Origin of the sequence: Deinococcus aquaticus (genome assembly GCF_028622095.1) — a bacterium.
In the GTDB taxonomy this organism is placed as follows: domain Bacteria; phylum Deinococcota; class Deinococci; order Deinococcales; family Deinococcaceae; genus Deinococcus; species Deinococcus aquaticus.
On sequence record NZ_CP115165.1, the window covers coordinates 941,103 to 1,053,534 of the forward strand.

General features: G+C 68.5%; 106 protein-coding genes and 1 tRNA gene (2 of these 107 only partly in view). 54 read left to right on the forward strand and 53 right to left on the reverse strand.

What is annotated here, in order from left to right:
* Together M8445_RS04545 and M8445_RS04550 are read right to left on the reverse strand one after the other, a co-directional pair.
* Positions 1–1,735, reverse strand: partial view of a putative bifunctional diguanylate cyclase/phosphodiesterase gene (locus tag M8445_RS04545; RefSeq protein ID WP_273990004.1) — the 5' portion only. 410 nt of this gene lie to the left of the window's left edge; only the first 1,735 of its 2,145 coding nucleotides appear in the window; its start codon is at positions 1,733–1,735; the stop codon falls past the left edge of the window.
* Positions 1,736–1,850: 115 nt separating this feature from the next.
* Positions 1,851–2,270: a DoxX family protein gene (locus M8445_RS04550; protein ID WP_273990005.1), complete on the reverse strand. Its 420-nt coding sequence runs from the start codon at positions 2,268–2,270 to the stop codon at positions 1,851–1,853.
* A 103-nt stretch (positions 2,271–2,373) separates the two neighbouring features.
* Here M8445_RS04550 and M8445_RS04555 point away from each other — a divergent pair, with 103 nt between their 5' ends.
* The 3 genes from M8445_RS04555 to M8445_RS04565 all read left to right on the forward strand — a co-directional run bounded on the left by M8445_RS04555 (position 2,374) and on the right by M8445_RS04565 (position 4,250).
* The gene (locus M8445_RS04555) at positions 2,374–2,607 is read left to right on the forward strand and encodes an indolepyruvate ferredoxin oxidoreductase subunit alpha (protein WP_273990006.1); all 234 of its coding nucleotides are present in this window, start codon (positions 2,374–2,376) and stop codon (positions 2,605–2,607) included.
* A 38-nt stretch (positions 2,608–2,645) separates the two neighbouring features.
* Complete coding sequence (locus tag M8445_RS04560) at positions 2,646–3,317, forward strand: Crp/Fnr family transcriptional regulator (RefSeq protein WP_273990008.1); 672 nt, start codon at positions 2,646–2,648, stop codon at positions 3,315–3,317.
* A 150-nt stretch (positions 3,318–3,467) separates the two neighbouring features.
* On the forward strand, positions 3,468–4,250 hold the full coding sequence (locus tag M8445_RS04565) for an isocitrate lyase/PEP mutase family protein (protein ID WP_273990009.1): 783 nt from the start codon (positions 3,468–3,470) through the stop codon (positions 4,248–4,250).
* Positions 4,251–4,253: 3 nt separating this feature from the next.
* Here the strand turns inward: M8445_RS04565 and M8445_RS04570 are convergent, their stop codons facing one another.
* Entirely contained in the window at positions 4,254–5,159 is a 906-nt protein-coding gene (locus M8445_RS04570) for an aminoglycoside phosphotransferase family protein (RefSeq protein ID WP_273990011.1), read from the reverse strand.
* A gap of 88 nt (positions 5,160–5,247) precedes the next feature.
* Between M8445_RS04570 and M8445_RS04575 the strand changes: the two genes are divergently transcribed.
* A complete protein-coding gene (locus M8445_RS04575) occupies positions 5,248–5,736 on the forward strand; it encodes a GNAT family N-acetyltransferase (protein ID WP_273990012.1) in 489 nt (162 codons plus the stop codon).
* A gap of 65 nt (positions 5,737–5,801) precedes the next feature.
* Positions 5,802–6,173, forward strand: a complete 372-nt coding sequence (locus M8445_RS04580; protein WP_273990013.1) for a hypothetical protein — start codon at positions 5,802–5,804, stop codon at positions 6,171–6,173.
* Between the two features lie 6 nt (positions 6,174–6,179).
* On the opposite strand, the gene M8445_RS04585 is transcribed toward M8445_RS04580, so the two are convergent.
* The 22 genes from M8445_RS04585 to M8445_RS04690 form a co-directional block, all read right to left on the reverse strand.
* Positions 6,180–7,217, reverse strand: a complete 1,038-nt coding sequence (locus tag M8445_RS04585) for a DNA topoisomerase IB (RefSeq protein ID WP_273990014.1) — start codon at positions 7,215–7,217, stop codon at positions 6,180–6,182.
* Positions 7,214–9,499 carry a uracil-DNA glycosylase gene (gene ung, locus M8445_RS04590; protein ID WP_273990016.1) on the reverse strand — a complete coding sequence of 762 codons (2,286 nt, stop codon included), beginning with the start codon at positions 9,497–9,499 and terminating at the stop codon, positions 7,214–7,216. Before ung ends, M8445_RS04585 begins: the two co-directional genes overlap by 4 nt.
* A gap of 163 nt (positions 9,500–9,662) precedes the next feature.
* Positions 9,663–12,725, reverse strand: a complete 3,063-nt coding sequence (locus M8445_RS04595) for a hypothetical protein (protein ID WP_273990018.1) — start codon at positions 12,723–12,725, stop codon at positions 9,663–9,665.
* A 13-nt stretch (positions 12,726–12,738) separates the two neighbouring features.
* Positions 12,739–17,604, reverse strand: a complete 4,866-nt coding sequence (locus tag M8445_RS04600) for a hypothetical protein (RefSeq protein ID WP_273990020.1) — start codon at positions 17,602–17,604, stop codon at positions 12,739–12,741.
* Positions 17,605–20,472 (reverse strand): DUF11 domain-containing protein, encoded by a 2,868-nt coding sequence (locus M8445_RS04605; RefSeq protein ID WP_273990022.1) that lies wholly within the window; start codon positions 20,470–20,472, stop codon positions 17,605–17,607.
* 148 nt (positions 20,473–20,620) lie between these two features.
* Positions 20,621–22,444 carry a hypothetical protein gene (locus tag M8445_RS04610; protein ID WP_273990024.1) on the reverse strand — a complete coding sequence of 608 codons (1,824 nt, stop codon included), beginning with the start codon at positions 22,442–22,444 and terminating at the stop codon, positions 20,621–20,623.
* The gene (locus M8445_RS04615) at positions 22,437–22,634 is read right to left on the reverse strand and encodes a hypothetical protein (protein ID WP_273990026.1); all 198 of its coding nucleotides are present in this window, start codon (positions 22,632–22,634) and stop codon (positions 22,437–22,439) included. The genes M8445_RS04610 and M8445_RS04615 overlap by 8 nt, the downstream gene beginning before the upstream one ends.
* A gap of 73 nt (positions 22,635–22,707) precedes the next feature.
* Positions 22,708–23,205, reverse strand: coding sequence for a hypothetical protein (locus M8445_RS04620; RefSeq protein WP_273990028.1), 498 nt, complete (start codon positions 23,203–23,205; stop codon positions 22,708–22,710).
* 291 nt (positions 23,206–23,496) lie between these two features.
* A complete protein-coding gene (carA, locus tag M8445_RS04625; RefSeq protein WP_273990029.1) occupies positions 23,497–24,681 on the reverse strand; it encodes a glutamine-hydrolyzing carbamoyl-phosphate synthase small subunit in 1,185 nt (394 codons plus the stop codon).
* 69 nt (positions 24,682–24,750) lie between these two features.
* The gene (locus M8445_RS04630; protein ID WP_273990030.1) at positions 24,751–26,409 is read right to left on the reverse strand and encodes a hypothetical protein; all 1,659 of its coding nucleotides are present in this window, start codon (positions 26,407–26,409) and stop codon (positions 24,751–24,753) included.
* A 98-nt stretch (positions 26,410–26,507) separates the two neighbouring features.
* Positions 26,508–27,035 carry an N-acetyltransferase gene (locus M8445_RS04635; protein ID WP_273990032.1) on the reverse strand — a complete coding sequence of 176 codons (528 nt, stop codon included), beginning with the start codon at positions 27,033–27,035 and terminating at the stop codon, positions 26,508–26,510.
* 85 nt (positions 27,036–27,120) lie between these two features.
* Complete coding sequence (locus M8445_RS04640) at positions 27,121–27,573, reverse strand: GNAT family N-acetyltransferase (protein WP_273990033.1); 453 nt, start codon at positions 27,571–27,573, stop codon at positions 27,121–27,123.
* 132 nt (positions 27,574–27,705) lie between these two features.
* Positions 27,706–28,215 (reverse strand): GNAT family N-acetyltransferase, encoded by a 510-nt coding sequence (locus M8445_RS04645; RefSeq protein ID WP_273990034.1) that lies wholly within the window; start codon positions 28,213–28,215, stop codon positions 27,706–27,708.
* Between the two features lie 50 nt (positions 28,216–28,265).
* Positions 28,266–28,739, reverse strand: a complete 474-nt coding sequence (locus M8445_RS04650) for a GNAT family N-acetyltransferase (protein ID WP_273990035.1) — start codon at positions 28,737–28,739, stop codon at positions 28,266–28,268.
* A 4-nt stretch (positions 28,740–28,743) separates the two neighbouring features.
* Entirely contained in the window at positions 28,744–30,141 is a 1,398-nt protein-coding gene (gene argH, locus M8445_RS04655; RefSeq protein WP_273990036.1) for an argininosuccinate lyase, read from the reverse strand.
* The gene (locus M8445_RS04660; protein WP_273990037.1) at positions 30,138–30,692 is read right to left on the reverse strand and encodes a GNAT family N-acetyltransferase; all 555 of its coding nucleotides are present in this window, start codon (positions 30,690–30,692) and stop codon (positions 30,138–30,140) included. The genes argH and M8445_RS04660 overlap by 4 nt, the downstream gene beginning before the upstream one ends.
* Positions 30,689–31,171: a GNAT family N-acetyltransferase gene (locus M8445_RS04665; protein ID WP_273990038.1), complete on the reverse strand. Its 483-nt coding sequence runs from the start codon at positions 31,169–31,171 to the stop codon at positions 30,689–30,691. The genes M8445_RS04660 and M8445_RS04665 overlap by 4 nt, the downstream gene beginning before the upstream one ends.
* The gene (locus tag M8445_RS04670) at positions 31,168–31,608 is read right to left on the reverse strand and encodes a DinB family protein (RefSeq protein ID WP_273990039.1); all 441 of its coding nucleotides are present in this window, start codon (positions 31,606–31,608) and stop codon (positions 31,168–31,170) included. The genes M8445_RS04665 and M8445_RS04670 overlap by 4 nt, the downstream gene beginning before the upstream one ends.
* 2 nt (positions 31,609–31,610) lie before the next feature.
* Positions 31,611–32,843: an argininosuccinate synthase gene (locus tag M8445_RS04675; RefSeq protein WP_273990041.1), complete on the reverse strand. Its 1,233-nt coding sequence runs from the start codon at positions 32,841–32,843 to the stop codon at positions 31,611–31,613.
* Positions 32,844–33,141: 298 nt separating this feature from the next.
* Complete coding sequence (locus M8445_RS04680; protein ID WP_273990042.1) at positions 33,142–33,621, reverse strand: hypothetical protein; 480 nt, start codon at positions 33,619–33,621, stop codon at positions 33,142–33,144.
* Between the two features lie 171 nt (positions 33,622–33,792).
* Complete coding sequence (locus M8445_RS04685) at positions 33,793–34,272, reverse strand: hypothetical protein (protein ID WP_078301402.1); 480 nt, start codon at positions 34,270–34,272, stop codon at positions 33,793–33,795.
* Between the two features lie 104 nt (positions 34,273–34,376).
* Positions 34,377–35,504, reverse strand: coding sequence for a pyridoxal phosphate-dependent aminotransferase (locus M8445_RS04690; RefSeq protein WP_273990044.1), 1,128 nt, complete (start codon positions 35,502–35,504; stop codon positions 34,377–34,379).
* Positions 35,505–35,604: 100 nt separating this feature from the next.
* Between M8445_RS04690 and M8445_RS04695 the strand changes: the two genes are divergently transcribed.
* On the forward strand, positions 35,605–36,234 hold the full coding sequence (locus tag M8445_RS04695; RefSeq protein ID WP_273990046.1) for a LysE/ArgO family amino acid transporter: 630 nt from the start codon (positions 35,605–35,607) through the stop codon (positions 36,232–36,234).
* 81 nt (positions 36,235–36,315) lie between these two features.
* The gene (gene carB, locus M8445_RS04700) at positions 36,316–39,390 is read left to right on the forward strand and encodes a carbamoyl-phosphate synthase large subunit (RefSeq protein WP_273990047.1); all 3,075 of its coding nucleotides are present in this window, start codon (positions 36,316–36,318) and stop codon (positions 39,388–39,390) included.
* 97 nt (positions 39,391–39,487) lie between these two features.
* On the opposite strand, the gene M8445_RS04705 is transcribed toward carB, so the two are convergent.
* Entirely contained in the window at positions 39,488–42,136 is a 2,649-nt protein-coding gene (locus M8445_RS04705) for an N-6 DNA methylase (protein ID WP_273990048.1), read from the reverse strand.
* Between the two features lie 208 nt (positions 42,137–42,344).
* Here M8445_RS04705 and M8445_RS04710 point away from each other — a divergent pair, with 208 nt between their 5' ends.
* The 3 genes from M8445_RS04710 to M8445_RS04720 all read left to right on the forward strand — a co-directional run bounded on the left by M8445_RS04710 (position 42,345) and on the right by M8445_RS04720 (position 43,283).
* A complete protein-coding gene (locus M8445_RS04710; RefSeq protein ID WP_273990049.1) occupies positions 42,345–42,731 on the forward strand; it encodes a hypothetical protein in 387 nt (128 codons plus the stop codon).
* A complete protein-coding gene (locus M8445_RS04715; RefSeq protein WP_273990050.1) occupies positions 42,728–43,129 on the forward strand; it encodes a helix-turn-helix domain-containing protein in 402 nt (133 codons plus the stop codon). Before M8445_RS04710 ends, M8445_RS04715 begins: the two co-directional genes overlap by 4 nt.
* A 78-nt stretch (positions 43,130–43,207) precedes the next feature.
* Positions 43,208–43,283: transfer RNA gene (locus M8445_RS04720), tRNA-Ala, on the forward strand.
* Positions 43,284–43,346: 63 nt separating this feature from the next.
* On the opposite strand, the gene M8445_RS04725 is transcribed toward M8445_RS04720, so the two are convergent.
* Positions 43,347–43,670, reverse strand: a complete 324-nt coding sequence (locus M8445_RS04725) for a hypothetical protein (RefSeq protein ID WP_144012010.1) — start codon at positions 43,668–43,670, stop codon at positions 43,347–43,349.
* Between the two features lie 147 nt (positions 43,671–43,817).
* Between M8445_RS04725 and M8445_RS04730 the strand changes: the two genes are divergently transcribed.
* The gene (locus M8445_RS04730) at positions 43,818–44,483 is read left to right on the forward strand and encodes a LexA family transcriptional regulator (protein WP_273990054.1); all 666 of its coding nucleotides are present in this window, start codon (positions 43,818–43,820) and stop codon (positions 44,481–44,483) included.
* A gap of 69 nt (positions 44,484–44,552) precedes the next feature.
* Here the strand turns inward: M8445_RS04730 and M8445_RS04735 are convergent, their stop codons facing one another.
* Positions 44,553–46,388 (reverse strand): acyl-CoA dehydrogenase C-terminal domain-containing protein, encoded by a 1,836-nt coding sequence (locus M8445_RS04735; protein WP_273990055.1) that lies wholly within the window; start codon positions 46,386–46,388, stop codon positions 44,553–44,555.
* Between the two features lie 262 nt (positions 46,389–46,650).
* Here M8445_RS04735 and M8445_RS04740 point away from each other — a divergent pair, with 262 nt between their 5' ends.
* The 3 genes from M8445_RS04740 to M8445_RS04750 are packed head-to-tail and all read left to right on the forward strand — an operon-like array spanning position 46,651 to position 48,315.
* Positions 46,651–47,346: a Crp/Fnr family transcriptional regulator gene (locus M8445_RS04740; protein WP_273990056.1), complete on the forward strand. Its 696-nt coding sequence runs from the start codon at positions 46,651–46,653 to the stop codon at positions 47,344–47,346.
* Positions 47,347–47,403: 57 nt separating this feature from the next.
* Positions 47,404–47,931, forward strand: a complete 528-nt coding sequence (locus M8445_RS04745) for a GNAT family N-acetyltransferase (RefSeq protein ID WP_273990057.1) — start codon at positions 47,404–47,406, stop codon at positions 47,929–47,931.
* Positions 47,932–47,955: 24 nt separating this feature from the next.
* On the forward strand, positions 47,956–48,315 hold the full coding sequence (locus tag M8445_RS04750) for a tRNA-binding protein (protein ID WP_273990058.1): 360 nt from the start codon (positions 47,956–47,958) through the stop codon (positions 48,313–48,315).
* A 59-nt stretch (positions 48,316–48,374) separates the two neighbouring features.
* Here the strand turns inward: M8445_RS04750 and M8445_RS04755 are convergent, their stop codons facing one another.
* The 4 genes from M8445_RS04755 to M8445_RS04770 form a co-directional block, all read right to left on the reverse strand.
* Positions 48,375–48,728, reverse strand: a complete 354-nt coding sequence (locus M8445_RS04755) for a DUF2089 domain-containing protein (protein WP_078301387.1) — start codon at positions 48,726–48,728, stop codon at positions 48,375–48,377.
* Between the two features lie 103 nt (positions 48,729–48,831).
* Entirely contained in the window at positions 48,832–49,527 is a 696-nt protein-coding gene (locus tag M8445_RS04760) for an SHOCT-like domain-containing protein (RefSeq protein ID WP_273990061.1), read from the reverse strand.
* Positions 49,524–49,748, reverse strand: coding sequence for a hypothetical protein (locus tag M8445_RS04765; RefSeq protein WP_273990063.1), 225 nt, complete (start codon positions 49,746–49,748; stop codon positions 49,524–49,526). Before M8445_RS04765 ends, M8445_RS04760 begins: the two co-directional genes overlap by 4 nt.
* Positions 49,745–50,641, reverse strand: coding sequence for a DUF4097 family beta strand repeat-containing protein (locus tag M8445_RS04770; protein ID WP_273990064.1), 897 nt, complete (start codon positions 50,639–50,641; stop codon positions 49,745–49,747). Before M8445_RS04770 ends, M8445_RS04765 begins: the two co-directional genes overlap by 4 nt.
* 247 nt (positions 50,642–50,888) lie before the next feature.
* On the opposite strand from M8445_RS04770, the gene M8445_RS04775 reads away from it, so the two are divergent.
* The 3 genes from M8445_RS04775 to M8445_RS04785 all read left to right on the forward strand — a co-directional run bounded on the left by M8445_RS04775 (position 50,889) and on the right by M8445_RS04785 (position 53,269).
* Positions 50,889–52,280, forward strand: coding sequence for an RNB domain-containing ribonuclease (locus M8445_RS04775; protein WP_273990067.1), 1,392 nt, complete (start codon positions 50,889–50,891; stop codon positions 52,278–52,280).
* A gap of 218 nt (positions 52,281–52,498) precedes the next feature.
* Positions 52,499–52,795 carry a hypothetical protein gene (locus M8445_RS04780; RefSeq protein WP_221592057.1) on the forward strand — a complete coding sequence of 99 codons (297 nt, stop codon included), beginning with the start codon at positions 52,499–52,501 and terminating at the stop codon, positions 52,793–52,795.
* Between the two features lie 111 nt (positions 52,796–52,906).
* Complete coding sequence (locus tag M8445_RS04785) at positions 52,907–53,269, forward strand: hypothetical protein (protein ID WP_273990068.1); 363 nt, start codon at positions 52,907–52,909, stop codon at positions 53,267–53,269.
* A gap of 54 nt (positions 53,270–53,323) precedes the next feature.
* On the opposite strand, the gene M8445_RS04790 is transcribed toward M8445_RS04785, so the two are convergent.
* Positions 53,324–54,217 carry a DMT family transporter gene (locus M8445_RS04790; RefSeq protein WP_273990069.1) on the reverse strand — a complete coding sequence of 298 codons (894 nt, stop codon included), beginning with the start codon at positions 54,215–54,217 and terminating at the stop codon, positions 53,324–53,326.
* Positions 54,218–54,335: 118 nt separating this feature from the next.
* Here M8445_RS04790 and priA point away from each other — a divergent pair, with 118 nt between their 5' ends.
* Positions 54,336–56,855, forward strand: a complete 2,520-nt coding sequence (gene priA / locus M8445_RS04795) for a replication restart helicase PriA (RefSeq protein WP_273990071.1) — start codon at positions 54,336–54,338, stop codon at positions 56,853–56,855.
* Positions 56,856–56,862: 7 nt separating this feature from the next.
* On the opposite strand, the gene M8445_RS04800 is transcribed toward priA, so the two are convergent.
* A complete protein-coding gene (locus M8445_RS04800; RefSeq protein ID WP_273990072.1) occupies positions 56,863–58,629 on the reverse strand; it encodes an ABC transporter ATP-binding protein in 1,767 nt (588 codons plus the stop codon).
* Between the two features lie 85 nt (positions 58,630–58,714).
* Positions 58,715–59,332 carry a hypothetical protein gene (locus M8445_RS04805; protein ID WP_273990073.1) on the reverse strand — a complete coding sequence of 206 codons (618 nt, stop codon included), beginning with the start codon at positions 59,330–59,332 and terminating at the stop codon, positions 58,715–58,717.
* A gap of 100 nt (positions 59,333–59,432) precedes the next feature.
* On the opposite strand from M8445_RS04805, the gene M8445_RS04810 reads away from it, so the two are divergent.
* From M8445_RS04810 to M8445_RS04840, 7 genes are all read left to right on the forward strand, one after another.
* Positions 59,433–60,401, forward strand: coding sequence for a CobW family GTP-binding protein (locus tag M8445_RS04810; protein WP_273990074.1), 969 nt, complete (start codon positions 59,433–59,435; stop codon positions 60,399–60,401).
* 94 nt (positions 60,402–60,495) lie between these two features.
* Positions 60,496–61,074 (forward strand): DUF2231 domain-containing protein, encoded by a 579-nt coding sequence (locus M8445_RS04815; protein ID WP_273990075.1) that lies wholly within the window; start codon positions 60,496–60,498, stop codon positions 61,072–61,074.
* A gap of 35 nt (positions 61,075–61,109) precedes the next feature.
* Positions 61,110–61,574, forward strand: a complete 465-nt coding sequence (locus tag M8445_RS04820; RefSeq protein WP_273990078.1) for a PaaI family thioesterase — start codon at positions 61,110–61,112, stop codon at positions 61,572–61,574.
* A gap of 199 nt (positions 61,575–61,773) precedes the next feature.
* Positions 61,774–62,631: a LysM peptidoglycan-binding domain-containing M23 family metallopeptidase gene (locus M8445_RS04825; protein ID WP_273990079.1), complete on the forward strand. Its 858-nt coding sequence runs from the start codon at positions 61,774–61,776 to the stop codon at positions 62,629–62,631.
* Positions 62,631–62,885 (forward strand): hypothetical protein, encoded by a 255-nt coding sequence (locus tag M8445_RS04830; protein WP_273990080.1) that lies wholly within the window; start codon positions 62,631–62,633, stop codon positions 62,883–62,885. Before M8445_RS04825 ends, M8445_RS04830 begins: the two co-directional genes overlap by 1 nt.
* Before the next feature lie 99 nt (positions 62,886–62,984).
* Complete coding sequence (locus tag M8445_RS04835) at positions 62,985–63,314, forward strand: PadR family transcriptional regulator (RefSeq protein WP_273990082.1); 330 nt, start codon at positions 62,985–62,987, stop codon at positions 63,312–63,314.
* Positions 63,311–64,489: a permease prefix domain 1-containing protein gene (locus tag M8445_RS04840; RefSeq protein WP_273990084.1), complete on the forward strand. Its 1,179-nt coding sequence runs from the start codon at positions 63,311–63,313 to the stop codon at positions 64,487–64,489. Before M8445_RS04835 ends, M8445_RS04840 begins: the two co-directional genes overlap by 4 nt.
* 71 nt (positions 64,490–64,560) lie before the next feature.
* On the opposite strand, the gene surE is transcribed toward M8445_RS04840, so the two are convergent.
* Entirely contained in the window at positions 64,561–65,340 is a 780-nt protein-coding gene (gene surE / locus M8445_RS04845) for a 5'/3'-nucleotidase SurE (protein ID WP_273990086.1), read from the reverse strand.
* 58 nt (positions 65,341–65,398) lie between these two features.
* Between surE and M8445_RS04850 the strand changes: the two genes are divergently transcribed.
* Positions 65,399–65,872 carry a hypothetical protein gene (locus tag M8445_RS04850; RefSeq protein WP_273990087.1) on the forward strand — a complete coding sequence of 158 codons (474 nt, stop codon included), beginning with the start codon at positions 65,399–65,401 and terminating at the stop codon, positions 65,870–65,872.
* Positions 65,873–65,926: 54 nt separating this feature from the next.
* Here the strand turns inward: M8445_RS04850 and M8445_RS04855 are convergent, their stop codons facing one another.
* Positions 65,927–67,108, reverse strand: coding sequence for a tetratricopeptide repeat protein (locus tag M8445_RS04855; RefSeq protein WP_273990089.1), 1,182 nt, complete (start codon positions 67,106–67,108; stop codon positions 65,927–65,929).
* A gap of 266 nt (positions 67,109–67,374) precedes the next feature.
* Here M8445_RS04855 and def point away from each other — a divergent pair, with 266 nt between their 5' ends.
* The 3 genes from def to M8445_RS04870 are packed head-to-tail and all read left to right on the forward strand — an operon-like array spanning position 67,375 to position 69,612.
* Positions 67,375–68,031, forward strand: a complete 657-nt coding sequence (gene def, locus M8445_RS04860) for a peptide deformylase (protein ID WP_273990091.1) — start codon at positions 67,375–67,377, stop codon at positions 68,029–68,031.
* Complete coding sequence (gene fmt / locus M8445_RS04865; protein ID WP_273990092.1) at positions 68,028–68,981, forward strand: methionyl-tRNA formyltransferase; 954 nt, start codon at positions 68,028–68,030, stop codon at positions 68,979–68,981. Before def ends, fmt begins: the two co-directional genes overlap by 4 nt.
* 16 nt (positions 68,982–68,997) lie before the next feature.
* Positions 68,998–69,612 carry an LURP-one-related/scramblase family protein gene (locus tag M8445_RS04870; RefSeq protein WP_273990093.1) on the forward strand — a complete coding sequence of 205 codons (615 nt, stop codon included), beginning with the start codon at positions 68,998–69,000 and terminating at the stop codon, positions 69,610–69,612.
* A gap of 262 nt (positions 69,613–69,874) precedes the next feature.
* On the opposite strand, the gene M8445_RS04875 is transcribed toward M8445_RS04870, so the two are convergent.
* Complete coding sequence (locus M8445_RS04875) at positions 69,875–70,744, reverse strand: SDR family NAD(P)-dependent oxidoreductase (protein WP_273990094.1); 870 nt, start codon at positions 70,742–70,744, stop codon at positions 69,875–69,877.
* Positions 70,741–72,102 carry a flavin-containing monooxygenase gene (locus M8445_RS04880; protein ID WP_273990096.1) on the reverse strand — a complete coding sequence of 454 codons (1,362 nt, stop codon included), beginning with the start codon at positions 72,100–72,102 and terminating at the stop codon, positions 70,741–70,743. The genes M8445_RS04875 and M8445_RS04880 overlap by 4 nt, the downstream gene beginning before the upstream one ends.
* A gap of 118 nt (positions 72,103–72,220) precedes the next feature.
* Here M8445_RS04880 and M8445_RS04885 point away from each other — a divergent pair, with 118 nt between their 5' ends.
* Complete coding sequence (locus tag M8445_RS04885) at positions 72,221–73,297, forward strand: AraC family transcriptional regulator (RefSeq protein WP_273990097.1); 1,077 nt, start codon at positions 72,221–72,223, stop codon at positions 73,295–73,297.
* 9 nt (positions 73,298–73,306) lie between these two features.
* On the opposite strand, the gene M8445_RS04890 is transcribed toward M8445_RS04885, so the two are convergent.
* The 4 genes from M8445_RS04890 to fumC all read right to left on the reverse strand — a co-directional run bounded on the left by M8445_RS04890 (position 73,307) and on the right by fumC (position 76,644).
* Positions 73,307–73,753, reverse strand: a complete 447-nt coding sequence (locus M8445_RS04890; protein WP_273990098.1) for an SMI1/KNR4 family protein — start codon at positions 73,751–73,753, stop codon at positions 73,307–73,309.
* Positions 73,754–73,795: 42 nt separating this feature from the next.
* Positions 73,796–74,455: a monofunctional DNA glycosylase gene (locus M8445_RS04895; RefSeq protein WP_337961618.1), complete on the reverse strand. Its 660-nt coding sequence runs from the start codon at positions 74,453–74,455 to the stop codon at positions 73,796–73,798.
* Positions 74,456–74,525: 70 nt separating this feature from the next.
* The gene (locus tag M8445_RS04900; protein WP_273990103.1) at positions 74,526–74,708 is read right to left on the reverse strand and encodes a hypothetical protein; all 183 of its coding nucleotides are present in this window, start codon (positions 74,706–74,708) and stop codon (positions 74,526–74,528) included.
* Between the two features lie 541 nt (positions 74,709–75,249).
* Positions 75,250–76,644, reverse strand: coding sequence for a class II fumarate hydratase (gene fumC, locus M8445_RS04905; RefSeq protein WP_273990104.1), 1,395 nt, complete (start codon positions 76,642–76,644; stop codon positions 75,250–75,252).
* Positions 76,645–76,803: 159 nt separating this feature from the next.
* Here fumC and M8445_RS04910 point away from each other — a divergent pair, with 159 nt between their 5' ends.
* From M8445_RS04910 to M8445_RS04925, 4 genes are all read left to right on the forward strand, one after another.
* Entirely contained in the window at positions 76,804–77,271 is a 468-nt protein-coding gene (locus tag M8445_RS04910; protein WP_273990105.1) for a hypothetical protein, read from the forward strand.
* 64 nt (positions 77,272–77,335) lie between these two features.
* Positions 77,336–78,130: a thymidylate synthase gene (locus M8445_RS04915; protein ID WP_273990106.1), complete on the forward strand. Its 795-nt coding sequence runs from the start codon at positions 77,336–77,338 to the stop codon at positions 78,128–78,130.
* The gene (locus tag M8445_RS04920) at positions 78,127–78,561 is read left to right on the forward strand and encodes a deaminase (RefSeq protein WP_273990107.1); all 435 of its coding nucleotides are present in this window, start codon (positions 78,127–78,129) and stop codon (positions 78,559–78,561) included. Before M8445_RS04915 ends, M8445_RS04920 begins: the two co-directional genes overlap by 4 nt.
* The gene (locus M8445_RS04925) at positions 78,545–79,063 is read left to right on the forward strand and encodes a dihydrofolate reductase (RefSeq protein ID WP_273990109.1); all 519 of its coding nucleotides are present in this window, start codon (positions 78,545–78,547) and stop codon (positions 79,061–79,063) included. Before M8445_RS04920 ends, M8445_RS04925 begins: the two co-directional genes overlap by 17 nt.
* A 10-nt stretch (positions 79,064–79,073) precedes the next feature.
* Here the strand turns inward: M8445_RS04925 and M8445_RS04930 are convergent, their stop codons facing one another.
* On the reverse strand, positions 79,074–80,174 hold the full coding sequence (locus M8445_RS04930; RefSeq protein ID WP_273990110.1) for a GGDEF domain-containing protein: 1,101 nt from the start codon (positions 80,172–80,174) through the stop codon (positions 79,074–79,076).
* 98 nt (positions 80,175–80,272) lie between these two features.
* Here M8445_RS04930 and M8445_RS04935 point away from each other — a divergent pair, with 98 nt between their 5' ends.
* The 3 genes from M8445_RS04935 to M8445_RS04945 all read left to right on the forward strand — a co-directional run bounded on the left by M8445_RS04935 (position 80,273) and on the right by M8445_RS04945 (position 83,616).
* A complete protein-coding gene (locus M8445_RS04935; protein WP_273990111.1) occupies positions 80,273–81,046 on the forward strand; it encodes an AIM24 family protein in 774 nt (257 codons plus the stop codon).
* Positions 81,047–81,116: 70 nt separating this feature from the next.
* Complete coding sequence (locus M8445_RS04940) at positions 81,117–82,118, forward strand: YpdA family putative bacillithiol disulfide reductase (protein WP_273990112.1); 1,002 nt, start codon at positions 81,117–81,119, stop codon at positions 82,116–82,118.
* Positions 82,119–82,389: 271 nt separating this feature from the next.
* Entirely contained in the window at positions 82,390–83,616 is a 1,227-nt protein-coding gene (locus tag M8445_RS04945) for a VanW family protein (protein ID WP_273990113.1), read from the forward strand.
* A 63-nt stretch (positions 83,617–83,679) separates the two neighbouring features.
* Here the strand turns inward: M8445_RS04945 and M8445_RS04950 are convergent, their stop codons facing one another.
* The 5 genes from M8445_RS04950 to mnmG all read right to left on the reverse strand — a co-directional run bounded on the left by M8445_RS04950 (position 83,680) and on the right by mnmG (position 88,384).
* On the reverse strand, positions 83,680–84,528 hold the full coding sequence (locus tag M8445_RS04950) for a ParB/RepB/Spo0J family partition protein (protein WP_273990115.1): 849 nt from the start codon (positions 84,526–84,528) through the stop codon (positions 83,680–83,682).
* Positions 84,512–85,261 (reverse strand): ParA family protein, encoded by a 750-nt coding sequence (locus M8445_RS04955; RefSeq protein WP_273990116.1) that lies wholly within the window; start codon positions 85,259–85,261, stop codon positions 84,512–84,514. Before M8445_RS04955 ends, M8445_RS04950 begins: the two co-directional genes overlap by 17 nt.
* A 64-nt stretch (positions 85,262–85,325) precedes the next feature.
* Entirely contained in the window at positions 85,326–86,060 is a 735-nt protein-coding gene (gene rsmG / locus M8445_RS04960; protein ID WP_273990118.1) for a 16S rRNA (guanine(527)-N(7))-methyltransferase RsmG, read from the reverse strand.
* Positions 86,057–86,485, reverse strand: a complete 429-nt coding sequence (locus M8445_RS04965) for a hypothetical protein (RefSeq protein WP_337961619.1) — start codon at positions 86,483–86,485, stop codon at positions 86,057–86,059. The genes rsmG and M8445_RS04965 overlap by 4 nt, the downstream gene beginning before the upstream one ends.
* A 93-nt stretch (positions 86,486–86,578) precedes the next feature.
* A complete protein-coding gene (gene mnmG / locus M8445_RS04970; RefSeq protein WP_273990120.1) occupies positions 86,579–88,384 on the reverse strand; it encodes a tRNA uridine-5-carboxymethylaminomethyl(34) synthesis enzyme MnmG in 1,806 nt (601 codons plus the stop codon).
* A gap of 131 nt (positions 88,385–88,515) precedes the next feature.
* Here mnmG and M8445_RS04975 point away from each other — a divergent pair, with 131 nt between their 5' ends.
* The 9 genes from M8445_RS04975 (at position 88,516) to dprA (ending at position 98,507) form a co-directional block, all read left to right on the forward strand.
* A complete protein-coding gene (locus M8445_RS04975) occupies positions 88,516–90,117 on the forward strand; it encodes an aminotransferase class V-fold PLP-dependent enzyme (protein ID WP_273990121.1) in 1,602 nt (533 codons plus the stop codon).
* 281 nt (positions 90,118–90,398) lie between these two features.
* On the forward strand, positions 90,399–91,523 hold the full coding sequence (locus M8445_RS04980; protein WP_273990122.1) for a thiamine pyrophosphate-dependent dehydrogenase E1 component subunit alpha: 1,125 nt from the start codon (positions 90,399–90,401) through the stop codon (positions 91,521–91,523).
* A complete protein-coding gene (locus M8445_RS04985; RefSeq protein ID WP_273990123.1) occupies positions 91,520–92,554 on the forward strand; it encodes an alpha-ketoacid dehydrogenase subunit beta in 1,035 nt (344 codons plus the stop codon). Before M8445_RS04980 ends, M8445_RS04985 begins: the two co-directional genes overlap by 4 nt.
* A 64-nt stretch (positions 92,555–92,618) precedes the next feature.
* Positions 92,619–92,852 (forward strand): hypothetical protein, encoded by a 234-nt coding sequence (locus M8445_RS04990; protein ID WP_273990124.1) that lies wholly within the window; start codon positions 92,619–92,621, stop codon positions 92,850–92,852.
* Positions 92,853–92,874: 22 nt separating this feature from the next.
* Entirely contained in the window at positions 92,875–94,389 is a 1,515-nt protein-coding gene (locus M8445_RS04995) for a dihydrolipoamide acetyltransferase family protein (RefSeq protein WP_273990125.1), read from the forward strand.
* 260 nt (positions 94,390–94,649) lie between these two features.
* On the forward strand, positions 94,650–95,048 hold the full coding sequence (locus tag M8445_RS05000; RefSeq protein WP_273990126.1) for a hypothetical protein: 399 nt from the start codon (positions 94,650–94,652) through the stop codon (positions 95,046–95,048).
* Positions 95,049–95,216: 168 nt separating this feature from the next.
* A complete protein-coding gene (locus tag M8445_RS05005) occupies positions 95,217–95,876 on the forward strand; it encodes a response regulator transcription factor (RefSeq protein ID WP_273990127.1) in 660 nt (219 codons plus the stop codon).
* Complete coding sequence (locus M8445_RS05010) at positions 95,876–97,312, forward strand: sensor histidine kinase (RefSeq protein ID WP_273990128.1); 1,437 nt, start codon at positions 95,876–95,878, stop codon at positions 97,310–97,312. Before M8445_RS05005 ends, M8445_RS05010 begins: the two co-directional genes overlap by 1 nt.
* 91 nt (positions 97,313–97,403) lie before the next feature.
* Positions 97,404–98,507 carry a DNA-processing protein DprA gene (gene dprA / locus M8445_RS05015; protein WP_273990130.1) on the forward strand — a complete coding sequence of 368 codons (1,104 nt, stop codon included), beginning with the start codon at positions 97,404–97,406 and terminating at the stop codon, positions 98,505–98,507.
* Between the two features lie 141 nt (positions 98,508–98,648).
* Here the strand turns inward: dprA and M8445_RS05020 are convergent, their stop codons facing one another.
* Positions 98,649–98,936 carry a hypothetical protein gene (locus M8445_RS05020; protein ID WP_273990131.1) on the reverse strand — a complete coding sequence of 96 codons (288 nt, stop codon included), beginning with the start codon at positions 98,934–98,936 and terminating at the stop codon, positions 98,649–98,651.
* Between the two features lie 18 nt (positions 98,937–98,954).
* On the opposite strand from M8445_RS05020, the gene M8445_RS05025 reads away from it, so the two are divergent.
* The 5 genes from M8445_RS05025 (at position 98,955) to pyk (ending at position 105,841) form a co-directional block, all read left to right on the forward strand.
* Positions 98,955–99,920 (forward strand): NAD-dependent epimerase/dehydratase family protein, encoded by a 966-nt coding sequence (locus M8445_RS05025; protein WP_273990132.1) that lies wholly within the window; start codon positions 98,955–98,957, stop codon positions 99,918–99,920.
* A gap of 112 nt (positions 99,921–100,032) precedes the next feature.
* Positions 100,033–101,409, forward strand: coding sequence for a chromosomal replication initiator protein DnaA (dnaA, locus tag M8445_RS05030; RefSeq protein ID WP_273990834.1), 1,377 nt, complete (start codon positions 100,033–100,035; stop codon positions 101,407–101,409).
* A gap of 361 nt (positions 101,410–101,770) precedes the next feature.
* Positions 101,771–102,853: a DNA polymerase III subunit beta gene (gene dnaN / locus M8445_RS05035; protein WP_273990133.1), complete on the forward strand. Its 1,083-nt coding sequence runs from the start codon at positions 101,771–101,773 to the stop codon at positions 102,851–102,853.
* 223 nt (positions 102,854–103,076) lie between these two features.
* Positions 103,077–104,345, forward strand: a complete 1,269-nt coding sequence (gene eno, locus M8445_RS05040) for a phosphopyruvate hydratase (RefSeq protein ID WP_273990134.1) — start codon at positions 103,077–103,079, stop codon at positions 104,343–104,345.
* A gap of 68 nt (positions 104,346–104,413) precedes the next feature.
* On the forward strand, positions 104,414–105,841 hold the full coding sequence (pyk, locus tag M8445_RS05045; RefSeq protein WP_273990136.1) for a pyruvate kinase: 1,428 nt from the start codon (positions 104,414–104,416) through the stop codon (positions 105,839–105,841).
* Between the two features lie 343 nt (positions 105,842–106,184).
* Here the strand turns inward: pyk and tyrS are convergent, their stop codons facing one another.
* Positions 106,185–107,429, reverse strand: coding sequence for a tyrosine--tRNA ligase (gene tyrS / locus M8445_RS05050; RefSeq protein ID WP_273990139.1), 1,245 nt, complete (start codon positions 107,427–107,429; stop codon positions 106,185–106,187).
* Positions 107,430–107,608: 179 nt separating this feature from the next.
* Here tyrS and M8445_RS05055 point away from each other — a divergent pair, with 179 nt between their 5' ends.
* From M8445_RS05055 to M8445_RS05065, 3 genes are read left to right on the forward strand one after another with little or no spacing between them, the layout of a single operon-like run.
* Complete coding sequence (locus M8445_RS05055; RefSeq protein ID WP_273990141.1) at positions 107,609–108,166, forward strand: MOSC domain-containing protein; 558 nt, start codon at positions 107,609–107,611, stop codon at positions 108,164–108,166.
* Between the two features lie 39 nt (positions 108,167–108,205).
* A complete protein-coding gene (locus M8445_RS05060; protein ID WP_273990142.1) occupies positions 108,206–108,790 on the forward strand; it encodes a YqhA family protein in 585 nt (194 codons plus the stop codon).
* Positions 108,783–109,481: a tRNA (adenine(22)-N(1))-methyltransferase TrmK gene (locus tag M8445_RS05065; RefSeq protein ID WP_273990143.1), complete on the forward strand. Its 699-nt coding sequence runs from the start codon at positions 108,783–108,785 to the stop codon at positions 109,479–109,481. The genes M8445_RS05060 and M8445_RS05065 overlap by 8 nt, the downstream gene beginning before the upstream one ends.
* A gap of 352 nt (positions 109,482–109,833) precedes the next feature.
* On the opposite strand, the gene rny is transcribed toward M8445_RS05065, so the two are convergent.
* Positions 109,834–111,579, reverse strand: a complete 1,746-nt coding sequence (gene rny / locus M8445_RS05070) for a ribonuclease Y (RefSeq protein WP_380090913.1) — start codon at positions 111,577–111,579, stop codon at positions 109,834–109,836.
* Positions 111,580–111,826: 247 nt separating this feature from the next.
* Positions 111,827–112,432 carry the 3' portion of a dienelactone hydrolase family protein gene (locus tag M8445_RS05075; RefSeq protein WP_273990144.1) on the reverse strand. 132 nt of this gene lie beyond the right edge of the window, so only the last 606 of its 738 coding nucleotides appear in the window; its start codon lies beyond the right edge, outside the window; it ends in the stop codon at positions 111,827–111,829.

Sequence of the window (112,432 nt, forward strand, 5' to 3'; positions counted from 1 at the left end):
TCAGGTTCTCGCCGCTCAGGCCGTGGCGGCGCAGCGTCTCGGCGACGGTCTCCACGAAGTCCTCGCGCGCGACCTCCAGCGCCGAGACGTTCACGGCCACCGGCACGGTCAGCCGCCACTCGGCCACCTGACGGCACGCCTCGTTCAGCACCCAGCGGCCCAGCGGCACGATCAGGCCTGTCTCCTCGGCCACCGGAATGAACCGGTTGGGCGGCACGGTCCCCAGGTGCGGGTCCGTCCAGCGCAGCAGCGCCTCGAAACCCAGCAGTTCGCCGGTCTGCACGTCCACCTGCGGCTGGTAGTGCAGGTGCATCAGGTTCTCCTGCAAGGCGCGGCGCAGGCGCACCTCAATGTGCATCTGACTGTGCGCCGCGACGTCCATGTTCGGCGCGAAGAACTCGATGCCGTTCTTCCCGGCCCGTTTCGCCTGGTACATCGCCATGTCCGCCTGCCGCAGCAGGTTGGCCGGCAGGCTGCTGTCCGGCGGGTAGATCGCCACGCCCACGCTGCTCTGCACGTTGATCTGCTGCCCGTTCATCTGCACGACCGGGGCCAGCGCCTCCTGAAGGCGGCGGGCGACCCGCGCCGCTTCCTCCCGGCCCGGCAGGTCCGGAATGACCGCCACGAACTCGTCACCGCCCAGCCGGGCGACCGTATCGGCGGGCCGCAGGCACCCCTGCAGGCGGGCCGCCACCTCGCGCAGCAGGTCATCCCCGACCGCGTGCCCCAGCATGTCGTTCACGCGCTTGAACCCGTCCAGGTCCAGGAAGATCACGGCCACCGCGTGCCCCGAGCGGGTCGCGCGGCGCAGTTCCAGTTGCAGGCGGTCCAGCAGCAACGTGCGGTTCGGCAGGCCGGTCAGGGCGTCGTGCTGCGCGTCGAACGCCAGTTGCGCCGCCAGTTCCCGCAGTTGCTCGTCGGCGCGTTTCCGGGCCGAGATGTCACGGTCCTGCCCCAGGATCATCTCGCGGCCACCCACGGTCACGAGACTGCTGGCACTCTCGATCGGGAAGATCGTCCCGTTCCGGTGCCGGTGCGCGCCCTCGCCGTGCACGGGCTGCTCCTCGCGGATCCAGGCCAGCAGTTCGGAGCCCTCCTGCGCCATCATCGGGTACGGGTGCAGCAGGTCGATGGACGCCCCGATCAGGTCCTCGGCGTCGTACCCGTTCATGCGGCAGAACGCCTCGTTGCAGTCCACGATCCGCCACGGCACGTCCGGATCGTGCGGGTCGATCAGGACCAGTCCGTCCGCCGACCGTTCGAACAGCGCCCGGAACCGCGTTTCGACCTCATGCTGCGCCGCCTGCGCGCGCCGCTCGGCCGTGATGTCCACCCCGGTCGCCACGACCAGCGAAGGGCGGCCCCGCCAGTCCAGCAGGGTCTTGTTCGACCACAGGATCACGCGCCGCTCCCCGTGCACGTCCCGCCAGTGGTTCTCGTGGCGGGCCGAGGTCTCACCGGCCAGCAGGCGCACGAATACTTCCTGCACGCCCGGCGCTTCATCGTCGTCCAGCACCAGTGGCCAGAGCACCTGCCCGCGCACCTGCTCGAAACTCAGGCCGCTCAGACGCTCGCAGGCCGGATTAAACCGCACCACACGCCCCGCCGTGTCCAGCACCACGACCAGCGTGTCGGTGGTGTCCAGAACCGCGTCGGCCAGCCCCGCCTCACCTGCCCGCAGAACCGGAGTGCGGGCCGCGCGCAGCAGGGAAGCGGAACCGGGCGGGCGAGTCATACCGGCAGCGTAAACGGCGCACCCTCACAGAACATTGACGGCCCCGGAACCTAAAGCCTGCGGTCTGCCCCCAGGGGGCCTTCAGTCCCGCCGTTCTGCCAGCGCCACCGTTCTGTCAACGCCGCCGCCTGGGCCACGCCCCGGTACTCCACAGCGCCAGCGCAATCAGCACCGGCTGAAAGAACAACCGCCCCAACCGCTTCCCGTCCGTATCCAGCCCGAACGCACTCTGATGCGTCAGGTACTGCGACACGTTCCCGGGAAAGATCGCCACGAAAAACGCCGCCAGCACCCACCCCACCGTCCGGCGCTGCCGGGGCAGGGCCAGCAACGCCGCCCCGAACCCCACCTCCACCACACCGGACGCCAGCACCACGAAATCCTTATCCAGCGGCAACCACATCGGCACCTGTGCCTGAAAATCCCGCCGCAGGAACGTCATGTGCCCCACACCCGCGAACATCATGAACGACCCCAGCAGCACGCGCGCCAGCGTCCGGGGCAGGGTGGTCGGAGGATCAACGGTTCGGGTCATGCGCGGATGGTAGGCGGCAGGCTGCGCGGGCGCGTGTGCCACAGCCAGCGGAGCCTTAACCAAAGTCATGGCCTCCCACGGGCCGGGCCGCCATCCTGAACGCATGGCTTACGTGATCACCACCGGCTGCGCAGGCGTGAAAGACGCCGCCTGTACCCAGGTCTGCCCGATCGAGTGCATCCACGACGCAGGTGACCAGCTCGTGATCCACCCGGACGAATGCATCGACTGCGGCGCGTGCGCGGCCGCATGCCCCGTGGGCGCGATCTTCCAGGACTCGGACGTACCCGCCGGGCACGCCGCGTCCACCGCGCGGAACCGGGAGTTCTTCCTCTGACCGGTACCCGTGTCCAGCCGGCGTGGCAGCATCAGCCCATGCCCATCCCGGACGCGCTGTCCCTGCTGACCCGGACGCCCCTGTTTCAGGGTGCCGACCGGGACACGCTGGCAGGACTGGCAGGCCCCGCGCACGTCATGACCTTCGGGCGGGGCGACGCCGTTTTCCGCGCGGGTGACCCCGCCGACACGCTATTCATCGTCGCGGTAGGCAGCGTGCGCATCTACCGCGTGGGGCGAGGCGGACGGGAACTCACGCTGGGCATCGACAGTTCCCGGCAGGTTCTGGAGCCCGCCAGCGTGCTCGGCGGCGAGACACGCCACGCGGCGCACGCCCAGGCCCTCGCCACACCCACCGTTCTCCTGAGCTTCCCCGCCGACCTCGTGCGGCACGCCGTCCAGCACACGCCCGCGCTGGCCGGAGCGGTCATCGCGCACCTCGCCCGGCGGGACGCCGACACGCACCGCCGCCTGGACGCCCTGGTGTTCAGCGGCGTGGGCGAACGCCTCGCCGCGTACCTGCTGGAACACGCCCCTGCTCCCCACGCCCTGCCGACGAACAGCGACCTCGCCGCGCTGCTCGGCACCGTGCCGGAGATCGTCAGCCGCAAGCTGGGCGACTTCTACCGCCTGGGCTGGATTGACCTCACGCGCCGCACCGTGACAGTCACGGATGAACGGGAATTGCAGCGACTTTCGGAGGGCCTATAACCCAAGGTGATACGGCCGCGCTCGCCACCTCCTGCACGCCCCAGACGATGGAGCCGATCCCCGGCATGCTCTCAACTGCGGTCCGGGGCGGCCAGAATAGACAAGGAACGCTGAGGGCACGCTCTCCACCCGCCACCCTAAGCTGACGGGATGACCGACCTTGCCCAGAAGGCCCGCACGCTGCTCGACCTGCACACCGCTCCCGAGATCCTGACGCTGGCCAACGTGTGGGACGTGGTGTCCGCGCAGGTGGTGGCCGCCGTGCCCGGCGTGCGTGCCCTGGCGACCGCCAGTCACTCCATCGCTTCGACCTTCGGGTACAAGGACGGCGAGAACATCCCACTGGACCTGCACCTGGACATGGTGCGCCGCATTGCACAGGCGGTGGATCTGCCGGTCAGCATGGATCTGGAGGCCGGGTACGGCAACCCTGGCGACACGGCCCGCCGGGCCATCGAGGCGGGCGTGGTCGGCGGGAACCTCGAAGACCAGATGAAGCCGCTGGACGAGGCTGTGGCCGCCGTGCGGGCCGTGCTGGACGCGGGCCGGGCGGCCGGGATCGACTTCGTGCTGAATGCCCGCACCGACGCCCTGGTGCGCGCCGAACCCGACGCTCCGCGCCAGCCGCTGCTGGACGAGGTCATCCGCCGCTGCCAGGCGTTTCTGGAGGCCGGCGCGCCCGTGGTCTTCGTGCCCCGGCTGGTGGCGCGCGAGGAGATCGAGCAGGTGGTCGCGGCGCTGGGGCCGCAGAAGCTGACGCTGATCAGCGTGCCCGGCGCGAGCCTTCCCGCAAGCGAGTTGCAGGCACTGGGGGTGGCGCGCGTCTCGACCGGCCCCTTCACCCAGCGGGTCGCCCTGACGGCGTTGCAGGACGCCGCGCAGGAGCTGGCGGCGGGCGGCGTCCTGCCGGCTGAGACCCGCGCCCTGAACTGAGGGTCAGGAACCTACATCGTCCAGCACGGCCCGGATGGTCTGCCGGCAGATCGCGGCGAGCGCCGGGTTCGTGTACACGTAGTACGGCAGGGCGACCAGCGACACGCTCAGCGCCCAGCCGCGCCCACGCGCCCACGTGGCGTCGTCCACGTTCAGCGCGGCGCGGAAGGTCTGCCGGGACGGGGCATCCAGCAGGTTCCACGCGGGTTGCAGATCGACGGCCGGGTCGCCCAGTGTCAGGCCGCCCCAGTCGATCACGGCACTCAACCGCCCGCCGTGCGCCAGCAGATTGCCGGGTTTCAGGTCGCCGTGAATCCACACGGGGTCACCGGCCCAGGCGGGAACTGCGAGCGCAGCCTCCCACGCAGCCAGCACCGGCACTGGGTCGAGGAGGCCCACGCAGTCGGCGATGGCCCCACGGGTCCCCCGGTCCCGGTCATGCAGCGGGCCGTTGCGGGAGCCCTGAGGGGCGTCTGCTGGCGGGGGCGGCACGCGGCGCAGCGCCGTGATGAATCCCGCCAGCTCCCGCGCCAGCTCATGCCCGTCCCGCACGGTGTCCAGGCCCGCGTCCACCCCCTCCAGCCAGCGGTACACCGCCCACGGGAACGGGTAACCCTCGCCGGGCACGCCCACGAACAGCGGTTCCGGCATGCGCAGCGGCAGGTGCGGCGCGAGGCGCGGCAGCCACGCCGCCTCCTTGTGCACGTCGTCCACCGCCCAGCCAATGCGGGGCAGGCGCACGACCAGCCCGTCGCCCAGGCGGAACATGGCGTTGTCGGTCCCCGCGTGGCGAATCCGGGTCAGGGACAGCCCCGCCCACGGTGGGCACTGCGCCGCGATCAGGCGCAACACCAGGGCCGCGTCCACGGTCACCTCGTCCTCGTGCATCCGGACTGGAACGTCACTCATTACCCGCCACCGTACCCGCCCGCGCCCGGCCTGCGCATGCGCCAGAGCGCGTATCGCCACCCCACCCGGGCGCGCCTACACTGCTTTCATGCTGATCCTGCGCCCGATGACTGCCGGTGACTTCGAACGCTTCGTCGGGCACTCTGCGCCCCAGTACGCCGCCGAGAAGGTCACGAGCGGCGAGTGGACGCCCGAGGAAGCCCTGGAACGCGGCGACCGCGAATTCCGGCAACTGCTCCCGCAGGGGCCGGACACGCCCGACAACCACCTGTTCCACCTGCACGACCCACAGGAGGGCACGGACGTGGGCGTGCTGTGGTACGCCCTCCAGACGCGGGCCGGAAGCGTCACCGCCTTCGTGTACGAGGTCGAGGTCTACGAACCCCACCGGCGGCGCGGGTACGCCAAGCAGGCCTTTGCGCTGCTGGAGCACGACGCCGCCGCACGCGGGGCCACGAACATCCAGCTCCACGTCTTCGGGCATAACACCGGCGCGCGGGCCCTGTACGAGGGCCTGGGCTTCCAGACGACCAACGTGATCATGCGCAAGGAACTGGGGACGGGCCAGCCGGACTGATGGGCTACCACCTGCGCGGCCTTCTACTCCCTGCGAGTGTCGTTCCGCCGGCGGGTCTGCACAGCGTGATCCTCCCCCAGAGCCTCACGCTGATTCCACTGCCGGATGACGTGCTGGACGCCCTTCCAGAGGCATCACCGCCTGTCACACCGACTGCGGGATTCACACACCTGACCGTCTCACTGGAGGTCCTGATTGGTCAGCTCTCGCAGGCAGGCCGCGTGGCTTACGTGGAGGCGGAGTATTGCGGTGGAACTGGCAGTCAGGTCGCCGCTGTCTGGGATGGCGGACGAGTCCTGTGGGGGCCAGAGCGGGCGGAACGCGGCCCGGTCAACCACGCCCTGCGCCTGCTCGGCGTCCGCCGTACCGACTCCCACGACGAGTTCGGAAGCGTGGGCCTCGACCGGCACCGCCACCTGGAGGACTGGCTGGAGTGACCCGCGTTACGCCGCCTTCTTCCGCCTCGTCCTGAGGGTCTTCTCGCTTTCCAGCAGGCGTTTCAGGGCGGCTTCGCTGCGGGTCAGGCCGTCCAGTTCGGCTTCTGTCCTGCCGGCGCGGGGTTCGTAATCGTCGAGGATCTTGCCTTCCAGATAGCGGTCGAAGATGACGGGACAGATGTAGCTGCTGCGGGTGACGGCGGGCGTGTTGCCCAGGTCGGCGGCCACGAATTTGACGCAGTCGACGAGGGTCTGCCGGGCCTGTTTCTCGGTGTCGGCGACGCCCGCCTCGGCGAGGTATTCGGCGGCCAGGAGGGTGCCGCCCCAGGTGCGGAAGTCCTTGGCGGTGAACGGTCCGATGACTTCTTTCAGGTAGGCGTTGAGTTCGCTGCTGCGCACGCGTCGGCGGTTGCCGTCGGCGTCCACGGTCTGGAATAGCCAGGGGCCGGGGAGTTCGAGCAGGCGGGTGATGTTGCTGGCGAGGGTGCGGTCGGTGGTGGCCTTGTGCTGCGTGACGCCGTGCTTGCCTTTGAAGTGGAAGGTGACGGTGTTCCCCTCGACTTTCACATGCCGCTGCCGGAGGGTGCTGAGGCCGTAGGTTTTGTGCTGCTGGGCGTAGATGTCGCTGCCCACCCGGAAACGCGCGACGTGCAGCAGGCGGGTCATGAGGGCCGTGACCTTGCGGGGTGGGAGGCCCTGGGCGCGCAGGTCCGCTCCGGTGGTGGTTTTGAGGGTGCCGAGCGCCCCGGCGAAGCGGGTGAGGCGCTGCCATTTCTTCAGCGCGCCGGCCTGCACGAAGTCCGGGTGGTAGCGGTACTGGAGTCGTCCGGCGGCGTCGCGTCCGAAGGCCTGGAGTTCCGCGTCGGCGTCCGGGCTGACGTACACGTCCTGGTAGGCGGGCGGCACGGCCAGTTTCGAGATGCGTTCAATGCCAGTCTTGTCCCTGTACGAGGTGCCGTCCGGCCAGAAGTACCGGAACTTCCTGGGGTCGCTGCCCTCGCGGCGCAGGTACTCCCCGGCGAGGATCTCGGTGCGGGAGGTCATCCTTCGGCCCTGGTGGGCAGTTGCCAGTCGATGGGGGTGCGTCCGGCTTCTTCCAGCGCGGCGTTCGTGCGGCTGAAGGGCCGGGTGCCCAGGAAATTGGCGACGCTCAGGGGGCTGGGGTGCGCGGATTCCAGGATGACGTGCTGCGGCGCGGTGATCAGTTTCTTCTTCTTACGGGCGTACGCGCCCCACAGGATGAACACCACGCGCCCCGGCTGGTCGTTCACGGCGCGGATCACGGCGTCCGTGAAGTGCTCCCAGCCCTGCCCGGCGTGCGTGTTGGGTTGCCCCTCGCGGACGGTCAGGACGGCGTTCAGCAGCAGCACGCCCTGCGCGGCCCAGGTGGTCAGCGAGCCGTGGCGGGGCGGCGTGAAGCCGGGCAGGTCGGTCACGAGTTCCTTGTAGATGTTGCGCAGGCTGGGCGGCACCGGCACGCCGGGGCGGACGCTGAAGCTCAGGCCGTGCGCCTGTCCGGGGCGGTGGTAGGGGTCCTGGCCCAGGATCAGGACCTTCACGTCTTCCAGCGGGGTCAGGCGCAGGGCGTTGAACACGTCGGCGGCGGGCGGGTAGATGGTCTGCTCGCGGCGTTCCCGCACCAGGTAATCCTTGAGTTCGCGGAAGTACGGCGCGGCGAATTCACCTTCCAGGGCGCGCTGCCAGGAGTCGGGCAGGCCGGCGGGCACGATGGCTTTCGGCGCGTCGGAGGGAGTGGGGGCGTGGCCGAAGAGGTCAGGCTGGTCGCTCATGATGTTCCTTTTTATGGCACGGGGGCGGGGCGTGGGTGGGGATTTCTCCGGGAGTCCCTTGGCTTTCCGTTCGGCACGCAGGTCGGCCTTCTTGCGGCTGCCGTGGGTCACGTAGATGCGGCGGGCTTCGGCCTCAAAGTCGGGACTGGCGCGGGCGGCGGCGATGCGGGCGCGGGCGGCGCGTCCGGCCTCGTGCTCGTGAACGATGGGCGGCGGGTACTTCAGGCGGCCCGCGCCGCTCCACTCCCAGGGCGCGTGAATGAAATCGCCCGGTACGTCCGCCAGTTCGGGCAGCCAGCGGCGCAGGAACACACCATCCGGGTCCTGCTCGCGGGCCTGCCGGGTCGGGGAGTAGATGCGCACGCGGTTGATGCCGACCGTGCTGCTCTGCATCTGCATCTGCGACCAGTGGATGCCGGGTTCGTTGTCCAGCCACTCCCGGGCCAGGAACAGCCCGGGCCGGCGCCAGTGCAGCCACAGGTGCTGCGTGGCGAAACTGACCAGCAGGGCCCGCATCCGGAAGTTCAGCCAGCCGGTGTCGCGCAGCATCCGCATGCAGGCGTCGATCAGGGGGTAGCCGGTCTGGGCGGCCTGCCAGCGGTCGTAGAAGTCCTGGTTCCACTCGTGTTCGCGCAGGCCTTCCAGGGCGCGGTTCAGGGTGCGGAATTCCATGTCCGGCTGGCTTTCCAGTCGCTGCATGAAATGGCAGTGCCAGTGCAGCCGCGACTCGTACGAGCGCAGGGACCGCACCCAGCGCGGGTCGGCGTCGGGCTCGGCCTGCACCTGCGCGAGGCGCACGCGGGTGGCCTGCACGACCTCCCGCAGCGACACGGTCCCGAAGGCCAGCGGCGCGCTCAGGCGCGAGCAGCTGCTCTGGGCGCTCAGGGGGCTGCTCATCTCGCGCATGTAGTTCACGCCGCGCGCCGTCAGGAACGAGCGCAGGGTGACGTGCGCCCCGGCTTCACCGCCAGGGGGAATGACTTTCGTGCTGGCGGGCACGCCCAGTTCCGCGTGGGTATAGAGCCGTCCCGGTTCGGCCCCACTGGGGCGCAGGGCGTCCGGGACGGGAGCCGGCGGGGCACTCAGGCGTTCTTCCCAGGTGGCGGCCCAGCCGTCGCGGTTCACCATGCGGCGGATCACGCCGTTCTGCGGCACCTCGGTCAGGGGCAGGCCACGTGCCCGCGCCCAGGCGCGCACGCGGCGGTCCCGCGCAAAGCTCACGCCGTTGCCGGTTTCCTCGTGCGCCCACACGGCCCGCACGTCATGGGCGGCGCGCAACTCTTCCAGCACCGTCGCGGCCTCCCCGATCCGCACGACCAGCGGGGTGCCCAGGGCACGCAGGCTGGCGTCCAGTTCGCGCAGGCAGTCGTTCAGGTACGTCAGGTGGTGCCCGGCGAATTCCTCGTGCGTCAGCTGTTCGGGTTCGTAGATGAACACGGGCAGGACCGGGCCGCGCCGGGCCGCCTCGCGCAGCGGCGCGTGATCCCGCACGCGCAGGTCCTTCTTGAACCACACCAGTTGTGTTCCGCCGGGCATTCCCTGACTGTCTCTCAGCGCGGCAGGCGCGACGGTAGGCGCGCGCCCCAACTTCAGGGGATATGAACGCCCTGCGGCGGGCAGGGACGGGAACGCCTCGCGGCGGGCAGGGGACGGGAACGCGGGCCACCCGTGAGGAGGTGGCCCGCGTGTGAGGGAGAGGTTACTGGATGTTCGCGCGGAAGCAGATGGTGACGCTTTGCGTGGGGGTCAGCACGAAGCTCCCACCCTGCACGAGCACCTTACCGTCCTTCAGCTGCCCGGCATCGGTGTCGGCGGCGGCGGTGTAGAACACCTCGCCGCTCACGGCCGTCAGGCGGATGTCCTTGCCCGCGCCGAAGCCGTTCAGGGCGAAGCCCGTGTTGGCGGGGACGGCGTCGCTGAAGCTGATGTTGGTGGCGTTCAGGCCGCCCACGTTGGTGGTGGTGATGCAGTACTCCAGCACGTCGCCGGGGTTGCCTTCACCGGTCGTGCCGACAGCACCGCCGCGCGTGACGTTCCGCACGGTCTTGACGACGGTCAGTTTCGCGGGCTGGTAGACGGGCGTGACCACTTCGTTGCTGGGCACGCCGGTGCTGGGGCCGCCCGTGAAGTCCACGCGCGCCACGTTCCGCACCTGCGCGGGGTCGAGGGCGAAGGGGCTGACCACGGTCACGCGGAAGGTCACGACCGACTCGTTGTCCAGCGCGGCGGGCGTGGTGTCGATCTTCAGGACCTGCGTGGCGCAGGCTGCGCCGTCCGCGCTGCAGATGCCGACCGGCTGCGCGAAGGGGTACGCCGCGCCGCTCAGGCTGGTGGCGCTCTGGCCGGTGACGGTGGTGGCAAAGCCGTTCACGCGGGCGCTGTCCGGCACGTAGGCAGTGCCGGCGGGCAGGGCGTCGCGGAAGGTCACGCCCCCGGCGGGCAGGGTGCCGCTGTTACGGACGACCACGCGGTACTCCAGCGTGTCGCCGGGCTGCACCTTGTCGCCCACGGAACCGGCGACCTTCGTCACGCTCTTGACGGCGTTCAGGCTGGGGGCCAGCACCGGGTAGGTGCAGCTGGCCAGGTCGGTCGAGCCGAGGCTGCTGCCGCCCACGGTGGTGTAACTGACGTTCACGAGGTCGATCTTCACGAGGCGGCCCTGGTTGTCGCGGGCGTAGATGCCGCTGGGGCTGGCCGCGATCCCGTTGAACTGCGAGCCGGCGCTGGGGTTGTTCAGGCGGCCCAGGTACTCGGCGCTCAGGGTGCCGGGCGTGATCAGCCACAGGTCGATGGCGCTGGACCCGGTCGCGCTGCTGATCATGTACAGCTTGCCGGTGCTGTCGGCGAAGAAGTCGCCGTTGTCGTTGAAGCTCGGGGCGTTCAGGGTGGGGCTGGTCAGCTGGCCCAGGGCCGTGACCTGATAGGGGCTGGTGGTCTGGAAGCTCCAGAAGTTCCGGGCGGTGTCCATGGCGTAGCCGACGCCGCCGCTGGTGATGGTCATGCGCACCAGTCGGCCGGTCACGCCGCTGAACAGACCCCCGGCGGACCAGGTTTTCTGCACGGTGTCGTAGAAGCGCAGGCGGCCGGAGTCGTTCGCCACGAAGAACCGCCTGGCGTCGGGCGTGATGGCCAGCGTGGCCGAGGTTTCCGTGCCGGGCAGCGTGGCGATCACGGGGCCCAGGGTGTTGCCGCTCTCGTTCAGCGCGCGGATGGTGACGCCGTCCGTGATGTTCCCGCCTTCTTTCAGGGCCAGCGCGTAGATGCCCGAGCAGACGGGGGGTGGGGTGGGCACGGTGACGGTGGTGGTGTACACCGCGCACTGCCCGCCGGTGGCCGCGCAGCCCGCCGGGTCGGGGATGGGGTCGGGGTCGCCGCCGCCGCCCACGCTGGCGCGGTTGGTGACGCTGGTGTCGGCGCTGGCGGTGACGTTCACGCCGAAGGTCAGGGCGACGCTGGCACCGGGGTTCAGCACGCCGTTACCCGTGCAGGTGACGGTCTGGCCGCTGGTCGTGCAGTTCCAGCCCGCAGCGGGCGAGAAGCTGGCGCTGGCGGGCGTGACGCCGGCCGGCAGCAGGTCCCTGACGGTGGTCACGCCGCTGGTGGCGGTGGGGCCGTCATTCTTGACGTTCAGGGTGTAGGTGGCGCCGCTCTGCCCGGCCGTCCAGGGGCCGTTGCCGGTCTTGGTGATGATCAGCGAGGGGGGAGGCGGGAACGCCGTGCAGATGTACACGGTGTCGGTGTTGTTGGCGGGGTTGATGTCCGTCACGCCGGCGGGGGCCGTGATGGTGGCCGTGTTCTTCAGCTGCGGGTCCTCGGCGGTGACGCGGCCGGTGTAGGTGATCTTCAGTTCGCTGTTCGCGGGGAACTTCGGAATGGTGAAGTTCGGGAAGCCGGTGCCGCTACTGGCGGGGCACTGCGCGCCGCCGCTGACGACCTCGCACTTCCAGGTCAGGGCCTCGAAGCCGGGTTCGGACACGTCGGTCAGGGTGGCGCCGTCGGCAGCCACGCCGCCCGTGTTCTGGTTGATGACCTGCAGCGCGTATTCGACGGTGTCACCCACGAAGAACTTGCCGGTGGTGACGTTGCGGGGCGGGGTCAGGATGGTCTTGAATACCTGCAGGTCCGTGTTGCGGACGGGCGGGGCGGTGCAGGTCAGTTTCAGATCGTCGAGTTTCAGGATGTTCGCGTCGCCGCTCACGCCGTCTTTCAGGGTGTAGATGCTCAGCGTGACCTGCGAGCCGCTGCTGACGAAGCCCGGCACGCTTTCCACAGTGTAGCCGGTGGTCAGGGTGCTGCCGTCCGTGGCCTGCAGAACCTGCCCGCTGACGGTGTCGGTGAACACGTACCGCAGTTTGGAAGGCGTGTTCTGGTGGGTGCGGGCGTAGTTCTGGTAGCTCAGGGTGCCGCCGGCCGGGACGTTGATGACGTTCTGGTACAGCAGGCCGGGCAGGCTGGCGTAGTCGGCGACGTTCAGGTACAGCGCGTACCCGCCGTTACCGGTGTGGTCAATGCTGTTCCAGAAGGTGTACTTGCCCATGGTGGCCGTGACGGTGTTCACGCCACTCACGTACGCGTGGCTCTTGATGTCGCCCAGTGCGGCGTTGGTGTTGAAGGACTGCACCCACGGAGAGTTGGGCGCGCAGGTGTCGGCGGTTCTGGTGGCTCCGGCCGTGCTTCCGGCGCCGATCAGGGCGCAGGTGGCGGCGGCAGCGGCTGTGACGGTGGTGGCGGCGCGTTTAAGCAGTGTCAGCAGGGCAGGCATGCGGTGTCCCATATCAGTCCCCTCCCCCGGTCGCGGGTTTTTCGGGCAAGGGGGGCGAGGTCGGTGCGGTCAGGTTCACGCCGTTGGACTGGCCGTCGTCCAGCATCAGGTCCAGACGCAGGTACAGTCCCTGACGGGTGTAGATGTTGGTGCCGATGCCCTGGAAGCCCACGGGGTTGTACCCCAGCGTGACCCAGGTGCCGGGCAGAGCGCGGTAGCTGCCTTCCAGGCCCAGGCTCAGCAGGCTCGATCCCGTCGCGGGCTGGATCAGGCCGCGCGCGGCGAGACCCAGGCCGAACTGCTCGGTCACGTAGTAAGTGCCGCTCACGGACCCCTGGTAGGTGGCGCTTCCCGGCTGGTCCAGCAGGCTGCGTCCGGCCAGTCCGGCGCGCACGGCGTAGCGGGGCGCGTGGTACTCGGCGGTGGTCTCGGCGATCAGTTCCGGGGTGTTCCCGGCCAGCGCGCCGTCCTTGTAGCGCAGGTACGCGAGGCCCTGCCACTGCCCGGCGCGCAGCGCGGCGGACACCGAGTAGTTGCTGCCACTCTCGTCGCCGGCAAAGACGTGGGTGCCGTCGGCGCTGAGGGTCAGCTGGTCATTCAGGCTGTAGGTGGCGCCGCCCTTGAGGGCCACGCTGAAGGCGCCGCCGGTGGTGGCCACGTCGGTGGCGACGGTGCCGGTCAGGCGGTCGTTCTTGTAGCGCAGGGCCACGCCGGCGTTCCAGCCGCCCTCGTTCTGGGCGTCACCGTCGAGGTCCATCACGTAACTGCCGTTCAGGCCCAGGTTCAGGTTGTCGCTGAGCGGCAGGGCGGTGTCCGCGCCGAAACGGGCGCGGTTGCCCCAGCCGTCCGCGCCGGGCAGGTCGTAGTTCACGGCGACGTTGGTCATGCCCAGGCGGGACTGCAGGCCCAGGCTGGCGCGGTGGCCCTCGGCCCAGTCGATGTCGTCGCGGGCGGTCAGGGTGACGTTCGGCGCGACGGGCACGCTGGCCTTGAGGGTCGTGGTGGTGTTCAGGTCGCCGCTGAGGCGCTGGGCGTGCTCGGCCGAGACGCTCAGGCCGCCGCTTGCGTACGCGCCACTGACGACCGCGCCGAGGCCCTGTTCATCCCCGAAGCCCGCGCGGATGCCCGCGCCGAGCGTGAAGGGCGAGAAGGTGTACAGGCCCTTCAGGTCGGCGTGCCCGGTGCTGGTGCCGGCCGCGCCGTCCGTGCCCGGCGTCTGCTGGTACGTGGCGGCGGCGGCCACGGCCAGCGTGTCGGTCACGCGGTAGGTGGCGTCGGCGTTCACGCCCAGGCCGGGCGTGGTGGCGTTCAGGCCCGCGTACTCCCCGGCCTGGTAGTGCACGCTGGCGTTCACGCCCAGACGGTCCAGGGCGGCGCTGGCGCTGGCGTTCACCAGCAGGCCGCCGCCGGCGTAGGCGGCCAGCAGATCAGCGCGGCTCTGGTCGGCGTCGTAACGGGCGCGGACGCCCACACTGGTCACGCCGTCCAGGTTCACGGCGGCGGCGGCGGCGCTCAGTTCGTCGGTCACGCGGTACTTGACCTGCGCGCCCCAGGCGAGCTTGCGGGCCCCCAGCGGGTCGTTCAGGCGGTAGCTCAGGCGCACGCTCTGCTCGCGTCCGTCGGGGTCGATCAGGTCCACGGCGCGCTGGAAGTACACGACGCCCGCGACCGGGTCCAGGGTGTAGTCGGTCAGGCGGGCCAGCGTCCGGACACCCGTTTCGGCGCCGGTGCGGGGATCCACGGTGACCAGTTCCACGGTCTCGCTGTCGGGTTGCAGACCGCTGTCGGCCAGGGTCAGGACGCGCGTGCCGTTGGCCGGCAGGGTGCGCCGGATCAGGTCGCCGGGCAGCGCGGCCACGAAGCCCGACACCTGCGGGTTGCTGCGCGTGAAGCCGCTCAGGGCGGTGGGCGTGATGCCCAGGTTGAACACGTCCACGGGCACCGGCGCCTGACGGTACTGCACGTTGAAGGCGGGGTGCTCGTAGCGCACGGCGACCGGGTCGATGCCCTGAAGCGGGGTGCTTTCCGTGCTGCTGTCCCCGTGGGTCGAGTACCGCTGCAGGGGGTTGGAGGTGGTGGGCAGTCCCTGGGCGCGGTCCTGCGCGGCCGTGATCTTGCCGGCGCTGTCGCGCTCGGCGTTCACGGCGCCGCTGGCCGCGACGTACAGTTTGCCGTCACCGATGGGCGTTTCCAGGTAAGCCTGTCCGCGCGCCTCGCCGGCGGCCGTGCCGCCACCCTGGAGGATCGCGCCGAGGCTGACCATCCCGATGCCCACGCGGGTCTTGCTGGGCAGCGCCTCGAAGGAGCGGGTGACGACCTTGTCGCCCAGCAGCAGGCGCACGTCGAAGCGGGTGGGGGCCGACAGCGGCTCGAGTTCCAGTACGCCCTCGCCGTCCACCAGTTTCACCTGGTAGCTGCCCACGCGGGGCTGCGCGTCGCCCTGGGTGGGTTCCAGGGTGGTCTGCACCGTGACGCTGCTGCTGGCGGTGGTCAGTCCGGCGGCGTCGGTCAGGCGCACGCCGATGCGGATGGGCGTCACGCTGTCCGCGATCAGCTGCGTGGCTTTCAGGTCGGCGCGGACGGGCGTGCCGGTCAGGAACACCCGGATGGTCTGGTCGCCGAAGGTGATGGTGTTCTCGCCGGTGCGCAGCGGCAGGCCGTAGAACTCCTGGCGCTGGGTGCCGCTGCTGGCGTCCACGCTCTTGCGGCCCAGCGTGGCGGGGTCCACGGGCACGCCGTTCACGCTGGGCAGCGCGGCGCTGTCGGCAGGGCTCTGCACGGCGACCGTGATGCGGTCGCGTTCGCGGTACACCGTGCCGTCCAGCGGCAGTTTCAGCGCGCCGGGGTTCTCGGCCGTCTTCTCCTGCGTGCTGGTCACGGCGTTCAGGCCGCTCAGGTCGTCCAGGTTGCCGTCTCCGACCAGCACGTTCAACTGCCCGCCGGCGTAGCGGCCGATCAGGGTGGGGCTGGCCAGCGCCGGGAGGTTGCCCTCGTGCGTGACCTTGTAGGTCAGGACGCCGCGCGCCGCGCCCGGGGTGGTCCAGTAGTACCGGCCGCTGGGTCCGGTCTGCGGGTCCGCGATGGCGCGGCCGCTCAGCTGGCTGCTGCCGGGCACGTAGGCGGCCCCGGCCGGCGGCTGGTGGGCCACGATGACCTGATTGGCGTTCTTGGTGCTGGGCACGTCGAAGGGAATGCGGACGGTGCTGTCGCGCGTGACCGACACGACCGGGGTCGGGGCGGGCGGCGGCGGGGTCTGCACGGTCTGCACGCCGGTCACGACCTGCTGGCTGTCACAGTTGCTGCTCAGGGTGGCGTTCAGGGTGCCCTGCGCGCCGCCGTCACCCTTGACGCGGGCGCGGTAGCTAAGGGTCTTTTCCTCGCCGGGTTGCAGTTCGCCGCTGAAGCTGGTGGGGTCCAGGGCTTCGAGCGTCTCGCCGGGCGCGTCGGTCAGGGTGTACGGGGCGGGCACGCCGCTGGTGTTCTTCAGGGTCAGGGTGACCGTGACGGTCTCGCCGGCCAGCGTTTCGGGCAGCGGGGCGCGGCGCAGTTCGATCTGCGTGGCGGTGGGCAGCACGCGCACGTTCAGGTTCTGCGTCTGGTTCCAGGGGGCCAGCGTGGCGGTGAAGTCGCCGCTGCCGGCCGCGTCGGCCTTCGCTTCGAAGGTCAGCACGCCGGGGTTGGCGGCGTCCACGCGGGCCGTGACGGTCGTCTCACCGGCCGCCGTGAAGCCTGCGGGCAGCTTGACGCGCAGGTTGGCGGGCAGGGTCTGCCGCTCGAAGGCGGTGGTGGCGCGCGCGGTGAAGGTCACCACGTCGCCCACGCAGACTTCGGGTTTGTCAGCCACGAAGCTCAGAGCCATGCTGGGCTTGACCTGCACGGCCACGTGCGCGGTCTGCTGCTTGACGACCGTGGCGGCCGGGGCGTTCAGGGTCACCTCGGCGCCCTTGACCGGCTCGACAGTCACCGGGTACTCCCTGGCGGGCAGGGTGAACGGTCCGGCGCTGCCCTGCACGTTGTACGCCTGCTCGCCCACGGTCACGGTGGCCTGGGTGGGCAGGGTTTCCTCGGGCAGGATCAGTTCGGCCTTGATGTCCAGCTTGCCGGTCGTGTCGGCCGTGACGATCTTGATGGGCCCGGTCGTCAGTTCAAAGCCGACCGAGTTGGAGTACTGGTACGTGTCTTTCGGCTGGCGCAGGTACAGGGTGTAGTTCCCGGCTTCCTCGGGCACCTTGATGTCGTCCCACTGCAACTGACCGCTGACCTTGACCGGGTAGGCGTTGCCCTGCGCGTCGCGCAGTTCGGCTTCCAGTTCGCCCGGGCCGTCGCCGTCGTACATGCGGATGCCCATGGGGCCGCCGGGGTTGGCGACGTTCAGGGCGGGCACCCAGTCGTTGCTGCGGATGGTGATGTTCAGGTGGTCGGCCTCGACGGCCGCGCTGATCGAGTTGAGGCGGAAGGCGAAGGTGTTCTTGCCGTTGCCTTCGGTGCGGACCTTCAGGGTGTAGGTGCCGGCGGGCAGGTCGTCGTTCAGGAAGGTCTGCCAGTCCTGGGCGCCCACGCCGAAGTTCTGTTCACGCACGACCTTGCCGTCGGCGTTCACGAGGCTGAAGGTCGAGTTGACCGGGGCTTTGGGACGCTCGGTCGAGTAGTTCTCGTCTCCGAAGTAATCGTCGCTGCGGTAGTCCTGCGGGTCGAACTGAGCGCCGTACACGTCGAGCTGTACGCGGGAGCTGAGGCCCACGATCAGTCTCAGGTCCTGGTCTCCGACCGTCCACATCAGCTTGTTGCCGACGGAGGTCAGAGGAAGGGACGTGGCGATTTCCTGCGCTGCTGCCGAGCCGAGGAGTGCCGCCGTCAGGGTGGTGATGGCGCGTTTCACTCAGTACCTCCAGCTGGCCGTCGGGTCGGTGACGGCGCCTTTAGGGTCGCCTGCCCAGCGGAAGCGGTAGGTCACCGCGCGTTCTCCACTGGCAAGCGTGTCGTAGGTCAGGACGTTCTGGCCGTCGGTCAGGACCGCGCCCTGCGGCAGCGGGTCGGTAAGGGTCACGCCGCTCAGGTCCGCGTTGGCGCTCAGGATCAGCTGCACGCGGTACTCGCCGGGCTCGTCGGTCAGGAACAACCCCTTGCGGATCAGCAGGCTGCGTTCCGGCTGGCCGGGCAGGGTGCTGGACACGCGCAGGGTGGTGTCGCGGATCACGGCGATGTCACCTGCCTGCGGGGCCAGCGGGAAGTCCACGCTGGTCAGGTTGCGCAGGAACACCAGTCGGCTGCCGGGGCGGCCCGCGTCCTGCGGCACGCTGATAGCCTGCGCAGCGACCGAGTTGGGGTCCAGGCGTAGCGCGGCCGTGCCTTCCATCAGGTTACGGAAGTGGTAACGGCCCTCCGCGTCGGTCAGGGCAATCCGGCCGCCGGCCAGGACCACGCGGGCGTTCTGGCAGGGAATGTCGGTGCCACGGTCGTACACGCCGTTGCGGTTCACGTCCAGGAACACGTACCCGACCAGATCGGCGGTGTTGCGGCCGAAGATCAGCGGGTCGATGGTGTTCAGGGCGCTGCTGGGCGGCGTCTTGATCTCGCCGTTGTTGCTGATGGCGGTCGCCAGGGCGCTGTTGCGGATCTGGCTGCCAGCGGCGGGCGTGACCACGGCGTCGAAGGTGATGACGGCGGTCGCGCCCGGGGCGAGGCCGGGAATGATCCACACGTACTCGCGGCCCGTCACGGCAGGAATGATCGACGCGCCGTTCAGGGTGCTGCTACCGTCCACGTAATCCAGGCCGGCGGGCAGGTTGTCCGTGACCCTGATTTCCTGAAGGGCTCCGGTGGCCGAGCGGTTGGTGACGGTGAAGGTGTAGGTGATGGTCTGACCGAACGAGACGGTGGCGGGACTGCTGGTCTTCACCAGACTCAGGTTCACCTGATCGAACACGCCGTTCTGCACGGGGTTCGAACGGACGGGTTCGGGGACCTCGCTGCTGCTGACCGTGAAGGTGTTCACGGCGCGGGCCCCGTCGGGCGTGCCGGCGGGCACGCGGGCCCTGAGGCTCAAGGTCAGGGTCTCGCCGGGCGCGAGGCGCGCGAAGCGCCACACGACGTCAGTGCCTTCGAGTGCGCCGCCCTGGTCGGCCGAGACGAATTCCAGGCTGTCGGTGCGGATGACCTGCCCCTGGGCGTCCAGAATCTGCAGGTTCTTCAGGTTGTCGCGCAGGACCAGGTTGGTCAGCGCGAAGCTCTGCGGGTTGTTGAAGGTCAGGGTGTACGTGATGACCTGACCGGGCGCGACCACGCCTTCGCCCGCGTCGCCGGTCTTGACCGGGTTGAGCAGGTCGGGCGCGATGTTGATCACGCAGTCGATGGTCAGGTTGTCGGCGGCTCCGCGGCTGCTCGTGGCGGTCAGCGCGACGCGCAGGGCCTCGTTGGCGGTGCTGGTGCTGGCCTTTGTGGGCACGTAGCAGGCGTTGAAGTCGCGGGTGGCCTGCGGCGCGAGGTCAGGCACGATGAACGGTTCGGTGATGGGCGCGCCGTTCAGTTCCGTGAAGCGCACGGTGGCCTGCCCGGTCACGACGCGGCCGGTGATGGTGATGCTGTCGGGGCGGTCACCGAGGTTCTGCACGGTGTGCGGGAAGCAGATCTCCTGGTTCAGCAGGGCGTTCTGACGGACCTGCTTGTCGTCGCTGCTGAGTTCCCCGCCGGGCAGCGCCTGCGGGTTGCTGATCGGGCCGAGGGCGATGCTGGGCGTGTAACGCACCGTGATGTCGGCCGGGGCGTCGACGCTGACGTCGCTGCTGCGCAGCTGTCCCACGTTGCGGCGCGTACCGACGTCGGTGGCGGGCGCACTCAGGCGGAAGGTGAGGGTCAGCGTGCCGCCGGCCGGGAGGCTCTCGGTGCGGGCGCGGACAGCACTGACCGGCGCGGTCTCGCTGGCCGACCAGGTGCTGCCGTCGGCGCTGTACTCGATGACGCCGCCGCCGCTCAGGCTGGCGCTGGCACTGCGGAACACGAAGTCGCGCATGTCCGGGGTGTTCAGGAAGTCCGTGACCGTCACGGGGCGCGAGGCTCCCTGGCCGGTGTTGCGGGCGGTCAGGGTGACCAGGGTGTCCTCGCCGGGGCGGACCACGGCGGGCGTGAAGGTCTTGGTCAGGGTCAGTTCCGGGGGCTCGCCGACGCTCACGCGGGCCACGTTGTCGTCGTCGGTCTCGCCGGGGCGGCCACTGGTGTTCGTGGCGCAGGCGGCCACGAGGTTCAGGTACGCGGCCCCGCGGTTGGCGGCGGCGGTACTGACCTGCACCAGCACGGTGCGGGTCTGGTCGGCGGCCAGCGTGAGGGCCGTGACGGCCGCCTCGCCGGGGTCGACCACGCCGTTGCCGTTGCTGTCCTCGTGAATGCTGAGGTCGCCGGGCAGGAACTGCGAGGCGGCGTCGGTCAGGACACTGAGGTTCGCGGTGTTCACGTCGTTCCCGGTGTTCGAGACGCTGTAGCGCAGCGTGGCACCCTCACCGGGCAGCAGGCTGTAGCTCTGGCCGGGCGCGGCCACACTGCCGTTCGGCAGGACGCTCAGGGCGCACACGGCCGTCACGGTGGTCGTTACGGGCGGCGTGGGAATGGATGTGGGCGGGCCGCCCTCCGGCGTGAATTCCAGAACGGCAGTGTTCTGGATCACGGTCCCGGCTGGCGTGCCCGCCGCGTACGCAGGGCTGACCAGGGTCAGGGCCAGCGCCGTCAGCAGTTGAAGCACAGGGGGTTTTCGCACGTTGCCTCCCAAAGTCGTGTGGCGGTAGAAAAATCGTCTTCTCTTGTTATGAGGGGGTGAGGGGGAGCCGGATGAAAAAGTGAAACTCCCCCGTGTGGGGGAGGCGCGCCCTGCCTCCGCAACGGGAGGTCGGGCGCGCCTGCGGGCCTTACTTCACCGTGACGGTGAAGGTGCCGGTGATGGTCTGGCCGGGGGCCAGGATGTCGCCGGGATCGATGGTGCCGTTGTTGTTGGTATCCACGCCCGCGTACACGGTCACGCCGTCCGCCTGGGGCGCGACGATGGGCGCAGCGCTCCAGGTGGTGCCGTTGGTCGAGTACAGGATGGGGCCAGTGGCGGTGCTCGTGGCCGTGAAGCTCACGTAGGTGGTGTTGGTGGGCAGCGTGTCCTTGATGAAGGCCTTGGTCACGTTGGCGTTACTGGTGTTCTTACCAACGATGGTGTAAGTCAGTTTGTCGCCGGGTTTGGCTTCGGCCTTGTCGACGGTCTTGACGGGCGCGGCGACCACGGTCTTACCGACCGTGATGGTGTCGTTGGGGTCGGTGACCGTCACGCCGGTCGTGGGGGACTTGGCGGTCTGGTTCAGGGTGATGGTCTGCGCGGCGGCGGCGCAGGGCACGTCGACCACGGCGATCAGTTTCAGTTCGGCTCCGGCGGCCAGCGCGCCGGTGTCGGCGATACCGTTGGCGTTCGTGTCGGTCAGCGCGGGCTCACCGGCGTCCAGGGCCTTGTTGCCGTTGGTGTCGACGAAGTACTTCACGGCAACGGGCACGGTGGTGCCGTCGGTCAGTTTGATGGGCGCGGTGCCGCTCACGTCGAAGGTGTCGGGCGCGCTGCCCAGGTTGGCGATCTCCATGGCAACCGTGGACTGGATGGCCGGGGAGTTCGCGGTGCAGGTGGTGGGCGGAATGATCGGGGTGCCGGGGTTACCGGGCGTGCCGGCCTCGGGGGTGCCGACCGGGGTGGGGTCACCGCCGGGGCTGTTGGGGGTGGGGTTCCCGAACGACAGGCCGGGCAGGTTCACGATGTCCTTGGTGTCGTCTTTCTTGGTGGGGTCGTTGCTGCTGGTGGTGGTGACCGTGACGGTGGGAACCGTGCCGGGCGTGGGGGCGCTGCCGGCGGGGAAGGTCACGCGCACCAGCACGTCGGCGGTCTGGCCGGGGGTCAGGCTGCCCACGTCGGGCACGCCGTCGCCGTCGGTGTCAGGCAGGACCGTGCCGTCGGGCTTGAGCAGTTCGACGGTGGTCCCGGTCGGGAAGCCGTTCTGGCCAGTGGTGATGTCGAACACGTCGGGGCGGTTGCCGTTGTTCTGCACGGTATTCGTGAAGGTGACGACGGTGGTGGTGGTCGTGGCCTGCGCGGTCTGGGTGTCAGCGGCGCTGGGCGTGATGGTCACCGGGGTGGTGTCGGTGCTGGGGTAGGGCGCGGTGGTGGGGGTGCCGTTGCCGTCCGGGTCGTTTTTCGGGCCGATGACGGTGGCGTCCTTGCGGTCCACGGTGGTGACGTTGGAGTTGTTGGCGTCCTTGGCCACGGCCGGGTCGTTGGTGAAGCCCGGGTTGTCCTGGCGGTCACCGGTGGGGTCACCGCCGAACTTGTCGGTGCTGGTGGCGGTGGTGGGAATGGTGTACACCTGGAAGAACTTGACGGCCTGATCCTGGTTCACGCCAGTAATGGTCGTGATGGCCGTGGAGGCCGCAATTTCGGTGGCGCTGAGGGTGCCGTCGTTGTTGGTGTCGGCGCTGACCGGGAAGAAACGGATGTTCTCGGGGGTCTTGACGGCCGCCGTGGGGTCCGGGGTGTTGGTCAGGGTGTAGCTCTCGCTGGGCACGTTGCCGGTGTTGGTCAGCGTGTACAGGAACACCACGGTGTCGCCGGGTTTGGCGGTGGCATTCAGCGCCGGAACGGCGTAGGTGGGGGCGGTGCGGGGGCCAGCACTGTTGTTGTCGTTGGGCGTGATCGTGAAGTCAGGCACCGGAAGCACGGTCGTGGTGACCGGGTTGGAGGGCACGGTGGTGGGGGGGGGTGCCGGTCGGGGCGCCTTCGGGCGTGAAGACAATGTCGGCCGTGTTGGTGATGACGGTGCCGGCGGCGGTGCCAGCGGCGGAGGCGGAGCCGGCGGCAAGCGCGGCGATCAGGGCGGCAAACTTCCAGGAATTCTTCATGTGTTCTCCTCCGAGCCGGGGGGCGTTCGGTGTGTTCGTCCTGCTGGGTGTGCGGGTGGTGTGCAGCCGTGTGTTACTTGACTTTCACGCGGAAGGCGAACTTCAGCGTCTCGTCCGGGTTGATGTTGGTGACGGTCCAGCGCACGTTGGTGTACTCGGTCGTGGGGACCGGAACCTTGCGGGTCACGGACTGTCCGTTCTCGGTGACGGTCACGGTGCGGGTGGGGGCGGCGCTGAAGGTTTTGCCCCCGTCGAGGCTGTACTGCGCTTTCCAGCGGTTGGCGTTGGCGGTGGTCAGCTGGGCGAACTCGGTGCCTTTGGGCACGGGTACGTTGACCAGCAGTTGCGCCAGCTTGCGGCCGGAGACGTTCACGAGCGTGATCTGTTCGCGCAGGACGTCGCCAGGAAGAACCGTCTTGGGGTTCTCGATGACGGTCTCGGTGGCCTTGCCGTCCGTGACGACGCTCTTGATCAGGTCCTGCCGGAGCGTGAAGGTCACGTTCTGCTGGACGGCGCCGGTCTGCGCGCTGGCTGTGGCCATCAGGAGGAAGGGAAGGAGCAGGCGCTTCAAGACGTTGTACCTCCGGAACAAAAGAAAAGACCGACAGTCAGGGGAATAGTTTCCCTTGTTCTGTCGGTCGCGCCACTGGCTCCACACCTGGCAAGGCGCCCGTTTGCGCCAGGTGATTCATAGCTCCGGAACAGCTGATTGGTCAGAGCGGAGCACCGCCGGGGTGCCGTATCTGGTGAACATCTGCGAGCTTTCCGGTGAAACTCTTACAGTCCTGGGACTGACTCAAGCGTCACTATGAAATTTCTCACCTTCTGTCCACGCCCATAATCGGGTGCTGCCCGGCTGTTGTCAAACCCCCAGACGGCCAGAATTCGCTTTTGCAACGGGGGTACCGCTGCCCCCATCAAAGGCGTCTATTTCCTCGATGAAGCGGTCGAACAGGTAGCGGCTGTCGTGCGGGCCGGGGCTGGCTTCCGGGTGGTACTGCACTGAAAAGACCGGGTAGCGCGCGTGTGCCATGCCTTCCAGCGTGCCGTCGTTCAGGTTCACGTGGGTCGGGACAAACGCCCCGTTCGGGATGGATTCGATATCGACCGCGTACCCGTGGTTCTGGGAGGTGATCTCCACATTTCCCGTTAACAGATTCTTCACGGGCTGGTTGCCGCCGCGGTGCCCGAACTTCATCTTGAAGGTCCGGCCGCCCGCCGCCAGCCCCAGAATCTGGTGGCCCAGGCAGATACCGAAGGTGGGCAGCAGCCCCATCAGTTCCCAGGCGGTCTTGTGCGCGTACTCCAGCGGCGCGGGGTCGCCGGGACCGTTACTCAGGAACAGGCCGTGCGGTTGCAGCGCCATGATCTGCGCCGGCGTGGTGTGCGCGGGCACCACGATCGGTTCGATGCCCACCTCGGCCAGCCGCTCGATGATGGTGTGCTTGATCCCGAAATCCATCAGGACCACGCGCTTGCCGTGCCGCAGCGTCGGGAAGGCGTAGGGCAGCGCGGTCGTGACCTCGCGGGTCATGTCGTGCCCGTCGATGTCCTGATGCCCCAGGGCGCGGCTGACGTACACCTGCTCCTCGGCGGGCGTGAACTCGCCGTACGGATCTTCCGGGTGCGTGAAGCTGCGGTGCGCGATCACGCCCTTGACCACGCCGCCCGTGCGCAGGCGGCGCACCAGCGCGCGCGTGTCGATGCCCTGAATGGACACGACGCCGTACTGCTGCATGAACGATTCCAGGGACTGCTGCGCGCGGTAGTTCGAGTACTCGGCACTGAATTCGCGGGAGATGAAGCCCCGCACGTACGGCTTGTTGCTTTCCATATCGTAGATCGCCACGCCGTAATTCCCGACGTGCGGGTACGTGATGGTCACGATCTGCCCGTTGTACGAGGGATCGGTCATGATCTCCTGGTACCCGGTCATGGAGGTGTTGAACACGACTTCACCGACCGTCTCGCCGCGGTGCCCGAAGGCGTACCCGCGGTACACCGTGCCGTCTTCCAGGGCCAGAATGGCCCGCTCTTTTCTGATCATGTTCGTTCCTCCCCATTCGCGCCTCTCCGGACGCGTTTCATGGCCCGGCGACGTGACCCTCCCGCCGTCTTACCAGCGGTACTTCACGTTCGCCTTGCCGATGATGACATTCCCCTCAACGCTGCGCTGTGAGGTCATGCCGTCATAGCGGTTGACCAGCCCGGCCATGGCGTCCATCACCGGGCCGAGCGTCTCGTTCAGTTCCGCGTCCTGCATCTCGGGCGGCAGGCTGCCCAGCAGGTCGTCGCCGCTGACGTCGGCCAGGTCCGGCTGGTACGCCCAGCCGCCGCTGCCGGCCAGGGTCAGACCTGCCGCCTGGAACGCCGGGTCCTGCGCGAGCGGCGCATCCTTGCCCGCCAGCGCGGCCTGAAGGGCTTCCTCACTGAAGGCGGTAATCAGGTAGTCGCCCTCGAAGGCGTACACCATCTTCAGGCCGGCCAGCATCTCGTCAATCTGGTCGAAGGACCCGGCGGCCATCATGGCAGCCACGCCGTCCTCATCCATGCCAGCCATGTCGCCCTTCATCAGGTCGCCCAGCGTGCCCTTCAGGGTGCCGCGCAGCCCGGCGATGGCCTCGTTCACGCTCCGGGCGTACTCGGGCAGGTGCGCCTCGGCGGCCGCGCGGTCACGCACGCTCTGGTACGTGACGGCGGTCGCCAGGGCCGCCAGTGGGTCCGACTGGTCCAGGCCCGCGCGCGTGCCGCCGGCCAGCGTGACCTGCGCGCACTCGCTGCCCAGGTACTGCCCGGCGCGTTCCAGGTGGCTGGCCAGCTGGCTGTCCGTCAGGAACCCGAACGGTTCGAGCAGGTCCAGGCGGGTCAGCCAGCGGGCCGCGTAGGCGTTCGATTCGGGCGCGCAGGCGGTCGCCTGCACCGCTTCGGCATCGGCCGGGATGACGTTCTGCACACCAAAATCGGTGGTGTGGGTCAGCAGGCGCGCCAGCGGGCGGTCCTTGCCTGCCGTGTTCACGACCTGCGCGGACACCGTGTTCAGGCCGGCGTCGGTGGTGGTCAGGCCGCCCGCCACCTGCCCCAGGGTGTCCAGGGCGTCCACGACCGGCGACAGCAGGCGCGGCAGCTTGAACTGCGCGAACTGCCCGCGAATCACCTTCGCGGTGGCCGAGAAGTTCAGGTACGCGCCCAGCTGCACCCGCCCGGCCGCGCCGGTCGCCTGCGCGTACGGCGCGGAGGCCGCCAGGGTCGGCGCGGTTTTCCCGCTCAGGCGGCCCAGGTACGACATCAGCAACGCCTTGTCGCTCGACAGGTACACCAGTCCGTTCGCCTGCCCGGCGAACAGGTCCCCGGAACGCACGAACGGGTACTCGCCGACCCGCGCGCCCTTCTTCCTCGGAATGAATGACGAGAACAGCTCGGTGGACAGGTCACCCGTGCGCGCCACGGCCAGCAGCGCCGGCATGAATGACCCGCCCTTGCCCTGCACCGTGAACACGCCCGCCACACCCTCGCGGCCCACCGAGTCGGCCAGGACGCCGCTGAACCCGCGCAGCATCGCGCCGGACGCCTCCAGGTCACCGCCGCCCAGGTCGGAGGCGCTGTCCAGCACGCCGCCGATCAGGCCAGTCAGGCGGTCGAAGGCGGGACCCGCGCCGTTCGTTTCGAGGGTCAGGAGCGCCCCGGCCGGCAGGTGCGCGGCCAGCGGCGTTTCCTGCGCGGAGGCCGTGGCAGCGAGGGCGAAGGTGAGGGCAGCGGCAGCGTGCATGGGTTTCATGAGCCTCATGGTAGAGGTCACAGGCGCGGGGCGCGTCAGCACTTCAGCAGATGCCGCGCCCGCAGTGGGCGTGCCGCGCGCCCCGGTACGCGCCCCATTCACCGTAACTCCCGGTACATGGCGATCTCGTTGCAGTTCTCGAAGAACGCGCAGCGCTGGCATTCACTCCAGACTTTCGGGTGCAGGTTCGTCTTGTCGATGCGGGTAAAGCCGCACTTCTCGAAGAAGCCCTGCTGGTACGTCCAGGCGAACAGGGCCGGCAGGTCGATCTCACGCGCCTCGCGTTCGCACGCCGCCACGAGGTCACGCCCCAGCCCCCGCCCCTGCATGTTCGGGTGGATGGCCAGTCCACGCACCTCCGCCAGGTCCGGGGCCAGCATGTGCAGCCCGCACACGCCGGCCAGCCCGCCCGGCCGCCCCTCGTGCGCGTCGGCCAGCACCAGATGAAAATCCCGGATGGTCTCGGCCAGCAGGGCGCGCGAGCGGACCAGCATCAGTCCGCGCGCCGCCCAGTACCCGATCAGCTCGTGAATGGCCTCAATGTCCGACAGGCGCGCCTTGCGGGTCACCAGGGGCGCGTCCGGGTGAATGTCCGGCACGGCGATGGACTCCAGGGCCAGCGTCACGCGAGGCCCCCCAGGGGCGGGTATGGGGTGTGGGTTTCAGGACGTGGGACAAGACCCACAGCCCGCATCCCACCCCCCAGATCCCTCAGCTCAGGGAACGCATCCAGGTGGTGCCGCCGGGGCGGCTGCCCTGCGCGCGGTACGCCTGAATCTGCGGGGCGTCCGGCACGTCCCCCATCACCACGGCCAGCGGCACCTGCTGAAAGCCGAACGTACCCCAGTCGCCGCCCTTGCTGAACATGTAGATCGCGCGGTCCCCGCGTCCCTGCGCGTACTCCACGGCACTCATGACCAGCCGCCGGCCCAGCCCACTGCCACGCGCTTCGGGCATCACGGCCGCCCCGCGCAGCAGCGAGGCGCCCTCGCCGTGCTCCAGGCCGATCGCGCCGACCGGTTGCCCGCCGCGTTCCAGCACCCAGTAGGTCGTGCCGTCCGCCAGCGTGGCGTCGGTATCCAGCCCGGCGTCGTGAAAGACGCGGGTGACGGTATCCCTGTCGGCGCTGCTCGCCAGTCGAATCTGAACGCTGGAATCGGTCATTCGGTGTTCCTCCACAGTCTGAAAGGTCGGAATGAGGCAAAGAAGCCGGAGCCCCTGCGGGAGCCGGTCGAGACGGGTTTTGCGTGCCGTCAGCATAGCGCATGGCCGCGTGGAAGCACTGCCACTGGACGTTCACCCCCGCGCCGCCTCGCCCGGCTGAACGTCCAGTGGCTGCACGTCCAGCCGCCACGCCTGCTCGCCGCCGATCCAGCCGTTACACAGGCCGCTGACCACCTGCGGCGCGTCCGGCAGCGCCCCGGAAATCTCGTCGGCCGTGACGGGCACGAACCCGAAGCGCCGCCAGTAATCCCCGGCTTCCTCGCTGAACAGGTACACGCTGCGGTCGCCGCGCAGCGTCGCGTGAGTCAGCGCCGAGCGGACCAGCGCGCGGCCCAGACCCTGACTGCGGGCCTCGGGCACCACCGCCGTCGAGCGGATCAGGCTCACGCCCTGGCCGTGCTCCAGGCCGATGCAGCCGCCGGGCACGCCGTCCAGATCCGCGATCCAGTACGTACCGGCCCCCAGGTCCACGCTGCTGGTGTGCAGCCCGCAGCGGGTCAGGAGGTCCAGGACGATGGGCAGGTCCGCCGGGGCGGCCTGACGAAGTTTCACGTGCATGTCAGTCAGCGGAACATGGGTCATACGGGCACCTCGCGCGGCAGAAGGAATGTGGGTCAGGGGAGGAAGGGTGGTCATGGTGAAACTCCTGTCAGGTCGAGTCGCCACGCGGCGGCCCCGTGAATCCAGCCTCGGGCCAGCCCACCGCGGACCTGTGGCACGCCCGGCAGCGCCCTGATCAGGTCTGCGGCGCGAACGGGTTCAAATCCCAGGCGGGCCCAGTACGGCCCGGCCGTGTCGGTGAACAGATAGGTGGCCCGGTCCCCACGCGCCCGCGCCGCCCCGAGGGCTGCCCGGACGAGCGCCGCACCCACCCCCCGGCCCTGTGCGGCGGGCCGCACGGCGGCCGAGCGCAGCAGGCCCGCGCCGTCGCCGTGCTCCAGGCCCACGGTGCCCACGACCTGCCCCGCCTCGGTGGCGAGCCAGTAGGAGCTGCCGTCCAGCGTGGCGGTGATGAGCGTCGGGTCGGTGCTCAGCCCGGTTTCGAGGATCAACCCGTGAATGACGGGCAGATCGGCGGACGTGGCGGGGCGCAGGTCGGCGGGCATACGTTCAGTTCTCCAGGGCCTGACGGGCGTTCCGGATGGCCTCGCGGACGCGGTGCGGGGCGGTCCCGCCGAAGCTGGCGCGGCCACGGACGCTCTCCTCGACGGTCAGGGACTGCGCGACCTCCGCGTTCAGGAGGGGGTGCGCGGCGCGCAGTTCCGCGTCCGTGAGGTCCCACAGCTGCCGCCCGCTGCGGCTGGCGACGCCGACCAGTCCGCCGACGACCTCGTGCGCCTCGCGGAACGGGACGCCCTGGCGGGCCAGGAAGTCCGCGACGTCGGTGGCGGTCGAGTAGCCGCGTGCGGCGGCGGCGCGGGTCACGTCGGCGTGCCAGACGGTCTTCGGCATCATCTCGGCGTACAGGCGCAGCACGATGCTCAGCGTGTCGTAGGAGTCGAACACGCCCTCCTTGTCCTCCTGGAGGTCCTTGTTGTACGCCAGCGGCGTGCCCTTCACGACCGTCAGCAGGCCCATGAGGTTCCCGAACACGCGGCCCGCCTTGCCGCGCGCGAGTTCGGACACGTCCGGGTTCTTCTTCTGCGGCATGATCGACGATCCCGTCGTATGGCTGTCGGGCAGGGTGATGAAGCCGAACTCGAAGGTCGAGTACAGGATCAGTTCCTCCGACAGGCGCGACAGGTGCGCCGACAGGATCGCGCAGGCCGCCAGGAACTCCAGCGCGAAATCCCGGCTGCCCACCCCGTCCAGGCTGTTCGCGGTGGGCCGCGCGAAGCCCAGCGCCGCCGCCGTCGCGTGCCGGTCAATCGGCCAAGGCGTCCCCGCCAGCGCCGACGAACCCAGCGGCGACTCGTCCATCCGCTCGGCCGCGTCCCGGAAGCGGCCCTCGTCGCGCTCCAGCATCGCCACGTACGCCATGAACCAGTGAGACAGCAGGATCGGCTGCGCCACCTGCAGGTGCGTGTACCCCGGCAGGATCACCCCAGCCTCCAGGTGCTTCTCGGCTTCCGCGAGCATCACCACGCGCAGCGCGCGGGTCTTCCCGGCCAGATCCAGCGCCGCCTCCTTCGTGAACAGACGGAAATCCACCGCCACCTGATCGTTCCTCGAGCGGGCCGTGTGCAGCTTCCCGGCCACCGGCCCGATCCGGTCACGCAGGGCCGCCTCCACGTTCATGTGCACGTCCTCACGGTCCAGGCGCCACTCGAAATTCCCCGCGCGGATATCGGCCAGCACGGCGTTCAGGCCCTCACCTATCTGGGCGACCTCCTCGGCACTCAGAATGCCGACCTGCCCCAGCATCGCCACGTGCGCCAGCGAGCCGCGAATATCCTGCTCGGCAAGGCGCTGATCGAAGCCCACCGACGCGTTGAAGAGTTCCACCAGACCGTCCGTGGCCTCCGCAAAGCGGCCACCCCAGAGTTTCTTATCCTGCGTATTCGTCATTGGCTTGCGTCCTCGGGTGGGCAGTGAAGGAACCCCTCACCCCCGGCCCCTCTCCCCCCGGAGAGAGGAGAAAAGATTGGTTTGACCAGCACCACCGGCGGCGGGCTGCTGGGGTTCGCGTGGGCGTACAGGTCGTCTGAAACGGCGTACCCGAGTTGCTCGTAGAAGGGCAGCACGTCCAGATTGAACTGGGACACGGCCAGCAGCACGCGCCCGTACCCGCCGGCGCGGGCCACGTGCTCGACCTGCCAGACCAGGGCGCGGCCCAGGCCGGTGCCGCGCGCGGTGGGGTGGGTGGCGAGCTTGTTCAGGGTCAGGGTGTGCGGGCCGCCCGTCGTGGAAAGGTCAGGGCGGTAGCCGACGCACCCCACCGGTTCGTTGCCGCTGACGGCCAGGAACCCGCCCGCGCCGGGGCTGAACAGAGAGCGTTCCAGGTCGTCGGGCGTGGTCCGCGCCCAGCTTGAGCGGGGGTCCATTCCGGCGGCCATCATGACCGCGTGAAAGCCCGCGAGGTCGTCGCGGTTCACGGGTCGCAGGGCAGCGGCGGTCACGGGTTCACCGGCGGGAGCAGCAGTTTCATTTCCCGCTGCGGCACGAAGCCCAGCGCCTCGTAGGTGGGCCGCCCGGCATTCGAGGCGGTCAGGGTCACGATGTCTACGCCGCGCGCCCGGCATTCGGCCAGCGCCGCTTCCATCAGCGTGCGGGCCAGTCGCCGCCCCCGCTGCGCGGGCTGCACGTACACGTTCAGCACGTACGCGCGGGTCGTGGCGGCCGTGTCGGCATTCGGGGGCAGGTCGGTCCAGAGGATGCCCGCCCCGGCCACCACCTCTCCCCCACTCTCGACCAGCAGGCCCGTGTACGCGCCGCAGGCCAGCATGCGCGCGTGCCACGCGGCGCCCGCCTCGTGCACACGCGCCAGTCCCGCCGCGTCACTGCCCATGTCCGTGAACATGGCCGTGCGCTGGGACTGAATCAGGGCCGCGTCACGGACGGTCGCGGGACGCAGGGTGAATCCGGCGGGGAGGGTCATGGCTGCGCCCGCCCGGGAATCTGGTTCAGGTGGTGCAGCTGGTGCTGCACGTAGTCCTGCGCGATGAAGCGCAGCGTGACGGGGGCGCTCCCGCCGACGCTCAGGGTGTGGTCCAGGCTGTCAGGCGGCAGGGTGTCGATGACGTGCGCGAGCTGCGTCTGGTACGCGACCCACAGGGCCAGCACGTCCGCCCAGGGGCGCTGCTGGTAGTCGCCGGCCTCGACCCACGCGGTCTGGTCGTAACCGGGCAGGGCCAGACCGTCCTCCCGGCTGGCCCACACGAACCGGACGTGGTTGTTTACGCCGCTGTCGATCAGATGCCCGAGGATCTGCTTGGCGCTCCAGACGCCGGGGGCGATGTGGCGGGATGCCTGGAGTTCTGTCAGCTCCCGGAGGGTGGGCTGCCATTGCGCGACGACGAGGGCGAGGCTGGTCACGGTCAGACCTGGGCGGGTTCTTGTTCGGCGGCTTCGGCTTTAGCTTTCACGCGGGCCTGCACGCGCATGCGCAGGGCGTTGAGTTTGATGAACGCGCCAGCGTCGTGCTGGTTGTAGTCGCCGCCCGCCTCGAAGCTCACGAGGTCCTTGTCGTACAGGCTCTGGGGGGCCTTGCGGCCCACGGTGACGCAGTTGCCCTTGAAGAGTTTCAGGCGGGCGGTCCCGGTGACGCTGCTGGCGACGTGATCGAAGTACACCTGAAGCGCCTCGCGTTCCGGGGCGAACCAGAAGCCGTTGTACACCAGTTCGGCGTACTTGGGTCCCAGCTGGTCGCGCTGGTGCAGCACCTCGCGGTCCAGGGTGAGGCTCTCGACGGCGCGGCGGGCGTGGTACAGGACGGTGCCACCGGGCGTTTCGTACACGCCGCGTGATTTCATGCCCACGAAACGGTTTTCCACCAGATCCAGGCGGCCCACGCCGTGCTTGCCGCCCAGTTCGTTCGCCCGGGCCAGCAGCGCGGCCGGGCTCAGTTGCTCGCCGTTGATGGCGACCGGATCACCGTTCAGGAACTCGATTTCCACGTACTCGGGCTCGCTGGGCGCATCGGCGGGATCCACCGTGAGTTTGAACATGTGCGCGGGCGGCTCGGCCCACGGGTCCTCCAGAATGCCGCCCTCGTAACTGATGTGCAGCATGTTCGCGTCGGTGCTCCAGGGGTCCTTCTTGGTGGTGGGCACCGGAATGCCGTGCTCACGGGCGAAGGTTTCGAGGTCGGCGCGGCCCTGGAATTCCCAGTCGCGCCAGGGAGCGACCGTGACGATGTCGGGGTTCAGGGCGTAGGCGGTCATCTCGAACCGCACCTGATCGTTGCCCTTGCCGGTCGCGCCGTGCGACACGGCCACCGCGCCTTCCTTCCCGGCGATCTCGACCATCTTCTTGGCGATCAGGGGGCGGGCGATGCTGGTGCCCAGCAGGTAGTACCCCTCGTACAGCGCCGAGGAGCGGAACATGGGGAACACGTAGTCCCGCACGAATTCCTCGCGCAGGTCCAGCGCGTAGGCGGCGACCGCGCCGGTGTTCAGCGCCTTGACGCGGGCTTCTTCCACCTCATCGCCCTGGCCGAGGTCGGCGGTGAAGCAGACCACGTCGTAGTTCCGCTCGGTCTGGAGCCACTTGAGGATGATGCTGGTGTCCAGGCCGCCGCTGTATGCAAGCACGATCTTTTCTTTGGTCATGGTCTGATTCTCCCTGCTGTATGTGAAGCGTTGGTCTGTAAGGGGTTGGTCTGGAGTGGGCAGCGCAAGGCCCTCCGGGCATGAGCACGCCGCCTGTGGCCCCGGGTGGGGTCAGGCGGTCGGTCAGCGTCGGAGAGTCGGAGTCTGCATATAGATGTATGGTTATGCGCTAAAACCGCATAGCTATGCAGCGAGGGTAGCAGGACAGCGCCCGGAGGGTCAAGCCGGGTGTCCAGTTCACCCCACACCACACGCAAAAAGGGACCGCACGCAGCGGCCCCCCAGATGCAAGTGGCATTCAGCGCAGACGGTAGTTGACGCCCAGGCGGGCCCCCACGCCGAAGGACCAGTCGGCGCCGATGCCCGTCCCGAACACCACGCGCGGCCCGACGCCGAGTTCACCGAACAGACTGACCTGATCGGTCACGTTGAAGTTCGCGCCACCCAGCACGCTGGGGAACACGCCCACCGCACCGGCCGAGCTGCCCCCACCGGTCGCGAACAGTCCGAACAGTCCCAGGGTGCCGCCGTAGTAGGGCTGCACCGACTCGGTGTCAGGCGAGGTGTGGCGCAGGTAGGACACGTCGCCGCTGACAGTCACGAAGCCGCCCCCGTCGAATGCGGCGGCCAGGGGCAGGCCCAGTCCGAAGCGCACGGCGTCGGTGGCGTTGGTATCGCGCTGGTACTGCACGCCCAGCAGGTAGGCGCCGACCTTCTCGGCGGCACTGGCGGTCGACAGGGTGGCAAGGGTCAGGACGGACAGCAGGATCTTCTTCATGCCTTCCATCCTGCCGTTCTCATGAGAGATCTGCCGCCTCATCTGCCTGCTTTCAGAGAACCAGTCTAGACAGCTTTCGGGAACGAATGGAGGCGAACGCCCGCTGCGGGGGTCGTTCGCCTCTCTGTTCGTTGGGGGTTCAGGGCGCGCGTGGCTGCCGGCGCACTCTGATCAGGGCAGGCGGTAGTTCAGGCCGATGCGGGCGCCGCTGCCGATGTAGACGCTGCTGTTGTTGGAACCGCCGATGGAGACGACGGGCCCGATGTTGCCTTCAACGAAGACGCTGAGGGGGTCCGTGACGTTGTAGCGCAGGCCCAGCGTGCCGTGCGGGTACAGGCTGACGCCGCCGCCGTTGTTACCCAGGGCCACGCCAGCACCCAGACCCAGACCGTAGTAGGGGGTCAGGCCGCCCAGGGCCGAGCCGGTGCCAGTGAAGTCACCCAGGTAGTCCACGCTGCCGCCGATAGCGACATTGTTGAAGTTGAAGTTCGTGGCGTCCAGGTTCAGGCCGTAGCGCATGGCGCTGCTGCCGGTCAGATCGGTCTGGTAGTGCAGGGTAGCGCCGGAGCCGACCGAGCCACCCACGTAGCTGGCCGCGGAGGCGGAGGAAACGGCGGTGATCGCCAGGAGGCCGAGGATGGTCTTCTTCATGCCCCGAGCATAGTCAGCGGGGACGGCGTGAAGTAAGGAGGTCTTCTTTACAAAAACGCGCGGAGGCCTTCATGAGGGGTTTACGTTCCAGCGCATGCCGGGAGTCAGGACTGGGAGCGCACATGGTGTTGCAGGCGCTCCAGCGCGAGGTGAATGTCGTCGGTGGACTTGCAGAACGCCACGCGCAGCAGGCCCTGTGGCGCGGCGTGCCGGGCGTAGAAGGCCTCGCCGGGAATGACGGCCACGCCCGCCTGCTCGACCAGGGACCCGGCCGTCCAGTGGGGGTGCAGCGCAGTCAGGAAGTACGTGCCGCGCGGCTCGAACACGGTGGCCCCCAGGTCGCGCAGGCCCCCGGCCAGCAGAGCCAGGCGGGCGGCGTACCCGGCGCGCAGGGTGTCGTAGAAGCCGTCCTGTCGGGCGACGGGCAGCGCGGCCGCCACCGCCGATTGCAGGGGCGCGGGCGCGCAGAACGACGTGACCTGCCGCACGCCGCCCAGACCGGCGCTGAGACCGGGGGGCGCGGCGATCCAGCCGACGCGCCAGCCGGTCGCTTCCAGGCGTTTGCCGGCGCTGCCGACCGTGAAGGTCCGCTCCGGCGCGAGGGTCCGCAGGCTGACGGGTCGCTCTCCGAAGTACAGTTCGTCGTACACCTCGTCACTGATGATCCACAGGTCGTGCTGGCGGGCCAGGGCCACGATGCCCGCGAGTTCCTCCGGCGTGAACACCGTCCCGGTGGGATTGAAGGGACTGTTCAGCAGCAGCGCCCGCGTGCGCGGCGTGACGGCCGCCGCCAGCGCGCCGGAGTCGAAGGACCACCCGGACACCGGGTCCAGTTGCATGGGCACCGTCACGGGCGTCGCGCCAGCCAGCCACGCCTGCGGCAGGTACACGTCGAACACCGGTTCGAGCATCAGGACCTCGTCGCCCGGCCCGTACAGGGACAGCGCCAGGACATCCAGCGCCTCGGTCGCGCCGCAGGTGACGGTGATGTCGGCGCCGTCCACGCCCAGGTCCGCGCCCAGCGCGTCCCGCAATGCCCCCAGGCCCGCCGGGGGCGTGTACTGGTCGCTGCGGCCCACAGCGTCCCGCGCGGCGTTCAGCAGGAAGAGGGGCGGCGGGCCCGGCGGGAAGCCCTGCCCCAGGTTCACCGCGCCGTGCTGGGCAGCCAGCCGGCTCATGCGTGAGAAGACGCTCTCCTGCGAGGCGCGGGCCCGGTCGTGCAGTTGTGGCATGAGCGCAGTCTGCACGGGCGCGGGCCGGCGCGCCGGGAGTCGTCTGATCTGCGGGTGATCCGCGTGAACGGTGGTCCGGCGGGCAGCTACAGTGGGCGGGATGCCTCCTTTCCTGCGCGGGCTGGGCCTGGGCCTGTCGCTGATCGTCGCCATCGGCCCGCAGAACGCATTCGTGCTGCGCCAGGGGCTCGCGCGGCGGTACGCGCTGCTGGCGGCGCTGGCCTGCGCCGCGTGCGACACGGGCCTGATCACGCTGGGCGTGCTGGGCGTGGGCGGCCTGCTGGCCCGCCACCCGGCGCTGGTGACGGCGGGCACGCTGCTGGGCGCGGCGTTCCTGACGTGGTACGGTCTGCGGTCCCTGCGCGCCGCCCTGAATCCCGGTCACGCGGGCCTGCACGCCGCGCCGGACGGGGCGGTCACCGCGCCTGCCCGCGTGATCGGCACGGCGGCGGCGTTCAGTCTGCTGAACCCGCACGCGCTGCTGGACACGGTCGTGCTGATCGGCGGGGCCAGCGCGGGCCTGAGCGGCAGCGGGCGCACGGCGTTCCTGCTGGGCACGCTCCTGGCGTCCTGGGCATGGTTTTTCACGCTGGCCGTGGCGGGCCGCGCGCTGGCTCCGGTCATGGCCCGGCCGCAGGCGTGGCGGGTGCTGGACCTGCTGATCGGCGCCACCCTGCTGTTGACGGCTGCGGGGCTGCTGACGGCCGCCGGACTGCTGCGCGGGCTGTAGGCCCCCCCGGCCCTGCCTGCATAAGTTTGCATACCGCCTTACGCCGCCGGGCCTCCGGGCGTGTTAGGCTCATTCTCTGGAATGCCTAAGCGTACTGATCTCCAGACCATCCTGATTCTCGGAAGCGGCCCCATTCAGATCGGGCAGGCCGCCGAGTTCGACTACTCGGGCACGCAGGCGCTCAAAGCGCTGAAGAACGAGGGATACCGGGTGGTGCTGGTCAACAGCAACCCCGCGACCATCATGACCGACCCGGACCTCGCGGACGCCACCTACCTGGAACCGCTGACGCCGGAATTCGTGCGCCGCGTGATCGAGAAGGAACGCCCGGACGCGCTGCTGCCCACCCTGGGCGGCCAGACGGCCCTGAACCTCGCCATGGACCTGAACGCCGACGGGACGCTGGCCGAGTTCGGCGTGGAACTGATCGGCGCAAACGCCGCCGCCATCCGCAAGGGCGAGGACCGCGAGGAATTCCAGGCGGCCATGAAGAAGATCGGCGTGGCGACCGCCAAGGGCCAGATGGTCCACTCGATGGAGGAAGCCGTCGAGTACCAGAAGGTCATCGGGCTGCCCATCGTGATCCGCCCCAGCTTCACGCTGGGCGGCACGGGCGGCGGCATCGCGCACACGTACGAGGAGTTCCTGGCGATCACGGAAGGCGGCCTGCGCGACAGCCCCGTGACCAGTGTGCTGCTGGAAGAAAGCATCCTGGGCTGGAAGGAGTACGAGCTGGAGGTCATGCGCGACACGGCCGACACGGTCGTGATCATCACCAGCATCGAGAACTTCGACCCGATGGGCGTGCACACCGGCGACAGCATCACCGTGGCCCCGGCGCAGACCCTGAGTGACGTGGAGTACCAGCGCCTGCGCGACCAGTCGCTGGCGATCATCCGCGAGATCGGCGTGGACACCGGCGGCAGCAACATCCAGTTCGCGGTGAACCCCGTGGACGGCCGCGTGATCGTGATCGAGATGAACCCCCGCGTGAGCCGCAGCTCCGCGCTGGCCAGCAAGGCCACGGGCTTCCCCATCGCCAAGATCGCCGCGCTGCTGGCGGTCGGCTACCACCTGGACGAACTGAAGAACGACATCACCCGCATCACGCCCGCCAGCTTCGAGCCGAGCATCGATTACGTGGTCACGAAGATCCCGCGTTTCGCGTTCGAGAAGTTCCCCGGCAGCAGCGACGCGCTGGGCACGCAGATGCGCTCGGTGGGCGAGGTCATGGCCATCGGCCGCACCTTCAAGGAGAGCCTCCAGAAGGCCATGCGTTCGGTGGAGTCCGACGTGCGCGGCGCCTTCGCCGCCATGAGCGTGGACGAGTTGCGCGGCCTGCTGTACGGCAACCCCCGCCGCCTGGAAGCCGTCATGGAACTGCTGCGCCGGGGCGAGAGCACGGGCGACCTGTTCGACGCCACCAAGATCGACCCGTGGTTCCTGAGCCAGCTCAAGGAGATCATCGACGCCGAGAGCGAACTGCTGGAACTCGGCCCGATCCGCGAGTGGAAGTACGAGATCTGGCGCGAGGTCAAACGCCTGGGCTTCAGCGACGCCCGCATCGGCGAGATCGTCGGCCTGAGCGAACTGGACGTGCGCGCCATCCGCAAGGAAGCCCGCGCCGTGCCCGTGTACAAGACCGTGGACACCTGCGCCGCCGAGTTCGAGGCGCACACCCCGTACCACTACTCCACCTACGAGTGGGAGGACGAGGTCACGCAGACCGAGAAACCCAAGGTCGTGATTCTGGGCAGCGGCCCCAACCGCATCGGGCAGGGCGTGGAATTCGACTACGCCACCGTGCACGCCGTGTGGGCGCTTCAGGACGCCGGGTACGAGACCATCATGGTCAACTCCAACCCCGAGACGGTCAGCACCGACTACGACACCGCCGACCGCCTGTACTTCGAACCGCTGACGTTCGAGGACGTCATGAACATCGTCGAACACGAGAAACCCGTCGGCGTGATCGTGCAGCTCGGCGGGCAGACGCCGCTGAAACTCGCCCGCCGACTGGCCGAAGCCGGAGCCCCGATCATCGGGACCAGCGTGGACGCCATCGACGAGGCCGAAGACCGCGCCTCCTTCAACGCCCTGTGCGAACGCCTGGGCCTGCCGCAACCGCTGGGCAAGGTCGCGCAGACGCCCGACCAGGCCGCCGCGCTGGCCGAAGAACTCGGCTTCCCGCTCATGGCCCGCCCCTCCTACGTCCTGGGCGGCCGCGCCATGCGCACCGTCCGCAGCATGGACGAACTCACCACGTACCTCAGCGAGGTGTACGCCGCCGTCGAAGGGCAACCCAGCATCCTCCTCGACCAGTTCCTTGAAGGCGCGCTGGAACTCGACGTGGACACCCTCTGCGACGGAGAGCGGGCCGTGGTCATGGGCATCATGGAACACATCGAGGCCGCCGGCATCCACAGCGGCGACAGCGCCTGCATCCTCCCCCCCGTCAACCTCAGCCCCGACCTGCTGGCCCGCGTGAAAGCCGACACCGAACGCCTCGCCCTGGCCCTGGGCGTGCGCGGCCTGATGAACGTCCAGTGGGCCGTCAAGGACGACGTCGCGTACATCCTTGAAGCGAACCCACGCGCCAGCCGCACCGTCCCGTTCGTGTCCAAGGGCGTGAACCACCCCCTCGCCAAGAGCGCCGCCCGCATCGCCGTCGGCCATACCCTCGACCAGATCGGCCTGTTTGAGACCCCCGTCCCCGCCATGTACTCCGTGAAGGAAGTGCACCTGCCGTTCCTGAAATTCGCGGGCGTGATCCCCACCCTCGGCCCCGAAATGAAAAGCACCGGCGAGAGCATGGGCATCGACAGCGACCCGTACCGCGCGTTCTACCGCGCGCAGATCGGCGCGAAAAGCAACGTCCCCACCACCGGCACCGCCCTGCTGATCGGCGACGGCCTGGACGACGTGGCCGCCAGCCTGACGGGCAGCGGCCTGACCGTCATCCGCGAACAGGACGGCGACAAACTGCCCAACCTTCTGATCGACGTGACCGGTAGTCGCCTGCTGCGCACCGCACTGGAACGCGGCGTGCCCATCGTCAGCACCCGCGAAGCCGCCGAATGGACCGCCAAAGCCATCGCCGCCGCCAAGGGTGACGCGCTGGGCGTGAAAAGCCTTCAGGAATGGGTGAACGCCTGACATGAGCCTCACCGCCGACCTCCCTGATTTCGCAGTGGAGGTCGGCGGAGTTCTTTTATTTAAGATTGTTCATACAGTTGTAAAGTTGTTTACCAATTTATAAATACGGCAAATGTTTCTCAAGAATACTGTTGAACTCCTCTTTCAATTGCATCTTTTTATCATTGAATTCAGTATAGTAATCAGCGGTAGCCTTCTGGGTCTTTAGATCAAATACATAATACTTCTCATATCTGTCTGTATCTTTAGACTTGACATGTTTCACAAGAGGCTTACCAAATCTGTCCAGCCTAACCGGGACAGTAATGGAAATTTTACTCATGTTTAAGATGCTCGATCTAAAGCCCCTATCAAACGTTTCCCTTAGCTTTAAAAGACTGTACGAAATAAAATAAGGATCAATATCAACTACATTTACCGTAATTCGGCCACAATGATCGGTGTGTCGAAATTTGATATTTGACTCTATAACACTGGAGTCAAAATCTGAATCAATGGACCACAAGATCGATTCTCTCGAAAATTCCTCACGTTCCAAATCCTCCACATTATCAATATATCCAAACGGCTCTTTCACATTTGCGCTATATAAAGGCACGCCTCCAATATTATCGTAAATATCCTCTTTCAAAACTCTCGACCCCAATTGAAGTTTGAAATATTTTTGATCACCGAGACAAATTTCCACACTATTTTTAATGACAGGAGGAACGACTGGCTGGGATTCCAAATTTTTTATGATTTCCTTCATTCTATTGATCGATTTTTTCGTATCTATAATAAAATTACCTACGCTCGTCTCGTTTTGCGTGCTTAAAACTCCAATACGCTGCTTTTCTTTTATACTCCACCATCTATCAATGCTCCAATGCTCTTTGGGAGAAAAAATCTCGATGCCGAACACCTTACATTTATCAGAGCTCGATACAAATGCCGATTTGTCAGATCTAAAATATTTATACAGCCTCACCATTTCAATTAGATCATTTTCAGCGGGAAATCTCTTTACATCAAGAGTCTCCCCGACATCTTTGACTAGATAAGTAAAAACTGCTTCCGATTGATCTATTTTAAAATCAGTCTTTTTTCTCAGAATCATAATATAAGTCTTTTTGGGAGTTGTGTAAAATGAGTTTTCTGGCAAAGAAATAATAGCCTCTATGAAACACTGCTCCATAATAAATTGGCGAATCTTAGAATCAGAACTCCTATTCATAATTCCATCAGGCACAATAGTAACAATTGTACCACCTTTCTTTGTACTTCTAATTATTGACTCCAAGAAAAGACCCTCAATGCCCTGCGCTCTAACAGCGAAGAAGCTACTAAGCTTTGCGTTTTTACTGATTGTCTTCTTAATATCCGCAGTTCCTCTGACTACAAACGGAGGATTAGTAAGAATAAGATCGTACTTATCCTTTTCCATAAGAGACAATGATCCTAGATTAGAATCTTTAATTTGAGAAAATGTAGAGTTAAACAATGATGAGAACTGAGTAGTCATTGTTGGATTTGAGCCAATCAATTCATTAACATGTATGAGCATGTTGGCCTTCGCAAGGATGATGGTTTTCTTATCTCTATCATATCCCGAATATTTTAGTTTAGATGATATTTTTTTACCGCTGACGCTAAAATCGCCTTCTCTTTTGTTAAGCAGAGGCTCAAGCAAGAATCCGCCCACACCACACGCCGGATCGTGAACCAAGCTTCCGTCAGGAAGGTTTTCTATCCCACTAACTTCTACCATGGCCTTCACAATATTTCTTGGTGTGAAAAACTGCCCCCAGTTTTTTTGACTAATGCTATTTTTCAAGAATTTTTCATATAGTCTTGACTTGAATTCCGGATCTATATTTTTTAGGCTCCCAAACTTATGAAATTCACGCAGAATATCTTTAAATAATATGTTATGCTCCTCAAGCTCATGATTCAGAACACTGCCGTTTATTACTGAGGTACCATCTTTTTTCGAGAAAGGAAACAGTTTTTTAATAGCATCCCGTATATTCAGGGTATAGTATTTTAGAATTTCATTTTCATCGATCTTCATCACATCATCAAACGAAACCGGTACAGCGGAGGAATTCTTTGTTAGAACCCCTAAATCACTTAGATACTTGAAAACAAAAATCTCAACAAACGTCGCAAGGCACGCGTCAGGGTTTTCACCGCTTGCCAACCATATTTTTTGCCACACTTTTGAAGCAAGCGCAGATGGGTCCCTATATTCTTCGCTTTGCAGTTTAGAATTTACAGAACTTATGTCGCCTATAACGCGATTTACCAATTTTACAAATTCTTGTTTCTCATCGTCCCCACTATACTTAATCTTAGCACCAAGTGGATATCCATCCTCCCTAAGAATAATACGATTATCATCCCCAGCCGCAGGGTTAATCCATATATGCTGAGTTCCGTCAGTAATAACACCAATTGGAGATTTTAAAGGCAAACAATATCTATTCAAGCACTGCGCAATCGCCTTCTTTCTTTTTGCTTCAGTAGAAAGCTCTTCGGGTTTTTTATATTCAGCCACCAATTTAACCTGTATGTTGTTTAAATCGCGCCGATCGACTAGGATTGCGTCAGGCTTTTTATTTGAATTGGCGCCGTAATCTCTCTTTGGAATAATATTATATGATTTAAGCTGGCCTAGCGTTGTTGCGCCGATGCTATAATATTCAAGATCGCCTATAATTTCGCCATTGCCCTGCATATCTTTCTGAATCAATTCTTCGCTCATACCCACAGTTTAGCGAATAATACGGATCGGCGCCCATGCAATAAGCACAAGTGACTGAATATGCGACCAGAACATGCCCTCGTGCTTCTGCTGGGGCGCGGGGTGGTGACGGGGGGCGGACTGGAAGACTCCAGGGCCGCCCCTCTCCCCTGTCAACGCGAAATGGCCGGGGGTCGCATTTCCAGATTGTTTAGCTTAAACTAAACCCGTGCCGCCACTGGTTTACGTCCGCCTCCCTCACCGCCTGCGGGCGCGGCACGTCCGGATCGTGGAATGCCTGCTCGACATGAATCGAGCTGGACACCGGGACGCGGTCTGGCAATGCATCAAGCTCTGCCAGGACGTCCGGGAGCATGGGCATGCCAGCCGGTACGTGGTGGCTCTGAAAGGCTATCCGGGTATCAGTGAACTGAAGCCCAGTACCCGCACGGGCGAACGCGGCGGGGCGCGCGTATACCTGTTCTGGCTGGCGGATGGTCGGCCCGTGCTGGTCAACGCGGAATTCAAGACAGACGGGGACGGGCCAAATGAGGCCCTGATCGAGGAAGCGTACGACGCGCTGATCGCCGTGAAAACCGGGAGGTTGAAGTTATGAACGAATCCCTGAAAGCGAAGATGGCACTGGCAGCTGAACTGCTGAACGCGGACGGGTCGGTCACGCCCACCGCTGATCTGCCTGCCGGACTGCTGGTGCCGGAGAGTGCGTCGGGTTTCGCGGCGGACGTGCAGGAGGCGCTGACGGCCGAGACGGTGGCGCACGCGCTGAAGCTCGCGCGGCAACAGACGCACCTGAGCGCGGCGGAACTGGCGCGGCGGCGCGGCGTCAGCAGGGGTCGCCTGTCGCAACTGGAGAATGGCTCGGTCAATCCCACGGTGGGCACCCTGGCCGAACACGCGGGCGCGCTGGGGTACGACGTGACCGTGACGCTCACGCCCCGCCGGGCCGGGAAGACCATTCAGGTGGACTTGCCGCAGCCCGTGCAGTCGCAGTAGCAGATTCAGGCGGGTCGCCTGACCCTCTTTACTTCTGTGCGTGGTGGTGCTACATTTTCTGGGCTCAGGCGTTGGCTTGGGGCTGTGGCGCAGCTGGGAGCGCGTCTGAATGGCATTCAGAAGGTCAGCGGTTCGATCCCGCTCAGCTCCACCAGAAACAAAGGAACCCCCTCCACACCGGAGGGGGTTTTCCTGTTGCGCCTGCCCTGGGTGGGGTTCAGTTGGCGGGGCAGCTCTTGGCGCTCTGCGCTTTGTTCAGTTCCTCGGTGCGGGCGTCGACCTTGGCGATCACGTCGCGGTTGTCCATCTCGTTGACGACCGCGCCGGGCCAGAAGAACAGGACGAACAGGACGTTCTCTTTGCTGACGCCGCTCTTGTTCTGCGCTTCGGTGCGGACGGTGGCGAGTTTGCCCAGTTCGTCCTTGATCTCGGCGCAGTTCATGTCGCTGACGGGTTTGGCGGTGGCGGCCGTGTACTTGGGCGCGCAGGAGGCCAGGGTGAGGGAGGCGATGAGGAGCAGACCGGCAGTCAATTTCTTCATGGCTTTCACATATACCAGTCATGAGAGCGGGGCGTTGCCGCACATGCCGCTGCGGGGGGCGCAGGATTCTGGTAGCGGCGCAGGTGGTGGGCAGGCTTTCAGCGGTGGTTGTGGCGCGCTGAAACGCGCGGGCGGCACACTGCGGGCATGACGGACGGACAGACGGAATCGGTGCGGGTCACGGACATGCGCGCGGCGCGGGCCTTGCGGCAGGACGTGCGCCTGCTGGGGTTGCTCACGTCACCGTCCGAGGTGGCGGGGCGGGCAGGCATGGCGGCGAACCTCGTGCATCATCATGCGCAGCGACTGGCGAGCCTGGGCCTGCTGCGCGAGCTGGGGCGTGAGGGGGGCCGGGTGCGGTTCGTGCTGGCCGCGCGGGAGTTCCGGGTGCCGTCGGACCTGCTGCCGCCGGAGGACGCGCAGGGGAACGGCACGGCGGACCTGCGGGAGTTGTCGGAAGGCTTTCTGCGGGCTTATGGGTGGTCGTGGGCGCTGGCGGGGGCAGGCGAGGAGGACGTGTACATTTTTGGTGAGGTGGGCGGGAGTACGCCCGGCCTGCCGCCAGCGGACGCCCCGGCGGCCGAGGGGCACCCGGCGCACCTGGACCGCGTGACCGTAAACCTCACACCAGAGCGGTACGTGCGGCTGGCGCGGGAGCTGAGCCAGGTACTGGCCCGCGCGTACGCCGAGGGACACAGCGAGGGCGGGCAGCCCTGCACGCTGGCCGTCCTGGCGTACCGGGCCGACGATGACGGCATCCGGAGCCTGTCGCGCAGCCCGAACTCGTTCCTGGGGTCGGCCCTGCCGGTGTAGGGGGGCTGAATGCAAGGCAGGAGGCCCGCGCGGTTGCTGCGGGCCTCCTGTGTGGTGCGGGGGTGGGGTTCAGGCGTGGACGAGCGCGCCTTCCCAGCCGAAGACGGCGCGGTCGTCGACGGCGAGGGTTTCGTTCCCGGCCTTGATGGTGGTGGCGAGGCTCTTGATTTCGGGGAACAGCTTGGCGAAGTAGAACTTCGCGGTCTGGACTTTGGCGGTGTAGAAGCCGTCCCTGTCGTTGCCGGCTTCGATCTGCTCGTGGGCGATCTTGGCCATGCGGGCCCAGAGGTAGCCGTACACGACGTGCCCGAAGAAGCGCAGGTAGTCGACGGCGGCGGCGTTCACTTCGTCCGCTCCGCCTTCGCCCATGGCTTTCTGGCCGATGACCATGGTCAGGCTGCCGAGTTGCTGGGCGGCCTTGCCGAGCTGACCGACGTACTCGCCGATGTGCTCGTCGCTTTCGTTTTCCTCAACGAATTCCTGGAGGGTGCCGGCGAGTTTCTGGAGTTTCTTGCCGCCGTCCATGAGGACCTTGCGGCCCAGCAGGTCGAGGGACTGGATGCCGTTGGTGCCTTCGTAGATCTGGCCGATGCGGGCGTCGCGGACGAACTGCTCCATGCCCCATTCCTGAATGAAGCCGTGGCCGCCGAAGACCTGCTGGCTCTGCACGGCGATGTTGAAGCCGTTGTCGGTCATGAAGGCCTTGGCGATGGGGGTCAGCAGGGCGACGAGGTCGGCGGCTTCCTTGCGTTTGGCTTCGTCGGGGTGGTGGTGTTCCTGGTCGATGCTCAGGGCGAGCCACATGGCCATGGCGCGGCCGGCTTCGGTGTAGGCCTTGCCGGTCAGGAGCATGCGGCGCACGTCGGGGTGCACGATGATCGGGTCGGCCTGCTCGCCGGGGTTCACGCGGGGTTCGTGGCGCATCTGGGTGCGGTCCTTGGCGTACACCAGGGCGTTCTGGTACGCGACTTCGCCCAGGCCCAGGCCCTGGAGGCCGGTGCCGAGGCGGGCGGCGTTCATCATGATGAACATGTGGCTCATGCCCTTGTTGACCTCGCCGACCAGCCAGCCCTGCGCCTGATCGAAGTTCAGGACGGCGGTGGCGTTGCCGTGGATGCCCATCTTGTGTTCCAGGCTGCCGCAGACCACGCCGTTGCGTTCGCCGACCTTGCCGTCGGCGGTGGGGACGAACTTGGGAACCAGGAACAGGCTGATGCCCTTGGTGCCTTCGGGGCTGCCTTCCAGGCGGGCCAGGACGAGGTGGACGATGTTGTCGGCCATGTCGTGCTCGCCGGCGCTGATGAAGATCTTGGTGCCGCTGATGGCGTAGCTGCCGTCGCCGTTGTCGGTGGCCTTGGTGCGGATCATGCCGAGGTCGGTGCCGGCGTGGGGTTCGGTGAGGCACATGGTGCCGGTCCATTCGCCGCTGACGATCTTGGGCAGGTACAGGTCTTTCAGGGTGTCGCTGCCGACGGCGTGCAGGGCGCTGTACGCGCCGTGGCTCAGGCCGGGGTACATGCTCCAGGCGACGTTGGCGCTGTTGAGCATCTCGACCAGCACGTTGCTAATCAGGTGGGGCATGCCCTGGCCGCCGTAGGTGGGGTCGGCGTCGAGGGCGGTCCAGCCGGCGGCGCGGTACTTGTCGTACGCAGCCTTGAAGCCGGTGGGGGTGGTCACGTCGCCGTTGTCGTGGCGGATGCAGCCTTCCCTGTCGCCCACGGCGTTCAGGGGGACCAGTTCGCTTTCCACGAAGCGGGCGGCCTCGTCGAGCACCTGGCTCATCAGGTCGGCGTCGGCGGTTTCGTTCTGGGTGTAGTAGGGGATCTGGGCGAGTTCGGCTGGAGCGTCCAGGAGCTCGTTCATCAGGAACTTGATGTCGCGCAGGGGGGCTTTGTAGGTAGGCATGTGTAGGTCCTCCTTGTGGGGTTTCGCCCGGAGGGACGCCACCCGTCACTGTTAGTTGAACCGAGTATAAATCTTCTCGGGGCGAATGTCACCCCTGTCTGCCCGGTCCGCCGGCCCGGAGCGTCCCTGCTGACTGGCCACCCAGTTCCCCCGGGGTCCCGGCCCCACCTGTAACTGACCCGTAACACACCCGGTGGCGATCGGGGGGCAGAGTTTCCGATGCGGATAACTGCACGTTCTTTCGGGTATTGTGTGAAGAATCATGAACTATCCAAGCCTGGTCTGGCACCTCAAGCGAACGGAGCTCTTCGCCGACCTTGAGCTTGCCGAACTGGAGCGAGTGGCCGTCACCACCCCCTACCGGTCCTACCAGCCCGGCGAGGTCATCTACCGCATGGACGACCCCGCCGACGCGCTGTACTTCGTTCGCAGCGGCCTCGTCAAGATCAGCAAACTCTTCCCCAACGGCAAGGAAGCCATCCTGGGCGTCATCGGGCAGCACGACACCTTCGGGGAACTGCTGTTGCAGGCCGAGGAACGCCGCCCCACGCAGGCCGAGGCGCTGGAACGCACCACCCTGATCGTGCTGCCCCGAGCCGAACTGCAGAAACTCCTGAACAGCAAACCCGACCTGGCCATGAAACTGATCCGCCTGATGGCCGCCCGCCTGTTCGAGGCGCAGGCCTGGACCGCCACCGTCAGCGCCTACAGCGCCCCGGAGCGCGTGGCGAGCCTGCTGTACCGACTGGCCCGCGAGTTCGGCCGCCCGCACGCGCAGGGCGTGGAACTGAACCTGAAACTGAACCAGGAAGACATTGCCCGCATGGTCGGCGCAACCCGCGAGACGGTCAGCCACAGCCTGGGCAAACTGAAACAGGACGGCGCGATCGTCCGCGCCCGCACGCCCATCATCGTGCGCCTGGACGCCCTGAAACGCTACATCGAACAGGGCAACTGAGACGGACGCCCGTTCATCTGCGCTGCCTTCCGGGGCGGCGTTCTTTTATGCTGAACCATGTCCACACCGGTCAGCCCGCCCGTCATCCGGGTCGCCACGCCCGCCGACGCCCCTGCCATTGCCGCCATTCACGTTCAGAGCTGGCGTGAGACGTACGCGGGCCTGATGCCCGGCGATTTCCTGGACCGCATGACGGGCGCCGACATGCAGGCGCGGCGCGAGGCGTTCTGGGCGCAGAACATCACAGCCGGGCAGGACGTGGTGCGCGTGGCCGAGGCAGAAGGGACCGTGCTGGCCTTCGCTTCGGCGGGTGAAGCGCGCGACCACCCGGGCTTCGACTCGGAACTGTTCACGCTGTACGCCCTGCGGGCCGCGCAGGGACACGGCACCGGTCTCGCCCTGCTGCGCGCCGTCATGGGTGCCCTGCGCGAACGCGGCCAGCGCAGCATGGCCCTGTGGGTGCTGGACGTGAACCCCACCCGCTCCTGGTACGCCCGGCAGGGCGGCATGGAATGCGGCGAGAAGCGTGACGGTGACCTGCGCGAACTCCGCATGGGCTGGTCAGACCTGGGCACCCTGCGCTGACCCGGCGCGTGCCACGCTGGCCGCATGGCCACCCCCCTCAAGGACACAGTCACGCCCGCCGACACCCTCGACCGCCTGGACATCCGCCTGGGCCGCGTCCTGAGCGCCGAACCCGCCCCCGGCACCCCCAAACCCGCCTACCGCCTGAGCGTGGATTTCGGCCGGTACGGCGTGCACACCAGCGTGGGCCGCTTCACCGGGCACACCCCCGAGGAACTGATCGGAATGCAGGTCCTCGGCGTCCTGAACTTCGAGGCGCGCCCTGTCGGGGACACCGTCTCGGACGTCCTGATTCTCGGCGTGCAGTTCACGGGCGCCCCCAGCGGCGACGCCACCCCCCTCACCCCCGCCCGCGAAGCGAAACTGGGCAGCAAGGTGTTCTGAAGAGGGGTGCGGGGAATGGATGAGCGTCCAGCACTGTTCCCGCTCCCCACTGCCCCCGTTCAGCGGCGGAGTTTGCGGGCGGCTTCCTCGGGCGTGATCTCGCCGCGTTCGAGGCTGCTCAGGACCTCGGCGTGCGGGTCGGCCAGTTCCGGTTCGTAGCCGATGGCGCGCAGCAGCGTGTCGAAGCGGGCGCGGACGGTCGGGTAACTGACGCCCAGGACCCGCTCGACCTCCTTGAGGTTGCCGCGCACGCGGATGTACAGGCGCAGGAATTCCAGGTTGTCGGGCGTCAGGACCGCGAACTCGTTCAGTTCGAAGGTGCCGCGCACCGTCACGCCACTTGTCGGGAACCGCAGTTCCGTGACCAGGGGCGCTTCGGTTTCATCGGGGAACGGCAGGGGCAGGGGGCGCATAGATCCTCACTGTAAGGGGCGGGTCATGTGGACTCCGCCTGCATGGGTGGGAACACCTGTTCAGGCGGAGCGGATGCGAGAACGAAACAGACGGCAGTCCGTCTCACTTCAGGCTGATGCGGATCTCGTTCCCGCTGCTGTCCTCGGAGTCGATCAGCGGGCCGGGGGGCGGGTCGGCCTCGATGATCAGTTGCAGCGCCTCGATGCTCAGTCCGGCGGCTTCCAGCGCACGCACGCCGTGGGGTGGGATCAGCTTCGGCAGGTGCGCGGCCAGACTGACGGGCAGGTTCGCGCTGTACTCGTCGCCGTCGCTGCTCTCGATCTCGATGCGCAGGATGCGGGCCGAGGCGCGGGGCATGTGGGGCTCGGGGGGGACGGGCTCGTGCGGGACGGCCTGCTGCGTGATGCGGTCGACCATCTCGTCGATTCCTCCGGTAAAGCGGTCCGCGAAGCGTTCCACGAGGTCCTCCAGGCCGCGCACGCGCTGACCGCCAATCACGACCTGCGGGCGGCGCGGAGGCTGGGGCGGCTGCGGGGGGTAGGGCGGACGGGGCGGCTGGGGCGGCCGGGGCGACTGCGCGGCGTTCGGGGCGTCCGGCACGCCGCGCAGCAACATCAGCTGTTCGGCGATCTGATCGGTGGTCAGTTCCTCGCGGTTCAGCAGCGCGGCCAGCAGTTCGCGGTCGGTGATCTGGAGGGCCAGCCGGGTGTGCAGCGCGGCCAGCAGGGGCGCGGCGTCGTCCAGGGTCAGGCGCCCGGCGCGGATCAGGTCCAGGATGCGGCGGATCTTGTCTTTCACGGGCGGCCTCCGGTCAGAGTGGTGCCGGTGATCTGGGTGCGCAGGAGGGCGGCGCGGTGCGCCTCGGCGTTCAGGGCGGCGCGGGACTGCTGCCGGTCGTGGGTGGCCTGCGCGTCGGGGTGCAGGGCGGCGCCCAGCAGGGCGTGCAGGCGGGCCAGGAGATTCGGGCGGCTGGCGGGGCGCTTCACGGTCAGGACCGGGCGGGTGGGCAGAGCGGTCATGCGGTCACGACCTTCAGGCCGCCGGCCGTCACGCGGCAGTGCAGGTGGGCGTCGCCGCCGCCGATCTGGCCGGTGTGGTAGGTGGTCAGGAACGACCCGCTGCGCTGCGTGGGGAAGTCCGCGCGGAAGGATCCCATGGTCAGTTCAGCGTTCAGGGTGACGCTGCTGCCCGCGCCGAGGTGCAGGGTGGCGTTCCCGGCGTTCACTTCCACACGGTGGTCACCGCTGCCCAGCACGCCGGCCCAGCGGAGGTTGCCGCCGTTCACGCTGGCGGTCAGGGCGACCGATCCGGCCAGGGTGAGGTTCCCGCCGTTCACGGTGGCGTACGCGGGGCCGCCCAGGGTGCCGCCGTTCAGGTTGCCGCCGTTCACGGTGGCGTGCAGGGCGTGGGCGTCCTGCATGGTCAGGTTGCCGCCGCTGACCTCGGCGCTCAGGTCGCCGCTCAGGGTGGGGAGGGTCAGGTTGCCGCCCTCGACGCCGGCATGCACGAAATTGGGCGTGAACGGCACGGTCAGGATGGCGCGCAGCGAACCGAAGTTCAGGTTCTTCTCGGGCGACTGTCGGCGGGTGACGTGCCAGCCGTCGGGGGCGTGGCGCAGCGTCAGTTGCCCTTCCTCGCTGGCACTCAGGGTGGGGGCGGCCAGGGCCGGGTCGAGCAGGACGGTCAGGCTGTACCCGCTGACCCTGAGGGTCAGGTCACGGGCGGGGTCGGGGCCGGGGCTGGGGCCGAAGCGTCCCGGGAGCGTGGGGCTAGCGGGGGACTTGCCGAGATCGGGGGGGGTGGGGGCGTGGTCCTCGAGAAGACCGGCGGCCTCCTCGGGGGTGAGTTTGCCTTCGGCCACCAGACGCTGAACCTGCGAACGGAAATCTTCGGACCCATGCTGTTCATCCATGTTCGTCTCCTGTGGCTATATAGAAACATGGATTTACCAATCTGTCAATCTTAATTTTGCATTCAGCCCAAATAGTCGGGGAAATCGGCCCAGGACGCTCACTGAGTAGGCTGATCAGGCCACCACGGTAGGAGGATGTAAAATCAGACTTATCAATCTGATTCAGGAAGCGGCTGGCCTCCCCTGCCCGGCCACCCAGCCCGGTGCTCGCCTGTGCCCCGCCCGCCACTGCTTTATGCTCTGAGCCATGAGCCTTCCCACCGCCCCCGACCTCAGCCCCGCGCAGCGCACGGAAATCGAACTGCTGGCACGCGGCAAGCAGGCCAAGAGCCGCGCCCTGCGCGACCTGGGCCTCACGGAAACGCCGGAAGCCGCGCACGCCCTGCTGCTGCGCGCCGGCCTGTGGGACGAGAGCCGCACCCCCTACGCCGACCGCCTGGGCGCCACCACGCAACCCGTCACGCTGAGTGTCCCGGACTTCACCGACGAACCCCGCTTGGACCTGACGCACCTGGACGCCTACGCCATCGACGACGAGGGCAACCGCGACCCGGACGACGCCGTGGGCATCGAACCCCTGAGCGGCGGCCTGACCCGCCTGTGGATTCACGTGGCCGACGTGGCCGCCCTGGTGCCCGCCGACAGCGAACTGGACCTCGAAGCCCGCGCGCGCGGCGCGACCCTGTACCTGCCGGACCGCACCATCGGCATGCTGCCCGACGAACTGGTCGAGAAGACCGGCCTGGGCCTGCACGACACCACGCCCGCCCTGAGCATCAGCCTGGACCTTGACGAGGACGGCAACGCCGACGCCGTGGACGTGCAACTCACGACCGTGCGCGTCACCCGCCTGACCTACACCCAGGCGCAGGCCGCGCTGGACGCCAACCAGGAACCCTTCGTGACCCTGGCCCGACTGGCCCGCGCCAGCCGCGACCTGCGCACGCAGGAGGGCGCCCTGAGCATCGACCTGCCCGAGGTGCGCGTGAAGGCCGGCCCAGACGGCGCCGTCGTGAGTCCCCTGCCCAAACCCGAGATGCGGGCCGTGGTGCAGGAATGCATGACCCTGGCCGGCTGGGGCGCCGCCATCTACGCCGACGATCACGCCATTCCGCTGCCGTTCGCCACGCAGGACCCACCCCAGCGCGAGGTGCGCGGCAGCGGCCTGAGCGCCGAGTGGGCGCGGCGGCGCACGCTGTCCCGCACGCGCTTTCAACCGGCGCCCGGCCCGCACTCCGGGATGGGCCTGGACCTGTACACCCAGGCGACCAGTCCCATGCGCCGCTACCTGGACCTCGTGGTGCACCAGCAACTGCGCGCCCACCTGGCCGGGCGCGAACCGCTGGGCGGCAAGGAGGTCGCCGCGCGCGTGGCCCAGGCGGGCCTGAACGCCGACGGCACCCGGCAGGCCGAACGCCTGAGCCGCCGCCACCACACCCTGCGCTTCATTGCCGCGCAACCCGAGCGCGTGTGGGACGCCGTGATCGTGGACCGGCGCGGCCCGCAGGCGACCCTTCTGATCCCGGACCTGGCCTTCGACCTGCCCACCAGCACGCCCGCCCCGCTGAACACCGAACTGCAGGTGCGCCTGCTGGACGTGAACCTCAGCACGCTGGGCGTACGCGCCAGCATCGTCTGATCAGGAGTGCGCTGATCCTGATTTCGTCTGTGCGGTGAACGACCGGCGAGGCTGCCGGGTGGTCAAGACCACTCCGGGTGGCTGTTCAGGTGATGCATACCATCACGGCCTCTCATTTCGCCAGCAGCGAAAAACAACGTTATAGACGCACATTTCGTACTGTCAAACCTGATTCATCTTTCATTCATTCACGGTGGGTCATGGCTACACTGCCAGCTATGACCGCCGTGATCAGCGCCCAGAGCGACATCGTGTCCCTCCGCATGAGCCACTGCCGTGCCGAGCACGCTGCCCGCAGCGCCCAGTACCACCTCGCCGTGCTGCACTACCGCACGTGCCTGGAAGTCGCTGAGCGCCGCGAGGACTGCCGCGCCGTGGAGTTCTTCGCGCTGAAACTCGCCGGCTGCTACGACCAGATGGGCCTGGGCAGCAAGGCCGCCAGCTTCCGCGCCCTGGCCGACTGCGGCGCAGACCACGGGGGCGGCGACCACGGCGGCGCACCCCGGATCGGCTGACACAGCCCCCAGTCGCAGGGCCGCCGCGCCTGACAAAACGCCTACCGCGCCTGAAGGAAGACCGTGGCGTCCGGTCAGCCTGCGCTCAGCTTCGCGGGGCACAGTGACGGCATGACCCGCATCCTGTCCCGTCTGCTGTTCGTTCTCGCCGCCAGTGGTGCGTCTGCCCTGGGCGCCGCGCAGGCCGCCACGGTCTCGCTCACACCCGGCCAGACGGCCGCGTTCGGCAGCGGCACCGTGACGCTGCTGCGCGTGCAGGACAGCCGCTGCCCCATGAACGCCCGCTGCGTGCGCGCCGGGGAACTGAAGATCAGCGTCCTGAGCGTGCAGGGGGGCCGTACGCGCCTGCTGCACCTGCAACTCCCGGCCACCAGCGGCGACACGCCGGGCCTGAGCATCGTGGGGGCCACCGGCCCGCTGGCCGGGCAACCCACCCGCGATCCCCTGACCGTGACCCTCAGCGACAACCACTGACCCGCCCCCCTCCCCGCCCGCCCGTCGGGTGGTTGTGGATCAGGTAGCTGCCGCTCAGGGAGCGGCCGGACGGGCGGGCCACTGCGCCAGCAGCGCGCCCGCCAGGATCAGCGCGCCGCCCAGTACCACGCCCGGTCCCGGCTGCTCGCCCAGCACCGCGCCCGCCAGCGCCACCGTGAACAGCGGCTCCAGCGTGCCCAGCAGACTGGTGCGCGCCGCGCCCAGGTGCCGCACGGCGCCGTACAGGGCGGGCACGGCGATCAGCGTGGGCAGCAGCGCCATGGCCGCGATCACGCCCCACTGCGCCGCCGTGTCCGGCACGCCCAGGGTGCCGCCGCCCGCCGCGAGTCCCGTGAACACCAGCGCCGCCACCAGCGCCATGTGCGCCGTGGCGGCCAGCGCCGGTACGCCCGCCAGCAGCCGCTCGCTGGCCAGCAGGTACGCGGCGTACAGCACGCCCGCCCCCGCGCCCAGCAGCAGGCCCGCCGGGTCCCGGTCGGCCGGGCCGGGCAACCCGATCACCAGCGCCAGCCCGGCCGCGCCGAGCGTCACCGCCCCCAGCTGCGTGCGGCGTGGCGCGCGCCCCGACAGCCACGCCAGCAGGATCACGAAGGCCGGCGCGAGGTACAGCAGCAGACCCGTCGCGCCAGCCGTGACGCGCCCCAGCGCCCCGAAGTAACAGATGGTCGCGGCTGTGTACAGCGTGCCCACGCCCAGCATCCGCCGCCGGTCCGCGCCGCTCAGCCCGCGCGAGGTGAGTGGCAGCAGCAGCAGCGCCACCAGCCCGAAACGCCACGCCAGCGCGTTGAAGGAGTCCAGGCCCACCTGCCCGGCCAGTTTGCCCCAGACGCCCAGCGTGCTGAACGTGAGGGCCGAGGTCACGCCCAGCAGCAGGCCGGTGCGGACGTTCACCGGGGCGGGGGCGGGGCGGGCAGGCGGCAGCGTCACCCCCGGAGGGTAGCGTGCCCGGCCGGGACGTCCCGCCGGGCTGCCCAGCCGTCCGGCACCGGTGGCCGACGGCGCAGGTCACGGAAGCGGCCGCGCGCGGCGCGCTAGCCTGCGGCACGTGACGCCGCCCGCCCCTCCCTCCCCGCACCCGTGGCAGGTGGCCGTGAACCTGCCGGTGCCGCCGTACGATTTCGGCGCGCCGCACGGCTTTTCCGGGCCGGTTCCGCTGGGGTGCCGGGTGCTGGTGCCGTGGCGCGGTGAGCTGGTCGTGGGCCTCGTGGTGGGCGAGGGGGACCCGCGCGCCGCCCACCGCCTGCGCGAGGCCGCGCACCTGCTCGACGACCCGGCCGCGCCGTGGGTGCCGCCCGCGACCGTGACCGGCGTGCAGGGCTGGGCGCACGATGCCCGCATTCCCGCCGGGCTGATCTGGGGCGACCTGCTGGGCGTGGGCTGGACGGCCGCGTACGCCCACATGGTCCGCGCCGTGCCGGGCAGCGACCTGAGCGCCTTCGCCCGCCGCTCGCCCACCGACCGCTGGACGGACGCCGGGGCCTTCGCGCCCGCCCTGCTGGACGCCATCCGCGAGCAGGGCCTGCTGGAGGAGCGCTTCACCCCGCAACCCCGCCTGAAAAGCGTGGTGGAGGCCCGCACGCCCGAACACGTCCCGCACGCCAGCCGCATGGTGACCGTCCTACGCGCCGTCACGCCCGCCCCTACGCCGACGCTGACACCTAAACAGGTGCAGGCCGCCGCGTGGCTGCGGGAGCACGGCCCCTGCGACACCCTGAGCGCCTGGGCACGGGGCGCCGGGGTCAGCGCCGGGGTCGTGACCGCCGCCCTGAACGCCGGAGCAGCCGAATACGTCAGCGTCGCCGCGCCCCCACCGCCCGCGTGGGAGTGGCTGCGCACCCACGGCCCGGCCGACGGTTATGCCGCGTGGGCCGCCGGGGCCAGCGCCGCCGGCATTCCCCTGAGCGGCACGCAGGCCGGAACGCTCGCCCTGCGCGGCTGGGCCGATACCATCCAGGTGCCCGCCCCGCCCCCCGCCCTGCCGGAACCCGCCGCAGCCGCCCCCGACCCTGACCGGCCGGATCTGCTGCCCGAAGCGCCCGTCTGGAGGCTACACGGTGGCCGCCCCGCCAGCCGCGCCGCCGCTCTGGCCCCCCGCATCGGCCGCCTGCTGCGCCAGGGACGCGGCGTGCTGGTCCTCGCGCCGGACGCCGCCACGCTGCGCCGCACCTGGGAACACCTGAGCGGACTGGCCCGCACCTGCGGCACGCACGCCGCACAGATCAGCGGGCAGCTGAGCGAGGCGCAACGCGAGCACAGCTGGCAGCTCGTGCGCAGCGGACATGCACGGCTGGTCATCGGCAGCGGGCACGCCCTGACCGCCCCTCTGCAAGACCCCGCGCTGATCGTCGTGCTGGAGGAAGCCAGCGACGCCCACAAACTCCTGAGCGGCAGCCGCGCCTTCCTGCCCGACGTGGCCGCCCGCCTCGCCACCGCACACGACGCCGCCCTCGCCCTCGTGGGGGCCGCGCCCGCCGCCGAGAGCGTCCCGCACCCCGGCGCGGTCCTCCCACCCCCCCGCGCGCGCGTGCACGTCGTGGATTACGCCAACCCGCCCGAACAGGCCCAGATCGGGCCGCTGTCCGGCGCGCACCTCGCGCCCGCCGACATGGGCTACCCCATCAGCCACGACCTCGCCCGGGTGCTACGGCAGGTGCAGGAACGCGGACGGCAGGCCGCGCTGCTCGCCCCCCGGCGCGGGTACAGCGCCCTGCTGCGCTGCCCCACCTGCGAACACACCCCCCAGTGCCGCCACTGCGACGTGCCGCTGCGCTTTCACCAGGACACCCGGCAACTCACCTGCCACCAGTGCGGCTACCACCAGCCCGTCCCGGACCGCTGCGACGAATGCGGCGACCGCATGTGGAAAGCGCGCGGCCCCGGCACCGAATGGATCACCCAGGAAGTCCGCAAACTCCTGCCCGGCTTCCCCGTCTACCGGCTCGACCGGGACCACCAGGACGACCTGAGCCCCCTGTACGACGGCCAGAGCGGCGTGATCGTCGGCACGCAACTGCTGCTGTCGCACGAAGCCCCACCCAACCTCGCCCTGATCGGCGTGACCCTCGCCGACACGTGGCTGAACGTCAGCGACTTCCGCGCCAGCGAACGCTACCACCGCCTGCTGCGCCAGCTGACCGAATGGCACCCCACCCGCGCCCCCATGACCGTCATCCAGACCTTCCAGGCCGACCACCCCGCCCTGCGCGTCATGACCGAAGGCCACGACACCCTCGCCTACCCCGCCGCCGAGGAACGCGCCCGCGCCGCCCTGAACTACCCCCCCCACGCCCGCCTCGCCCAGATCGAGATCAGCGCCCGCGACCAGCACAAAGCCCAGGCCGCCGCGCAGGACCTCGCCGACGCCCTCCACGGCGCCGGAGCCACCACCCACGAAGTCCTCGGCCCCGCCCCCAGCCCCGTCGCCCGCCTGCGCGGCGTGTACCCCTACCACCTGTTCCTGCGCGCCCGCAACGACGCACGGCTGGGCGAACTGCTCCGCGTGCTGGACACCCGCACCTGGAAAGCCAGGGTCAGAGTGGACGTGAATCCACGGGGGGGGCTGTAAACGAGCGTCAGCTCACGGCTTCCGCTGCACCCAATTCCACCAGTCCCGAAGCGCGTTCCAGCGCGGCATACGCGCCGTCACGCTTTCGCAGGAGTTCCGGAGGGCCCTCCTCGACGATCTGGCCACCGGCGAGGACGATGATGCGGTCGGCGGTGCGGGCGAGGCTGAGGCGGTGCGTGACGATCAGGGCGGTGCGGCCGCGCATGAGTTCCGTCAGGGCGGCCACCACCTGCGTTTCGCTCTCGGCGTCGACGGCGCTGGTGGGTTCGTCCAGCAGCAGCAGGGTGGGCCGGGCCAGGAGGGTGCGGGCGATGGAGAGGCGCTGGCGTTGCCCGCCGGAGAGTTTCACGCCGCGTTCCCCAACGACGGTGTTCAGTCTGTCCGGCAGGGCACTGACGAAGGTGTGGGCGTGCGCGGCGAGCAGGGCCGCCTGGACCTCGGTTTCGGTGGCGTCGGGGCGGGCGTAGGTGACGTTGTTCAGGACGGTGTCGTGGAACAGGAAGGTGTCCTGCGCCATGCTGACCGCGCCGCGCCGCAGGCTGGTCAGGGTCAGGTCGCGCACGTCATGCCCGTCGATGCGGACGGTTCCTTCCTGCGGGTCGAAGGTGCGGGTCACGAGGCCCAGCAGGGTGCTCTTGCCCGCGCCGCTCTCGCCGAGCAGGGCGACGCGCTGCCCGGCCGGGACGTGCAGCGTCACGCCGCGCAGGATCGGGCGGGCCGGGTCGTACCCGAAGGTGACGTTCTCGAAGTCGATCTGCCCGCGCACCGGCAACGGCAGGGGCCGCGCACCGGGGCGGTCCTGCACGGGCACCGGAGCGTCGAGCACCTCGAACACCCGCCGCCCGCTCGCCTCGGCCCGCTGGAGCAGGTCCCCGATGTTCACGAGGTCGTCGATGGGGCCGTAGAAGTACCGCCCGTACCCCCGGTACGCAAGCAGGCCGCCCAGCGTGAACTGCCCGGCCATGATCAGCCACGCGCCGCCGCCCAGCATGATCACGTTCCCGAAGTTCCCCACGAAGCGCGCCAGTGGGAACGCGCGGTTGCGGATGGTGACGGCCTGCACGCCCACCCGGTACAGTTCCTCGCCCAGCGCGCCGATGCGGGCGGCCTCGGCGTCCTCGCGCGCGAAGCCCTGCACCACGCGGATGCCGCTCAGGCGGTCGGCGATCAGGGCGCTCAGGTCGCCCAGGCGGGAGCGCGCCGCGCGGTACGCGGGCCGCACGGTGCGCGCGTAGCGGCGCAGCATGAACGCCACCGCGATCATCGGAATGGTTGTCAGGACGCCCAGCAGCGGCTGCAACGCAATGAAAATCCCGATCACGCCCACCAGCCGCAGGGCGTTGGCCAGCACGGCGTCCGTGCCGCGCACCAGCACGTCCTGCAACGCGTCCACGTCGCCCGTCACGCGGGCCAGCAGATCCCCGGTCCGCTGCCCCTCGAAGTACGCCGCCGACTGCCCCTGCAACTTCCCGTACAGCGTCAGGCGCAGGTCCCGCGTGAACGCCTGCCCCGCCCGCTCCAGCAGCAGCCCCCGCCACGCGGACAGCAACTGCTGCGCCGCGAACACCCCCACCAGTACCGCCAGCTGCCCCCCGATAAACACCCAGTCCCGCTCCGGAATGCCCTGATCCACCACCCGGATCCACACCAGCGGCGGGTACAGTTCCGCCGCCACGCTCAGAGTCAGCAGCAGCAGGCCCAGACCCACCGTGCGGCGGTACGGACTCAGCAGACCGTACAGGCGGCGCAGAACAGACGGGGAGGGGGCAGGCATACGGGCGAGGATACGCGGCGAGACTCAGACCATCCGGGCGGCAGCATGCACTTCTGGGGTGAGGAACCCCGTGTGGTGATCAGACTTATTTCCTGGTGCAGGTCAGGTCGAACTCCATGTTGTAAATCCTGGCCAGGGGCAGCTTGGCCTGCTGGAGTTCCTTGATGGCGTCGGCAGGCGGGCGGATCAGCAGGCGCGTCCAGTTCGTCCCGGCGGGCTGGCTGCCGGTCGAGGCCTGAAGGGTGACGTTCGTGCCGGGCAGCAGGGTGTCGATCCACTGGCCGTCGTAGTTGGGCATTGACGTGGCGTTCGCTGCTCCGTTCGCGACGTACAGGTCGCCGGGCGCGAAGATCATGAAGTTGTGCAGTTCCTGCTTGCTGGCGTTCGACACCCTGAGTTTCGCGGTGAAGCGGTCGTCATCCAGACCGACCTGAAGGAGTTGCACGGTGTACACCCCGTTGAACAGCGTGTCGCCCACGCAGCCGCGAATGGCGTCGGTGTTGGGGGTGACGCCCCCGGCGGTGATAGCGCCCACTCGTTTCAGGTCGGTTTCACTGAACTGGTAGTACGTCTGGCCACCCTTCTGAACGGGAGTGGCCTGAAGAGCGACACCGTTGATGAACACGGTTCTGGTCGTCTGGGCCAGGGCGGACTGGGCGGTCAGGACGGACAGACTCAGCAGGGCGGTCAGGGCGGTTTTCACAGGGTGAAGTACGCAGCGGCCGTGCCGGAAGTTTCAAGTGCGCCGGGAATTGCGGTGGGTGGCGCGGGACGAGAGGCGGGCGTGCTCTATCCTCCCCGCTATGACCTCTGCTGACCGCCCTGATGAACGCATTCCGGTGATTGTGGTGGGTGGGTTTCTGGGTGCGGGGAAGACGACGCTGGTGAATCACCTGATCCGGTCGTTGCCGCACCGGCTGGGTGTGATCGTGAACGAGTTCGGCGCGCAGGGCGTGGATGGCAGCCTGATCGAGCGGCTTCAGGATGACGTGACGGAACTGACGGCCGGGTGCCTGTGCTGCACGGGGCGGGATGATCTGCTGCGGGCGCTGGTGACGATTGCCATGCGCGAGCAGAAGCCGGACGCGGTGATCGTGGAGCTGTCGGGCGTGGCGGACCCGACGCCGGTGCTGACGACGCTGCTGGAACGGTCGGTGCGCGCGGCGTTCCGCGTGACGACGCTGGTGGCGGTTGTGGATGCCCGGCACGCGCTTCAGACGTTGCGGGAGCATCCGGAGGCGGCGCGGCAGCTGGCGTACGCGAACGTGGTCGTGCTGAACAAGACCGATCAGGCGGACCCGGCGCTGCTGGATCACGCGCAGGGTGTGCTGCGCGGCGTGAATCCGCTGGCGGACATCCGGCGGGTCGAGCGGGGTCAGGTGGACGCGGACGCCCTGCTGGCCCGCGACGACTTCGACCCGCGCGTGCTGGACGGCGTGGACGCCCGCGCGGCGCACACGCCGGGCCTGACCTCGTTCACGTTGCGCGCCGACCGGCCGCTGGACCCGTACGCGTGGCAGCGGTTCATGACGGATTACCTGCTGTCCCGCCCGGCGGAGGTGCTGCGCGCCAAGGGGTTCCTGGATCTGTTCGGGTACCCGCAGCGGATTCTGTTTCAGGCGGTGCGGGACCTGTTCACGGCGGACGCCTGGGACGCCGGGGACGGCACCTCCGAACTGGTGGTGATCGGGCGCGGCCTGGACCGCGCGGAGTTCGGGGCGGCGTGGGAGGCGTGCCTGACGCCGGACCCGGCGGACCTGATCCCGGACTGAAGCCTGGGCCGGGTGCGCATGAACGAACCTGAAGTCGCCTCGCACGCGCCGGGGGGTGGGGCGGCCTACGGTGAGGGCCTCACAGGAGGTCTACATGCTGAACCTGAATCGGACCCGGCCACCCGCCCACGTCATGGAGGACGCCGTCAGTGACCACGACGCGCTGGAGGGCGTGGCCGACACGCTCCAGACGCTGCTGCGCGGCGCGGAGGCGACCCTGCCCGGCGGCGTGATGGACGCCCTGCACGGCGAGTGGCTGGGGCATCCGCTGCACCCGATTCTGGTGCACCTGCCGCTGGGCGGTTGGGTGATCGCGGCGGCGCTGGATCACCTGCCCACGCCGTCGCCGGGCACGAACGACGCGGCGGCGGACCGGGCGCTGCTGCTGGGCACGCTGGGCGCGGTGGGGACCATCGCGACCGGCTGGGCCGACTGGTCGAACACGCGCGGCGAGGCGCGGCGCACCGGCCTGATTCACGGGACGCTGAACGAGGCGGCGTTCGTGCTGAACGTGGGGTCACTGCTGGCGCGGCGGCGTGGTCGGCGCGGCCTGGGCAAGGCGCTGTCGGGCGCGGCGCTGGGTGTGGCGGTCGCCGGCGGGTTCCTGGGTGGCGAACTGGTGTACCGGCACGGGCTAGGCGTGGGTCGCACGATGGCCCACCGGCAGGACTGATCCCCCGGCGCACACGGGGGCGGTAGCATCGGGGCATGACGCTGCACCCGGACCTGCTGTTCCCCACCGCGCATGAACTCGACACGCTGACGCCCGAGGCGCTGGCGGGCCGCATGAACGCCCTTCAGGGCACGCTGGGCGCTCGGCTGGGCATCGAGTTCGTGCAGGTGGGCCGCGAGCGGCTGGTGGCCCGGATGCCGGTCGAGGGGAACCGCCAGCCGGCCGGGCGACTGCATGGCGGCGCGAACCTCGCCCTGGCCGAGGAACTGGCCAGCGTGGGGTCGTGGTTGAACCTGGACCCGGCGCGGCAGGTGGCGGTCGGCGTGGACCTGAGCGGAACGCACGTGCGCGGCGTGACGGACGGCTGGGTGACGGGCGAGGCGACCCTGGCGTACCGGGGGCGCAGCATGATGGTCTGGACGGTCGAGATCCGCGACGACCGGGGGCGCGTGACCAGCCTGGCGCGCTGCACCTGCAACGTGATCGCCACCGGGGCGTGAGGGACTGGCCCAGCCCGGCGGGCCGCTCATACGGATTCCGTCTGTTTCGTTGACAGATCGGAACACCACCGATCTGCCAACTCCACGCCCGGAACCCGTTTCTCTCCTGCTCGCTCCGCTCGGGTTGAAAGCTTTTGCAAACCTTTCAACCGGAGTCCGTATCAGGTTCCGTCAGGCGGGAGCGGGTATGCTGCGCGGCGTGAACGAACGGCAGTCTGTCCAGCGGTTCCTGCGGGGCGCGGCCCTGCTCCTGTGCCTGGGCGTGTCGGCGCAGGCCGTCACGTCGTACCGGGTGCAGCCGGGCGACACTCTGGGCGGCATCGCGGCGCGCGCCGGGGTCAGCGCGGCGCAGATCCGCGCGGTGAACGCCCGCCTGCGCGGCACGGATCAGGTGCAGGCCGGGTGGGTGCTGACCCTGCCGGACCGGACCCTGCCCGCCCGGACGCACACCGTGAAAAACGGTGAGAACCTGTCCGTGATCGCGGCCCGCTACGGCCTGAGCCTGGGCGCCCTGCTGAACGCCAACCCCGCCTACCGCAACGGGAAGGCGGTGTGGACCGGGGCGCGCCTGAACATCCCGGCCCGCACCTCCTCGTCGGCCTCTGCTGCGGCGGCCCCGGCCGCCCGGAGTACCGCGACCGTCCGCACGGCCAGTTCGTCCGGCCGTTCCGGCGGGTGGCTGTGGCCAGTCTCGGGCCACCACGGCGTCAGCAGCGGCTACGGGCCGCGCGTGCTGGGCGGCGTGCGCGAGGACCACTGGGGGGTGGATATCGTCGCGCCGGTCGGCACCCCGGTCCGCGCCGCCCGTTCGGGCCGCGTGCTGGAATCCCGCCCGGACTTCGACCGGGGCTGGGGCTGGACGGTCGTGCTGGAACACCCGGACGGCTGGATCACCCGCTACGCGCACCTGAGTGCCAACCTCGTGCAGAAGGGCGAACTGGTCGTTCGCGGCCAGCCGGTCGGGCGGGTCGGGAATACGGGGCGCAGCACGGGGCCGCACCTGCATTTCGGCACGTACCTGCGCTGGGATCCCCGCGATCCCCTGAGCCTGTACTGATGCCCGCCCAGGACCGCGTTCCGGCTGCCTGCGTCCACTACGCCGAGGGGAAGGGCGAGGCCGCCCGCGCCGCACTGCACGCCTTCCTGGGGGGGCTGCCCGATCGCGCCGGGTTCCTGGGCGCGGAGGTGCTGCTCTCGGCCGCGCAGCCGGAGCTGACGCTGGTCGCGAGCCGCTGGGCGGACCTACCCCCTCCCCTGCCGGTCCCGGACGGCGTGCGCGCCTGGGTGTTTCAGGTGCAGGCCAGCCGCTGACCACACAGGCCCTTGCATTCCGATGCCCCTCGCTTTACGATGCCTCTAACACCAGCATCGCCAAGCGAGGTCACCGCGCGTGACCCCGGAAGGAGCCCCATGGACGCCCAGCAGCTCAAAGGCCACCTCGACCTCCTCCTCCTCGCCACCCTGGAAACAGGCCCCCGCTACGGCGGCCAGATCATCGCCGACGTGCAGGCCGCCACCGACGGCCACTTCGCCCTGCGCGAAGGCACCCTCTACCCCGCCCTGCACCGCCTCGAAAAACAGAACTTCATCCGCGGCGAATTCCAGGTCCTCCCGCGCGGCGGCAGCCCCGTCAAGGTCTACACCCTCACCCCCACCGGTACCACCGAACTGCAAGCCCAGCGCGAAAAATACGAACGCTTCACCCGCGCCGTCCGCGGCGTCATCGGCGGCCCGACATGACCCGCGACCAGTTCATCCGCCACGCCACACGCGGCCTGTGGGGCACGAAAAAACGCGACGCGGCCCTGGAACTGCGCGGCGCCATCGAGGACAAGATCTACCGCCACCAGCTCTGCGGCCTCACCAACGCCGATGCCGAACGGGCCGCGCTGCGCGACCTGGGCAACCCCCACGCCATCGCCCGTGACCTGAACCGCGTCCACACCGCACCCGCCGCCATCCGCGCCACCCTCCTGCTGGGCGTCGCCGGACTGCTGAGCTTGCAGGCCGTGGCGCAGGTCAGCGCCGTGCAGTCGACTTTTTTACCGCAGGATACGGACCCGCAGACCTGTGCCCTCAGGACGGGGCAGACCACCGCCGGTCAGAATCCTGTCGCGCAGCGGCTGCTGGAGCAGGCAGGCGGCGTAGAGGGCCTGCGTGAGCAGTGCCGGACCGGGGCCTTCGCGGTGTTCGGCCCACTTCTGAACGTGACGGACCTGCTGGCGGCCCTGAAGGCGGCGCGGGTTCCAGTGAACGCCTATGCAGGCCCTCGCGTCCTCACGCTGAACGGTGGTGTCACCGGGACCGTCCCGCAGGTCTCCTTCCAGATCGAAACGATGAACGGCCAGCAGTACCTGCCCAGCATGTTCCTGACGACTTTCCTGACCTCCGTGACCTCACAACCGTTCAGCTTCACGGGCCTGACCAACCCGGTCCTGACGATCGGCGCAGCCCGCATTCCCATCGGGACCGCGCAGGCACCGGTCCGGACGGTAGATCTCATTGCCAACGGACTGACAGGGGCGCGCCGGACGGACACCTCTCTGCCCATTCCCGTGAATGTCCTCCCGCAGAGCACCCGCCAGCCCGCCGATCCTGCCGCCCCGCAGCTGACCGTGCCGGGCAAGGACGGGGAGGTGTTCGCCGTGGTGCAGAACATCCTGCGGATCAACGCGGACCGGCGGAGCATGGACGCGCCGGAAACGCTGTGGGTGCGCGCCCGGCAGAACGGCCGGATCGCCTTCACGGACGAGGTAGATCTGAACGTCCGGCTGGTGAACTCGCAGGAGGAACTGGATCAGGCGACCGCGTGGGGCGTGAAGGCGGCCGTGATCTACCGCGTGAACATCGCAAACCTCCAGCACCCAGTACTGACGCCGGTTCCGGCGGCGCAGGTCAAGGTGGTGCAGCCCTGATCGGCATCTTGATTCGTTGAAGGGGGGACGTGGGCCAAAGCTCACGCCCCCCTCTTTTCCGTCATCTGCTGTTACAGCTGCGGGACGTACCCGGCGAGGTTGCCGAGCAGGTCGCGGGCGGTCAGGTCGATGCGGACGGGCGTGACGCTGATGTGCCCGGCGTGCACGGCGCCGTAGTCGGTGTGGTCGTCGTGGGCGTCGCTGGCGGTGCTGGTCCCGGCGACCCAGTGGTATTCGCGGCCTTCGGGGTCGTGGCGGGTGACGATGCGGTCTTCCCAGCGGTGCTCGCCGACGCGGGTGACGCGCACGCCGCGTGGGGGCAGGGCGGGGAAGTTGACGTTCAGCAGGGTGCGTGGGGGCAGGCCGCGCGCCAGGACTTCCCGGGCGAGGCGGGCGGCGTAGGCGGCGCCGGGGGCGAAGTCGTACTCGCCGGCGGGGGTGGCCTGCTGGCTGAAGGCGATGGCGGGCACGCCGAGGCTCATGCCTTCGATGGCGGCGGCGACGGTGCCGCTGTGCGTCAGGTCGTCTCCGAGGTTCGGGCCGAGGTTGATGCCGCTGACCACGAGGTCTGGCTGGCCGGTCAGGTGCACGCCCAGGACGACGCAGTCGGCGGGCGTGCCGTCCACGCGGTACGCGGGAATGTCGCCGAAGCCGGCGCTGGCGGTGTGCTTGAAGCGCAGGGGGCGGCGGATGGTGATGCCGTGCCCGACGGCGCTCTGTTCCACGTCGGGCGCGCTGACGATCACGTCCGCGAAGGTGCTCATGGCCTGGGCCAGGGCCTTGATGCCGGGGCTGAAGATGCCGTCGTCGTTCGCCACGAGAATCCGGGGGCGGGGGGCAGGGTCGCTCATGGGGGGCAGCGTAGCGCGCGGCCGGTCATGGGTTCACCCGGCCGGCGTATGGTGGGGCATGAAGGGGACGGCGGGACTGAACGTGGCGTTACTGGCGGCTGGACGGCTGGCGACTGGACGGCTGGGCGCGGCGCTGCTCGTTCTGGCGCTGCCCGGTTCCGGCGTGGCCCGGGGTGGCCCGCTCCTGCCGAACGCGGAGGTCGCCCGCTCCCACTCCGAAGGGCCATTGAGGGTTCAGTGGCTGGTCTGTCAGGCGGCGGGACGGCCGGACCTGCGGGCATCCCTGACCCTGCAGGCCAGCGGGCCGCTGTACTACCGCGTGGTGAACCTCGACACGAACGACGCCGCGCACACGCTGTTGCAGGCCGGGCAGAACGTCCCGCAGGTACGCGGCCTGTTCGCCCGCTACATCACGCAGGGGCAGCCGCTGGGGCGGGTCACGCTGGCGGGCCTGCTGGGCACCTGGAAACTGTTCGGCCTGAAGTTCGACTGGCAGGGGACCACGTACCGCTGCCAGATAGGTAATGGGTGATGGGCGGCCCCGTGATCAACAGGACCGCCCATCTTGTGGTTCAGGTCGCCAGGGTTACTTGCCCTGCTGGGAGAGTTTCAGGTAGTAGGCGCTGCTCCTGTCGGTGGGGTCGAGGGTCACGGCCTGCGCGTACGCCTCGGCGGCGGCGGCGTAGTTCTTCGCTTCGTAGCGTACGCGGCCCAGCCACGCCCAGGCCTTGGCGTAGGTGGGGCTCTGCTGCGTGGCCGCCTGGAAGCCGGTCTCGGCGGCCGCTTTCTCACCGGCCGTGTACTTCTGGTACGCGGCGCGGTAGGTCTGCACGGCGCCCAGGCCGTACTGCTGGGCTTCGGTGGCCAGCGCGAGATTGAATCTGTCGGCGGCGGTAGGGCCGGGCAGGGCGTTCAGGGCCGTGTAGGCGTCCAGCGCGGCCTGGGTGTTCCCGAGTTCCAGGGCCAGCCGTCCGGCCTCGCGCTGCGCCTCGGTGAAGTTGGGGGCGCTGCGGGCGGCCTCCTGGAATCCGGCGAGGGCCTGCGTCTTGCGTCCGGCCTCGCGGTCGCCGTAGGCGCGGCTGAAGGCGCGGGTGGCGGCGGGGCCGTAGCGTCCGGCGCTCTGCGCGAGACCCTGGAAGTATGCCAGCGTCTTGTCGGCGGGGTTCAGGGTCAGGGCGCGGGCGTACAGCGTCTGCGCCTGGGTGTAGTTCCCGGCTTCCAGCGCGGTGCGGGCGGCCCAGGTGGCGCAGGGGACGTTTGCGGCGTCGAGTTGCAGGCAGGTGCTGAAGAACGCGGCGGCCTGATCCGGCATGTTGCGGGTGTACGCGGCGTACCCGAGGTTGTACTGCACGGCGGCCGCCTGCTGCGATTCAGGGGTGCCCGCACCCGGCGCGGCGCGGAAGTACGCGTTCCAGGCGAGTTCCGCCTGCCGCCAGAAGCCGACTTCGGTGTAGATCTGCGCGCGCAGTTTCAGGTAGTCCGGGTTGCCGGGCGCGGCGCTCACGGCCGTTTCGGCAGCGGCGGCCGCCTGTTTCCAGAGGGTCTGGTCGATGTTGGCGCTGCCGGCGGGGTAGGCGCTGCGGGCCTTGAGGATCAGGTCGCGGGCCTCGGCGGCGGCCTGCGCGGCGCCCTGACCCTGCGTGAGCAGGCTGGTGGGCGCGGGAGCAGGTGCGGGCTGTGCGGGTGCGGTCTGGGCGCTGGCGTGGCCGAGCAGGGCGGCGGTCAGGGCCAGCGTGATGGAAAAGCAGGTCAGGGGGGTGCGGTGCATGGGTCTCCTTGTGGGGCGCGGCGCTGGCAGGGCCGGGTGGGCGGCGCTGGCCGCGCAGAGTGAGCGGTATGCGATCAACTGACTGACGGTCATTGTAACCACGCTTACCTGATGCCAGGGTGCAGGATTGCGTGAGGGGCCTTTCATGCTCGGCGCATCCAGCCCGCAACTGAAGGCCACGCCGACGCCCAGACCGCGCCCGTTCCAGAGCGGACTGAGAGCGCAGGCAGGGTAGTGCGGCTGCCCGTCTGGTAAAACAGAGCATTGTGACGCACCTCGATTCTCCCCGCGTGTACCCGCTGCGCCTGTACGGCGACCCGGTGCTGCGCCGCAAAGCCAAACCCCTGCTGGCCACCGACACCCTGACCGTGCCGGGTTTCGATCCGCAGACGGTGCGGCAGGTGGCCGACACCATGCTCGAAACGATGTTCGAGGCGCGCGGCGTCGGACTGGCCGCCCCGCAGATCGGGCTGCCCGTGCGGATGTTCGTGGCCGTGGAGTACGAGGACGACGAGGAAGAGAACGAGGGCGGCGACGACAACCTGCGCTCGCGGGTGCTGCGTGACTACGTGATGCTCAACCCGGTCCTGAAGGTCATCAACAAGAAAAAGGACCGCTCTTACCAGGAGGGCTGCCTCAGCATTCCCGGCATCTACGAGGAGGGCGTGCCGCGCGCCCGCGCCGTGCAGGTCTCGTATACCGACCTGGACGGCGTGGCCCGCACGCTGGAGGCCGACGATTACCTCGCGCGGGTCTTCCAGCATGAGACCGACCACCTGGACGGCGTGATGTTCCTGGACCGCCTGCCGGCCGAGGTGACCGAGGATTACCGCAAGGAACTGCTGGCCATTCAGCAGAAATCACGCGCGCTACTGAACGACCTGGCCGCGCACGAGCAGCGCCGCCGCGCCGAGCGTTCATGAGTGCCCGCCCGCTGCGGGTGGCGTTCTTCGGGTCGCCCGCCTTCGCCCTGCCGGTGCTGGAAGCGATCCGCGGGGCATTCGAGGTGGTGCTGGTCGTCGCGCAGCCGGATAAACCGGTGGGGCGCGGCCTGAAGCTCACGCCGCCGCCCGTCGCGGCCCGCGCCGCCGAGCTGGGCCTGCCGCTCGCGCAGCCTGCCCGCCTGCGCCGCAACCCGGACTTCGAGGCCACCCTGCGGGACTGCGGCGTGGACGTGGCCGTCACCTGCGCGTACGGCAAGATCCTGCCCGCCAGCGTGCTAGGCGTGCCCCGTTACGGGTTCCTGAACACGCACACCAGCCTGCTGCCCGCCTACCGGGGGGCCGCGCCGATCCAGTGGGCGCTGATCCAGGGCGAGGCGGTCACGGGCACAACCATCATGCAGACCGACGAGGGCATGGACACCGGCCCCGTGCTGCTGCAAGAGCCGCTGCCCATTGCGCCGGAATGGACCGCGCACGAACTGGCAGACGCCCTGAGCGCGCAGGCGGCCCGGCTGATCGTGCAGGCCCTGTCCACCCTGGACGGTCTGCTGCCCACCGCGCAGGACGAGTCTCTGGCCACGCACGCCCCCATGCTGACCAAGGAGGACGGCTTCGTCCGCTGGGCCGACACGGCCGCGCAGATCGTGAACCGCCACCGGGGCGTGGCCGCGTGGCCGCAGACGACTGCCTTCCTGAACGGCGCGCGCCTGAAACTCGCGGGCCTCAGCGTCACGGAAGGCAGCGGCCAGCCCGGCGAGGTCCTGAGCGTCACCGATGCCGGCCTGACCGTCGCCGCGCAGGAGGGAGCCGTCCTGATCCGCACCGTGCAACCCGAGGCCCGCAAGGCCCAGCCTGCCCACACCTGGGCGCAGGCCGCCGGCATCACGCCCGGCACCCGCCTGGACCTGTGGGAACCCACCGACCCCTGACCCCGTAAGGGACAGCGTGAAGCTCACCTTTCCCCTGACGCTGGAATTCAAGTTCAGCCTGTTCACCGAACTGCGCGTCACGGACGCGAGCGGCGCCCTCGCCGCACTCGTCAAGGAGAAGACCTTCAGCGTCCGCGACGAGGTCCGCGTCTACAGCGACGAAAACCGCCGGGTGCAGACGCACGCCATGAAAGCCCAGGGATTCATGGCCGGCGCGCTCGACTGGAAAGCCCGCCGCCTCATCAGCCGCGCGGACGGCAGCCCCGTCGGCGCCCTCCAGGCACAGGGCCTGCGCACCCTGTGGGGCGCCGCGTACGACGTGCTCGGCCCGGAGCAGGAAAACCGCTTCACCATCCGCGACGACCAACCCTGGCTGAGCGTCGTCGAGGGCGCCATCGGAGCCGTGCCGTTCATCGGGGACCTGATCGCCATGGGCTTCGATTACCTCGTGAACCCCACGTACACCGTCACCGACGCGGGCGGGCAACCCGCGTACCGCGTGCACAAGAAACGCAGCTTCCTGTCACGCCGCTTCACCGTGCAGGAACTCCAGCCCCGCCCCGGACAGGACGACGAACTGGTCCTGCTGGCCCTGATTCAACTCGTGCTCCGCGAACGCGAGCGCGGGTAAACATGACCCCTGAAGAAGGTTCCGTGCCGGAGGCATCACGCAGCAGGCGAGGCACTGGCCCGCGCACGCACCTGCACTGAGGCGCGGGCGGCGCGTGGCGCAGGGTCACGGATTCCGGGCGGCTCATACGGACTGCCGTCTGTTTCGTTAACAACCTGGGACAGCACCGGGTTGCCAACTCCACGTCCGGCAGTCCGCTTTGCTCCTGCTCGCATCCGCTCGGATGGAACAGTTTTTGCAAACCATTCCATCGGAGTCCGGATCAGCTGGCGTTGTGCGGGGTGACCTCGACCAGACCGCGTTTTTTCAGGTACCGCTGGCGGCCGCGTTCGCCGATGACGCTCATCAGGGGCGTCAGGCTGGGCAGCAGGCCGGGCAGCAGCATGGCCAGCCTGCCGGACAGGCCGTCCCCGTACGGCACGTAGCGTTCCAGTCGGGGGCGGGCAACGCTGGCCATGACGGCCTGCGCGACCTGCCGGGCGGTCTGCGGTTCGCTCAGGAAGTTCAGTGGGCTGCCGCCGTGCGTGGCCTCGTGGCGCAGCATGCCGGTGTCCACTCCGCCGGGCAGGACGCTGCTGACGATCACGCCCCGCTCGCCGAAGCGCTGGTTGAGGGCCAGCATCAGGCCGCGCAGCCCGAACTTCGACGCGGTGTACACGGCGCTTTCCGCGATGGGCACGATGCCCGCCATGGACACGATGTTCACGATCTGCCCCTTGTGCCACGCGCCGCCCTTCCAGCGGCCCAGGCTCAGCCAGGGGAAGAATTCGCGGCTCAGCAGGGCGGGGGCCAGCAGGTTCACGTTCAGTTCCCGTTCAATGGTGGCGCGTTCGCTGCGTTCGAAGGCTTCCACGACCACCACGCCCGCGTTGTTGATCAGCAGGTGGCACGCGCCGTGCCGGGCGACGACCTGCTCGCGGATGTATTCAATGTCGTCCGGGCGGGTCAGGTCCGCCGTGATCAGCTGCGCGGGGCGGCTCAGGCGGGCCTGCACGGCCTCCAGTCCGTCCGGGTGCAGGTCCACGAGGACCAGGTGCGCTCCGGCGGCGTCGAGGGCCAGGGCGATCTCGGTGCCGATGGCTCCGGCCGCGCCGGTCACGACAGCCACGGCTCCCTGAGCGGTGCGTTTCATGCGTTCACCGCCTGGGGGTGGCCAGGGTGCAGCGGGCCGGGGTGGGCGGGCACACCCAGGGCGGCCTCGTCCGGTTCGGGCCAGCCCAGGCGGCGGCACAGGGCGCGCAGGTGCGTCAGGTACGCGCGGCGCTGCACGTACAGCGCGTGGCGGGGACTGTCCACGTGCGTGCCGCCGGACAGGTCCGTGCGGTCCTCGCGGATCAGGGTGTCGAAGGGCTGCGGCCCGCCCGGGTACGCCCGCTGCCCCAGCAGGTACTGCGTGAGCATGTGCGCCATCCAGTCCGCCAGGGGGTACAGGGACCCGTCGGTTTCCAGGTAGCCCAGTCCGAACAGGTTGTGGTGCGCGCGGTTGAACATGGTCAGGTACAGGTCCGGGCGTTCGGACTTCCACTCGAAGTACCGGCGGGCGTAGGGGATGTTCATGGTGTACCCGGTCGCGCAGATGATCAGGTCCACCGGCTCGCGCGTGCCGTCGCGGAACACGACGTCCGGGCCTTCCAGGCGCGCCACGTCACCCTTCACGTGGATGTCCCCGTGCGCGAGGTGGTGCAGCAGCTGGTCGTTCACGATGGGGTGCGATTCGAACAGGCGGTGGTCGGGTTTCGGGAGGCCCAGTTTGGTCAGGTCGCCGGTCACGAGTTTCAGCAGGCCCTGCATGACGGGCCGCTCGATGAACGCCGGGAGGTGCGGGCCCCCTGCCGCCAGGGTGTCGGCGGGCCGCCCGAACACCCGCTTGGGAATGAAGTGGTACCCGCGCCGCATGCTGATGAAGGCCGCGTTGGCGCTGCGGGCAGCGTCGCAGGCGATGTCGCACCCGGAATTCCCGGCGCCCAGCACCAGCACGCGCCGCCCCCGGAACTCGTCGGGACTGGTGTACGTGACGCTGTGGCGAACGTCACCGTCGAACACGCCGGGCAGTTCCGGCATCTGAGGTTCCCAGTTCGTGCCGGTCGCGCAGATCACCCCGGCGTACGTGCGGGTCTGCCCGTCCGTGAAACTGACCTGCCAGCCGCCGGGCATCTCCTGCACGTCCACCACACCCACCCCGAAGCGGATGCGGCCGTACAGCCCGAAGGTTCGCGCAAACGAGCGCAGGTAGTCCAGGATCTGCCGGTTGGTGGGGTAATCCGGGTAGTCGGCGGGCATGGGGAAGCCCAGGAACGCCGAGGTGGTCTTCGACGAGATGAAGTGCGCCGAGCGGTACATGGGCGTGCCCGGATTCCCGAGATCCCAGATGCCGCCCACGTCCGAGTGGCGTTCCACCTGCTCGTAACTCAGGCCCGCCTGGGTGAAGGCGCGCGCGAGGGACAGGCCGCAGGGTCCGGCCCCGATGATCAGATACGTGGGTTCGCTCATGTCTTCCTCCGTGGTCCTCTCCGCGGCGCCCGTGGTGGGCGGCCCGGTGAGGGTGCTGGTATGGAATCACGGGCCCGGGACCGCGCCCAGGGCTACACTGGTGCCCAGGGGGGACCGAATGGGCAAAGTACCGACAGGCGATCAGGGACCGCGCCCACTGCGCTTCGCGCCCGTCCTGTGGCGCACGCTGCTGGGCGCGGCAGGCCAGCTTCCACCCACGCACCCGCTGGCCGCCGCGCTGACCCCGCACCTGCCACACTGGCGCGCGGAACTGGACGCCGCGCAGCCCCCTCCCCTGCTCAGCGCCGCGCAGGTGAACACCCTGATCCGCGCGGCCCTGCACGGCACGCAGGCCTCCGCGCAGGCCCCCGGCATCGAGATCGGCGGCGCGCAGACCCTGACGGCCTTCGGCCCGGCCGGGTTCGCCATGATGACCGCCCCGAACGTCGGGGAGGCGCTGCACATCGGCCTGCGCTTCCAGCACCTGATCGGCACGCCCCTGGTCCTGCGCGCCCGCCCGCAAGGAGGGGAACTGCGCCTGGAACTGCGCGCCGGGGCCGCCCTGCACGCCGACGTGGAACGCTTCCTGACCGAGGAATTCATCGCCAGTCTGCTGGGCATCCTGCGCCAGGAGACCGGCCGGGACCTGCGCCCCCTGCGCACCGAACTGACCGGCCCGCCCCTGCCGCTGGACGTGCGCCTGCGCTATCACGCCGCGTTCGGAACCGTGAGTTTCGGCGCGCCGCACAGCGCGGTCGTGTGGCCCGCCGCGTGGCTGACCCTGCCGCTGCTGCGGGCCGACCCGGCCACGCACCGCGACGCGCTGGCCTGGTGTGAACGCCTGACGCACGCCGCCACCCCGGAACCCGGAGAGGCGTTCGACGCGCAGGTCGCCGACTGCCTGCGCCTCCAGCCGCCCCACGACCGCGACCTGGGCACCGTCGCCGCGCTGCTGGGCCTGCACCCACGCACCGTCCGCCACCGCCTGTCACGCCTGGGCACCACCTTCCGCGAGGTGCGCGCCGGGATGCTGCTGGACGAGGCCCGCGAGTGGCTGGCGCACTCCCCCGATTCGACCGAGGAGATCGCGCAGCGGCTGGGCTTCAGTGACGCCCGCAGCTTCCGCCGCGCCCTGAAAGCCTGGACTGGCCACACCCCCCAGGAACTCCGCCAGCGCGCCGCAGACGACGGTTAAGCTCAGCGGTCAGTGCCAGCCGGTGTTCATGTGCCCGGGGGCCGCGCCGAACGCGGGGAACAGGTCGGTCATGCGTGTGGCGGCGTGTTCCGCCCATCTCACCCGGTTCAGTTCCAAGTGAGAGAGCCGCAGGAACTCCAGACCGAACAGTGTGTCGCCGTCATGCCAGCGGTACAGGGCGCGCAGGGCCGGGGGCAGCGTCACGCCCTGCCGCGCTTCGAAGGCGTCCAGCGTAGCGTCCGTCACGCTGGGGCGCAGCGTGGCGTGGTGCAGGGGTACCTCACGCGCCACCCAGGCGTCCAGACGGGTCAGCAGTTCGGGAATGTCACGGGGTTCCGGCAGGGTCACGGGGGTCACGCGGCGCACCTCCAGCGGTGGCTGGCGGCCCGACCACACACCCGTCGCGGCGTACAGGAGCGCCGGGACGATCAGCAGGGGCAGTAGCCAGCGCCACATGCCCCCAGCGTGACACAGCGGGCCAGGGCGCGCCGCCTTACCTCAGCCTTTCCAGGCGGGCACTTGATCCCCGTACTGCGCATGGGCGTCGCAGCGTGACTTCAGCACGCACACGCCACACTTCGGGTCGTGCCAGGAGCACACCCGCTGGCCGTGGCGCAGCAGGTTCACGTGCAGTTCGTACAGGAACGGCGCGGCGGGCGGCAGCACCTTCAGCAGCGCGCGGTGCGCGGCCTGCTCGCCCATCTTCGGGATCGCGCCCACGCGGGTCGTGATGCGGTGCACGTGCGTGTCCACCGGGAAGACCGGCCGGGCGTAATTGAACAGCAGCACGAGGCTGGCGGTCTTGATGCCCACGCCGGGCAGGTCGGTCAGGAATTTCAGAGCGTCCCTGACAGGCAAGTCGCGCAGGAAGTCCAGGTCGTACCCGCCGGGCGAGTCGCGCAGCGCGACCAGCGTCGCCTGGATGCGCGGGGCCTTGCTCTCGGGGTAGTTGCTGCGGCGGATGGAGTGCGCGACCTGCTCGGTGGGGGCGGCGATGATGGCGTCCCAGTCGCCCAGCATCCGCAGTTCCTGGTACGCGGCTTCCTCGTCGGCGTGCGTGGTGCGCTGCGAGAGGATCGTGCTGATCAGCTCGTGCAGCGGCTCACGCCTGGGCTTCAGGGGGCGCTCGCCGTACTCGGGCCGCAGCGTGTCTTTCATCCACACGAGGAGCGCGGCCCGCTCGTCATCCGGGCGGGCCACGTTCAAGGGTCCTTCAGTCGTCACAGCCTCAGGACTGGCCAGGGGTGCTGTCGCTCTCCACCTCGTCCCGGCCGCCCTCGGCGGGTTCGGGTTTCGCGGCGGGGTCGATGTTCGGGTCCTTCCCTCTGGCCGCGTCGGGAATGGCGTGGCTCTGGCCTTCGGCGGGGCTGGTGTTGGCGGGGTCGTAGCCGGTCTTCTGCTCGTCGCTCATACCTTCAGCTTGCGCGCGCAGCGGCGGGGTTGGATGGCGCGCACATCAGGACGCCTTAACGCACGTCGCCCCACCCGGCACGAGCACGCGCGTGGGAAACAAAAAATCCGCCCTACGAGGCGGCTGCGGCTCTCTTAAAGCCCTCTTGATTGATTCGCGTACTATAGCGCGGCATGCAGCCCTGGTCAAGTCGATGCAGCGCAGCCTGAAAAATGCGTGTGGGACGCAGCTTGCCCGCAGTACGCACCGGGCAGTATGCAGCCGCGCGGTGACGTCGCCAGGAATAGGACGACCCCACATACAGGGCAGGCCAGTCAGGTTGCAGGACGGGAATGGTACAAAACAAAAAAGCCGCCTTCTTCGGCGGTGATAGTAAAAAGATAGCGTGAAATGCAGCGCCAGTCAAGTCCATGCAGGCAGGCCAGAAAGTGCCGTCTGGCAGCGGCAGAAACCGGCCGGACGCCCCGCGCCCCTGCATAAACCCGCAGCCGAGGGGGGAGAGCACCGCGCACGGCGATCCTCTCCCCCACCACGGCGGCGTTCAGTTGTGCGTCATGTCGAGCGGCACGACCCACTCGTCGAACTCGGCGTCCGTGACGTAGCCCAGACTCAGGGCCGCTTCCTTCAGGCTGCTGCCTTCCTTGTGGGCTTTCTTGGCGATGGCGGCGGCCCTGTCGTACCCGATGTGCTTGTTCAGGGCCGTGACCTGCATCAGATTGATGCTGAGGTTGTGCTCGATCTTCTCGTACGCCGGCTCGATACCGACCGCGCAGTTGTCGTTGAACGCGAGGCACGCGTCACTGATCAGGCGGATGGATTCCAGCACGGCGTGCACCATGACGGGCTTGAACACGTTCAGCTGGAAGTTCCCCTGGCTGCCCGCAAACGCCACGGTCGCGTCGTTGCCGAACACGCGCGTGGCGACCATGGTCATGGCCTCGCTCTGGGTGGGGTTCACCTTGCCGGGCATGATGCTGCTGCCGGGCTCGTTCTCGGGAATGACGATCTCGCCGATGCCGTTGCGGGGGCCGCTGGCCAGCCAGCGCACGTCGTTCGCCATCTTCATCAGGGCGCCCGCCAGGGTCCGCAGGGCCGCCGAGGTCTGCACCAGGGCGTCGTGTGCGCTGAGGGCCGCGAACTTGTTCTCGGCGCTGCGGAAGTGATAGCCCGTCTCCTCGGCGTACTTCTGCGCGGCCAGATCACCGAACTGCGGGTGCGCGTTCAGGCCCGTGCCCACGGCGGTGCCGCCGATGGCGAGTTCCAGCAGACCCTCGCCCGCGTGCCGCACTTCCGCCAGCGCGTAATCCAGTTGCGCGACCCAGCCGCCGATCTCCTGACCCAACGTGATGGGCGTCGCGTCCTGAAGGTGCGTGCGGCCCACCTTCACCAGACCCGCATGCTCCTGCGCCTTGGCGTGCAGCGTGTCGCGCAGCTTGCCCACACTGCCGTACAACCGCTCATTCAGTTCCAGAACCACCGCGATGTGCATGGCGGTCGGGAAGGTATCGTTGCTGCTCTGACCGCGGTTCACGTGATCGTTCGGGTGCACGGGCTTCTTGCTGCCCATCTCGCCGCCCGCGATCTCGATGGCGCGGTTGCTGATCACCTCGTTCGAGTTCATGTTGCTCTGCGTACCACTCCCGGTCTGGAACACGACCAGCGGGAAGTGATCATCCAGTTTCCCGGCGATCACCTCGTCGGCCGCCTGCACGATCAGGTCCGCCACGTCGCGCGGCAGCTCACCCAGGTCCGCGTTCGCCTGCGCCGCGCCCTTCTTCAGGATGCCCAGCGCCCGGATCACCGGGCGGCCCCACACGAACGTATCCCGCCCGATCGGGAAATTGTGAATGCTGCGCTCCGTCTGCGCGCCCCAGTACCGGCTGGCGTCCACGTCCAGGGTGCCCATGGTGTCCGACTCTTTACGAATGTTGGTCATAGCACCTGAGTCTAAAGGCCCGGCCCCGGCAGGGGGTCTGTCACGAACGGGGGAACGGGACACCCCACCCGCGCGGCAACCTCGCGCGCACCTGACCTGCCACCCAGGTACGCTGATCCCGTCAGCCCCGCCCCTTCCACCCACCCCCAGGAGGCCCCCATGAACCCCCGCATCATCCTGACCACCCTGCTGCTCGCGCTGCACACCGGCACGCCCGCCCACGCCCAGGCAGATAGCGCCGCCACCACCGCCGCCAGAAAAGCCGTGCAGGCCCAGCTGAACCAGAGCACCACCTTCTACCTCGGCAAGGGCTACAAGACCATCAGCAGCGACATGCTGGACGTCAACGCCCTCGACGAAGGCGACAGCGACGCCGAACTCGTGTACACCCTCACCGGCGGCCGCGAATACCTGATCTACGGCGTCTGCGACGACGACTGCGGCGACCTCGACATCAACGTGTACGACGCCAAAGACAAACTGATCGCCAGCGACGAGGAAGACGACGACGTGCCCGCCCTCACCCTGAAAGTCACCAAAACCGCCGACTACACCATCGAAGTCGTCATGGCCGCCTGCGACAACGACCCCTGCTTCTACGCCATCGACGCCCTCCAGAAAAAATAAACCGGGACAGACAAAGTAAAGCGGCGCTCCCCACCCCCGGGAGCGCCGCTCTAAACTGCTGTCGATGAAGCAGTATCTCGATCTGATGCAGCATGTGCTGGACCACGGCACCGTGAAAACCGACCGGACCGGCACCGGCACGCGGTCCGTGTTCGGCGCGCAGATGCGCTTCGACCTGCGTGACGGCTTTCCGCTGGTCACCACCAAGAGGGTGCACCTGAAAAGCGTCATCTACGAACTGCTGTGGTTCCTGCGCGGCGAGGGCAACGTGCGGTGGCTTCAGGAGCGTGGCGTGAGCATCTGGGACGAGTGGGCCGCCCCGGACGGCGAGCTTGGCCCGGTGTACGGCGTGCAGTGGCGCAGCTGGCCCACCCCCGACGGCGGCAGCATCGATCAGATCGCCCAGGTGATCGAGCAGATCAGGCGCAACCCGGACAGCCGCCGCCTGATCGTCAGCGCGTGGAACGTGGCGCAGTTGGGGGACATGGCCCTACCGCCCTGCCACGCGATGTTCCAGTTCTACGTCGCGGACGGCCGCCTGAGCTGCCAGCTGTATCAGCGGAGCGCCGATCTTTTCCTGGGCGTTCCGTTCAATATCGCCTCTTACGCGCTGCTGACCCTGATGGTGGCGCAGGTCTGCGGCCTGGAACCCGGCGAGTTCATCTGGACGGGTGGGGACGTTCACCTGTACAGCAACCACATGGAGCAGGTGGGGCGGCAACTGGCGCGGGAGCCGCGTTCACTGCCCGTCATGCACCTGAATCCCGAGGTGAAAGACATCTTCGAGTTCGGGTACGAGGACTTCCGCCTGGAAGGCTACGACCCGCACCCCGGCATTAAAGCCCCGGTAGCCGTGTGACCCGCCCGACCTTTGATGAGCTGGGGCTGGCGACGGCGCGGCTGTGGGCGTCGCGGAGTGCGGACAGCAAGGTGAGGGTGGGGGCGTGCATCCTGGACCGGCATCACCGGGTGGTGGGCGTGGGGTACAACGGGCGCGCGGCGGGCGAGCCGAACGAGCGCGAGAGCCTGTCGCAGGGGCACAGCGGGTTCATTCATGCGGAGGTGAATGCGCTGCTGGCCGCGAACTGGAACGGGGAGGGGCACACGTTGTACGTGACGCATGAGCCGTGCGCGGCGTGTGCGCGCCTGATCGTGAATTCGCGGCGGGTGGCGCGCGTGATGTACGAGTCGGCGTACCGGGAGTCGGTGCGGGTGGAGTCGGGGTTGCCGAGTGGGGAGGCGATCCTGCGGGACGCGGGGATCGAGGTGGTGCATGTCTCTTCGCCCTGAACGTGAACTGGTGGGGCCTGAGCTGGTAGGGATCGTGGCGGTGACCGAGAACGGCGTGATCGGCAGGGGCGGCGGGATGCCGTGGCACCTGCCGGCGGATCTGGCGCACTTCCGCTCGCTCAGTCGGGGGAAACCGAACATCATGGGCCGGAAGGTGTGGGATTCGCTGGGCGGGCGGCCGCTGCCGGGGCGGGAGAACATCGTCCTGACCCGCAATGAGGCGTTCGTCGCGCCGGGCGCGCAGGTGGTGTATTCGCCGCAGGGCGCCCTGGCAGCGGCGGGGGACGCGCCGGAAGTGGCGATCATCGGCGGGGCGGAGGTGTACGGGCTGTTCCTGCCGCAGCTGTCGCGCGTGGAACTCACGTTGATTCACGCGCGACTGGACGGCGATACCTTCCTGCCGGAGCTGGGGAGCGGCTGGGTGGTCACGCAGGAAACTCAGCGCGCGGCCGATGACGCGAACGCGTTCGACCTGACGTTCCGCACGCTGATCCGCACGTAAGGGGCGGGCGTCAGCCGGGGCTGTAGGGGTCGGTGTCGGCCTTCCAGCCGTTCCGTCCGGCGGCCTTGGCGCGGTACAGGGCCTCATCGGCGCGGGTGATCAGGGCGGGCAGGGTGTCACCGGGGCGGGTGACGGTCAGGCCGATGCTGACGGTCAGGCGGCCCACGCCGGGCCAGTCGTGCGCGTCGAAGGCCCGGCACAGGCGGTCGGCCTGCTGGCGGGCCAGGGTGTCGTCTGCGGCCGGCAGCGCGGCCAGGAATTCCTCGCCGCCCCAGCGGCCGACCTGTCCGGCGCTGCCGAGCGCGTCGGTCATGAGTTGCCCGGCGCGGATCAGCACCTGATCCCCGACCGGGTGGCCGTACTGGTCGTTCACGCGTTTGAAGTGGTCGAGGTCCAGCAGCAGGACCGCGCCGCCCGCGCCGGGGCCCAGCAGGTCATCCACGTTCTGGTACAGGCGGCGGCGGTTGGGCAGACCGGTCAGTTGATCGGTGTGCGCCAGTTGCTGCGCGAGGTGCAGGCGGGCACGCTGTCCCTCGAACTGCCCCCGGTACCACGAGAGGGTATGCACGAACAGCAGGGTGATGCCGGCCGTGAGTTGCGTGCGGATCAGTTCCGCCGGGACGCCCTGGTCGCTCAGCAGCAGGCCGGCCAGAGGCAACGCGCAGCTGACGGTGTACGCGGCGGCGCTGTACAGGCCGGCCACGCGGTTACGGTAGATCAGGTACGCGACCATGCAGACGATCACGAGCATCCAGTACAGGGCGTCGTCCTGGGCGACCCGGACCGGGTCGGCCCGCAGGGCCTGTTCCAGCGACTGGCCCAGGTGGGCGGCGTTCATGCACACGAACACGGCGCGCTCGATGATCCGCACGGACCGCCGGGCGAGCAACCAGCCCGTGCTGAACAGCACCATGACGCCCAGGGCAGGAATGAACACGGTGGTGTACAGGTCCGAGCGGCCCTGAAGCTGCCCGACCGCGTACACGAGGGTCAGGACGATCAGGCCGGTGGCGAGGGCCAGCAGGTAGGCGCGGCGGCGCAGTTCGTCGGGCGGCAGCAGGGTCGCCTCCGGGGTGGCCGGGGTGGGCCTCTGCTCGGGGGGGCCGCTCATGACTCACTCAGCTTACGGGTTGCGGGGCGGCGCGTCGTGCCCCCAAGCGGGGCAGTGGGCGGCGGGGTGACCATCAGGCGGGCTATACACTGCCAGCCATGAGTCACATGCAACTGGTGCAGGAGCAGAAAGGCAACGGGTTGACGCTGCGCGTTCACGCGCTGACGCATGTCACGCGGTTCTCGCAGGGCAGCGACGGCCTGAACGAGACGCGCGAGATGGACGGCCGCTTCACCATCGAGGCCGAACTGAACGGCAGTGGCGTGCTGATCGAACCCGGCGCGTTCCAGTACTCGGTGGGGCAGGTGCAGGCGGCCGTGGAGCAGCAGCAGCAGGGCGGGTTCCTGCGCCGCGCCATGGCGACCGCCGGTACGGGCGAGAGTGCCTTCGCCACGCGCTTCACCGGGCAGGGCAGGGTCTGGACGGAACCCGCGCGGCGGCACTTCATCATCGCGGAGTCCACCGGGGACGCCGGGGACGACATGATCCTGGACGACCGGGCCTTTTACCTCGCGCAGGACACCATGCAGCTTGGTGTGCACACGCACAACACGGTGTCGGGGGCACTGTCTGGGAACGGCCTGCGGCAGCCCAAACTGACCGGGCGGGGCATCTTCGTGGTCGAGTCCCCGGTGCCCGTCTCGGAGGTCGAGGTGATCGAACTGAACGGGCGGGACTCCGTGATCGTGGACGGCGACATGATCCTGATGTACAGCGCGTCCCTGCGGGTGGAACTGCGGCCCCTGGTGCGCGGCATCCGCAACGCCATGCGCAGCGGCGAGGGACTGGTGTTCGTGATCAGCGGGACCGGCACGGTGTTCCTGACGCCCACGCACCGCAACGTGTCGATCGCCAGTACGGGGCTGACCTGATCCTTCCCGGCGGGCCCTCACCGTGCCTGTCCCGCAGTCCGCGCCGGCCGGGACTGGCACAATGCCGGGCATGAGTCTGGTTGATGTTGCCATTGTCGGGGCGGGTCCGGTGGGTCTGGCCGCCGCCATCGCCTGCAAACGCGCGGGCCTGAGTTACGCGGTGCTGGAGAAGGGCTGCGTCGTGAACGCCATCTTCGAGTACCCCACGTACATGTCGTTCTTCACGACCGCGCCGGAACTGGAGATCGGGAATCACCCGATGGTGACCGGGCACGACAAACCCGACCGCCGCGACGCGCTGATGTACTACCGGCTGGTCACGCAGCGTGAAGCACTGAACGTCGAGCAGTACACCGAGGTGACGCGCGTGCACGCCGCCCCGGCGGGCTTCACGCTGGCCGTCGAGAAGCGCGACGGAACGCCCGGCGTGATCGAGGCGCGGCGCGTGGTCGTGGCGACCGGCTACTACGACAACCCGCTGCACCTGGGCATTCCCGGCGAGGACGGCGAGAACGTCAGCCACTACTACACCGAGGCGCACCCGTTCATGGGCCTGAACGTCACGGTGATCGGGGCGGGCAACAGTGCCGCCGACGCCGCGCTGGACCTGTGGCGCGGCGGGGCGAACGTGACCATGGTCGTCCGCGCGCCCGAACTGAAGAAAACCATCAAGTACTGGGTGCGCCCGGACCTGGAAAACCGCATCCGGGAGGGCAGCATCACCGCGCACTTCAACTCGCAGGTCGTGCAGATCGCGGAGGATCACGTGAAGGTGCGCGGCGAGGACGGCGGCCTGCGGGACCTGCCCACGCACTTCACGTTCGCCCTGACCGGCTACCGCCCGGACCTGTCGTTCCTGGCAGACCTGAACCTCGCGGAGCAGTCCGACGGGTGCCTGGTGCTCAGCGAGGCGTACGAGAGCAGCACCCCAGGCCTGTTCGTGGTGGGCAGCGCGGGCTTCGCCGGGAAGACCAATCAGGTGTTCATCGAGAACGGCCGTCACCACGCGCTGGCGGCCGTGGCCGAGATCGAGCGGCAGCTCTCGCAGCAGCGGGACCTGCAACCCACCTGAGGCCTCCCCTGCGGCGGCCCGTGGACCGCTCATGGTGGGCGGCCCGGCCCGTGAAATACTGCCGGGCATGACCCCGTCGTCCCGTCGGACCTGGTTTCTGAGCGCCCTGCTCCTGAGTTCGTCCGGAGGCTGGGCGCAGACGGCCACTGACCCGGCCCCGCCAGTTCCCCCCGCGCAGACCCTGCCGGGCATTCCGGCGCTGCCTCCTTCCACCCAACCTCCAGCCCAGCCCCCAGTCCAACCCCCTGTGCAGCCGCCCGCACCGGCGCCCGTGACTCCAGCGCCGGTGGTCCCGGCACCCGCCGACCCGGTCCCCGCTCCCCCTGCCCAGCCCGCACCTGTCGAGCCTGTTCCGGCCGCGCAACCCGCGCCGCCCGTTCCCGCCCCCAGCGTGACGGCACCGGCCCCGCAGGTCAGCACGGCCCCGCTGCTGATCAACGTGGAGGCGCGGTGGCCGGCGCTGGTGAACGGCAAGAAGACCACCGTGCCGTTCACGCGGACCCTGACCATTCCCGGTAAACGGGCCGAGCTGCTGCGGCGTCAGGGGGTCATCACCCAGAGCCTGGAGGCCGACCTGCTGAACTTCACGCGGGACCTGCCGCTCAAGCCGCAGGACGCCCGCTTCGAGGAACTGTGGGACGGCTGGGCGGTCGTGCAGCGCAACGGTCTTCAAGTGAACCTGGAGAAAACCCGCGCGAACCTGCTGGCGACCCTGAAAGACCCGCGCGGCGTGAAGGTGAACGTGGTCCTGGGCAGCCAGACGGCGCCCAAACGCACGCTGGATTACTTCCTGTCGCGCGGAATCACGGCGCACCTGGGGACCGGCGAGACGAACTACTACGGCAGCAGCGCCGCCCGGGTGAAGAACATTCACGTGGGGGCCAGCCACTTCCAGGACCGGCTGGTCGAGGGCAGCGTCGTGTCGTTCAACGAGATGGTCGGCCCGATCAGCCTGAATGCGGGCTTCGTGACCGGGCTGGTCATCGCGGGCGAACGCACCGCGAACGGCGTGGGCGGCGGCATCTGTCAGGTGAGCACCACGGTGTTCCGCGCGCTGTACGGGGCGGGCCTGCCTATCCGGCAGCGGCAGAACCACTCGTATCAGGTGCACTACTACGACCCGCAGGGCCTGGACGCCACCATCTACCAGCCCAGCCTGGACCTGAAGTTCGCCAACGATACTGGCGGCGCGCTGTGGTTCCAGACGGACTGGGACGACCAGGAATCCCGCCTGAGCGTCAGCGTGTTCGGGAAGGCGCGGGACTTCACGGTGCAGATCGGCACGCCGAAAACCCTGAGCAGCACGCCCGCACCGGCCGACCGCCTGATCCCGGACGCCAGCGTTCCGGCCGGGCAGCGCAGGCAGGTGGACTGGGCCGCGCCGGGCGCCGTGATCGAGGTGCAGCGCTCCTTCCTGCGCGGCGGCAAGGTGTTCAGGCAGGACATCCTGAAAAGCACATACCGGCCCTGGCCGAACATCTACCTCGTCGGTCGCTGACCGCCAGCAGCAGGAAGGGGCCGCGCACGGATGGCGCGGCCCCTTCCCTGTTCATCACCCTGCCTATTCCTCGGCGGCGTAGCCGAGCAGGTTGAGCAGGCGGTCGAGTTCCTCGCGGGACCCGAAGTTCAGTTCCACGCGCCCCCTGTCCTCGCCCGTGATGCGCACGCGGGTGCCGGTGCGGCGGCTCAGGTCCAGTTCCAGCTGCCGGTAGGCGCGCGGCGGGTTCACCTTGATGGGCGCGTCGGCGCGGCGTTCGCGTTTCAGGGCCTCGGCGTCCCGGACGCTCAGGCTGCGGCTGGTGATCTGATCGAGCGCCCAGGCACGGTCCGTGTCGGGTTGCGAGAGGATCGCGCGGGCGTGCCCGGCGCTGATCTGCCCGGCGTCCAGGGCGCGCAGCGCGGCGTCAGGCAGGCTCAGCAGGCGCAGGGCGTTCGACACGGCGCTGCGGCTCTTGCCGACGGCCTGCGCCACACCCTCCTGGTTCAGGCCCTGCTCGGCCAGCGCCTGATACGCGCGGGCCTCTTCCAGTGGTCCGAGGTCCTCGCGCTGGAGGTTCTCGACAATGGCGATTTCCAGCGCCTCGCGGTCCCCGAGGTCGCGGATGATGACGGGAACCTCGGTCAGGCCGGCCAGTTGACTGGCGCGCCAGCGGCGTTCCCCGGCGACGATCTCGAAGTGCTCGGCGCGCGGGCGGACCAGCAGGGGTTGCAGCACGCCCTTGTCGCGGATGCTCTGCGCGAGTTCCGCCAGCGCCTCGGGCGCGAACACCTGCCGGGGCTGGTAGGCAGCCTGCACGATCTGCCCGATCTTCAGGGTCTGCACCTGCGGGCCACCCGGGTCCGGCAGCGGCTCGGCGGGGCGGGCCAGCAGGGCGTCCAGGCCGCGGCCCAAACTAGATTTTCTCGACACGTTGCATCACCTCCTCGCTCAGGCGTTTGTACGCGGCGGCCCCGGCGGACAGCGGCGCGAAGGCGTTGATGGGTTTGGCGTAACTGGGCGCTTCCGAGAGGCGCACGTTGCGCGGCACGACCGACCAGAACACCAGTTCCCCGAAGTGCTGCCGGACCATGCTCTCGACTTCCTGCGAGAGGTTCGTGCGGCCATCGAACATAGTCAGCACGACGCCCAGCACCTTCAGGCGCGGGTTCAGGCCGCCCTGCACGCGCTCGACGGTTTCCATCATGCCGGCCAGACCTTCCAGCGCGTAGTACTCGGCCTGCAACGGGATCAGCAGGGCGTCCGAGGCAGCCAGCACGTTCACGGTCAGCGGACCCAGGCTGGGCGGCGCGTCGATCAGGACCACGTCGTAGCCGCTGACGCTGGCCAGCAGGCGGCTCAGGGCGTCCGGGTCCTCGGCGAGTTCCACGCCCGCCCCGGCCAGATCGGGCGTGGCGGGCAGCACCCGCAGTCCCGCCTGGGCGGTGTCCAGCGTGAATTCCCCGGCGCGGGCCGGTTCGCCCAGCGCCTCGTACAGCCCCTGGGTCGCGCCGCGCAGGCCCAGGCCGCTGGTGGCGTTGCCCTGCGGGTCCATGTCGAGCAGCAGCACGCGTTTGCCGCCGGCCGCGAGGTACGCGGCGAGGTTCACGGCGGTGGTGGTCTTACCGACCCCGCCCTTCTGATTGACCACGCCGAGGACCTTCATGCGCCCGCCCGGGTGGGGGCGGGGTTCCCCGCGTGGGTAGAGTTGTCCTGAAGTCGCATTCGTGTCACCGTGCCGACCAGAATAGCGGTTGCTGGTTGGGCACACCTTCACGCCTGGGGTACTTCTCCGGGGTGGGGCCGGTCTTCTCGATCACGATCAGGGTGCGGGCGTCGCCCAGCACGGGCAGCGTGAAGGCGTCGACCACGGTCACTCGTCCTCCGACCTCGGCGGCGGCCTGCCGGCCGGCCTGTAACTCGGCCTCGCTGATCGGGCCTTTCTGCGCGACCAGTCGTCCGCCGGGCTTCAGTAGCGGCAGGCCCAGTTCGGCCAGGATGGGCAGGGCGGCCACGGCGCGGCACACCACCCGGTCGTAGCTTTCCCGGTGGGCGTCGTCGCGGCCCAGGGTCTCGGCGCGGCCCACCTGCGCCTTCACGTTGTCCAGCTTCAACGAGGCGGCAGTCGCGCGCACGAAGTCGATCTTCTTTCGCACGGAGTCCAGCGGCGTGAAGGTCGTCTGCGGCTGCATAATCGCCAGTGGTAACGCCGGGAAGCCCGCGCCAGTTCCCAGGTCGATAACCTGATCGGCCCCGTCGAGGTGCCCGCCGCGCAGGCAGCTGAGGGAATCCACGAAGTGCTTCAGGACGATGTCCGGCTCGGTCTTCAGGGCCGTCAGGTTCACGCGGGTGTTCGCCTCGACCAGCAGTTCCAGCAGCGCGGCGAAGGCCGGTAACTGCGCCTCCACGTTCAAGCCCAGTTCGGCAGCACCCTGGCGCAGCAGCGCCTCGCCTTCGGGGGTCACAGCTTGTACCTGAGTTTCATTTCCTGGTACCTCTCGTATACGTATTCATCGGTGTCCTCCAGCGGCAGGGCGTCCAGCATGGGCAGCAGCGTGTCGCGCAGCACCTGCCCGCGTGCCATCCACTGAAAATACCGTCTGCCGCCGTGGTCATACGGCCCGTACAGTTTCGAGCCGGGCACCAGTTCCAGCAGGCGCTCGAACAGACGCTGGTGGCGGGTGTGCATGCGCAGCGTGATCTGCGGCTGCTTGCCGTCGCCGCCGAACGAACCCTCGCCGATCAGGATGCCCAGCAGCAGGCCCTGGTGAAAGTCGCTGAGCAGGCCGCCGGGAACGCTGGCCGGGTCAGGGGAATGGGTGGACTGTGTGTCTGTGATGGCAACCTCCGGCCGGGCAGGCCTGTTTTCAGCAGGGCGCCCCTGTTTCACCGTCAAGTTTCCCGTGAAACATCCAGGGCGTCAAGCAGGAGCAAGGGGAACGGGGCGCACCCTTCACTGCGCCCCGTTCTCCTTGTTTCACCGTCAGGTTTCCCGTGAAACACCCAGCCCTTTCAGGTGAACCAGCAGCGCGCTGATGTCAGCGTGGCGCACGCCGGAAATGCGGCTGGCCTGTTCCACCGTCTGCGGTTGCAGGCGCGTCAGCTTCTCGCGCGCCTCGTTCGACAGCGAGCCGATGGCCGCAAAGTCCACACCACCCAGACTCAGGTCACGCGAGCGGTCCTCGGCGCGCAGCTGCAGCTCGGCGCGGCGGATGTACCCGGCGTACTTCACGCGGATCTCGACTGCCTCACGCTCGGCGGCCGAGAGTTCCGGCAGGGTCACGCCCAGCGCCTCCACGTCCGGCAGCGTGAATTCTGGGCGGCGCAGCCACGCGTCCCCGGTCTGCCCCTGTGCCCGTTGCGCGGCCAGCGCGTCGATTCCGGCCTGCACTCGGGCATACTTCGCCTCCACGCGCTCGACCTCGGGGGCGTCCACCAGTCCCAGGGCATGCCCGATGGGCGTCATGCGCTCGTCGGCGTTGTCCTGCCGGACCAGCAGGCGGTGCTCCACGCGGCTGGTCATCATGCGGTACGGCTCGTTACTGCCCTTGAACACCAGTTCGTCCAGCAGCACCCCGATGTACCCGGTCTCCCGGCCGATGAAGGCCTCGGCCTCTCCCCCAGCGCGGCGGGCGGCAGCCGTCCCGGCGATCAATCCCTGCGCGGCCGCCTCCTCGTAGCCGCTGGTGCCGTTGATCTGCCCGGCCGTGAACAGGCCCGGCATCAGCTTCGATTCCAGGTTCAGGGTCAGTTCCAGGGAATCCACCACGTCGTACTCGACGGCGTAGGCGTAGCGCTGAATCACGGCCTGCTCGAATCCGGGCAGCGTGCGCACCAGTGCGTCCTGAAGGTGCGGCGGCAGCGAGGAACTGAAGCCCTGCAGGTACACCTCGCTGGTCTGCACGCCGTCCGGCTCCACGAACAGCAGGTGCCGGTCATGGTGGGCGAAACGCACGACCTTGTCCTCGATGCTGGGGCAGTAGCGCGGCCCCAGGCCCTCGATATCCCCGGAGTACATGGGCGACTCGTGGATGTTCTCGTGAATCAGGCGGTGCGTTTCCGGGGTGGTGTGCGTCTGCCAGGTGGGCGACTCGGCGGCGCGCGGGCCGGGCGTACCGGTGAAGCCGCGCGGATTAGGGTCGGCCGGGATCTCCAGCAGTTCGGCGAAGTTCACGGCGTCGGCGCGCACGCGGGGCGGCGTGCCGGTCTTGAAGCGTTTCAGGACGTGCCCGGCGCGGGCCAGCGGCGCGGACAGGAACCGCGAGGGCGGCTCGCCCTGACGGCCCTCGGCGCGGGACTGCCGCCCGTACCACGTGACGCCGCGCATGAAGGTCCCGGCTGCCACGACCACGCTGCGCGCCGCCAACCGCCGCCCGTCGGTGGTGACGACCAGCCAGCCGCCCTGCCCGTCGCTTTCCAGGTCGGCCGCCTCGCCGCGCAGGATGTCGATGTTCGGGTGCCCGAAGATCACGTCCTGCGCCCGCTCGGCGTAGGCGTCCCGCTCGTTCTGCACGCGCAGGGACTGCACGGCCGGGCCCTTGCTGGCGTTCAGCACCCGGGTGTGAATGGCGGTCTCGTCGGCCAGTCGGCCCATCAGGCCGCCCATGGCCTGCAACTCGAACACCAGCTGGCTCTTGCCGGGGCCACCCACCGCCGGGTTGCAGGGCATGCGGCCCACCGTGGCGGGGTTGCCGATCAGCAGGGCCACGCGGGAGAACTTCGCGGCGGCCCACGCCGCTTCCAGGCCCGCGTGTCCACCACCGATTACGATCACATTCCAGCCACTCATCTCAACTGGTCAGTGTACCGGGCGCTGTGCAGGCGCAGGGTGACCCGCATTCCCGAACGCCACGCAGCCCGGCGGGGGCCCCGGCAGCCGGTCGGCACAATGGGTTCCGTGAAGCGGGCTTAAGATAGGGCATGGATTTTGCTGCGCTGCGCGCTGACCTGATCGGTACCGACGTCCTGATCGACACGCCCTTCGGGGAGCGGCGCGTGACGTACGCCGATTACGTCGCGTCGGGCCGGGCGCTGCACTCGGTCGAGCGGCGCTTGGAGACGCTGGCCCTGCCGCTGTACGCGAACACCCACACTGAGGACAGCGCCACGGGCGCGCACCTGACGCACCTGACTCATCAGGCGGCCGGGTACATCAAGGAGCAGCTGGGCGCGGACAGCACCTGCAAACTGGTGTTCTGCGGGTCCGGCAGCACGGCCGCCGTGCGCCGCATGCAGGACATCCTGGGACTGGTCGTGGGTGGGCCGCACCGCCAGACTGTGCTGGACGCCCTGCCGGACTCGCAGCGGCCCGTGGTGTTCGTCGGGCCGTACGAGCATCACAGCAACGAGATCAGCTGGCGCGAGACGCTGGCCGAGGTCGTCGAGATTCCGCTGTGCGAACGCGGCAACCTGGATCTGGACGCGCTGGTCGTCGCCCTGAAGGACCCCCGGTACGCCGGGCGGCCGAAGATCGGGTCGTTCAGCGCGGCCAGTAACGTGACCGGCCTGCTGACCGATACCCGCTCGGTGGCGCGCCTGCTGCACGCGCACGGGGCGTTCGCGTTCTTCGATTTCGCGGCCAGTGGGCCGTACGTGAAGATCGACATGAAACCCGGCCGCAAGGACGGGTACGACGCGGTGTTCCTCAGTCCGCACAAGTTCGCGGGCGGGCCGGGCACGCCGGGCCTGCTGTGCTTCCGCCAGGAGCTGTACCACCTGAGTGTGCCCAGCACGCCGGGCGGCGGCACGGTGCGCTTCGTGAACCGCACGGCGCAGCTGTACGTGGAGGACATCGAGGCCCGCGAGGACGCCGGAACGCCCGCCATTCTGGGCAAGTTACGCGCCGCCCTGGCCTTCCGGGTCAAGGAGGAACTGGGGACCGAGGCCCTGACCACCCGTGAGCACGAACTGTACGGCCGCGCCCTGAGCCGCCTGCGCGGGAACCCCCGTCTGAAACTGCTGGGCAACCTGGACGCGCCGCGGCTGGCGTTCCTGTCGTTCCTGACCTTCACTTCTACGGGCACGCAGCTGCACCCACGGCTGGTGGTGCGGCTGCTGAACGACCTGTTCGGCATTCAGGCGCGCGGCGGTTGCGCCTGCGCCGGGCCGTACGGGCACGCGCTGCTGGAGATCGACGACCGGCGCAGCGAGCAGTTCATGCAGTGCGCCGTGAATCACCTGGACGGCGTGAAGCCCGGCTGGACCCGCTTGAACCTCGCGCCGTGGGCGACGGACGAGGAGGTGGAGTTCCTGCTGGACGCCATGGAATTCGTGGCCGAGTACGGCGAGCGCTTCGTGGCGCTGTACGACTTCGACTGGGCCAGCGGGGCCTGGACGCACCCGGCGGACCGCGCGCCGATGAGTCTGTTCGGGGACGGCCGCCCGAAACGGCAGGCGGGCCCGGTTCCGTTTGCGGCGTACCTGCAACAGGCGCGAGAACGGGCGGCCGGGCTGGCCACGGCAGGAGAGGGGAGACCCGTCCCGGCGGGCGTGCCCGAGGGACTGGTGTTCTTCGCACACTGATGTCCTGAACGCCGTACAGGGAAGCAGGTCAGCCGGGAGGGAACGGCTGGCCTGTTCGCATTTCCGTCCAGCCTGACCGGACAAAAGGCAGTCTTCCGGCGTTCCGGGGGACGGCTGGAGGGTGCCGGGCAGGGTCACGGGGCCGCCAGGGGCCGGGTAGGTTTCCCGTGGGTGGGTCAAACCGTCTAAAATGCCTAACGAGCGTTAGCTAGACAGATCAATCAGGGGAGGAGCCGGCCACCGCGCCGCGCCTTCGGCCCCCTGTCAGGAGGCCCCAGCCCATGATTCAACCCTTCACCCCTGAACCCATCCGCTTCGTGGCGGAAGACGGCACGCCGGTCCAGCCGCTGCCAGAGCGGTTCACGCCCGACCTGCTGCGCGAGCTGCACACCCTGATGCTGCGCGCCCGCGAATTCGACCGCAAACTCATCACGCTGCTCCGCCAGGGGCGCACGACCTTCTACGCGCAGTCCAGCGGCATGGAAGCCACCCAGGTGGGCCTGGCCCGCTCGATCCGCGTGGGCCACGACTGGGTCTGGCCGTACTACCGCGACCACACCCTGGGTCTCGCCATGGGCGTCCCGATGGCCGAACTGCTCAGCCAGTGCCTCGGCACGAACAGCGACTCCTCGCGCGGCCGGCAGATGCCGCACCACTTCGCGGCGCAGGCGCAGAACTTCGTGAGCATCAGTTCCAGCATCGCCTCGCAGGTGCCGCCCGCCGCCGGGAACGCCATGGCGCAGAAGTACCTGGGCGTGGATGAACTCACGGTCTGCACCTTCGGGGACGGCGCGACCAGCGAGGGTGACTGGCACGCCGGACTGAACATGGCCGGCGCCGCCAAGGCCCCCGCGATGTTCGTGTGCGAGAACAACCAGTGGGCGATCAGCACCTCCATCCGCGAGCAGACGGCCAGCGAGACCATCCACATCAAGGCGAAGGCCTACGGCATGCCCGGCTACTACGTGGACGGTAACGACCTCGTGGCCGTCATGGAGGTCTGCGGGTACGTGGCCGACCAGATCCGCGCCGGGCACGGTCCCGCGCTCGTCGAGTGCCTCACCTACCGCGTGGGCTCTCACAGCAACGCGGACGCGGACGCCGAGAAGCACTACCGCACCCGCGAGGAGGTCGAGGAGTGGCTGGGCCGCGACCCGATCACCCGCGTTGAGAAGCTGCTGGAGCATCTGGGCCACCCGGTCAGCGCCGAGGAACGCGCCGCGCTGATCGCTAGCACGCACCGCGAGGTGGACGAGCAGGTGCTGAAGGCCGAGGCGACCGGTCAACCCGACTGGCGCATCATGTTCGAGGACGTGTACGCCGACCTGCCGGGCCACCTGCGCGACCAGGAAGCCTTCCTGCGCGCCGAACAGACCGGACAGGCCGGCCAGGGAGGACAGGCATGACCGCCACGCAGGAACGCACCCCCACTCAGGGCGGCGCCCCCGACGCCGAAACCGGCACGCGCACCATCAACCTGATTCAGGCCGTGACCGAGACCATCGCCGAGGAGATGGAACGCGACAGCCGCGTCGTGCTGTTCGGTGAGGACGTCGGCGCGCGCGGCGGCGTGTTCATGGCGACCGCCGGCCTTCAGGAACGCTTCGGGCCGCGCCGCGTGTTCGATACGCCCCTGAGCGAGGCCAGCATCGTGGGGGCCGCCGTGGGCATGGCCGTGCGCGGCCTGCGGCCCATCGCGGAAATTCAGTTCGCGGACTACATGGGGCCCGGCTTCGACCAGATCATCTCGCAGGCCGCCAAGATCCGCTACCGGTCGGGCGGGCAGTTCACGGCCCCCATGGTCATCCGCACGCCCTCGGGCGGCGGCGTGAAGGGCGGGCACCACCACAGCCAGAGCCCCGAGAGTTACTACACGCACACCCCGGGCCTGAAGGTCGTGATGCCCAGCACCCCCTACGACGCCAAGGGCCTGCTGCGCAGCGCCGTGCGCGGCGAGGACCCCGTGATCTTCTTCGAACCCAAACGCCTGTACCGCGCCGCCAAGGGCGAGGTGCCCGCCCACGATTACGTCGTGCGGTTCGGCGAGGCTGCCGTGCGGCGCGAGGGCACGGACCTGTCCCTGATCGGCTACGGGGGCGTCATGCCGGACCTCGAGAAGGCCGCCGACGCCCTGGCCGCCGAGGGCGTCAGCGTGGAGGTCATCGACCTGCGCTCGCTGGTGCCGTGGGACAAGGACCGCGTGCTGAGCAGCGTCGAGAAGACCGGCCGCGCCGTGCTGGTCAGCGAGGCCCCGCGCATCAGTAACTTCATGGGCGAGGTCGCGTACGTCATCCAGGAGCAGGTCTTCGACTCCCTGACCGCCCCGGTGGGACAGGTGGCGGGCTTCGACACGCCGTACCCGTACGTGCAGGACAAGGTGTACCTGCCCGGCCCCAACCGCATCGTGGCCGCCTGTGTCCGCGCGCTGAACTACTGACCCTGCCCGCCACCCAACTTTTACCCTGAAGCTCTTTCACCCCGGAGCCCGTACCCTGAAGTCCATGAAACCCGACCTGCTTCGTCCCCTGCTGGGCTCCATCGGCCTGGGCATCGGTTTTGCGCTGTACGCCCTGGCGGGCCGACTGCCCGAACCGTGGCAGAGCGCCGCGATCGGCGGCATGTTCGCCCTGCTGGGTGCCAGCGCCTGGGTGTACGCGCGCGGGGAACGCTGGATTCAGGGACTGGCTCTCCTGCTGATCATCTACGGCCTGCTGCGCGCCCTCGTGCTGCGCTGAAGGCCCGACCCCGAGGTTCCCCATGAAAGAAATCCTGCTGCCCGAACTCGCTGAAAGTGTCGTCGAGGGTGAAATCCTCAAGTGGCTGGTGTCCGAGGGCGACACCATCGTGCTGGAGCAGCCGCTGTGCGAGGTCATGACCGACAAGGTCACGGTGGAACTCCCCAGCCCCGTCGCGGGCGTGCTGCACCGCCGACTGGCCGGTGAGGGCGACGTGGTCGCCGTTCACGCCGCCATCGCCCTGATCGACGAGACCGGAGGGGCCGTCCCCGAAGACTCCGCCCCAGCGCCCGCCCCGCAGGCAACCGCTACTCAGGCGCCCTCCATTCAGGCGCAGGAGGAACGCGAGCAGATCGCGGGCGCGCAGGAGGACAGGGGCGGCAGCATCGTGGAGGCCGGCCACCTGACCGGCAAGGCCGACGACGACGCCAGCAGCCTGTTCAAGGCCTTCGCCTCGGACGAGCAGGTGCAGGTGCAGGGTCTCGGCACGCGCGGCGCCTCTGCTCCGCAGACCGTCACCCAGCCCGCCCGCGCGGACGGCCGGGTGCTGGCCGTGCCCGCCGCGCGGCAGCTGGCCCGCGAACTGAACGTGCCCCTGACCGACGTGCGCGGCAGTGGCCCGAACGGCCGCATCCGCGTCGGGGACGTACTCGCGCATCATCAGGGAAGCTCCGCTGCACCCGTCGCCGCTGCTTCCACCGGCACGGCTGCGCCGGTCGCGGCTGCAACCCCGGCAGCTCAGGCCGCCCCGCCTGCCGCTCCGGCCGCGAAAGGCGCCGGTGGCATGCCAGTCGCGCCCGTGCAGTACCGCACGCCCAGAGGCTACGAGCACCTGGAAGACCGCGTGCCGCTGCGGGGCATGCGCCGCGCCATCAGCAACCAGATGCAGGCCAGTCACCTGTACACCGTGCGGACCCTGACGGTGGACGAAGTGAACCTGACCAAACTGGTGGAATTCCGCGCGCGCGTGAAGGACGATGCGGCGGCGGCCGGCGTGAAACTGTCGTACCTGCCGTTCATCTTCCGGGCGGTCGCGGCGGCGCTGCGTAAGTACCCGAGCCTGAACACCTCCTTCGACGAGGCCACGCAGGAGATCGTGCAGAAGCGGTACTACAACATCGGCATGGCGGTCGCCACAGACGCGGGCCTGACCGTGCCGGTCATCCGGGACGTGAACCACAAGAGCGTGTTCGAACTGGCGCGCGAGGTCACGGACATCGCCGGGCGCGCGCAGGCCGGCAAACTCCAGGCGGACGAACTGGCGGGCAGCACCTTCAGTGTCACGAACATCGGGTCCATCGGGGCGCTGTTCTCGTTCCCGATCATCAACGTGCCGGACGTCGCGATTCTGGGCGTGCACTCCATCGTGAAGCGCCCCATCGTGGACGAGTACGACAACATCGTCGTGGCGCACATGATGTACCTGAGCCTGTCGTTCGATCACCGCCTCGTGGACGGCGCGGAGGCCGCGCGCTTCTGCCGGGAAGTGATCCGCCTGCTGGAAAACCCCGACCGTCTGCTGCTCGAAGCCCTGTAAGCGCGGGGCAGGGGAGGCCGGGGCCGGGTCGCTTCCGGCCTCTTCTGCGTGTGGCGGTGGTGCCTGGGGGCGCTACTGGCGGGCGTGGGGTTCACGTTCAGACTTAGTGTGGAATTGAGGCCGGGATTTCAGCGGGGCGTCAGGTCCAGGCGGTACGCTGGGCAATCACAGGTCAGGAGCCCTCCCGGTCTGCCGCACTGACCCCCGTTCCTTCCTGGCCCCACGTGGCCTGCCCCGACACTGGAGACTTCCCGACGACCATGCCCAAGTTCCCTGCCCTGCTGCTGTCCGCCCTGCTGCTGTCCACGCCCACTCACGCCCTGAAGATCAGCGTGTGGGACAGTGAACTGCAGACCAAACTGGGGGACGGCGAGAGCAGCGGCGGGCAGCTCAGGGTACGGCTGGTCGGGGATTACAGCGGGCCGGTCGTGGTGCTGTTCGCGCCCAGCGACGAGGAACGCACCCGGAACACCTTCCCGGCGCTGAAAAGCCGGTACAGCGGCGTACTGCGCGGCGGCATGCTGGACCTGCAACTCGAGAACGGCCCGCAGACGATCACGCGCTTCCTGACGGCCTTCAAACTCACGGTGAGCCTGCAGGTGCCGGGCACGCCCATGACCCTGCCCGGCCTGAAAGCCGCGCCCGCCAACAAGAAGTAACCCGGCCAGCAGTGATCCGTTCAGAAGTGAGCCGGCCGTAGTGGTGTTACGGGGCGGGTTCATCAGAAATCATCAAGTCCCCGGGCGGGGCGGCGCGCTAGGATCGGGCCAAGCTTCCACCCACGTTTCCCTGCGGTTCCGTACCGGCCGCCCCACAAGGAGAAAGTCATGCTGGCCCAGATTCTTGTTGTCGAAGACGATCCGCACCTCGGGCCCCTGCTCAAGGAGTACCTGTCCGGGGAGTACCAGGTGCAGCACGCCGGCACCCTCAAAGACGCGCAGGCGTGGCTGGGGACCCACACGGCCCAGCTGATCCTGCTGGACCTGAACCTGCCGGACGGCGACGGTCTGGATCTCGTGCAGGCGCTGCGGCAGTACTCCAGCACGCCGGTGCTGGTGCTCTCGGCGCGCAGCGGCGTGCAGGAGCGCGTGGCAGGCCTGAACGCCGGCGCGGACGATTACCTGACCAAACCGTTCGCCATGCCGGAACTCGACGCGCGTATCACGGCGCTACTGCGGCGCACGGCGGCCGGGTCAGGCGTGAACCTGGGCAACACCAGCCTCTCGACCAGCAGTCTGCTGCTGACCGTCGACGACAAGCACACCAACCTGACCGAGCACGAGGCGCGCATCCTGGAACTGATGATGCGCACACCCGAGCGGGTGTTCTCGCGCGCGGACATCGAGTCTCACCTGTACGGCTGGGAGACGCCGAACAGCAACTCGGTCGAGGTGCGCATCTCGCAGCTGCGCAAGAAACTGGAGCACGCGGGCAGTGACCTGAGAATCCGCACGATCCGCAACGTCGGGTACGTGCTGCAGGCCTGATGACCCCGGCCGCGCGGCCCGTGACACCCCCGGACGGGTCGCGGCGGGCCGCGCTGCTGGTTCCCGGCGGGGGGCTGGTGTCGGCGCGGGTGGCGTGGCGGCACTCGCTGCGCTTCCGGCTGGCCCTGACGTACAGCCTGCTGGCCCTGGTCCTGATCCTGCTCACCAGTCTGGGCGTGGTGACGCTGCTGCTGTCGCGCATGGATCAGCAGTTCACGGACCGCCTGAACGAACGCGCCGACACGCTGGCCGAGGCGTTCACCGGGGCGCAGCAGGGCCTGGGCCGCACGGCGGGCAGTGCCAGTGCGTACACCATGCTGATCGACACGCAGGGCGTGGTGTACGCGACCAGTCCGATCCTGCGGGAATTCAACGACGCGCCGTTCCCGTTCGGTACCCAGGGGCAGGTGAGCGTGCAGGACACCAGTGTCCGCGCCGTGCAGCGCCCGGTGGGGGATTTCGGCACGATCTGGGTGGGCCTGCCCGAGGTGGACCTGATCGCCGCGCGGCAGAGTGCCCTGAGCGCGCTGCTGCTGGCGCTGATCGTGGCCCCGCTGCTGCTGCTGCTGACCGGCTGGTGGGTGGGCCGCCGCGCCCTGAGCGGTCTGGAACACGCCGCGAACCTCGCGGACCGCATCGACCCGACCCGCAGTCTCGCCACGCTGCCTCTGCCGGCGCAGGAGGACGAGGTTCACCGCCTGCTGACGGCCATCAACCGCCTGCTGGTCCGCATCGAGGACGGACAGGCGCGCGAGAAGCAACTGCTGGGGCAGATCGTGCATGAGCTGGGCGCGCCGCTGACCGTCCTGAAGGCCAGCCTGCAACGCGCCGAGGAACGCACGAACGACCCGGAAGTGCAGCGGGCCTCGCTGGTCGCGGACGAACTGACCTTCACCACGCAGGACCTGATGCAGCTGGCGCGCGGGGAACTCGAGATGAAACTCGCGTGGCATTACATCCCGGCCCGGACGCTGCGGGGCCGCGTGGACCGGCTGGTGCCCGGCACGACCTTCACGGGCGACTGGGAGGGCGGCATCCTGTGCGACCCGGACCGGCTGACGCAGGCGCTGCGTAACCTGCTGGCGAACGCCCGCCGCGCCGCCGGCCCCGAGGGCACCGTCACCCTGAACCTGACCGAGACGCCCGAGTGGCTGACCTTCACGGTGCGGGACAGCGGGCCCGGCCTGCCGGCGGAACTGGGCGAGCAGATCTTCCAGCCGTTCGTAAGCGGGTCCGGCAGCAGCGGCCTGGGCCTGAGCGTGTCGCGGCAGATCGCACTGATGCACGGGGGCACCCTCACCGGCGAGAACCACCCAGGCGGCGGCGCGCTGTTCACACTGGCGATTCCCGGCGCGGCCCTCGGCGACGACAGCGACGAACCCGACGAGGAAGAGACCGACCTGCTGAACGAACCGCCCCTGCCCGCCCGCTCCTGAACTCATTCCAGGTGCGGCGCGTCGCGGCACCCCCGCCGGGCGGAGCGCATTCCGACCCCGCGCAGCCCGGCACGGACCGTATGCTGACCGGGTGACCAGTCGTCCCCTGTTCGCCGACCTGCACGCCCCTTCCGCGCCGGAGGAACTGCTGGCGCTGCTGACCCTGCGCTTTACGCCGGGGCTGGGGCCGCGCCGCACCGAGAGCCTGCGCATGCACTTCGGGTCGGCCCACGCGGCGCTGCGCACCCCGCGCAGTTCGCTGCGCGGCGTGCCGGGCCTGGACACCCGCAGTCTGGCCGCCATCGGCACCCCGAAAGCCGCTGAGCAGGCGCAGGCGGAACTGAAAGAAGCCGCGCGGCTGGGCGTGACCCTGCTGGGGCGCGGCCTGGACAGTTACCCACCCGCACTGGACGCCCTGGAGGACGCCCCGGCGGTCCTGTGGGTGCTGGGCGACGTGCCGGACCTGCCGGTCGTGCCGCGCGCCATCGGGATCGTGGGCACGCGCGCCGCCAGTCCTCACGCAGTCTCGCTGACCCGCACGGTCGCGGCGGACCTCGCCCGCGCCGGCGTGGTCGTGGTCAGCGGACTGGCGCGTGGGATCGACACGGCGGCGCACGGCGCGGCGGTCGAGGCGGGGGGCGTGAGTGTGGGCGTGCTGGGGAGCGCCGTGAACGTCATCTACCCCCGCGAGAACGAGCGGCTGGCCGAACGGCTCACGCTGATCAGCGAGTACCCCCTAGGGACCGGTCCCGCGCAGCATCACTTCCCGACCCGCAACCGCCTGATCGCCGCCCTGAGCGCCGGGACGCTGGTCGTCGAGGGCGAACGCAAGAGCGGGTCGCTGATCACCGCCACGCACGCGCTGGAGTGCGGGCGCACCGTGTTCGCCGTGCCGGGCCGCGCCGGGGACCCGCGCGCCGCCGGGCCGCACGCCCTGATCCGCGACGGCGCAGTCCTGACCGAATCGGCCGCCGACATCCTGACCGAGTTCGGGTGGGGCAGCGTGCCGCAGCAACCGGCCCTGAACCTCCCACCCGAGCAGGCGCAGGTACTGGCCGCCATCAATGCGCCGGCCACCCTGGATGACCTTCAGGCCCGCGCGCGCCTGCCCCTGACAGACGTGCAGACCGCGCTAGTCATGCTGCAACTCGCCGGACTGGTCGAGGAAGTCGGGGGGCGCTGGAGCCGACGCTGACCTGATCAGGCGAGTTCCGTCTGTTTCGTTGGCAACCCGGAAGAACACCGAGTCGCCCACTTCACGCCCGGAACCCGCCTCTCTCCTGCTCGCTCCGCTCGGATTGAACGGTTTTTGCAAACCATTCAATCGGAGTCCGTATCAGCCGTGCTGCGGGCCAAAGTCCTTCTCCACCGTCACGCGCGGCAGGCCATTCAGGGTCACGCCTTCCTGCGTGGGGTCCAGCAGCTCCGGTAGGCGGGCACGCAGGCCCACGCTCAGGTGCCCGGCGTCCCCGCTCAGCGCGTCGCCGTGCGGGTTGAGGGTCAGGGTCCAGCCTCCGCCGGGCCACTCGACGCGGGTTTCGAGCGACTCGCCGCGCGTCAGGGCCGCGAGTTCCAGATCGTCGATGCGGGCGCGGACTCGGCCCGGTGTGAACCTCACCTTCATGGGTGACAGGATAGGCGCATGGACATCCTGATTCTGGGCGGCACGCAGTTCGTGGGCCGGCACATCGTTCTGGCGTTCCTGGCGGGCGGGCACCGCGTGAGCATCCTGACGCGCGGCCAGTCCCTGGACGAACTGCCAGCCGGGGTCGAGCGGCTGCGTGGCGACCGGGGCGAGGCAGGCGGTCTGGACACCCTGGCGGGCCGCAACTGGGACGCCTGCGTGGATGTCAGCGGGTACACGCCAGCGGCCGTGCAGGCGAGTGCGGCGGAGCTACGGGACCGGGTGGGCCGCTACGTGTTCGTCAGCACGGTCAGCGTGTACGCCGAGCCGGGGCGGCACCCGGTGCGGGAGGACGACCCGCTGCTGCCTCCGGCGCCGGCAGAACAGACCGAGGTGACGGGCGCGAGTTACGGCCCGCTGAAGGTCGCGTGCGAGCAGATCGTGCAGGAGGTGTTCGGGGACCGCGCGACGATCCTGCGCCCGCAGATCGTGGCAGGGCCGTTCGATCACACGGCCCGCTACCCGTACTGGCCAGACCGGGCTGCCGGTGGGGGAGGGGAGACCCTGCTGCCCGGCAGCGGCGAGGATCACGTGCAGGTGATCGACGCGCGTGACCTCGCCGCGTTCACGGTGCGCGTGGTCGAGCAGAGCGTGGGCGGCGTGTTCAACGTGGCCGGGCCGCGCCTGAGCTGGGCGGCCTTCGCGGGCGTGCTGGGCATCCGGCATCCGGTGTGGGTCCCGGCGGACGCGCTGGAAGGCCTGGGCCTGGGCTTCCGCGAGTTACCGCTGTTCATCCCGGAGAGTGGCGAGCAGGCAGGCCTGATGGACGTGAGCGCCGAGCGGGCCCTGGCGGCGGGCCTGACCCTGCGTGGCCCGGAAGTGACGGCGCGCGATACCCGGGCCTGGAGTGCCGGGGCTGACCTGACCTACGCCCTGACGCCCGAGCGCGAGGCACAGGCGCTGGCCGCGTGGAGAGAAGAGTAGGCCGGGTAGAGCAGTCGGAGCCCCGGCTTCTCTCCAGTGTGGCCCCGAGAGAAGCCGGGGCGGATGGTATGCTGACCCCCGCTTCAAGAGTGCCTTAAGGGAGGTGCGCCTTATCTCGCAGGAAATCTGGGCGGACGTGCTTGGGTACGTCCGCAAGAACATTTCAGAGGTGGAATACCACACCTGGTTCGCCCCCGTGAAAAACCTCGGCGTGCAGGAAGGCTCGCTGGTGCTGGGCGTCCGCAACTCGTTCGCGCAGGAGTGGTTCCGCAAGCATTACCTGGAACTGCTCGAGGATGCGCTACGCAGTCTGGGCGCGCAGAATCCGCAGGTGAGTTTCCAGGTGCTGCCGGCCGCGCAGGACGCGCTGCTGCTGCCCAGCGACCCGCCGCCGCCCCCACCAGCCCCGGCCGGGCGCGCCGCCCCGGCCCCCGCGCCCGTCGAGAACCGCAAGGTCCTGAACCCCAAGTACACCTTCGAGAACTTCGTGGTGGGGCCGAACAACAACCTCGCGCACGCGGCGGCGCTGGCCGTCGCGGAGTCGCCCGGCAAGGCGTACAACCCGCTGTTCATCTACGGGGACGTCGGGCTGGGCAAGACCCACCTGATGCACGCGGTCGGGCATTACATGACCGAACGTTTTCCGGGCAAACGCATCGAGTACGTCTCGACCGAGTCGTTCACGAACGATCTGATCAACGCGATCCGCGAGGACCGCATGACACAGTTCCGGAACCGTTATCGCAGCGTGGACCTGCTGCTAGTCGACGATATTCAGTTCCTGGCCGGCAAGGAGCGCACGCAGGAGGAGTTCTTCCACACCTTCAACGCGCTGTACGAGAATCACAAGCAGATCATCCTGAGTTCCGACCGGCCGCCGAAGGACATCCAGACGCTGGAAGGGCGGCTGCGCAGCCGCTTCGAGTGGGGTCTGATCACGGACATTCAGTCGCCGGAGTACGAGACGCGCGTGGCGATCCTGAAGATGAATGCCGAGCATAACCGCATCGACATTCCGCAGGAGGTTCTGGAACTGATCGCGCGGCAGGTCACGAGCAACATCCGTGAACTGGAGGGCGCGCTGATGCGGGTGGTGGCGTTTTCCAGCCTGAACAACGTGCCCTTCAGCCGGGCGGTGGCGGCCAAGGCGCTGAGCAACGTGTTCACGCCGCAGGAAGTCAAGGTCGAGATGATGGACGTGCTCAAGCAGGTGGCGGCGCATTACAACATGCCGCCGGACGTGATCCGTGGGTCCGGGCGGGTGCGTGAGGTGGTGCTGCCGCGTCAGGTGGCGCAGTACCTGATCCGTGAGTTGACGGACCATTCGCTGCCGGAGATCGGTCAGTTCTTCGGGCGGGATCACTCGACGGTGATGCACGCCATCAGCAAGGTGACGGAGCAGGTGGGCCGCGAACCCGAGATCACGGCGGCCGTCGAGACACTGCGGCGCCGGATGCAGGGTCTGGAAGACGACGAACATGATGCATAATGGTAGGGCTGTTTTTTTCTACCGGCAGAATAAGTTCCAAATTCCGTTCCAAAACCGTGTGCGCAGTTTCACAAGCTGTGGATAACCCTGTGGATAACCTGTGGATAACCCCGTTTTTTCTGTGGATAAAATTGTGGATAACTCGGTCTCCCCAGACCCCTGTGGATAACTGCCCATTTTGTCCACAGGTTATCCACAGGAAAGTGCCACTTATCCACAATTTTGTCCACAGGACGAACCAGCGCCAGGCGCGGACCCAGACCACTTTTCCACAGTTTCCACAGGCCCTATTACTACTACTACTATCTTTTTTTTAATATAAGAACAGATAAAAGATAGGGCCCAGACAGAGAGGCATGCCATGAACGTACACGTCACCAAAAAAATTCTCAGTGAGGGGCTCGGTCTCCTCGAACGCGTGGTCCCCAGTCGCAGCAGCAACCCCCTGCTCACGGCCCTGAAAGTCGAAGCCACCGAGGCCGGCCTGACCCTCAGCGGCACCAACCTCGAAATCGACCTGTCATGCTTCGTGCCGGCCGAGGTCCGGGACCCGCAGAACTTCGTGGTTCCTGCCCACCTGTTCGCGCAGATCGTCCGCAACCTGGGCGGCGAACTGGTCGAACTGGAACTCAGTGGGGCGGAACTCGCCGTCCGGGCCGGCGGCTCGGACTTCAAACTCCAGACCGGTGATCTCGACGCCTACCCGCCCCTGAGTTTCCCCGCGCAGGCCGACGTGAGCCTGGACGCCACCGAACTGGCCCGCGCCTTTTCCAGCGTCCGCTACGCCGCCAGCAACGAGGCCTTCCAGGCCGTGTTCCGCGGGATCAAACTCGAGCACCGGCCCGAGGGCGCGCGCGTGGTCGCCTCCGACGGCTACCGCGTGGCCATCCGGGACTTCCCGGCCAGTGGGGACGGGCGCAACCTGATCATCCCGGCCCGCAGCGTCGACGAACTGATCCGCGTGCTCAAGGACGGCGAGGCCCGCTTCACGTACGGTGACGGCCTGCTGAGCGTCACGACCGACCGCGTGCACATGAACCTGAAACTGCTCGACGGGGACTTCCCGGATTACGAGCGCGTGATTCCCAAGGACATCAAGTTGCAGGTCACGCTGCCCGCGACTGCCCTGAAGGAAGCCGTGAACCGCGTGGCCGTGCTGGCCGACAAGAACGCCAACAACCGCGTGGAATTCCTGGTGTCCGAGGGCAAGTTGCGTCTGGCGGCCGAGGGCGATTACGGCCGCGCGCAGGACACCCTGGACGTGGTGCAGGGCGGCACCGAGCCCGCCATGAGCCTCGCGTTCAACGCCCGGCATGTCCTTGACGCCCTGGGTCCCATCGAGGGGGAAGCGGAGCTCCTGTTCAGCGGCTCTACCAGCCCCGCTATCTTTCGCGCGGCGGGTGGGGGCGGGTACATGGCCGTCATGGTCACGCTGCGCGTCTGAGGGGCCTGTGGTGGCCCGCACGGACCTGTCCGGCGGGTCGCTGCGGTCAGGTATGACCGGCAGGCCGGGTGAAGATCGGCCGGCTGACGGGTGGACTTAGACCGGGTGTACCGTTCCATGACCTGAGCCGCTTATAGTGTCTGAAGTACACCTACTCGACCGGTGGTCCCGCCACACGGCAGCCCGGCGGCGGGAGGCAACCCCAACCTCGGAGGAATGAGCGATGAAGATTGAGAAAGTGATGGCCCGTGAAGTGCTGGACTCGCGCGGGAACCCCACCGTGGAAGCCGAAGTGCACCTCGACAGCGGTTTTTCTGGTCGCGCGATCGTCCCCTCGGGCGCCAGCACCGGCACCCACGAGGCCCTCGAACTGCGTGACGGCGGCAGCCGCTACCTCGGCAAGGGCGTCCTGAAGGCCGTCGCGAACGTGAACGAGGCGCTCGGGCCAGCTGTGGTCGGCATGGACGCCACCGAGCAGGCCGCCATCGACGCCGCCATGATGGCCGTCGACGGCACCCCCAACAAGGGCAGCATGGGCGGCAACGCCATCCTGGCCGTCAGCCTCGCCACGGCCCGCGCCGCCGCCGCCGAACTGGACATCCCGCTCTACCGCTACCTGGGTGGCAGCAACGCCAAGACCCTGCCGGTCCCGATGATGAACGTCATCAACGGCGGCGCGCACGCCGACAACTCCGTGGACTTCCAGGAGTTCATGGTCATGCCGGTCGGCGCGCCCACCTTCAGCGAGGCACTGCGCTACGGCGCCGAGACCTTCCACAGCCTCAAGAAGGTCCTGTCCGCCAAGGGCTACAACACCAACGTCGGCGACGAGGGCGGCTTCGCGCCGGACCTCAAGAGCAACGAGGAGGCGCTGGACGTGCTGCTCGAGGCGATCGAGAAGGCCGGCTACGAGCCCGGCAAGGACATCGCCATCGCCCTGGACCCGGCCGTGACCGAGCTGTTCAAGGATGGGAAGTACCACCTCGAGTCCGAGGGCCGCGTGCTGAGCACCGCCGAGATGGTGGACTTCTGGGCCGACTGGGCGCAGCGTTACCCGATCGTGAGCATCGAGGACGGCCTGGCCGAGGACGACTGGGACGGCTGGGCCGCCCTGACCGCCAAGATCGGTGACCGCGTGCAGCTGGTGGGTGACGACCTGTTCGTGACCAACCCCGAACGCCTGCAGCGTGGCATCGACACGAAGGTCGGCAACGCCATTCTGGTGAAGGTCAACCAGATCGGCAGCCTGACCGAGTCCATGGACGCCATCGAACTGGCCAAGCGTCACCACTACGGCACGATCATCAGCCACCGCAGCGGCGAGTCCGAGGACAGCTTCATCGCGGATCTGGCGGTCGCCACGAACGCCGGGCAGATCAAGACCGGCTCGGCCAGCCGTTCGGACCGTATCGCCAAGTACAACCAGCTGCTGCGCATCGAGCACGCGCTGGGCGACCGCGCCGTGTACCCGGGCCGTAAAGCCCTGCGTTAAGGGCGTTGCCGGGCGGTGGGGATCAGTCCTCGCCGCCCGGCCTTTCAGGTGATTGGAAAGGATTCCACATGAAACAGATTGACCGCGCCACCAAGATCGTGGCGACCGTCGGCCCCGCCAGCCGCAGCCCGGAAGTCCTGAGCCGCATGATCGACGCAGGCCTGAACGTCGTCCGCATGAACTTCAGCCACGGCGACCGCGAGGACCACCGCCAGACCCTCCAGATGGTCCGTGAGCTGGCCGCCAAGAAGGGCGTCACCATCGGCATCCTGCAGGACCTTCAGGGCCCCAAGATCCGCGTGGGCCGCTTCGCGGAGGGCAGCGTCACCCTGGCCCCCGGCGACAAGTTCACCATCACCATGGACGACGTCGAGGGCGACGCCACCCGCGTCGGCACGACGTACAAGGCCCTGATCCACGACGTGACGCCCGGCATGGCCCTGCTGCTCGACGACGGCAACATGGCCCTGCGCGTCGAGGGCGTGCGCGGCAACGACGTGCTGACCACCGTCGTGATCGGCGGCGTCCTGAAGAACAACAAGGGCATCAACGTGCCCGAGGCCGACCTGAGCGTTCCTGCCCTGTCCGAGAAGGACGTGCAGGACATGGAATTCGGCGCGGAACTGGGTGTGGACTGGGTGGCGCTGAGCTTCGTGCGCTCCCGTGACGACCTGCTGCTGGCCCGGCACTACATGTCCCGTTTCGGCAGCCGCGCCAAGCTGATGGCGAAAATCGAGAAGCCGCAGGCCGTGGACCGCTTCGAGGACATCCTGAAGGAAGTGGACGGCATCATGGTCGCGCGCGGTGACCTGGGCGTCGAGATGCGCCCCGAGCAGGTGCCGACCATCCAGAAACGCATCATCCGCATGTGCCGCGAGGCGGGCAAGCCCGTGATCACCGCCACGCAGATGCTCGAGAGCATGATCAGCCTGCCCCGCCCCACGCGCGCCGAGGCGTCGGACGTGGCCAACGCCATCTACGACGGCACGGACGCCGTGATGCTGTCGGCCGAGTCTGCCGCCGGACTGTACCCGGTCGAGTCGGTTGCCATGATGGACGCCATCGCCCGTGAAGCCGAGGCCAGCGAGCACTACAAGATGCTGCAGCGCCAGCTGGTGATCGACACGGAACTCGCGCAGGATTCCATCGCGTACGCCGCGTGCAACATCGGTGAGAAGCTGGATTCCCCGGCCATCGTGACCTTCACGAGCACCGGCGGCGCGGCGGCCCGGATTGCCAAGAACCGCCCCCCGCTGGCGATCCTGGCCCTGACCCCCAACGAGCAGACCCGCAACCAGCTGGCGCTCTCGTGGGGCGTCGTGCCGGTCCTGAGCGAGGACCCCCGCAACACCGACGACATGGTCCGTATCGCGAACGACGAGCTGCGCCGTAGCGGGCTGGCTGAGCCGGGCGACCGGTACGTGATCACGGCCGGCGTGCCCTTCGGCGTGCGCGGCACGACCAACATGCTGCGCGTGGAACGCCTGCGCGAATAAACCCGCATCAGGGCGGGGAGGGGGCGCAGGTCATCGTGACCAGCCTCCCCTCCCCGCCTGCATTGACCTGCCGTTCAACCCGCGTGTCCCTGGCGTTGGCCGGTGTCAGGTGCGTGTGATGGGCAGGTCAGATTTTTATCCACAGGGACGGGGTTTTTCCACACCCTGCCTGTGGATAAGTGTGGGTGGGTAGTCGGGGTTTTCCCGCCGCTACACACTGTCCACAGGCTACCGGGGTTGTCCACAGCAGCCTGTGCATAACTTTTCGTCCGGCCGGGTTTCTGTCAGGCGGCCGCCGGGGCGCTCAGGGCCACGTGAAGGCCCCATGAAGGAACCGGGTGGATCAGGAGCCCAGGATCAGGCGCGCAAAGCGGTCCTTGCCCTTCTGGATGACCGCGCCGCCCTCTGCCGAGAGCTGTTCGCGGGTCAGGCTGCCCTGCGGGTCCGTGAACGGCTCGCCGTTCAGTTTCAGGCCCCGGTTCTGCATGAGTTTGCGCGCCGCGCCGTTACTGGGTTCCAGGCCAGCCATGACCACCAGCCGCGCCATGCTGATGCGCCCGGTATCCGCGCTGTCGTCCAGATCGGCCACCGGGACGGTCACGGTGGGAATGTTCTCGGGAATGCCCCCCTTGGCGACCGAGCGGAAGCGTGCCTCGGCGGCGTCCAGATCCGCGCCGGGATGCAGGGCCGCAACGACCTCACGCGCCAGTTCGCGGTGCGCGGCGACCGGATGGCCGGCCAGCAGTTCCTCGATCCGCGCGGCCGGCAGGTCGGTCAGCAGCGTGAAGTAGTTGTTCAGCAGGGGGTCGGGGACCTTCATCAGCCGCGCGAACATGGTATGCGGCTCGTCGGTCAGGCCGATGTAGTTGTCCAGGCTCTTGGACATCTTCTCGGTGCCGTCCAGGCCGACCAGCAGCGGCAGGGTCATGACGACCTGCGATTCCTGCCCGTAGTCGCGTTGCAGGGCGCGGCCCACCAGGTTGTTGAACAGCTGGTCCGTGCCGCCCAGTTCCACGTCGGCTTCCAGTGCCACGCTGTCGTAGCCCTGCGTGAGCGGGTACAGCAGTTCGTGAACGGCGATGGGCACGCCGCCCTCGAAGCGCTTGCGGAAGTCGTCGCGTTCCATGATCCGCGCGACCGTGTAGCGGCTGGCGAGGCGGATCACGTCGGCGTAGCCCATGGGCTCAAGCCACTCACCGTTGTACCGGATCTCCAGTACCTCGCTCTCCTGGCGCAGGATCAGGCGGCACTGCTCCAGGTAGCTTTTCGCGTTCTCTCGCGTCTGCTCCAGCGTCAGCGGCGGGCGGGTCTTGCTCTTGCCGCTGGGGTCGCCGATCATCGCGGTGAAGTCCCCGATCAGCATGATGACCTTGTGCCCCAGGTCCTGGAACTGCCGCATCTTGCGCAGGATCACGGCGTGCCCCAGATGCAGGTCCGGGCGGGTCGGGTCGGCCCCCAGCTTCACGCGCAGCGGCGCGCCCCTCTCCAGTTTGCGGCGCAGGTCGTCCTCGGACACCAGGTCCACCACGCCGCGCCTGAGCAGGTCGATCTGCTCGTCAATCGGTACGTTCCAGCGGATTTCACTCATAGGTCACTCCATGAAAAGAGCGGCGCACTCGCTTCTCGCAGGTGCGCCGCTCGGGGTTGGATTTCAGGCTGTCACTGACCCTCCTACCGCTGGCGGCAGGGGAGATACGCACGTCGGGTCAGGTGCCTCACGCCGCCCAGCATAGCAGGCGCGCGGGCCGGCGCTCTAGCATGACCGGCATGAAGACCATCCATGAACTGCGCGCCACCTTCCCCCGGCCGGGGCGGGTCGAGTGGATCGGGCTGCGACCCGCCCGCCGCGCCCCGCTGCTGCAAGTGGCGCAGATCGAGGCGCACCCGCTCGTCGGACTGATCGGGGATCACGGGAAACTGGCCCCGCCCCGCCTGACGGCCCTGACCGGCGAGGCGGGCGAGACCGGGGTGCGGGTGCCCGCGCCGCCGGTGCCGGGCGGGCCGGGGCGGCGGCAGGTGACGCTGATTCAGGCCGAGCACCTGCCGGTCATCGCGGCGCTGTGCGGGCGCGCGGAGGTCACGCCGGACCTGCTGCGGCGCAACATCGTGATCAGCGGCATTCCCCTGCTGGCCCTCAAGGACGCCCGCTTCCAGATCGGCGAGGTGATCCTGGAAGGCACGGGCGAATGTCACCCCTGCTCGCGCATGGAAGAAACCCTGGGTGAGGGCGGGTACAACGCCGTGCGCGGCCACGGGGGGCTGACCGCCCGCGTGCTCCGGGGCGGCCTGATCCGCGAGGGCGACACCCTCACCCCGCTGCCCTGAGTTCCTGCCGGACGGGACGCGCCCGCTATGCTGGGCGGCATGGCGAAACGTTCCCCCCCGGCCCCCCTGAGTGCCACGCGGCGCCGCACGCTGGCGGGCGCGTTCGGCTTCACGCGCCTGATCGTGGAACTGGGCGTCCTGAGTTCCTTCGCGTTCAGTCTGGCGCTGTTCGTGGCCGCGATCGCGCAGGCGTACGTGACCATCCGCGCCGCGCTGGGTGAACTGGGCGAGGCCGGAACCACCAAGACCCTGATCGTCGCGGCGGTCGAGCAGGCTGACACGCTACTGGTGGGCGTGGCGCTCCTGATCATCTCGTTCGGGTTGCAGGCTCTGTTCGTGGGACGCGTGCAGAACGTCCCGGCGTGGCTGCACATCGACTCGTTCGATGACCTGAAACAGAAACTGATCGGGATCGTGATCGTGGCGCTCGCCGTGAACTTCTTCAGCGTGGCCCTGGAATGGAAGGGCGGCGCGGACATCCTGGTGTACGGCGCGGCCATCGCTGCCGTGGTCCTGGCCGTGGGCGCCTACTCGGTGGTCCTGACCCGGCAGGGACTGGCCCGCGACCATCAGGCCGCCCCGCACGACCCGCCGGGCCCGGCGGACGGCAGCGGCCGTGCTTGACGCCCGCCTCGAAACGGTCCTGTCCCTGATCCGCGCGCCGGTGCACGCCGACATCGGCAGTGACCATGCGGGCCTGCCGCTGGAACTCGTGCGGCGCGGCCACATCGAGCGGGGCGTGATCGTGGAACTGAACTCCGGTCCCCTGGAGAACGCGCGGCAGGCCGTGGCCCGCGCGGGCCTGGGCGACCGTCTGGACGTGCGCGCCGGCGATGGCCTGGACCCGCTGGCGCCCGGCGAGGTGCCCAGCGTCAGCCTGACCGGCCTGGGCGCGCTGACCATGCGCGGCATCCTGGAACGCGGCGCGGCCCGGCAGGTACGCCCAGACGCCCTAGTCGTGCAACCGAACGACAATCCCGCCCCGCTGCGCGAGTGGGCCCTGGGGGCCGGGTATCACCTGCGGGCCGAGCGGCTGGCCAGCGGGTACTGGACCTACCCGGTCCTTCGTTTCGAGCGGGCTGACGGGCCGGACCCCGCCTACGACGGCCTCCCGCGTGAAGCGGCGCGGCGCTACGGGCCGCTGCTGCTGCACGAGGCGAGTGCGCTGCTCCGCCAGCAGGTGCACGCGGACGTGACCCGCCTGACTCCGCTGGCCGCGCCGGGACGCCCGGCTGCGCTGGAACTCGCCACGGCGCAAGCGGCGCTGGCGTGGCTGGACGGCCAGACCTCCCTGGACGCTGGTGCAGAGCGGTAAAACAAAAAGCCCGCCCTTCTCGGACGGTGATAAGAAAAGAATAGCGCGGAATGCAGGGGGTGTCAACTCCATGCAGACGCTCCCGAAAAAAGCGTCCAGAAGCGTGTTTTTTACGTCGCTTCTGTTCGGGGGTGCACAGCCGCAGTGTGGCGTCCGGGGACCAAAACAAAAAATCCGCCTCTCAGGCGGTTATGTCTTCAAGATAGCGCGGTATGCGGCGCTGGTCAAGCTCATGCGGGACGGCCGGAAAATGCTGTCTGGAACGGGCGTCTCGGTACCGACGAACGGGCACGGATGAATAGAGGAGGGGGTGGCCCGCCCGCAGCCACCCCCTGACCCACGCCGCAGGGTGTTAGCGGGCGACTTCCACGGCGCGGCTTTCACGCACGACGGTGACCTGCACCTGTCCTGGGTACTCCATGTCCTGCTCGACGCGGCCGGCGATCTCGCGGGCCAGCAGGGTCGCCTGGGCGTCCGTGACCTTCTCGGGCTGCACGATCACGCGCACCTCGCGCCCGGCCTGGATGGCGTAGGCCTGCTGCACGCCGGGGAACGACACGGCGATCTGCTCGAGTTGCTCCAGGCGGCGCACGTACGATTCGAGTTCCTCGCGGCGCGCGCCGGGCCTCGCGGCGCTGATGGCGTCGGCGGCGGCGACCAGCACGGAGTACAGCGTCTCGCCGTTCTCCGGGTCGTGGTGGTGCGCGATGGCGTCGATGACCTCTTGCGGCTCGCCGAAGCGTTTGGCGAGGTTGATGCCGATGTCCACGTGAGTGCCGTCGATCTCGCGGTCAATGCTCTTGCCCACGTCGTGCATCAGGCCGGCGCGGCGGGCCATGCCGGCGTCCAGGCCCAGTTCGCCGGCCATGATGCCGGTCAGGTGCGCCACCTGAATGGAGTGCTTCAGGACGTTCTGCCCGTAACTGGTACGGAAGTACATGCGGCCCAGCAGCTGCACCAGCCCCGGCTTGATGCCCACCACGCCCGCCTCGATGGCGGCTTCCTCACCCTGGGCGTGCATGAAGACCTTCATCTCGTCCTGCGCCTTGTGCACCATCTCCTCGATGCGGGTCGGGTGGATGCGGCCGTCGGCGACCAGGGCGTCCAGCACGTGCTTGGCGACCTCGCGGCGCACCGGGTTGAAGCTCGACAGGATCACTGCTTCCGGCGTGTCGTCGATGATCAGGTCCACGCCGGTCAGGGCCTCGAAGGCGCGGATGTTGCGGCCCTCGCGGCCGATCAGGCGGCCCTTCATGGCGTCGTTCGGGATGGGCACCACGGACACGCTCAGCGCCGCGCTGGTTTCGGAGGCGCTTCGCTGGATGGCCTGCGCGATCACGTGCCGCGCCGTTCGCTTGGCGTCGGCAGAGGCGCGTTCCTGCATGGCCTTCACGCGGATGGCTTTTTCCTCTTCCAGCTCGGCGTCCAGTCTGCCCAGGATTTCCTCGCGGGCCGCTTCGGGCGACAGGTTCGCCACCTCGAACAGTTTCAGGTCGGCCTGATGCAGCCGCGCGCCGATCTCGGCCTCGTGTTCGGTCAGGGCGCGGCTGCGTTCCTCCAGCCGGTCCTCGAGGGTGTCGAGTTTCTCGCCGCGCGCGTCGAGCTGCTCGGCGCGGCGGTTCAGGCGCTCGATCTCACGCTTGAGTTCGTCCCGTTCGCGGCGGGTTTCCTGGCGGTCGCTGCTCAGGGCTTCGCGTTCCCGCGCAGCGTCCTGCTTGGCCTGCACGCGTTCGGCTTCCGCCTGGGCGCGCAGGGCCGCGATCTGCTCGCGCTGCCCGCTTAACTGCTCTCTCTGTCCGTCCAGCTGGGCGAGCTGCACACCCGCCTGGGCCTCACGATCTGCGGCTTCCTGCGTTCTTCTTCCGGCGTCCTGTCTGGCCTGGTCGGCCTGTTCCCTGATGCGCTGCGCTTCCGCTTCGGCCTGCGTGCGAATGCGTTCCGCCTCGCTGCGGGCCTCCCGCTGGAGCCGGTCGTCCACCTCGGCCCGCTGGCGCGCGCCGCGTGACTGCCCTCCCAGGAATCCTCCGACCAGACCGAACAGGAGCGCCACAATGATCCAGATCATCGTCACGTTCAGCTCCTTTTCGGGTTGTTCCATGAGGAGTGGCGCTCACCACTCCCTGAAGTTGATGTTGAAAAACGAACGCCACCCATGCCGGGACGTTCGGCCCGCAGTGTAGCTCCAAAGCCCACGCCCGCGCAGAGGGACCCGGTCCGTCTGACCGGAGCCGGCCAGCCCCGACAGCAGAGGGCGGGCTCCGGTCGCGTTGACCCGGAACCCGCCCTCTGTGAAGCAGGTGTTCGCCGCCGCTGGGTTCAGACACGACCCGTCGGCGGCACTTCAGCTACTTCAACCACTCCCGGAAGTAGGCGAGCATGTCGCGCCGCGCGTCCCGGCTGGCGGGCGTGTCGGTCAGGCGACCGCTGCTCAGCAGGAAGCCGTGAGGTTCGCCCTGGTACACGCTGAGTTTGAAGGTCTTGCTGGCGGCGTCCAGTTTCTGCGCGTAGGCGTAGATGCCGGCCACCGGACTGGGCACGTCCCTGGTGCCGTGAATGATCAGCATGGGCGTGCTCAGGTCACCGATCAGGGCGGTGGGGGCCTGCGGTTTGGCGGCCGTGCCGCCCTGATCCGGGAACCCATACCAGGCGACGCCCGCCTTGAACTGCTTGAGTTGCGGTTGCAGCAGCATGGTGTAGCGCCCGCCCGCGCAGAAGCCGGTCAGGCCGACGGCGTTCATGTTCACGTCGCCGCGCGCGCCCAGGAACTTCAATCCGTCCTCGACCAGGGTTTTCACAGTGGCGTCGCTGGGCTCCCGCTCGAAGGTCTGCCAGCCCAGCGCCAGGGTCACGTACCCGGCGGCGGCCATCTCGTCCACCAGGTCCTTGTAACCCTGTTCCAGCCCGTTGAAGGAGTGCAGGAGAATCACGGCGGGTTTGGGCGTGGCGCTCGC

What these genes read in the sequence shown, in the direction of transcription:
- M8445_RS04915 (WP_273990106.1), top strand. Translation starts at nt 77,336, where the DNA reads ATGAAGCAGTATCTCGATCTGATGCAGCATGTGCTGGACCACGGCACC.
- M8445_RS04650 (WP_273990035.1), bottom strand. Translation starts at nt 28,739, where the DNA reads ATGCCCGCCGACCTGCGCCCCGCCACGTCCGCCGATCTGCCCGTCATT.
- carB (WP_273990047.1), top strand. Translation starts at nt 36,316, where the DNA reads ATGCCTAAGCGTACTGATCTCCAGACCATCCTGATTCTCGGAAGCGGC.
- M8445_RS04630 (WP_273990030.1), bottom strand. Translation starts at nt 26,409, where the DNA reads ATGAAACCCATGCACGCTGCCGCTGCCCTCACCTTCGCCCTCGCTGCC.
- ung (WP_273990016.1), bottom strand. Translation starts at nt 9,499, where the DNA reads ATGCCCGGCGGAACACAACTGGTGTGGTTCAAGAAGGACCTGCGCGTG.
- pyk (WP_273990136.1), top strand. Translation starts at nt 104,414, where the DNA reads ATGAAACAGATTGACCGCGCCACCAAGATCGTGGCGACCGTCGGCCCC.
- M8445_RS04855 (WP_273990089.1), bottom strand. Translation starts at nt 67,108, where the DNA reads ATGCACCGCACCCCCCTGACCTGCTTTTCCATCACGCTGGCCCTGACC.
- M8445_RS04990 (WP_273990124.1), top strand. Translation starts at nt 92,619, where the DNA reads ATGAAACCCGACCTGCTTCGTCCCCTGCTGGGCTCCATCGGCCTGGGC.
- M8445_RS04560 (WP_273990008.1), top strand. Translation starts at nt 2,646, where the DNA reads ATGCCCATCCCGGACGCGCTGTCCCTGCTGACCCGGACGCCCCTGTTT.
- M8445_RS04615 (WP_273990026.1), bottom strand. Translation starts at nt 22,634, where the DNA reads ATGAAGAATTCCTGGAAGTTTGCCGCCCTGATCGCCGCGCTTGCCGCC.
- eno (WP_273990134.1), top strand. Translation starts at nt 103,077, where the DNA reads ATGAAGATTGAGAAAGTGATGGCCCGTGAAGTGCTGGACTCGCGCGGG.
- M8445_RS04565 (WP_273990009.1), top strand. Translation starts at nt 3,468, where the DNA reads ATGACCGACCTTGCCCAGAAGGCCCGCACGCTGCTCGACCTGCACACC.
- M8445_RS04775 (WP_273990067.1), top strand. Translation starts at nt 50,889, where the DNA reads ATGAGCCTTCCCACCGCCCCCGACCTCAGCCCCGCGCAGCGCACGGAA.
- M8445_RS04890 (WP_273990098.1), bottom strand. Translation starts at nt 73,753, where the DNA reads ATGTGGCGCTGGCTACTGCCCCTGCTGATCGTCCCGGCGCTCCTGTAC.
- M8445_RS05020 (WP_273990131.1), bottom strand. Translation starts at nt 98,936, where the DNA reads ATGAAGGTGAGGTTCACACCGGGCCGAGTCCGCGCCCGCATCGACGAT.
- M8445_RS04800 (WP_273990072.1), bottom strand. Translation starts at nt 58,629, where the DNA reads ATGCCTGCCCCCTCCCCGTCTGTTCTGCGCCGCCTGTACGGTCTGCTG.
- M8445_RS04850 (WP_273990087.1), top strand. Translation starts at nt 65,399, where the DNA reads ATGAAGGGGACGGCGGGACTGAACGTGGCGTTACTGGCGGCTGGACGG.
- M8445_RS04820 (WP_273990078.1), top strand. Translation starts at nt 61,110, where the DNA reads ATGACGCTGCACCCGGACCTGCTGTTCCCCACCGCGCATGAACTCGAC.
- M8445_RS05025 (WP_273990132.1), top strand. Translation starts at nt 98,955, where the DNA reads ATGGACATCCTGATTCTGGGCGGCACGCAGTTCGTGGGCCGGCACATC.
- M8445_RS04735 (WP_273990055.1), bottom strand. Translation starts at nt 46,388, where the DNA reads ATGCCTACCTACAAAGCCCCCCTGCGCGACATCAAGTTCCTGATGAAC.
- M8445_RS04550 (WP_273990005.1), bottom strand. Translation starts at nt 2,270, where the DNA reads ATGACCCGAACCGTTGATCCTCCGACCACCCTGCCCCGGACGCTGGCG.
- M8445_RS04955 (WP_273990116.1), bottom strand. Translation starts at nt 85,261, where the DNA reads ATGAAGGTCCTCGGCGTGGTCAATCAGAAGGGCGGGGTCGGTAAGACC.
- M8445_RS04680 (WP_273990042.1), bottom strand. Translation starts at nt 33,621, where the DNA reads ATGAAGAAGATCCTGCTGTCCGTCCTGACCCTTGCCACCCTGTCGACC.
- M8445_RS04830 (WP_273990080.1), top strand. Translation starts at nt 62,631, where the DNA reads ATGCCCGCCCAGGACCGCGTTCCGGCTGCCTGCGTCCACTACGCCGAG.
- M8445_RS04750 (WP_273990058.1), top strand. Translation starts at nt 47,956, where the DNA reads ATGGCCACCCCCCTCAAGGACACAGTCACGCCCGCCGACACCCTCGAC.
- M8445_RS04675 (WP_273990041.1), bottom strand. Translation starts at nt 32,843, where the DNA reads ATGACCAAAGAAAAGATCGTGCTTGCATACAGCGGCGGCCTGGACACC.
- M8445_RS04725 (WP_144012010.1), bottom strand. Translation starts at nt 43,670, where the DNA reads ATGAAGAAATTGACTGCCGGTCTGCTCCTCATCGCCTCCCTCACCCTG.
- M8445_RS05010 (WP_273990128.1), top strand. Translation starts at nt 95,876, where the DNA reads ATGACCCCGGCCGCGCGGCCCGTGACACCCCCGGACGGGTCGCGGCGG.
- fumC (WP_273990104.1), bottom strand. Translation starts at nt 76,644, where the DNA reads ATGACCAACATTCGTAAAGAGTCGGACACCATGGGCACCCTGGACGTG.
- M8445_RS04780 (WP_221592057.1), top strand. Translation starts at nt 52,499, where the DNA reads ATGACCGCCGTGATCAGCGCCCAGAGCGACATCGTGTCCCTCCGCATG.
- M8445_RS04985 (WP_273990123.1), top strand. Translation starts at nt 91,520, where the DNA reads ATGACCGCCACGCAGGAACGCACCCCCACTCAGGGCGGCGCCCCCGAC.
- M8445_RS04595 (WP_273990018.1), bottom strand. Translation starts at nt 12,725, where the DNA reads ATGCCTGCCCTGCTGACACTGCTTAAACGCGCCGCCACCACCGTCACA.
- rny (WP_380090913.1), bottom strand. Translation starts at nt 111,579, where the DNA reads ATGGAACAACCCGAAAAGGAGCTGAACGTGACGATGATCTGGATCATT.
- M8445_RS04875 (WP_273990094.1), bottom strand. Translation starts at nt 70,744, where the DNA reads ATGAAACGCACCGCTCAGGGAGCCGTGGCTGTCGTGACCGGCGCGGCC.
- M8445_RS04900 (WP_273990103.1), bottom strand. Translation starts at nt 74,708, where the DNA reads ATGAGCGACGAGCAGAAGACCGGCTACGACCCCGCCAACACCAGCCCC.
- M8445_RS04895 (WP_337961618.1), bottom strand. Translation starts at nt 74,455, where the DNA reads ATGAAAGACACGCTGCGGCCCGAGTACGGCGAGCGCCCCCTGAAGCCC.
- M8445_RS04835 (WP_273990082.1), top strand. Translation starts at nt 62,985, where the DNA reads ATGGACGCCCAGCAGCTCAAAGGCCACCTCGACCTCCTCCTCCTCGCC.
- M8445_RS05005 (WP_273990127.1), top strand. Translation starts at nt 95,217, where the DNA reads ATGCTGGCCCAGATTCTTGTTGTCGAAGACGATCCGCACCTCGGGCCC.
- carA (WP_273990029.1), bottom strand. Translation starts at nt 24,681, where the DNA reads ATGATCAGAAAAGAGCGGGCCATTCTGGCCCTGGAAGACGGCACGGTG.
- M8445_RS04885 (WP_273990097.1), top strand. Translation starts at nt 72,221, where the DNA reads ATGGGCAAAGTACCGACAGGCGATCAGGGACCGCGCCCACTGCGCTTC.
- M8445_RS04730 (WP_273990054.1), top strand. Translation starts at nt 43,818, where the DNA reads ATGACGGACGGACAGACGGAATCGGTGCGGGTCACGGACATGCGCGCG.
- M8445_RS04570 (WP_273990011.1), bottom strand. Translation starts at nt 5,159, where the DNA reads ATGAGTGACGTTCCAGTCCGGATGCACGAGGACGAGGTGACCGTGGAC.
- M8445_RS04755 (WP_078301387.1), bottom strand. Translation starts at nt 48,728, where the DNA reads ATGCGCCCCCTGCCCCTGCCGTTCCCCGATGAAACCGAAGCGCCCCTG.
- M8445_RS04745 (WP_273990057.1), top strand. Translation starts at nt 47,404, where the DNA reads ATGTCCACACCGGTCAGCCCGCCCGTCATCCGGGTCGCCACGCCCGCC.
- M8445_RS04980 (WP_273990122.1), top strand. Translation starts at nt 90,399, where the DNA reads ATGATTCAACCCTTCACCCCTGAACCCATCCGCTTCGTGGCGGAAGAC.
- M8445_RS04930 (WP_273990110.1), bottom strand. Translation starts at nt 80,174, where the DNA reads ATGAGCGGCCCCCCCGAGCAGAGGCCCACCCCGGCCACCCCGGAGGCG.
- M8445_RS04765 (WP_273990063.1), bottom strand. Translation starts at nt 49,748, where the DNA reads ATGACCGCTCTGCCCACCCGCCCGGTCCTGACCGTGAAGCGCCCCGCC.
- M8445_RS04815 (WP_273990075.1), top strand. Translation starts at nt 60,496, where the DNA reads ATGCTGAACCTGAATCGGACCCGGCCACCCGCCCACGTCATGGAGGAC.
- M8445_RS04645 (WP_273990034.1), bottom strand. Translation starts at nt 28,215, where the DNA reads ATGACCCATGTTCCGCTGACTGACATGCACGTGAAACTTCGTCAGGCC.
- M8445_RS04770 (WP_273990064.1), bottom strand. Translation starts at nt 50,641, where the DNA reads ATGGATGAACAGCATGGGTCCGAAGATTTCCGTTCGCAGGTTCAGCGT.
- M8445_RS04705 (WP_273990048.1), bottom strand. Translation starts at nt 42,136, where the DNA reads ATGAGCGAAGAATTGATTCAGAAAGATATGCAGGGCAATGGCGAAATT.
- M8445_RS04785 (WP_273990068.1), top strand. Translation starts at nt 52,907, where the DNA reads ATGACCCGCATCCTGTCCCGTCTGCTGTTCGTTCTCGCCGCCAGTGGT.
- M8445_RS04975 (WP_273990121.1), top strand. Translation starts at nt 88,516, where the DNA reads ATGGATTTTGCTGCGCTGCGCGCTGACCTGATCGGTACCGACGTCCTG.
- M8445_RS04690 (WP_273990044.1), bottom strand. Translation starts at nt 35,504, where the DNA reads ATGCCACAACTGCACGACCGGGCCCGCGCCTCGCAGGAGAGCGTCTTC.
- M8445_RS04640 (WP_273990033.1), bottom strand. Translation starts at nt 27,573, where the DNA reads ATGACCGATTCCAGCGTTCAGATTCGACTGGCGAGCAGCGCCGACAGG.
- M8445_RS04695 (WP_273990046.1), top strand. Translation starts at nt 35,605, where the DNA reads ATGCCTCCTTTCCTGCGCGGGCTGGGCCTGGGCCTGTCGCTGATCGTC.
- M8445_RS04810 (WP_273990074.1), top strand. Translation starts at nt 59,433, where the DNA reads ATGACCTCTGCTGACCGCCCTGATGAACGCATTCCGGTGATTGTGGTG.
- M8445_RS04715 (WP_273990050.1), top strand. Translation starts at nt 42,728, where the DNA reads ATGAACGAATCCCTGAAAGCGAAGATGGCACTGGCAGCTGAACTGCTG.
- M8445_RS04935 (WP_273990111.1), top strand. Translation starts at nt 80,273, where the DNA reads ATGAGTCACATGCAACTGGTGCAGGAGCAGAAAGGCAACGGGTTGACG.
- dnaN (WP_273990133.1), top strand. Translation starts at nt 101,771, where the DNA reads ATGAACGTACACGTCACCAAAAAAATTCTCAGTGAGGGGCTCGGTCTC.
- M8445_RS05060 (WP_273990142.1), top strand. Translation starts at nt 108,206, where the DNA reads ATGGCGAAACGTTCCCCCCCGGCCCCCCTGAGTGCCACGCGGCGCCGC.
- M8445_RS04995 (WP_273990125.1), top strand. Translation starts at nt 92,875, where the DNA reads ATGAAAGAAATCCTGCTGCCCGAACTCGCTGAAAGTGTCGTCGAGGGT.
- M8445_RS04940 (WP_273990112.1), top strand. Translation starts at nt 81,117, where the DNA reads ATGAGTCTGGTTGATGTTGCCATTGTCGGGGCGGGTCCGGTGGGTCTG.
- M8445_RS04740 (WP_273990056.1), top strand. Translation starts at nt 46,651, where the DNA reads ATGAACTATCCAAGCCTGGTCTGGCACCTCAAGCGAACGGAGCTCTTC.
- M8445_RS04555 (WP_273990006.1), top strand. Translation starts at nt 2,374, where the DNA reads ATGGCTTACGTGATCACCACCGGCTGCGCAGGCGTGAAAGACGCCGCC.
- M8445_RS04880 (WP_273990096.1), bottom strand. Translation starts at nt 72,102, where the DNA reads ATGAGCGAACCCACGTATCTGATCATCGGGGCCGGACCCTGCGGCCTG.
- tyrS (WP_273990139.1), bottom strand. Translation starts at nt 107,429, where the DNA reads ATGAGTGAAATCCGCTGGAACGTACCGATTGACGAGCAGATCGACCTG.
- M8445_RS05055 (WP_273990141.1), top strand. Translation starts at nt 107,609, where the DNA reads ATGAAGACCATCCATGAACTGCGCGCCACCTTCCCCCGGCCGGGGCGG.
- M8445_RS04910 (WP_273990105.1), top strand. Translation starts at nt 76,804, where the DNA reads ATGAACCCCCGCATCATCCTGACCACCCTGCTGCTCGCGCTGCACACC.
- M8445_RS04685 (WP_078301402.1), bottom strand. Translation starts at nt 34,272, where the DNA reads ATGAAGAAGACCATCCTCGGCCTCCTGGCGATCACCGCCGTTTCCTCC.
- M8445_RS04925 (WP_273990109.1), top strand. Translation starts at nt 78,545, where the DNA reads ATGTCTCTTCGCCCTGAACGTGAACTGGTGGGGCCTGAGCTGGTAGGG.
- surE (WP_273990086.1), bottom strand. Translation starts at nt 65,340, where the DNA reads ATGAGCGACCCTGCCCCCCGCCCCCGGATTCTCGTGGCGAACGACGAC.
- fmt (WP_273990092.1), top strand. Translation starts at nt 68,028, where the DNA reads ATGAGTGCCCGCCCGCTGCGGGTGGCGTTCTTCGGGTCGCCCGCCTTC.
- mnmG (WP_273990120.1), bottom strand. Translation starts at nt 88,384, where the DNA reads ATGAGTGGCTGGAATGTGATCGTAATCGGTGGTGGACACGCGGGCCTG.
- M8445_RS04665 (WP_273990038.1), bottom strand. Translation starts at nt 31,171, where the DNA reads ATGACCCTCCCCGCCGGATTCACCCTGCGTCCCGCGACCGTCCGTGAC.
- M8445_RS04840 (WP_273990084.1), top strand. Translation starts at nt 63,311, where the DNA reads ATGACCCGCGACCAGTTCATCCGCCACGCCACACGCGGCCTGTGGGGC.
- M8445_RS04575 (WP_273990012.1), top strand. Translation starts at nt 5,248, where the DNA reads ATGCTGATCCTGCGCCCGATGACTGCCGGTGACTTCGAACGCTTCGTC.
- M8445_RS04585 (WP_273990014.1), bottom strand. Translation starts at nt 7,217, where the DNA reads ATGACCTCCCGCACCGAGATCCTCGCCGGGGAGTACCTGCGCCGCGAG.
- M8445_RS05000 (WP_273990126.1), top strand. Translation starts at nt 94,650, where the DNA reads ATGCCCAAGTTCCCTGCCCTGCTGCTGTCCGCCCTGCTGCTGTCCACG.
- argH (WP_273990036.1), bottom strand. Translation starts at nt 30,141, where the DNA reads ATGACGAATACGCAGGATAAGAAACTCTGGGGTGGCCGCTTTGCGGAG.